General features: G+C 69.0%; 104 protein-coding genes, 1 tRNA gene and 2 pseudogenes (2 of these 107 only partly in view). 50 read left to right on the top strand and 57 right to left on the bottom strand.

The features are described from left to right. The 4 genes in view from LGN10_RS02405 to LGN10_RS02390 are tightly spaced (each overlapping or abutting the next) and all read right to left on the bottom strand, a layout consistent with a single transcriptional unit that may run on beyond the window. A protein-coding gene (locus LGN10_RS02405) for a peroxidase-related enzyme (RefSeq protein WP_226221554.1) crosses the window boundary here: on the bottom strand, positions 1-358 show its 5' portion. It extends 236 nt beyond the left edge of the window; 358 of the gene's 594 nt are visible here — the first part of the coding sequence; it begins with the start codon at positions 356-358; its stop codon lies off the left edge, out of view. Further along, positions 355-885 carry a CMD domain-containing protein gene (locus LGN10_RS02400; protein ID WP_226221552.1) on the bottom strand — a complete coding sequence of 177 codons (531 nt, stop codon included), beginning with the start codon at positions 883-885 and terminating at the stop codon, positions 355-357. The genes LGN10_RS02405 and LGN10_RS02400 overlap by 4 nt, the downstream gene beginning before the upstream one ends. Then, a complete protein-coding gene (locus LGN10_RS02395; protein WP_226221550.1) occupies positions 882-2,342 on the bottom strand; it encodes an NAD(P)-binding domain-containing protein in 1,461 nt (486 codons plus the stop codon). The genes LGN10_RS02400 and LGN10_RS02395 overlap by 4 nt, the downstream gene beginning before the upstream one ends. Continuing rightward, the gene (locus LGN10_RS02390) at positions 2,339-3,352 is read right to left on the bottom strand and encodes a LysR family transcriptional regulator (RefSeq protein ID WP_059580041.1); all 1,014 of its coding nucleotides are present in this window, start codon (positions 3,350-3,352) and stop codon (positions 2,339-2,341) included. Before LGN10_RS02390 ends, LGN10_RS02395 begins: the two co-directional genes overlap by 4 nt. Positions 3,353-3,707: 355 nt before the next feature. Between LGN10_RS02390 and LGN10_RS02385 the strand changes: the two genes are divergently transcribed. From LGN10_RS02385 to LGN10_RS02370, 4 genes are read left to right on the top strand one after another with little or no spacing between them, the layout of a single operon-like run. Further along, entirely contained in the window at positions 3,708-4,901 is a 1,194-nt protein-coding gene (locus LGN10_RS02385; protein ID WP_060315808.1) for an ABC transporter substrate-binding protein, read from the top strand. Positions 4,902-4,940: 39 nt separating this feature from the next. After that, a complete protein-coding gene (locus LGN10_RS02380; protein ID WP_226221548.1) occupies positions 4,941-6,752 on the top strand; it encodes an ABC transporter permease in 1,812 nt (603 codons plus the stop codon). 11 nt (positions 6,753-6,763) lie between these two features. Next, positions 6,764-7,621 carry an ABC transporter ATP-binding protein gene (locus tag LGN10_RS02375; protein WP_226221546.1) on the top strand — a complete coding sequence of 286 codons (858 nt, stop codon included), beginning with the start codon at positions 6,764-6,766 and terminating at the stop codon, positions 7,619-7,621. Then, positions 7,618-8,382 carry an ABC transporter ATP-binding protein gene (locus LGN10_RS02370; RefSeq protein WP_226221544.1) on the top strand — a complete coding sequence of 255 codons (765 nt, stop codon included), beginning with the start codon at positions 7,618-7,620 and terminating at the stop codon, positions 8,380-8,382. Before LGN10_RS02375 ends, LGN10_RS02370 begins: the two co-directional genes overlap by 4 nt. Before the next feature lie 6 nt (positions 8,383-8,388). Here the strand turns inward: LGN10_RS02370 and LGN10_RS33610 are convergent, their stop codons facing one another. Continuing rightward, positions 8,389-8,637, bottom strand: coding sequence for a DinB family protein (locus LGN10_RS33610; protein WP_226221542.1), 249 nt, complete (start codon positions 8,635-8,637; stop codon positions 8,389-8,391). A 48-nt stretch (positions 8,638-8,685) separates the two neighbouring features. On the opposite strand from LGN10_RS33610, the gene LGN10_RS02360 reads away from it, so the two are divergent. Continuing rightward, positions 8,686-9,135, top strand: a complete 450-nt coding sequence (locus LGN10_RS02360; RefSeq protein WP_089465394.1) for a hypothetical protein — start codon at positions 8,686-8,688, stop codon at positions 9,133-9,135. 54 nt (positions 9,136-9,189) lie between these two features. Here the strand turns inward: LGN10_RS02360 and LGN10_RS02355 are convergent, their stop codons facing one another. Beyond that, a complete protein-coding gene (locus tag LGN10_RS02355) occupies positions 9,190-10,611 on the bottom strand; it encodes a sensor histidine kinase (RefSeq protein WP_226221540.1) in 1,422 nt (473 codons plus the stop codon). Then, positions 10,598-11,263: a response regulator transcription factor gene (locus LGN10_RS02350; protein ID WP_059580058.1), complete on the bottom strand. Its 666-nt coding sequence runs from the start codon at positions 11,261-11,263 to the stop codon at positions 10,598-10,600. The genes LGN10_RS02355 and LGN10_RS02350 overlap by 14 nt, the downstream gene beginning before the upstream one ends. 237 nt (positions 11,264-11,500) lie before the next feature. Here LGN10_RS02350 and LGN10_RS02345 point away from each other — a divergent pair, with 237 nt between their 5' ends. From LGN10_RS02345 to LGN10_RS02330, 4 genes are all read left to right on the top strand, one after another. Beyond that, positions 11,501-12,526 (top strand): ABC transporter substrate-binding protein, encoded by a 1,026-nt coding sequence (locus tag LGN10_RS02345; protein ID WP_226221538.1) that lies wholly within the window; start codon positions 11,501-11,503, stop codon positions 12,524-12,526. A gap of 124 nt (positions 12,527-12,650) precedes the next feature. Continuing rightward, on the top strand, positions 12,651-13,961 hold the full coding sequence (locus tag LGN10_RS02340; protein WP_226221530.1) for an MFS transporter: 1,311 nt from the start codon (positions 12,651-12,653) through the stop codon (positions 13,959-13,961). Positions 13,962-14,059: 98 nt separating this feature from the next. Beyond that, positions 14,060-14,335: a YlcI/YnfO family protein gene (locus tag LGN10_RS02335; RefSeq protein WP_059580322.1), complete on the top strand. Its 276-nt coding sequence runs from the start codon at positions 14,060-14,062 to the stop codon at positions 14,333-14,335. Continuing rightward, entirely contained in the window at positions 14,332-14,631 is a 300-nt protein-coding gene (locus tag LGN10_RS02330; RefSeq protein ID WP_059580066.1) for a type II toxin-antitoxin system RelE/ParE family toxin, read from the top strand. Before LGN10_RS02335 ends, LGN10_RS02330 begins: the two co-directional genes overlap by 4 nt. 40 nt (positions 14,632-14,671) lie before the next feature. Here the strand turns inward: LGN10_RS02330 and LGN10_RS02325 are convergent, their stop codons facing one another. Then, positions 14,672-16,471 carry a sensor histidine kinase gene (locus LGN10_RS02325; protein WP_226221528.1) on the bottom strand — a complete coding sequence of 600 codons (1,800 nt, stop codon included), beginning with the start codon at positions 16,469-16,471 and terminating at the stop codon, positions 14,672-14,674. Next, entirely contained in the window at positions 16,468-17,115 is a 648-nt protein-coding gene (locus tag LGN10_RS02320) for a response regulator transcription factor (protein WP_059580324.1), read from the bottom strand. Before LGN10_RS02320 ends, LGN10_RS02325 begins: the two co-directional genes overlap by 4 nt. 332 nt (positions 17,116-17,447) lie before the next feature. Here LGN10_RS02320 and LGN10_RS02315 point away from each other — a divergent pair, with 332 nt between their 5' ends. After that, positions 17,448-17,900: a hypothetical protein gene (locus tag LGN10_RS02315; RefSeq protein WP_089465398.1), complete on the top strand. Its 453-nt coding sequence runs from the start codon at positions 17,448-17,450 to the stop codon at positions 17,898-17,900. A gap of 122 nt (positions 17,901-18,022) precedes the next feature. Further along, positions 18,023-20,041 (top strand): VTT domain-containing protein, encoded by a 2,019-nt coding sequence (locus LGN10_RS02310; protein ID WP_226221527.1) that lies wholly within the window; start codon positions 18,023-18,025, stop codon positions 20,039-20,041. A gap of 24 nt (positions 20,042-20,065) precedes the next feature. On the opposite strand, the gene LGN10_RS02305 is transcribed toward LGN10_RS02310, so the two are convergent. Together LGN10_RS02305 and LGN10_RS02300 are read right to left on the bottom strand one after the other, a co-directional pair. Beyond that, positions 20,066-20,395 (bottom strand): DNA-binding protein, encoded by a 330-nt coding sequence (locus tag LGN10_RS02305; RefSeq protein ID WP_006479699.1) that lies wholly within the window; start codon positions 20,393-20,395, stop codon positions 20,066-20,068. Next, complete coding sequence (locus tag LGN10_RS02300) at positions 20,392-20,724, bottom strand: type II toxin-antitoxin system RelE/ParE family toxin (RefSeq protein ID WP_226221525.1); 333 nt, start codon at positions 20,722-20,724, stop codon at positions 20,392-20,394. Before LGN10_RS02300 ends, LGN10_RS02305 begins: the two co-directional genes overlap by 4 nt. A gap of 207 nt (positions 20,725-20,931) precedes the next feature. On the opposite strand from LGN10_RS02300, the pseudogene LGN10_RS02295 reads away from it, so the two are divergent. Together LGN10_RS02295 and LGN10_RS02290 are read left to right on the top strand one after the other, a co-directional pair. Next, a pseudogene (locus LGN10_RS02295) lies at positions 20,932-21,051 on the top strand (helix-turn-helix domain-containing protein); the annotation flags it as partial. 55 nt (positions 21,052-21,106) lie between these two features. After that, positions 21,107-21,616 (top strand): GNAT family N-acetyltransferase, encoded by a 510-nt coding sequence (locus LGN10_RS02290; RefSeq protein ID WP_059580082.1) that lies wholly within the window; start codon positions 21,107-21,109, stop codon positions 21,614-21,616. 19 nt (positions 21,617-21,635) lie between these two features. Here LGN10_RS02290 and LGN10_RS02285 read toward each other — a convergent pair whose 3' ends face one another. The 3 genes from LGN10_RS02285 to LGN10_RS02280 form a co-directional block, all read right to left on the bottom strand. Beyond that, positions 21,636-22,589 (bottom strand): hypothetical protein, encoded by a 954-nt coding sequence (locus LGN10_RS02285; protein ID WP_059580086.1) that lies wholly within the window; start codon positions 22,587-22,589, stop codon positions 21,636-21,638. A 58-nt stretch (positions 22,590-22,647) separates the two neighbouring features. After that, positions 22,648-22,770 (bottom strand): hypothetical protein, encoded by a 123-nt coding sequence (locus LGN10_RS33455; protein WP_006479692.1) that lies wholly within the window; start codon positions 22,768-22,770, stop codon positions 22,648-22,650. Positions 22,771-23,112: 342 nt separating this feature from the next. Beyond that, positions 23,113-23,568 (bottom strand): Lrp/AsnC family transcriptional regulator, encoded by a 456-nt coding sequence (locus LGN10_RS02280; protein WP_059580088.1) that lies wholly within the window; start codon positions 23,566-23,568, stop codon positions 23,113-23,115. A gap of 116 nt (positions 23,569-23,684) precedes the next feature. Between LGN10_RS02280 and LGN10_RS02275 the strand changes: the two genes are divergently transcribed. Both LGN10_RS02275 and LGN10_RS02270 read left to right on the top strand, forming a co-directional pair. Next, complete coding sequence (locus LGN10_RS02275) at positions 23,685-24,230, top strand: RBBP9/YdeN family alpha/beta hydrolase (protein WP_059640318.1); 546 nt, start codon at positions 23,685-23,687, stop codon at positions 24,228-24,230. A 178-nt stretch (positions 24,231-24,408) separates the two neighbouring features. Further along, positions 24,409-25,668, top strand: coding sequence for a YbfB/YjiJ family MFS transporter (locus LGN10_RS02270; protein WP_226221523.1), 1,260 nt, complete (start codon positions 24,409-24,411; stop codon positions 25,666-25,668). An 11-nt stretch (positions 25,669-25,679) separates the two neighbouring features. Here the strand turns inward: LGN10_RS02270 and hpaC are convergent, their stop codons facing one another. Then, positions 25,680-26,225, bottom strand: a complete 546-nt coding sequence (hpaC, locus tag LGN10_RS02265) for a 4-hydroxyphenylacetate 3-monooxygenase, reductase component (RefSeq protein WP_059580098.1) — start codon at positions 26,223-26,225, stop codon at positions 25,680-25,682. A 354-nt stretch (positions 26,226-26,579) separates the two neighbouring features. Between hpaC and LGN10_RS02260 the strand changes: the two genes are divergently transcribed. Beyond that, positions 26,580-27,212, top strand: a complete 633-nt coding sequence (locus LGN10_RS02260; RefSeq protein ID WP_226221521.1) for a response regulator transcription factor — start codon at positions 26,580-26,582, stop codon at positions 27,210-27,212. A gap of 12 nt (positions 27,213-27,224) precedes the next feature. Here LGN10_RS02260 and LGN10_RS02255 read toward each other — a convergent pair whose 3' ends face one another. The 5 genes from LGN10_RS02255 to LGN10_RS02235 all read right to left on the bottom strand — a co-directional run bounded on the left by LGN10_RS02255 (position 27,225) and on the right by LGN10_RS02235 (position 31,386). Then, positions 27,225-27,968, bottom strand: a complete 744-nt coding sequence (locus LGN10_RS02255; RefSeq protein ID WP_226221519.1) for an SDR family NAD(P)-dependent oxidoreductase — start codon at positions 27,966-27,968, stop codon at positions 27,225-27,227. Between the two features lie 59 nt (positions 27,969-28,027). Further along, positions 28,028-29,152, bottom strand: a complete 1,125-nt coding sequence (locus LGN10_RS02250; protein ID WP_226221517.1) for an amidase — start codon at positions 29,150-29,152, stop codon at positions 28,028-28,030. 31 nt (positions 29,153-29,183) lie between these two features. After that, positions 29,184-29,705 (bottom strand): nuclear transport factor 2 family protein, encoded by a 522-nt coding sequence (locus LGN10_RS02245; RefSeq protein WP_226221515.1) that lies wholly within the window; start codon positions 29,703-29,705, stop codon positions 29,184-29,186. A gap of 8 nt (positions 29,706-29,713) precedes the next feature. Continuing rightward, positions 29,714-30,091, bottom strand: a complete 378-nt coding sequence (locus LGN10_RS02240; protein ID WP_060967914.1) for a hypothetical protein — start codon at positions 30,089-30,091, stop codon at positions 29,714-29,716. A gap of 101 nt (positions 30,092-30,192) precedes the next feature. Beyond that, positions 30,193-31,386, bottom strand: a complete 1,194-nt coding sequence (locus LGN10_RS02235; RefSeq protein ID WP_226221513.1) for an acyl-CoA dehydrogenase family protein — start codon at positions 31,384-31,386, stop codon at positions 30,193-30,195. Between the two features lie 153 nt (positions 31,387-31,539). On the opposite strand from LGN10_RS02235, the gene LGN10_RS02230 reads away from it, so the two are divergent. Beyond that, the gene (locus LGN10_RS02230) at positions 31,540-33,087 is read left to right on the top strand and encodes a sensor histidine kinase (protein WP_226221512.1); all 1,548 of its coding nucleotides are present in this window, start codon (positions 31,540-31,542) and stop codon (positions 33,085-33,087) included. Positions 33,088-33,137: 50 nt separating this feature from the next. Here LGN10_RS02230 and LGN10_RS02225 read toward each other — a convergent pair whose 3' ends face one another. The 3 genes from LGN10_RS02225 to LGN10_RS02215 all read right to left on the bottom strand — a co-directional run bounded on the left by LGN10_RS02225 (position 33,138) and on the right by LGN10_RS02215 (position 35,373). Next, on the bottom strand, positions 33,138-33,524 hold the full coding sequence (locus LGN10_RS02225) for a tautomerase family protein (RefSeq protein ID WP_060315739.1): 387 nt from the start codon (positions 33,522-33,524) through the stop codon (positions 33,138-33,140). 65 nt (positions 33,525-33,589) lie between these two features. Next, on the bottom strand, positions 33,590-34,093 hold the full coding sequence (locus LGN10_RS02220; RefSeq protein WP_226221511.1) for an aromatic-ring-hydroxylating dioxygenase subunit beta: 504 nt from the start codon (positions 34,091-34,093) through the stop codon (positions 33,590-33,592). Further along, a complete protein-coding gene (locus LGN10_RS02215; protein ID WP_226221510.1) occupies positions 34,090-35,373 on the bottom strand; it encodes an aromatic ring-hydroxylating oxygenase subunit alpha in 1,284 nt (427 codons plus the stop codon). The genes LGN10_RS02220 and LGN10_RS02215 overlap by 4 nt, the downstream gene beginning before the upstream one ends. Before the next feature lie 140 nt (positions 35,374-35,513). Between LGN10_RS02215 and LGN10_RS02210 the strand changes: the two genes are divergently transcribed. Continuing rightward, a complete protein-coding gene (locus LGN10_RS02210; RefSeq protein ID WP_226221509.1) occupies positions 35,514-36,431 on the top strand; it encodes a LysR family transcriptional regulator in 918 nt (305 codons plus the stop codon). 122 nt (positions 36,432-36,553) lie between these two features. Here the strand turns inward: LGN10_RS02210 and LGN10_RS02205 are convergent, their stop codons facing one another. Both LGN10_RS02205 and LGN10_RS02200 read right to left on the bottom strand, forming a co-directional pair. Continuing rightward, positions 36,554-37,534, bottom strand: a complete 981-nt coding sequence (locus LGN10_RS02205; protein WP_226221508.1) for a PDR/VanB family oxidoreductase — start codon at positions 37,532-37,534, stop codon at positions 36,554-36,556. Positions 37,535-37,748: 214 nt separating this feature from the next. After that, the gene (locus LGN10_RS02200) at positions 37,749-39,152 is read right to left on the bottom strand and encodes a spinster family MFS transporter (RefSeq protein WP_226221507.1); all 1,404 of its coding nucleotides are present in this window, start codon (positions 39,150-39,152) and stop codon (positions 37,749-37,751) included. Positions 39,153-39,562: 410 nt separating this feature from the next. Between LGN10_RS02200 and LGN10_RS02195 the strand changes: the two genes are divergently transcribed. Next, a complete protein-coding gene (locus LGN10_RS02195; RefSeq protein WP_226221506.1) occupies positions 39,563-40,681 on the top strand; it encodes a porin in 1,119 nt (372 codons plus the stop codon). Between the two features lie 44 nt (positions 40,682-40,725). Here LGN10_RS02195 and LGN10_RS02190 read toward each other — a convergent pair whose 3' ends face one another. Beyond that, positions 40,726-41,763, bottom strand: coding sequence for a LysR family transcriptional regulator (locus LGN10_RS02190; RefSeq protein WP_226221505.1), 1,038 nt, complete (start codon positions 41,761-41,763; stop codon positions 40,726-40,728). Next, positions 41,760-42,734, bottom strand: coding sequence for an AraC family transcriptional regulator (locus LGN10_RS02185; RefSeq protein ID WP_226221498.1), 975 nt, complete (start codon positions 42,732-42,734; stop codon positions 41,760-41,762). The genes LGN10_RS02190 and LGN10_RS02185 overlap by 4 nt, the downstream gene beginning before the upstream one ends. A gap of 149 nt (positions 42,735-42,883) precedes the next feature. Between LGN10_RS02185 and LGN10_RS02180 the strand changes: the two genes are divergently transcribed. Both LGN10_RS02180 and LGN10_RS02175 read left to right on the top strand, forming a co-directional pair. Continuing rightward, positions 42,884-43,990: an NAD/NADP-dependent octopine/nopaline dehydrogenase family protein gene (locus LGN10_RS02180; RefSeq protein ID WP_226221496.1), complete on the top strand. Its 1,107-nt coding sequence runs from the start codon at positions 42,884-42,886 to the stop codon at positions 43,988-43,990. After that, positions 43,987-44,997 carry a 3-hydroxybutyryl-CoA dehydrogenase gene (locus LGN10_RS02175; RefSeq protein ID WP_226221495.1) on the top strand — a complete coding sequence of 337 codons (1,011 nt, stop codon included), beginning with the start codon at positions 43,987-43,989 and terminating at the stop codon, positions 44,995-44,997. The genes LGN10_RS02180 and LGN10_RS02175 overlap by 4 nt, the downstream gene beginning before the upstream one ends. A gap of 119 nt (positions 44,998-45,116) precedes the next feature. Here LGN10_RS02175 and LGN10_RS02170 read toward each other — a convergent pair whose 3' ends face one another. The 8 genes from LGN10_RS02170 to LGN10_RS02135 all read right to left on the bottom strand — a co-directional run bounded on the left by LGN10_RS02170 (position 45,117) and on the right by LGN10_RS02135 (position 53,469). Further along, positions 45,117-46,454 (bottom strand): MFS transporter, encoded by a 1,338-nt coding sequence (locus LGN10_RS02170; protein WP_226221493.1) that lies wholly within the window; start codon positions 46,452-46,454, stop codon positions 45,117-45,119. A 169-nt stretch (positions 46,455-46,623) separates the two neighbouring features. Next, entirely contained in the window at positions 46,624-47,670 is a 1,047-nt protein-coding gene (locus tag LGN10_RS02165; protein ID WP_124863837.1) for an ABC transporter substrate-binding protein, read from the bottom strand. Continuing rightward, complete coding sequence (locus tag LGN10_RS02160; RefSeq protein ID WP_226221491.1) at positions 47,667-48,818, bottom strand: NAD(P)/FAD-dependent oxidoreductase; 1,152 nt, start codon at positions 48,816-48,818, stop codon at positions 47,667-47,669. Before LGN10_RS02160 ends, LGN10_RS02165 begins: the two co-directional genes overlap by 4 nt. Continuing rightward, on the bottom strand, positions 48,811-50,253 hold the full coding sequence (locus tag LGN10_RS02155; RefSeq protein ID WP_226221490.1) for an NAD(P)/FAD-dependent oxidoreductase: 1,443 nt from the start codon (positions 50,251-50,253) through the stop codon (positions 48,811-48,813). The genes LGN10_RS02160 and LGN10_RS02155 overlap by 8 nt, the downstream gene beginning before the upstream one ends. Next, positions 50,250-50,597, bottom strand: a complete 348-nt coding sequence (locus LGN10_RS02150; protein ID WP_059580162.1) for a (2Fe-2S)-binding protein — start codon at positions 50,595-50,597, stop codon at positions 50,250-50,252. Before LGN10_RS02150 ends, LGN10_RS02155 begins: the two co-directional genes overlap by 4 nt. Beyond that, positions 50,597-51,391 (bottom strand): ABC transporter permease, encoded by a 795-nt coding sequence (locus tag LGN10_RS02145; protein WP_059580164.1) that lies wholly within the window; start codon positions 51,389-51,391, stop codon positions 50,597-50,599. Before LGN10_RS02145 ends, LGN10_RS02150 begins: the two co-directional genes overlap by 1 nt. Further along, positions 51,388-52,386, bottom strand: coding sequence for an ABC transporter permease (locus LGN10_RS02140; protein WP_059580167.1), 999 nt, complete (start codon positions 52,384-52,386; stop codon positions 51,388-51,390). The genes LGN10_RS02145 and LGN10_RS02140 overlap by 4 nt, the downstream gene beginning before the upstream one ends. Further along, a complete protein-coding gene (locus LGN10_RS02135; RefSeq protein ID WP_226221488.1) occupies positions 52,387-53,469 on the bottom strand; it encodes an ABC transporter ATP-binding protein in 1,083 nt (360 codons plus the stop codon). It lies immediately after the preceding gene. 294 nt (positions 53,470-53,763) lie between these two features. Here LGN10_RS02135 and LGN10_RS02130 point away from each other — a divergent pair, with 294 nt between their 5' ends. From LGN10_RS02130 to LGN10_RS02115, 4 genes are all read left to right on the top strand, one after another. Beyond that, positions 53,764-54,669 (top strand): IclR family transcriptional regulator, encoded by a 906-nt coding sequence (locus tag LGN10_RS02130; RefSeq protein WP_226221486.1) that lies wholly within the window; start codon positions 53,764-53,766, stop codon positions 54,667-54,669. 227 nt (positions 54,670-54,896) lie between these two features. Then, positions 54,897-55,643, top strand: coding sequence for an SDR family oxidoreductase (locus LGN10_RS02125; protein WP_226221485.1), 747 nt, complete (start codon positions 54,897-54,899; stop codon positions 55,641-55,643). 153 nt (positions 55,644-55,796) lie between these two features. Then, positions 55,797-56,651, top strand: coding sequence for a DJ-1/PfpI family protein (locus LGN10_RS02120; protein WP_226221484.1), 855 nt, complete (start codon positions 55,797-55,799; stop codon positions 56,649-56,651). Between the two features lie 67 nt (positions 56,652-56,718). Then, positions 56,719-57,192 carry a YybH family protein gene (locus LGN10_RS02115; protein WP_226221483.1) on the top strand — a complete coding sequence of 158 codons (474 nt, stop codon included), beginning with the start codon at positions 56,719-56,721 and terminating at the stop codon, positions 57,190-57,192. Between the two features lie 104 nt (positions 57,193-57,296). Here LGN10_RS02115 and LGN10_RS02110 read toward each other — a convergent pair whose 3' ends face one another. Continuing rightward, positions 57,297-58,244: a GlxA family transcriptional regulator gene (locus LGN10_RS02110; RefSeq protein ID WP_059580180.1), complete on the bottom strand. Its 948-nt coding sequence runs from the start codon at positions 58,242-58,244 to the stop codon at positions 57,297-57,299. 376 nt (positions 58,245-58,620) lie between these two features. Between LGN10_RS02110 and LGN10_RS02105 the strand changes: the two genes are divergently transcribed. Next, entirely contained in the window at positions 58,621-59,004 is a 384-nt protein-coding gene (locus LGN10_RS02105; protein WP_059580183.1) for a hypothetical protein, read from the top strand. Between the two features lie 167 nt (positions 59,005-59,171). Here LGN10_RS02105 and LGN10_RS02100 read toward each other — a convergent pair whose 3' ends face one another. Then, positions 59,172-60,029 (bottom strand): helix-turn-helix transcriptional regulator, encoded by an 858-nt coding sequence (locus LGN10_RS02100; protein ID WP_226221482.1) that lies wholly within the window; start codon positions 60,027-60,029, stop codon positions 59,172-59,174. Positions 60,030-60,124: 95 nt separating this feature from the next. On the opposite strand from LGN10_RS02100, the gene LGN10_RS02095 reads away from it, so the two are divergent. Next, complete coding sequence (locus LGN10_RS02095; RefSeq protein ID WP_226221481.1) at positions 60,125-61,018, top strand: SDR family oxidoreductase; 894 nt, start codon at positions 60,125-60,127, stop codon at positions 61,016-61,018. Between the two features lie 80 nt (positions 61,019-61,098). Here the strand turns inward: LGN10_RS02095 and LGN10_RS02090 are convergent, their stop codons facing one another. Together LGN10_RS02090 and LGN10_RS02085 are read right to left on the bottom strand one after the other, a co-directional pair. Further along, positions 61,099-62,478, bottom strand: coding sequence for an FAD-containing oxidoreductase (locus LGN10_RS02090; RefSeq protein ID WP_226221480.1), 1,380 nt, complete (start codon positions 62,476-62,478; stop codon positions 61,099-61,101). 179 nt (positions 62,479-62,657) lie between these two features. Then, positions 62,658-63,236: a hypothetical protein gene (locus LGN10_RS02085; protein ID WP_226221479.1), complete on the bottom strand. Its 579-nt coding sequence runs from the start codon at positions 63,234-63,236 to the stop codon at positions 62,658-62,660. A 359-nt stretch (positions 63,237-63,595) separates the two neighbouring features. Here LGN10_RS02085 and LGN10_RS02080 point away from each other — a divergent pair, with 359 nt between their 5' ends. From LGN10_RS02080 to LGN10_RS02060, 5 genes are all read left to right on the top strand, one after another. Beyond that, positions 63,596-64,234 carry a LysE family translocator gene (locus LGN10_RS02080; protein WP_027805824.1) on the top strand — a complete coding sequence of 213 codons (639 nt, stop codon included), beginning with the start codon at positions 63,596-63,598 and terminating at the stop codon, positions 64,232-64,234. A gap of 290 nt (positions 64,235-64,524) precedes the next feature. Beyond that, positions 64,525-65,307 (top strand): DUF3348 domain-containing protein, encoded by a 783-nt coding sequence (locus LGN10_RS02075; protein WP_124863857.1) that lies wholly within the window; start codon positions 64,525-64,527, stop codon positions 65,305-65,307. 10 nt (positions 65,308-65,317) lie between these two features. After that, positions 65,318-68,125 carry a DUF802 domain-containing protein gene (locus tag LGN10_RS02070; protein ID WP_226221477.1) on the top strand — a complete coding sequence of 936 codons (2,808 nt, stop codon included), beginning with the start codon at positions 65,318-65,320 and terminating at the stop codon, positions 68,123-68,125. Positions 68,126-68,128: 3 nt separating this feature from the next. After that, positions 68,129-68,773 carry an OmpA family protein gene (locus tag LGN10_RS02065; protein WP_059640250.1) on the top strand — a complete coding sequence of 215 codons (645 nt, stop codon included), beginning with the start codon at positions 68,129-68,131 and terminating at the stop codon, positions 68,771-68,773. Further along, the gene (locus LGN10_RS02060) at positions 68,770-69,396 is read left to right on the top strand and encodes a DUF2894 domain-containing protein (RefSeq protein WP_226221475.1); all 627 of its coding nucleotides are present in this window, start codon (positions 68,770-68,772) and stop codon (positions 69,394-69,396) included. Before LGN10_RS02065 ends, LGN10_RS02060 begins: the two co-directional genes overlap by 4 nt. A gap of 148 nt (positions 69,397-69,544) precedes the next feature. Here the strand turns inward: LGN10_RS02060 and LGN10_RS02055 are convergent, their stop codons facing one another. The 3 genes from LGN10_RS02055 to LGN10_RS02045 form a co-directional block, all read right to left on the bottom strand. Beyond that, positions 69,545-70,195: a histone acetyltransferase gene (locus LGN10_RS02055; RefSeq protein ID WP_226221474.1), complete on the bottom strand. Its 651-nt coding sequence runs from the start codon at positions 70,193-70,195 to the stop codon at positions 69,545-69,547. Positions 70,196-70,771: 576 nt separating this feature from the next. Further along, positions 70,772-72,055 (bottom strand): isoprenylcysteine carboxylmethyltransferase family protein, encoded by a 1,284-nt coding sequence (locus LGN10_RS02050; protein WP_060315656.1) that lies wholly within the window; start codon positions 72,053-72,055, stop codon positions 70,772-70,774. A gap of 127 nt (positions 72,056-72,182) precedes the next feature. Then, positions 72,183-74,378 (bottom strand): collagen-like triple helix repeat-containing protein, encoded by a 2,196-nt coding sequence (locus LGN10_RS02045; RefSeq protein WP_226221472.1) that lies wholly within the window; start codon positions 74,376-74,378, stop codon positions 72,183-72,185. A 361-nt stretch (positions 74,379-74,739) separates the two neighbouring features. Here LGN10_RS02045 and LGN10_RS02040 point away from each other — a divergent pair, with 361 nt between their 5' ends. Further along, positions 74,740-75,138, top strand: coding sequence for a carboxymuconolactone decarboxylase family protein (locus tag LGN10_RS02040; RefSeq protein WP_059580213.1), 399 nt, complete (start codon positions 74,740-74,742; stop codon positions 75,136-75,138). A gap of 63 nt (positions 75,139-75,201) precedes the next feature. On the opposite strand, the gene LGN10_RS02035 is transcribed toward LGN10_RS02040, so the two are convergent. From LGN10_RS02035 to LGN10_RS02025, 3 genes are read right to left on the bottom strand one after another with little or no spacing between them, the layout of a single operon-like run. Next, positions 75,202-76,185 carry an alpha/beta fold hydrolase gene (locus tag LGN10_RS02035; protein ID WP_089465420.1) on the bottom strand — a complete coding sequence of 328 codons (984 nt, stop codon included), beginning with the start codon at positions 76,183-76,185 and terminating at the stop codon, positions 75,202-75,204. 7 nt (positions 76,186-76,192) lie between these two features. Further along, positions 76,193-77,794: a flavin-containing monooxygenase gene (locus LGN10_RS02030; RefSeq protein WP_226221470.1), complete on the bottom strand. Its 1,602-nt coding sequence runs from the start codon at positions 77,792-77,794 to the stop codon at positions 76,193-76,195. Further along, positions 77,791-78,693, bottom strand: a complete 903-nt coding sequence (locus tag LGN10_RS02025; RefSeq protein WP_226221468.1) for an SDR family NAD(P)-dependent oxidoreductase — start codon at positions 78,691-78,693, stop codon at positions 77,791-77,793. The genes LGN10_RS02030 and LGN10_RS02025 overlap by 4 nt, the downstream gene beginning before the upstream one ends. Before the next feature lie 103 nt (positions 78,694-78,796). Here LGN10_RS02025 and LGN10_RS02020 point away from each other — a divergent pair, with 103 nt between their 5' ends. Beyond that, a complete protein-coding gene (locus tag LGN10_RS02020; RefSeq protein WP_226221466.1) occupies positions 78,797-79,441 on the top strand; it encodes a TetR/AcrR family transcriptional regulator in 645 nt (214 codons plus the stop codon). 93 nt (positions 79,442-79,534) lie between these two features. Further along, positions 79,535-79,864, top strand: coding sequence for a type II toxin-antitoxin system Phd/YefM family antitoxin (locus LGN10_RS02015; RefSeq protein WP_226221464.1), 330 nt, complete (start codon positions 79,535-79,537; stop codon positions 79,862-79,864). 69 nt (positions 79,865-79,933) lie between these two features. Here LGN10_RS02015 and LGN10_RS02010 read toward each other — a convergent pair whose 3' ends face one another. Beyond that, complete coding sequence (locus tag LGN10_RS02010) at positions 79,934-80,875, bottom strand: LysR family transcriptional regulator (protein ID WP_226221462.1); 942 nt, start codon at positions 80,873-80,875, stop codon at positions 79,934-79,936. A 126-nt stretch (positions 80,876-81,001) separates the two neighbouring features. Between LGN10_RS02010 and LGN10_RS02005 the strand changes: the two genes are divergently transcribed. The 11 genes from LGN10_RS02005 (at position 81,002) to LGN10_RS01955 (ending at position 97,374) form a co-directional block, all read left to right on the top strand. Then, a complete protein-coding gene (locus LGN10_RS02005; RefSeq protein ID WP_060311605.1) occupies positions 81,002-81,646 on the top strand; it encodes a glutathione S-transferase family protein in 645 nt (214 codons plus the stop codon). Between the two features lie 36 nt (positions 81,647-81,682). Next, positions 81,683-83,755, top strand: coding sequence for a pyridoxamine 5'-phosphate oxidase family protein (locus tag LGN10_RS02000; protein ID WP_226221460.1), 2,073 nt, complete (start codon positions 81,683-81,685; stop codon positions 83,753-83,755). A 121-nt stretch (positions 83,756-83,876) separates the two neighbouring features. Continuing rightward, on the top strand, positions 83,877-84,080 hold the full coding sequence (locus LGN10_RS01995; protein ID WP_006486164.1) for a DUF2970 domain-containing protein: 204 nt from the start codon (positions 83,877-83,879) through the stop codon (positions 84,078-84,080). A gap of 641 nt (positions 84,081-84,721) precedes the next feature. After that, on the top strand, positions 84,722-86,953 hold the full coding sequence (locus LGN10_RS01990; RefSeq protein ID WP_226221458.1) for a TonB-dependent siderophore receptor: 2,232 nt from the start codon (positions 84,722-84,724) through the stop codon (positions 86,951-86,953). Between the two features lie 59 nt (positions 86,954-87,012). Beyond that, positions 87,013-87,636: a nicotinamide riboside transporter PnuC gene (gene pnuC / locus LGN10_RS01985; RefSeq protein WP_059644631.1), complete on the top strand. Its 624-nt coding sequence runs from the start codon at positions 87,013-87,015 to the stop codon at positions 87,634-87,636. 35 nt (positions 87,637-87,671) lie between these two features. Beyond that, positions 87,672-88,880, top strand: coding sequence for a phosphotransferase enzyme family protein (locus tag LGN10_RS01980; protein ID WP_226221456.1), 1,209 nt, complete (start codon positions 87,672-87,674; stop codon positions 88,878-88,880). A 242-nt stretch (positions 88,881-89,122) separates the two neighbouring features. Beyond that, complete coding sequence (locus LGN10_RS01975) at positions 89,123-90,433, top strand: TolC family protein (protein WP_226221454.1); 1,311 nt, start codon at positions 89,123-89,125, stop codon at positions 90,431-90,433. Positions 90,434-90,459: 26 nt separating this feature from the next. Beyond that, a complete protein-coding gene (locus LGN10_RS01970; protein WP_181035480.1) occupies positions 90,460-91,929 on the top strand; it encodes an efflux RND transporter periplasmic adaptor subunit in 1,470 nt (489 codons plus the stop codon). A 128-nt stretch (positions 91,930-92,057) separates the two neighbouring features. Beyond that, the gene (locus tag LGN10_RS01965) at positions 92,058-95,270 is read left to right on the top strand and encodes an efflux RND transporter permease subunit (protein WP_226221452.1); all 3,213 of its coding nucleotides are present in this window, start codon (positions 92,058-92,060) and stop codon (positions 95,268-95,270) included. Continuing rightward, complete coding sequence (irlR, locus tag LGN10_RS01960) at positions 95,270-95,953, top strand: heavy metal response regulator transcription factor IrlR (protein ID WP_006490455.1); 684 nt, start codon at positions 95,270-95,272, stop codon at positions 95,951-95,953. Before LGN10_RS01965 ends, irlR begins: the two co-directional genes overlap by 1 nt. Beyond that, positions 95,950-97,374 (top strand): heavy metal sensor histidine kinase, encoded by a 1,425-nt coding sequence (locus LGN10_RS01955; protein ID WP_226221450.1) that lies wholly within the window; start codon positions 95,950-95,952, stop codon positions 97,372-97,374. The genes irlR and LGN10_RS01955 overlap by 4 nt, the downstream gene beginning before the upstream one ends. A 79-nt stretch (positions 97,375-97,453) precedes the next feature. Here LGN10_RS01955 and LGN10_RS01950 read toward each other — a convergent pair whose 3' ends face one another. Then, the gene (locus tag LGN10_RS01950) at positions 97,454-97,741 is read right to left on the bottom strand and encodes a DUF4148 domain-containing protein (protein WP_060311576.1); all 288 of its coding nucleotides are present in this window, start codon (positions 97,739-97,741) and stop codon (positions 97,454-97,456) included. A 142-nt stretch (positions 97,742-97,883) separates the two neighbouring features. Between LGN10_RS01950 and LGN10_RS01945 the strand changes: the two genes are divergently transcribed. After that, positions 97,884-98,279 carry a hypothetical protein gene (locus tag LGN10_RS01945; RefSeq protein ID WP_226221448.1) on the top strand — a complete coding sequence of 132 codons (396 nt, stop codon included), beginning with the start codon at positions 97,884-97,886 and terminating at the stop codon, positions 98,277-98,279. Between the two features lie 220 nt (positions 98,280-98,499). Next, positions 98,500-99,003, top strand: coding sequence for a hypothetical protein (locus LGN10_RS01940; protein WP_089465426.1), 504 nt, complete (start codon positions 98,500-98,502; stop codon positions 99,001-99,003). Between the two features lie 22 nt (positions 99,004-99,025). Here the strand turns inward: LGN10_RS01940 and LGN10_RS01935 are convergent, their stop codons facing one another. Next, on the bottom strand, positions 99,026-99,751 hold the full coding sequence (locus LGN10_RS01935; RefSeq protein WP_226221446.1) for a ZIP family metal transporter: 726 nt from the start codon (positions 99,749-99,751) through the stop codon (positions 99,026-99,028). Between the two features lie 161 nt (positions 99,752-99,912). Next, a complete protein-coding gene (locus LGN10_RS01930) occupies positions 99,913-101,208 on the bottom strand; it encodes an O-acetylhomoserine aminocarboxypropyltransferase/cysteine synthase family protein (protein WP_059580261.1) in 1,296 nt (431 codons plus the stop codon). Between the two features lie 174 nt (positions 101,209-101,382). On the opposite strand from LGN10_RS01930, the pseudogene LGN10_RS01925 reads away from it, so the two are divergent. Next, positions 101,383-101,739: pseudogene (locus LGN10_RS01925) on the top strand (O-methyltransferase); the annotation flags it as partial. A 36-nt stretch (positions 101,740-101,775) separates the two neighbouring features. On the opposite strand, the gene LGN10_RS01920 reads toward LGN10_RS01925, so the two are convergent. The 6 genes from LGN10_RS01920 to LGN10_RS01895 all read right to left on the bottom strand — a co-directional run bounded on the left by LGN10_RS01920 (position 101,776) and on the right by LGN10_RS01895 (position 108,172). Beyond that, positions 101,776-103,080, bottom strand: a complete 1,305-nt coding sequence (locus LGN10_RS01920) for an XAC2610-related protein (RefSeq protein ID WP_226221444.1) — start codon at positions 103,078-103,080, stop codon at positions 101,776-101,778. A gap of 62 nt (positions 103,081-103,142) precedes the next feature. After that, a complete protein-coding gene (locus LGN10_RS01915) occupies positions 103,143-104,291 on the bottom strand; it encodes a DUF1176 domain-containing protein (RefSeq protein ID WP_226221442.1) in 1,149 nt (382 codons plus the stop codon). 258 nt (positions 104,292-104,549) lie between these two features. Further along, positions 104,550-105,362 carry a nucleotidyltransferase domain-containing protein gene (locus tag LGN10_RS01910; RefSeq protein WP_059580270.1) on the bottom strand — a complete coding sequence of 271 codons (813 nt, stop codon included), beginning with the start codon at positions 105,360-105,362 and terminating at the stop codon, positions 104,550-104,552. Between the two features lie 52 nt (positions 105,363-105,414). After that, complete coding sequence (locus LGN10_RS01905; protein ID WP_099317865.1) at positions 105,415-106,638, bottom strand: RtcB family protein; 1,224 nt, start codon at positions 106,636-106,638, stop codon at positions 105,415-105,417. Positions 106,639-106,700: 62 nt separating this feature from the next. Beyond that, entirely contained in the window at positions 106,701-107,840 is a 1,140-nt protein-coding gene (locus LGN10_RS01900; RefSeq protein ID WP_226221440.1) for a slipin family protein, read from the bottom strand. A gap of 259 nt (positions 107,841-108,099) precedes the next feature. Continuing rightward, positions 108,100-108,172 (bottom strand) — tRNA-Phe (locus tag LGN10_RS01895). Between the two features lie 338 nt (positions 108,173-108,510). Here LGN10_RS01895 and rtcR point away from each other — a divergent pair. Then, positions 108,511-110,127, top strand: a complete 1,617-nt coding sequence (gene rtcR / locus LGN10_RS01890) for an RNA repair transcriptional activator RtcR (protein WP_226221438.1) — start codon at positions 108,511-108,513, stop codon at positions 110,125-110,127. Between the two features lie 43 nt (positions 110,128-110,170). Here rtcR and LGN10_RS01885 read toward each other — a convergent pair whose 3' ends face one another. Both LGN10_RS01885 and LGN10_RS01880 read right to left on the bottom strand, forming a co-directional pair. After that, positions 110,171-110,923, bottom strand: a complete 753-nt coding sequence (locus tag LGN10_RS01885) for a class I SAM-dependent methyltransferase (protein ID WP_226221436.1) — start codon at positions 110,921-110,923, stop codon at positions 110,171-110,173. A 13-nt stretch (positions 110,924-110,936) separates the two neighbouring features. After that, positions 110,937-111,163, bottom strand: partial view of a LysE family translocator gene (locus LGN10_RS01880; protein ID WP_059580281.1) — the end only. 400 nt of this gene lie beyond the right edge of the window; only the last 227 of its 627 coding nucleotides appear in the window; its start codon lies beyond the right edge, outside the window — the gene reads right to left on this strand; its stop codon occupies positions 110,937-110,939.

Below are 111,163 nucleotides of genomic sequence, written 5' to 3'. Positions count from 1 at the left end.
CGTCGAACACCTGTTCGATCGCATCGGTGCGTTTCGCGAGTTGCGCGAAGCGCTGCGCATGCACCGACGCGCAATACACGCAGCCGTTCACGCGCGATACCGCCGTGCTCGCCAGTTCGCGCTCCGCGCGCGACAGCCCGCCGGGGCCGTACATGATCGCGTTGAACACGCCCGAGCGCTGCCGCAGGATGTCCGGCAGGTGGACGAGCAGCAGGTAATAGTCGGACGTCTTCGCTTGCGGGTGGCTCGCTTCGAGCACCGCGAGCTGATCGGGCGTCGCCGCATCGAGCGAGACCGTGTCGAGCCACGCGCGCCAGCCGAGCGTGTCGGAGGTGAAGCCGTGGGTCGCAGTCGTCATGCGGCCTCCTGTGCGGCGCGTGCCTGAAGCGCCCGCGCGGCCGCGGCGACGCGCAATTGATACGCGACGAACGCGACGAGCTGCGACAGCGCGACGATCGCGGGCGTCGTGAGCCCGGCCGATTTCAACGTGTCGAGATCGGATGCGCGCGCATCGACCGGCGCGTGCGTCAGGCGCTTCGCGTGCAGCAGGATCGCGCCGAGGCGGCGAGGCAGCGCGTCGAACGCGTCGGCATCTGCGTGCTCGATGTCGTCGGGCGTGCCGCCTGCGTCGAGCAGACGGGCGCGATAGATGTCGGCCAGCGCGTGCGCATTCGACTGCCGCGCGACATACCGTGCCGCATGCAGCCGCTCGATCAGCGAAAGATCGGGCAGCGCGGGATCGAACAGCGCGGCTTCGCTCAGTTGCGTATGCAACAGCACCTTGTCGCGCGCGCGGCGCAGCGCGGCGACGGCGTCGCCTGCGCGCAGGCCGGCTGCCGCGTCGATCGTGTCCGGCCCGGCGGCCGGCGTGATGGAGTCAGTCATCGTTTCGGTTTCCCTTCGTCGTCAAAGTGATCGATGGCGTCGGCGTCGCGCCATTCGTCGCCTTGCAGTTCGGCATTCGCGTACGCGACGAGCGCATCGTAGTGGCGGTCGCGATCGGCATCGAACAGCCGGCTCGCAATGCCGCGCGCGAGCCGCTGCGCGCCCGCGCTGATCGCCGGGATATCGCCGGACAGCTTGCCGTGGCTCAGGCTCGCCGCATGGTTGAAGCAATGGATGCGCGTGACGGCCGGGCACGCGCCGCGCTCGCGCTCCTGGAACGCGAACGCGGGGCCGAGATCGGGCGACTCGGCGAGCTCGTCGAGCCACAGCGCCGGCTCCGGCCGATACCGATCCTTCCAGCGCCGCACGTGCGCGCCGAACGACGCGAATTCCTCGCGCGTCGTCCAGTCCGAATGAAAGCCCGTCGCGAAGATCAGGAAGTCGACCGTGTAGCGTCCGCGCGGCGTCGTCACCTCGAGGCCGTCCGCGTGGTCGGCGAGCATTTCGATCGGGCTGCCCGCATGGAAATGCGCATGGTCGTGGCGCGATACGCGCAGCACGCTGTCGCGCGGCGGCGGCGTCTGCGACGTCAGCGCGTAGTGCATGAAACGCCACTTCGTCGCATCGTCGAGATCGGCGTAGCCGTGCACGAGGCCCGGGCTGCCGATGCCGGTCAGCTTGTTGATGCGCGGAATGTCCGCGCGACGGAAGAACAGGTCGACGCGCGCGGCGCCCGCTTCGAGCGCGGTGCCCGCGTTGTCGAACGCGGACGCGCCCGCGCCGACCACGCCGACGCGCTTGCCCGCGAGCGCGGCGAAATCGATCGGCTCGGACGAATGGGCCCAGCGCGCGCGCGGCGCGCGCCGCGCGACGGGCGGCACGTACGGGCCGCCGAGGCCGTCGCGGCCGGTCGCGAGCACGACGTGCCGCGCGAGCAGCGTGTGCGCTTCGCCGTTGCCGCGCACGTCGAGCGCGAGCAGCCCGTCGTCGCGCGGGCGCAGCGCGACGAGCGTCGTGTCGTTGCGCACCGGCAGGTCGAGCACGCGCCGATACCAGCGCAGGTAGTCCATCCATTGCGGGCGCGGAATCTTGTACAGCGCGTCCCACGCGTCGCGGCCGTATTGCGCTTCGAACCACGCGCGGAACGTCAGCGCGGGCAGGCCGAGTGCGGGGCCCGCAAGCTGCTTCGGCGAACGCAGCGTCTCCATCCGCGCGAACGTGACCCACGGGCCTTCGTAGCCGGCCGGCGCGCGGTCGATCACGCACTGGTTGTCGATGCCGAGCAGGCGCAGCTCGGCCGATGCCGCGAGCCCGGCCATGCCGCCGCCGACGATCGCGACGTCGAGCACGCGCGCGCCGTCCGCTTCGCGCGGCGGCACCCACGACGGCGCGGGCAGGTCGAGCCAGCGCAGGTCCTGCGCGAGCCGCGCCTCGAGTGCGTCGAGCGGGGGCGTCATGCGGCCTCCGGGCGCACGCGGCGGGTACGTGCCGGGCGAGGCGCGCGCGTCGCGCGGTCGGCCCGCAGCCGGTCGCCGCGCAGCAGCGCATCGTGCGCGGCGGCATCGTGAAAGGTCACGTCGTCGAGCAGCGCGCGCGTCGTGCGATGCAGCGCGTCGAGCAGTGCGTCGACGGCCGCCGTGCGCGCCTTGCCGGCCGGCGTCGCGACGCCGAACGCGAACGGGATGTCGACGTCGAGCGCGCGCGCGACGACACCGTCCACCGGCAGCGCGACGCCCGTGGCCGGATCGACGATGCCGACCCCGATGCCCGCGCGCGCGGCCATCACCGCATTCAGCGACGCGTTGGTTTCGATGAACACGTGCGCATCGACACGCGCGGCCGCGAACGCCGCGTCGATCCGCTGGCGCAGCCGGTGCCGGTTCGCGACCGTCACGATGCGGCGCCGCGCGAGGTCGCGCAGCGCGATGCGCGGTTTCGCCGCGAGCGGATCGTCGGCCGGCAGCACGGCGACGCACGGCGTTTGCGCGATCCAGTGCACGTCGAGCCCGGCATGCGCCATCGGCAGCGTGACGACGCCGACATCGGCCGTGCCGGCCAGCACCTCGTGCACGACGTGCTCGGCCGATTCGCTGCGCAACTGATAGTGCGGCGCATGCGCGTCGTCGGGCAGCGCGGCGAGCGCGGCCGGCACGAGCGTGGCCGCGAGCGACGGCGTGGCCGCGATGCGCACGGGTTCGGCCGTTTCGTCGCCGAGTGCGCGTGCGCGCGCCTCGATCGCGCGCAGGCCGACCAGCGAGCGCTCGACTTCCTCGTACAGCAGGAATGCGCGCCGCGTCGGCGTGACGCGCGGGCCGTGCCGGTCGAACAGCGCGTAGCCGAGATCGGCTTCGAGTTCCTGGATCTGCCGCGTGACGGCCGGCTGCGAGCGGCCGAGCAGCTCGCCCGCGCCGGTGACGCTGCCGGCCGACATGACTGCGGAAAAGGCTTCGAGTTGATGCAACTCCATGACGCGTTCCGATGATGCGATTTGCGCATTGTAGGAGTGCGAGCATGCACGATTCATATAATGATTTTTGCTATCGACAGCGGGAAAACTGCGAAGGGCGTGACGGCCGCGGCGGCCCATCGTGCGTGCATTCGCACCGGTGGTGCACGGTGCGCCGAACGAAACGCCAATCGAATCAACGTGATGCGATGCACGCCGGCATGTCGATCGATGCGGCGGGTATCGGCGGCCGTTCGCGCTCGTCATCGGCTTCGCGCCGCATGCGATATCGATATGCGCAAAACTTCGTTGGATCGTCCTGAACCGGATGGTTACATGCCCTCACTCTTTTCGACTGACTGAAGCTGGGGGACGCATGAAGGTTTCGGGGAACGACGCGCGCGGCGCATGGCGGCGCGTGCTGGGCACGGTGGCGGCGCTCGCCGCCGCATGGGGCTTGTCGACGGGCGGCGCGCTCGCGGCCGGCGTGTCGGGCGAGCCGGTGGTGATCGGCGTGAGCGGGCCGCTGACGGGCCAGGACGCGCAATACGGCGAGCAGTGGAAGCGCGGCTTCGATCTCGCGCTCGACGAGATCAACGGCAGCGGCGGCATTCACGGCCGGCCGCTCGCGATCGACTTCCAGGACAGCCGCAGCGACCCGCGCCAGGCGGTGGCGATCGCGCAGAAGTTCGTCGCCGATCCGCGCATCGCGATCGAGCTCGGCGATTTTTCCAGCGCGACGTCGATGGCCGCATCGCCGATCTACCAGCGCGGGCAACTGGTGCAGTTCGGCTTCACGAATTCGCATCCGGATTTCACGAAGGGCGGCGATTATCTGTGGAGCACCGCGCTGAGCCAGGCCGAGGAGCAGCCGCTACTCGCCCGCTACGCGGTGAAGGAACTCGGCTTCAAGCGGATCGCGGTGCTGTACCTGAACACCGACTGGGGCCGCACCAGCAAGGACATCTTCGCGAAGGCGGTGACGGGGCTCGGCGCGCAGGTCGTCGCGGCCGAAGGCTACCAGCCGGCGGAGAAGGATTTCCGCTCGACGCTCGTGCGGATCGGCGCATCGAAGCCCGATTCGATCGTGCTGATTTCCTACTACGCTGACGGCGCGCAGATCGTGCGCCAGGCACGCACGTCGGGCGTCGCGCTGCCGATCGCGGCGGTGGGCTCCGTGTATTCGCCGAAGTTCCTCGAACTGGGCGGCACGGCCGTCGAAGGCGTCTATACGGAATCGAACTTCTTCCCGGCCGAGCCGCGCCCCGAGGTGCAGGCGTTCGTGCAGCGCTATCGCGCGAAATTCCACGCCGATCCCGATTCGTTCGTCGCGCGGGCGTACGATGCGCTGATCCTGTCGGCGGAAGTACTGCGCCGCTACGGCACGACGCGCCAGGCCGCGCACGACGGCTTCGCGAAGATCAGCGACGTGCCGAGCGTGATCTTCGGCAAGGTGCGTTTCGATCCGCAGACGCGCCGCGTCGCGGGCGCGCGCACCGTGTACCTGGTCGTGAAGCAGGGGCAGTGGGCGCTGTGGGACGGCGCGAAGCCGCAGCTCGCGGCGCGCTGAACCCGACATGAACCGCCTGCACCTGACGGACGCATCGTGATGGCTTCCTGGCTCGACTACACGCTCAACGGCCTCATCGTCGGCAACATCTACGCGCTGCTCGCGGTCGGGCTCGCGCTGATCTTCGGCGTGTCGCACCTGATCAACTTCGCGCACGGCTCGGTGTACATGGTCGGCGCGTTCATCGGCTGGCTGTGCCTGACGCGCTTCGGGCTGCCGCTGCCGGCCGCGCTCGCGGCGGTCGTCGTCGGCTGCGGTGCGCTCGGCATCGCGATCGAGCGGATCGGGCTGCGGCCGCTGCGCCATGCCGCGCGCATCGCGCCGCTGCTCGCGACGATCGGCATCAGCTTCATCCTCGATCAGCTCGCGCAGCTCGCGTTCGGCGCGGACCCGCGCGCGGTGCCGACGCCGCTGCCCGACTGGCACCTGCGGATCGCCGGTGCGACGCTCGGCTCGCTCGACCTGCTGATCGCGGGCATCGGCATCGCGGCGGCCGCGCTGCTGTACGGCTTCCTGCGCTTCACGCGGCTCGGCTGGGCCGTGCGGGCGACCGCGCAGGATCGCGACGCGGCGTTGCAGATGGGCGTCGACGTCGATCGCGTGAACCAGACCGTATTCGCGATCGCGTGCGCACTCGGCGGCGTGAGCGGGCTGCTGGTCGGCATGTACTACAACAGCATCGATCCGGCAATGGGCTTTCAGGCGACGCTGAAGGGCGTCGTCGCGCTGCTGATCGGCGGGCTCGGCAACGTGCCCGGCGCGATCGCCGGCAGCCTGCTGCTCGGTCTCGTCGAAAGCTACGGCGTCGCGCTGTTCGGCACCAGCTACCGCGACCTGTTCGCGTTCGGGCTGCTGATCGTGTTCCTCGTGTGGCGGCCGAACGGCTTGTTCAGCGCGAACCGCGCGTTGCCGCCCGAGCCGATGACGGGCACCTTCCTCGCCGCCGCGAAAGCCGTGCGCGTGCCGCGCCCCGTACTCGTCGCGCTGATCGCGGCGGCGGCCGTGCTGCCGTGGCTCGGTGCATCGCCTTACGTGCTGCAGACGCTGACCAACGCGTGGCTGTACGGGCTGCTCGCGCTGAGCCTCACGCTCGTCGCGGGCACGGTCGGGCAGATCTCGCTTGGCCACGCCGCGCTGCTCGTGATCGGTGCGTATGCGTCGGCGCTGCTGTCGTCGGATCTCGGCTGGTCGCCGGCCGTGACGATTCCGTGCGCGGGTGTGATCACCGCCGTGCTCGGCACGCTGCTCGTCTATCCGGCGTTCCGGCTGCGTGGGCACTACATGTCGATCGCGACGCTCGGCATCGGCGAAGTGGTGAGCCTCGTGATCCTGAACTGGGATGGCCTCACGCGCGGCCCGCTCGGCATCACCGGCATCGCGCCGCTGCCGTGGGCGACGACCGCGCGCGCCGCGTACTGGTTCACGTTCGCGGTGCTCGTCGTGTTCGCGCTCGTGCAGGTGCGGCTGCTGCGCTCGCATCTGGGCCGCACGCTGCGCGCGGTGCGCGAGGACGACGTCGCCGCGCGCGCGCACGGCATCGCGCCGAACCGCTACAAGGCGATCGCGTTCGCGGTCGGCGGCGTCGCGGCGGGCGTGAGCGGCGGGATCGCCGCGCATCTGTACAGCTACATCAATCACCAGACCTTCGACTCGCAGGTGTCGATCCTCGCGCTGACGATGGTGATCCTCGGCGGGCTCGGCAACGTGCTCGGCGGTATCGTCGGCGCGATCGCGCTGATCGGGCTGCCCGAGCTGTTCCGCTGGGCGGCCGATTACCGGATGCTGATCTACGGCCTCGTGCTGCTGCTGCTCGTTCGTTTCCGGCCACAGGGCCTGCTCGGCACGGTGTGAGGAGGAATGCGATGACGACGACTCGACCCCTGCTCGACGTGCAGGGCCTGACGCGCCGCTTCGACGGCGTGACCGCGCTCGACGGCGCGAGCCTGACGCTCGCCGACGGCGAACTGCTCAGCGTGATCGGCCCGAACGGCGCGGGCAAATCGACGCTGTTCAACCTGATCGCGGGCGCCGACCGGCCCGATGCCGGCCGCGTGACGTTCGACGGCCGCGACATCACCGGCACCGCGCCCGAACGGCTCGCGGCGCTCGGCATCGCGCGCACGTTCCAGCATGGCCGCGTGTTCGGCAACCTGAGCGTGCTCGACAACGTGCTGATCGGCGCACATGCGCGGCTGCGTGCGGCGCGGCCGGGCTGGTCGGCGCTCGGCGCGGCGGCCGAAGTGCTGCGCGCGCTCGTGCGGCCCGCGTCGGTGCGGCGCGAGGAAGCCGCTTTGCGTGAAGAAGCGCGCGACATCATTGCCGGCTTCGGCGAACGGCTTACGCCGCGCATCGATCATCCGGCGCACAGCCTGTCGTACGCGAACCGACGGCGCGTGGAGATCGGTCGCGCGCTCGCGCTGCATCCGCGCTTGCTATTGCTCGACGAGCCGACGGCCGGGATGAACGAGACGGAGACGGCCGAGATGCTCCAACTGATCCAGTCGCTGAAGGTACGCGGACTGACGATCCTGCTGATCGAGCACAAGCTCGAACTCGTGATGCGCGTGTCCGACCGCGTGATGGTGCTCGACAACGGCGTGAAGATCGCCGAAGGCGCGCCGCGCGACGTGCGGCACGATCCGCGCGTGATCGAGGCCTATCTCGGTCGCCGCCAGGCGGGCGGTGCGCCGGCGGACCATACCACGCAGGCGGCCGCATGACCGTGCAATCTTCCGTGCCTGATACGACCATGACCGACGCGCTGCTGAAACTCGAACACCTCGACACGTTCTACGGGCCCGTGCAGGTGCACTTCGACGTGAACTTCGAAGTCGCCCGTGGGCAGATCGTCAGCCTGCTCGGCGGCAACGCGAGCGGCAAGTCGACGACGATGAAGCTGATTCTCGGGCTGATGCGTCCGCGCCGCGGCGTCGTGCGTTTCGACGGCGACGACGTGACCGCGCTCGCGACGCCGCAGCGCGTGCGGCGCGGGATCGCGGCCGTGCCCGAAGCGCGGCGGCTGTTCGGCGACATGAGCGTGCGCGAGAACCTGCTGATGGGCGCGTACACGCGCGGCGATCGTGCGGCGGTGGCCGACGACTATGAGCGCGTGCTGGACCTGTTTCCGCGTGTGCGAGAGCGATTGACGCAACGTGCGGGCACGTTGTCGGGCGGCGAGCAGCAGATGCTTGCGATGGCGCGCGCACTGATGGCGCGGCCGAAACTGATCTGCATGGATGAGCCGACGATGGGGCTGTCGCCGCTCTACGTCGACAAGGTGCTCGAACTGATCGACGCGATCAACAAGCAAGGGGTGACGGTGTTCATGGTCGAGCAGAACGCGAGCCTCGCGCTGGAAATCGCGCACTACGGGTACGTGCTGCAGACCGGGCGTGTGGTGCTGGAAGGGCCCGCGAAAACGCTGCTCGACGACGAGCGCGTGCGCAATGCGTATCTCGGTGGGGAGGCGGTGGCGGCGTAGGGCGTTTCATCGCCCGGCATTCGGCGGGTTCGCGTCGTCGACCTTGCCGTGCAGCCGTCGGTCGGGTGCTGTCCGATGCAAGTGAACCGCGTAGGTATCCCAAGGGAGTTCGATATCCTGTGCCGTGAGCGCGGCCGCCTGAATCATCAATCTGCCCGCTTCGCCGCGATGATAGCCGCCGTGCGTGACAACATGGGTCAGCATCTCTTCGCGCATGAGCTGCCCTGAAAAATCGTCACCGATACCGAAATTCACGGTAGATTGACGATCTCCTGATCTCGAACGACACGGGGTTGCCGCGCCATGTTGACCTATTCCATCCAGAGAGTCGGCTACGATTTCAATCAGCTCGATCAGCAGGGCGCGACCGACTACGCGTCGTTCGTTCATGCGTTCGAGGCGTTTCCTTGGGCGGCCCAGCACATCGAATGGAACGAGACGCAGGACGGCCCGCTACCGGCGCTCGTGTTGCAGCATGCCGACGATCAGCGCGAGCTGTGGGTGACGGCATTGACGGATGCGCATTCTGACGGCTTCCAGCTGAATGCGGTGTCCATGCGGATGAAGAAGGGGCTCTTCGGCATCGGCAAGGGCAAGCTGGAGCAGCACGTCGAGACGATCGACGTGAGGAAGCGCGTGGACGTCGATACGTTGTGCCGGTTGTTCTGCGACCGCCAGTATGACGAACTGGACCAACTGGTGGCGCGGCATGCGCGGCGAAACGCCGACGACGGTCGGGACAGCGACGGCTGAACGCGTGTCGCCCGGTGGCGTTCAACCGAGCGTGCCTGCGCCGGATGCCGTTGCCTAAGTGTCGCTTGCGTGCGCCGTCACCGCACGCGGAAACGTCAACACCACCGCGAACCCGCCCACCTCGGGAAATGCGAACCCCACGCGCCCGCCGTGCGCCTTCATCACTTCCTGCACGATCGCGAGCCCGAGGCCCGACCCCGTGCGCCGCTCGCTGCCGTCCGGCGCAATCCGCACGAACGGCTGCAACGCCGCGTCCCAGTGCTCGCGCGGTATCCCGCGCCCGTTGTCGGTGACGGTCAGCGTCACCGCCTGATCCGCGTTACCCATGGTCGCGACCGACACGACGATGTCGTCCGCATGGCCGTGCAGCAGCGCGTTGTGCAGCACGTTCGACAGCGCTTCCTGAAGACTGATCGCATCGCCGTCGATCCACGCATGCGGCGCGTCGCTCGCGAACGCAACGGCCACGTCGCGTTCGCCGGCGAGCGGAATCGTGCGGCCCAGCACTTCTTTCGCGAGCGCGACGAGGTCGACCGGTTGCAGCGGCACGGCCTCGGTGCGATGAATCACCATCGCATGATTGAGCAACTGCCCGGTGAGCCGGCCGACGTCCGACGAGGTCGCACGCAACGCATCGAGCCGCGCCGCGTGACGCGCGGGATCGGATTCGCCGTCGAGCAGCTCGATCTGCGCGTCGAGCCGCGCGAGCGGCGTGCGCATCTGGTGCGCGGCGTCGGCGATGAAGCGTTGCATCGCGTTGATCCGCTCGGCGAGCCGCCGCATCAACCCGTTGATCGACCCGATGATCGCGTCGATCTCGCTCGGCGTATCGACGGCCACGGGCCGCAGGTCGGCCGGGTCGCGTGCGGCGATGATCGCGCCGATCCGCGCGAGCGGGCGCAGGCCGCGCCGGATCGCGAGGCCGCTCGCACCGATCGCGAGCACGCTCATCAGCAGGATCAGCGTCCATACCTTGATGCTCATGTCGTTCGTCAGTTGCTGGCGCGCGTTGGTGGTCTGCGCAACCGTCACGAGCGCCCAGCCCGGCGTGCTTTCCTCCGGCATGTAGCGTGCGATCGTCGCGGTGCGGACCTGATGCCCCTGGTAGACGGCGTTCGCGAACGCGGGGCCCTGCTTCGCGGCGGCGAGTGTCGCGGGGCTCGCGAGATCGTGATAGCCGGCCACGACGACGCCGCGCGAATCGACCACCTTGTAGTAGACGAGGTCGTAGCGCGACAGCGTCGACAGCGCGGCGACCGGCGGATTCAGCGCGAGCACGCCGCCTTGCACGTAGAGGTTTTCCGCGACCTGGATCGACGCGCCCGCCAGCAACTGGTCGTACGCGCGTTCGGCCGCGACGCCCGCGTAGTAGCGCGCGATCGCCGCGAGCGCGAGCGCGCCGGTCGCGACGACGAGCGCGATGAACAGCAGCGTGCGCCCGAACAGCGTCCTCGGGAACCAGTCAGTGCGCGGCAATCTGATACCCCATCCCGCGTGCGGTGCGGATCTCGACCGAGCTGCCCTGCAGCTTCCTGCGCACGCGCGTCACGTATTGCTCGACCGCGTTCGCCGTGGGCTCGTTGCCGAAGCTGAACAACTGGTTCAGCAGTTCTTCCTTCGAGAAGATGCGCTGCGGACGGCTCGCGAGGATTTCGAGCAGCGCGAACTCCTGACGCGACAGCGACAGCGGCTGGCCGTCGAGTTCCGCGAGGCGGCTGCTGCGGTCGATCACGAGGCCGCCGAGCGTCAGCACGTCGTTCGCGTGGCCGCTGTTGCGGCGCAAGAGCGCCTGCACGCGCGCGTCGAGCTCGCGGTAGTCGAACGGCTTCACGAGGTAGTCGTCGGCGCCGAGGCCGAGGCCGCTCACGCGGTCGTCGATCGCCGAGCGCGCGGTGACGAGCAGCACGGGCGTCGTGCTGCCGGCCGCGCGCAGGTTGCGCAGCACCGTGAAGCCGTCCATGCCGGGCAGGTTCGCATCGAGCACGACGAGATCGAAGCGCTCGACGCGCAACAGCCCGTTCGCGGTCGAGCCGTCGGTTTCGAGATCGACGGCATGGCCGAGCCGCGTCAGGCGGCTGCGGATCGCCGCGCCGATTTCGGCATCGTCCTCCACGACGAGAATGCGCATGGTGCCGGTTGCAGGTAGGTGGATTAGGGGTTTTCCCGGGGACGGGATGTCAGCATTTTCTCAGACTCGCCCGATAACCTGTGTCGAGCCGGAAGCAGGATGCAAGGACGGCATTAATACCAGAAATATTCAAGGAGACGGCAACATGCAGCATGTCACGGGCACGACGAACGCGCGCCGCCGCGCCACGCCGGCCGGCGCGTCGCCGCTGGCCGTTCGCCGCGCGGCGGTGCGCGCATGACGACGTCGCCGCGCCGCCGCGCGTTGATCGCCGCCGGCCTCGGCGTGCTGGGCGCGCTCGGGGCCCCGGCGCTCGTGCGCGCGAAACCGCGCACGGTGCGGATCTCGAAAGGCTATGGCGTGCTGTACCTGCCGCTGCTCGTGATGGAGAAGCAGCGGCTGTTCGAGCGGCATGCGGCGCGCCACGGCGTGCGCGACTTCGCGGTCGAATGGGTGCTGCTCGACGGCGGCAATTCCGTCAACGACGCGATGATGGCCGGCACGCTCGATTTCGCGGGCGCCGGCGCGCCGGGGTTCATCGAGCTGTGGGCGCGGGCGCGCGGCATTCCGAATGTCGAGGTGATCGGCATCAGTGGGCTGTCGACCACGTCGCTGTCGCTGAACGCAAACCGGCCGGGTCTCGTGTCGCTGCGCGATTTCACGCCGTCCGACCGGATCGCGGTGCCGGGCATCCGCACGTCGCTGTCGGCGGTCGTGCTGCAGATGGTCGCGAGCCGGCAGCTCGGTCCCACGCATTTCGCGCAGCTCGATTCGATCACCGTGAACCTGCCGCATCCGCAGGCGATGCAGGCGCTGATCCGCCGCGAGAACGGCGTGACCGCGCACTTCACGTCGCCGCCGTTCTCGACGCTCGAATTGCGGCAGCCGGGCATCCATCGCGTGGTGAGCTCGGTCGACGTGCTCGGGCCGATGACGCTCGACGTCGTGTTCGCGCCGAAGCGGCTCGTCGATGCGGAGCCCGCGTTGGCCGCGGCGTTTCTCGGCGCGCTCGACGAAGCGAACCGCCTGATCGCGCAGGACCCGCGCGCGGCGGCCGCGCTCTATGCGGGGTCGTCCGGCGTCGGCGTGTCGCACGACGACGTGATGCGCATGCTGGCCGCGCCCGACACGCGCTTCTCGGTGCGGCCGAACCAGCTGATGGACTACGTCGAATTCCTGTACCTCGCCGGCACGATCAAGGCGAAGCCGCGCGCGTGGCACGAGATGTTCGCGCCGATGCTCGACGACTACCGGTCGGGTTGAGCCACGCGGGCCGCGAGCCGATTCCATTCATCGAACCACGTGGCGCCGGCGCGCTCGTTCCGTGCGGCGCCGATTCAACCCGCCGATTCAACCGATACGCAACCGATTCACGAAGGAGCCTGAAGTGAACGCTACCGACACCCTGGACCCCGCGTCCGCCGAAGAACAGCGCATCATGTCGAAGATGGCGCGGCGCCTGCTGCCCATCCTCGTCGTGATGTTCCTGATCGCGTTCATCGACCGGCAGAACGTCGGTTTCGCGAAACTGCAGATGGTGCACAGCCTCGGGATGACGGAAGCCGCGTTCGGGCTCGCGTCGTCGCTGTTCTTCATCGGCTACCTGCTGTTCGAGGTGCCGAGCACGCTCGCGCTGCATCGTTACGGCGCACGCGTGTGGCTCGCGCGGATCATGCTGACGTGGGGGCTCATCACGGTGCTGATGGGCTTCACCACGTCGATGCCCGCGTTCTGCTCGCTGCGCTTCCTGCTCGGCATCGCCGAGGCCGGCTTCTATCCGGGCGTGATCTACTACCTGACGCTGTGGTTCCCGCAGAGCTACCGCGCGAAGGTGCTCGGCATCTTCACGCTCGGCAGCGCGCTCGCGAACATGCTCGGCTCGCTGGTCGGCGGCGTGCTGCTGAGCCTGAACGGCGTGTGGGGGCTCGCGGGCTGGCAGTGGGTGTTCGTCGCGACGGGCATTCCGGCCGTGATCGTCGCGATCGTCGTGTTCCGCGTGCTGCCCGCGTCGTTCCGCGAAGCGCCGTTCCTCGACGAGCGCGAGAAGCAGATCGTCGCGGCCGCGCTGGAGCGCGAGAAGCCGGCGCAGGCCGAGCACGGGCAGCCGTGGAAGGCGCTGCTCGATCCGCGCGTGATGCTGTTCGCGGCAACCTACATGCTGATGTCGACGTCGCTGTACGGCGTCACGTACTGGCTGCCGACGCTCGTGAAATCGTTCGGCGTGTCGAGCACCACGAACGGCTTCCTGAGCATGCTGCCGTGGGCGCTCGCGGTGGTGCTGCTGGTGTGGCTGCCGGCGAAGCTGCGCCGCGCGAAGAGCATCCTGCGCACGATCGCGATCGTCGCGGCGCTCGGTGCGCTCGGCTTCCTGCTGAGCCTCGTGCTGCCGTCGACGCCGCTGCGCTTCATCGCGCTGGTGCTCGGCGGCGCGTGCATCCCGTTGCTGTATCCGTGCTTCTGGTCGATGCCGCCGCGTTACTTCACCGGCGCGCGGGCGGCCGCGAGCGTCGCGGCGATCAACTCGATCGGCAACCTCGGCGGCTTCTTCAGCCAGAACCTGATGCCGTTCGCGGGCAAGATGACGGGCACCGCGTTCGGGCCGATGATCGTGCCGATCGTGTGCCTCGCGCTGCTCGGCGTCGGCGCGCTGGTCGCTTGGACGCGCTCGGAGCGGGGGATGGTGGCGGCGCGGGCGTGAGCGTTCCGTCGACAGCTCGACTAGAACGAACGGTCGACTGTCGTCGATTCGGGCCGATGTGCTACCATGTATTACATATGTAATGCATGGAGGGTGCGATGAAAACGGCCACGATGCCCGCGCTGCGAGTCGATCCGCAGTTGCGCGAGGAAGCGGAATCAGTTCTTGCGGAAAACGAGACGCTGTCTGCGTTCATGGAGTCGGCGTTGCGTGATGGCATCGCTCGGCGACGCTTGCAGCGCGAGTTCGTCGCACGAGGTTTGGCGTCTCGCGACGAGGCGCGACGCACGGGCGAATACATCGATGCCGCCGACGTTCAGCGCGAGCTCGAGTCCATGCTGAAAGCGGCTCGTTCGAAGAAGGCGGCGGATTGAGTTACCAAGTCAGATATACGCGTGCGGCGCGCGAAGACTTGGTGCGACTGTATCGATATCTCGTCGAACGTGATGAGGAAGCGGCAGCGAGGGCGTTGGAAGCGATCGAACGAGGTGTGGCCATGTTGCGATTGTTTCCGTTTACCTGCCGCAAGCTGGATGCGAGCAATCCCTTCCTGCGTGAACTCATCGTTTCCTTCGGCACGTCGGGCTATGTGCTCCTGTTCGAGATCGAAAGTGCAGAACAAGTCACGGTCTTGGCCGTTCGGCATCAGCGCGAAGAGGACTACCACTGACCCCTCGCGGCAGCATCCCGCTACCGTTGCTTTGACCGCTCTAGCCTTTCGTCCGCAACGCGCCGGGTCCTTCATGCACAATCGCCGCATGCACGGACGCCACCGGAATATCCACCTCCACCGTCGTGCCTTCGCCGAGCGTCGTCGCGATCCGCAGCGTGCCGCCGACCAGATACGCGCGCTCGCGCAACCCCACCAGCCCGAACGAACTCGACTTGCGCGGCACCGCGGGATCGAACCCCGCGCCGTCGTCGCGTATCGTCAGCGCGATCGCTTCGCCGCCGCACACGAGCTCGACGGCCGCGTGCGTCGCGGCCGCGTGCCGCGCGACGTTCGCGAGCGCTTCCTGCGCGATGCGGAACACGGCCGTCGCATACGGCTCGTCGAGTTGCAGCTCGGGCGGCTCGACGTGCAGCGAACAGGCGATCCCGTGACGGTGCCGGAAATCCTCCACGAGCCATTGCATCGCCGCCGCGAAGCCGAGATCGTCGAGCATCAGCGGGCGCAGGTCGGACGCGATGCGGCGCGTCGCAGCCACCGCGCCGCGTGCGAGCGTATGCATCGCCGCGATCTTGCGTGCGAGCGACGCGTCGTCCTGCGGCACGCGGTCGATCAGCCATTCGAGGTCGTTCTTCAGCGCCGCGAGTGACTGCGCCAGTTCGTCGTGCAGTTCGCGCGCGATGCGGCGCTGCTCGGCTTCGCGCGCGCTGGCGCTGATCGCCGCGATCTCGCGCAGCTCCTCGCGCGATGCCTGCAGCGCCCGCTCGGCACGCACGCGCTCCTCGACTTCGCGCCGCAGGTCGCGGTTCGACGCGCTCAGTTGCGCGGTGCGCGCGGCGACGCGCTGTTCGAGCCGTTCGTTCGCGTCGTTCAACTGCGCGCTTTTCTGTGCGACGAGCAGATGCTGGTAGCGGGCGCCCGCCAGTGCGCGCACCGTCTGCGCATGCAGCCGGCCGTTTTCGAACAGCATCGCGAACAGCACGACGCCCGATGCAACGAGACCGTACGCGCGCCCCGCATAGAAACCGAGATCGAAGCGCCCGTGGTTCAGCATCGACGACAGCGCGATGTCGAACAGCCACGCGACGAGCACCGTCATCACCCACAGGTCGAGCACGGAATGGCGCCGCCGCTGCCGCCACATCAGCATCAGCGCGACCAGGTTCAACCCCCAGACGGCCGTGATCGCTTTCGTCATCGTCGCGGTCATCCGGTTGCCGCTCATGATGCGCGGCAGCAGGTCGTGGCCGGCGGTCGCGAGCAGCGTGAGCGCGACCGTCGCGCCGCCTGCGGCCGCGATGCAGAGGACGACCGGAATCGCCGCGCGACGCTGCGGGGCCGGGACCGCACGGCCGCGCGAGGTCGCGCGCAGCAGTGCGTACGCGGCGACCGACAGCGGAAAGCCACCATGCCAGAACAGGTACAGCCATGCGGTGGTCTGTTCGCCGGCGCCGAGCAGGCCGGTGGGCGCGAACAGGCCGGGGAAGGTCAGCATGTGCGTGCCGGCCATGAACGCCGTGAACAGGTAACCGCCCGCCAGCACGAGCAGCGGCTTCTCGCGCAGGATCGCGTACTGGCCGAGCAGCAGGCCGGCCGTCACCATGTCGTTGACGACGATCGCCGACTGGTACACGGGAATGAACGCCCAGCCCGGCGCGAGCGGGATCGCTGCGAACGGCGCGAGCGCGGCGAAGATCACGGCCGAGACGAGCACCGTCGCGAGCGCGAGCCGCCGCTCGCGTCGGCCAGGCGGCAGCGACGACATGAACAGGCGCGACGTATCCGGACCGTCGTCGTCCGACGGCGGCGGGGCGGGCGGGAGGGGGAAGGCGGCCGTCATGCGTCGTCGGTGCCGAGGTCGAGATCGTGGCGCACCGCGTAGCGGATCAGCGCGGCTTCGTGCGGCAGCGCCATCTTCTCGAGGATCCGCGTCTTGTACGTGCTGACCGTCTTCGCGCTCAGCGCGAGTTCGCACGCGATCTGCGTGACGGTCCGGCCCGTGACGATGCGGCGCATCACGTCGAGTTCGCGCGCGGACAGTCGCTCGTGCGGCAGGGCATGAGCCGGCGCCCGCAACGTGCGAGCGAGGCTTTCGGCCGCGGACGGGCTCACGTAGACGCCGCCCGCCGCCACCTTGCCGACGGCCTCGACGAGCTCGGCGGTCGCGCTGTCCTTCGTCAGATAGCCGATGGCGCCGGCCTTGAATGCGCGTGCCGCGTACTGCGTTTCCGCGTGCATCGTCAGCACGAGCGTGCGCAGCGACGGCGCCTGGCGCTTGACCAGCCGGATCAGCTCGATGCCGGTGGGGGCGGGCATCGACAGGTCGAGCAGCAGCACGTCGGCGGCGGCGCGCTCGGCCAGCGCGAGCGTGCCGGAGCCGTCGCTCGCCTCGCCGACGATCTCGAAACCGCCGGCCGTTTCCAGGATGTGACGCAGTCCGTCCCGCATGACTGCGTGATCGTCAGCCAGAATTACCCTGATCATCTTCCAGCGGTCCTCTTCGGGATGACGCCGCGCGCTGCTGTCGTTGCTGTCCGGGTGTTGCCGCGGCCGTTCTTCTGACCAATATATGCCCCCGAACCCGAAAACGGTACTCGTTCGCGAAATTTTCAGGATGGTGGGTCGCGAAATGCCCACCGACACGAAATAATTCACGCGGAATGGCACGGCCCCAGCCCGGGCGAATCAGGGTATTCCCGGAGGGATCGTGACGTCCGACGCGGCCCGGCGCGCCGTCGCCGCAACCGCCCCGCGAACCGTGCCGAATCGGGACTAAACTGGTGCGCGATGCCACTGCGCGAACCGGGGAGCCCGCGATGATCGACCTGGCCGATATCCTGCCGTCCGCGCTGCCCGCCGCGCTCGCCTGGGCCGAAGCCGAGGCGGCGAGCGGGCTCGCGCGGGGCGCGCCGCTGACGCCCGCGCAAGCCGACGATGCGCGCGCGGTGGGCGTCGTGCAGCCGGACCTCATTCGCGTGGTGGCGGTCGATCGCATGCCGTTTCCCGATACGCCAACGCTTGCCGAGATCGCCCGCGAGACCGGGCTGCTGTCGCCCGGGACGATCGGCCTCACGCTCGGTCATGCGGTGTACGTGCTGCGCGGGCACGACACGCGCCGCCTGCTGACCCATGAATTCCGTCACGTACATCAATACGAGGCCGCCGGCTCGATCGGCGCGTTTCTTGCGCGCTACCTGCGCGAGATCGCGACGGTCGGCTACCACGATGCGCCGCTCGAGGCCGACGCGCGGCAGCACGAGTTCGATTGAGCCGCAACCCTGCCTCCTGAACCCCGCCGGCGGCCCGAGCGTGTACATGTTGCGATGAACGTATCCAATGCCCCTGCCGGCCCGGCGTTCGCACACCGGGCCGCCCCGCTCGGGAGTGTGCGATGAGCGACACGATCCATGCGTGGATCGGCGCGATCGGCGCGCATCCGCTGCTCGTGCTGGCCATCGTATTCGTGGCCGCGTGCGCCGAGGCGATCGCGCTGATCGGCACGGTCGTGCCGGCCGGCGCCGTGATGTTCGCGGCCGGCGCGCTGATCGGCGCGGGCGCGCTCGATGCATGGGCGACGATCGGCGTCGCGGCCGTCGGCGCGGTGATCGGCGACGGGATCAGCTACGAACTCGGGCGACGTTACCGCGGGATGATCCGCAACGCATGGGTGCGCTTCGGCTACGCGAGCGCGTACGCGCGCGGCGAGGAATTCGTGTTGCGTCACGGCATGAAGAGCATCGTGCTCGCGCGCTTTCTCGCGCCGGTGCGGGCGGTGGTGCCGGTCGTCGTCGGCTGCGCGACGCTGCCGCGCCGGTCGTTCTATCCGGTCAACGTGATCTCGGCACTCGTGTGGGCGCCCGTGCACGTCGCGCCCGGCATTCTGTTCGGCGCATCGGCCGCACTGGCCGCGGCGATCAGCGTGCGGGTCGCCGCCATCCTGCTGGTCGTGGCCGCGCTGGTCGCGCTGGTATGGATCGGCGTGCGCGTCGCGCTGCGGCGCGGCTGGCCGCTGCTGCGCCGTGCGCTCGCCGACGCCGTGCACGCAGGCGCGCACCGCTGGCCGCGGGTTGGCGCGCGATTGCACGGCGCGATCGCCCGCTTGCGCGCGTTGCCGGGCGCGGTGCCCGTGCTCGCGCTGCTGTTCATCGGCTGCGTGTGGCTGTTCGCGGGAATCGTGCGGGACGTCGTCGCGAACGACCCGCTGATGCATGCGGACATCGCGCTGTACGCGTTCCTGCAGAACCTGCGCACGCCGCCCGTCGACGCCGCGATGAGCGCGCTCGCCGTGCTGCACGGGCACGACACAGGGCTGATCGTCGCGGCCGCATTTCTCGTCTGGCTGATGATCCATCGCTGCTGGCTGACGGCTGCATGGTGGCTCGCGACGGTCGGCGTCGCCGTCGTGCTCGTGCCGGTGTTCGGCGCAAGCGTGCCCGGCGCGACGCCGGCGAGCCTGCCGCCCGGCGCGCCGCACGTGCCGCTGCCCGATGCCGACGCCGCGTTCGCGATCCTCGCGAGCAGCGGCCTCGGCTGGGTGCTGACGCGCGACCGGCCCGCGCCGTGGCGCATTCCGGTCGTGACGGCGGTCGTGCTGTGGATCGTGCTCGGCGGTTTTGCGCGGCTGTACGTGGGCGATACCTGGTTGTCGGGTTTGCTGGGCGGCTGGAGCCTCGGGCTCGCGTGGTTCGCGTTGCTCGCCGGCGCCTACGCGTACTGGCGCGTGCGCGAACACGTGCAGCCGAGAGGCGCGCTCGTCGCGATGGTGGTCGTGCTCGCGACGGCCGGCGTATGGACGGTTCCCGCGCAATGGCAGATCGATCGCGCATCGCGCCCGAATGCCGGCGACGTGGTCGCGATGACGGTCGACCAGTGGCGGCGCGGCGGGTGGCAGCGCGTGCCGACGCGGCGCACCGAGATCGGCGGCGACCGCGAGGAGTATCTGCCGCTGCAATGGAGCGTGACGTCGGACACGCTCGACCGCCATCTCGCGCAGACCGGCTGGCAGCGTGCGACGCCTTGGTCGCCGGCCACCGCGCTGCGCTGGCTGTTGCCGCAGGCGCCGGCCGATGCGCTGCCGGTGCTGCCGCGCTATACGCATGGCGAAAGCACGCGGCGCGTGTTCGTCCGCGTCGATCCGGCCCACCCGGACAGCCGCTTCGTGCTGCGGCTCTGGCGTTATCCGTACGTGCTGCAGGACGCGCTCGGCATGCGCCCGCTGTGGTACGGCGCGCTGTATCGCGAGACGCTGCGCCGGCCGGCGCGGCTGATGACGTTCGTGCGCACGACGACGATCGACGATGCGGCGGCGATCGCGCAAGCTTTGGCGGTCGAGCCGACGATCGAGCATCGCCCGGCGGGGATGACGGCCGCGCCGGGCGAGATGCTGCTCGTATGGATGGTCAGGCCGTGAGCGGGCAGGCGTGACGTGCGCCCGTTACGCGTGCGACGGCTGTGCGGGAACGACGGACAGGCGCAGGCCGACGGTCTTGAGCACCGCGAGCAGGGTCTTCAGCGTCGGGTTGCCGTTCGGGGACAGCGTGCGATACAGCGATTCGCGGCTGATGCCGGCCTCGGCCGCGACCGCGCCGAGCCCGCCGTACGCTTCCGCGACCGTGCGCAGCGCGAGCAGGCCGGCCGCGCGGTTGTCGGGATCGTCGAGCGACTCCATTGCGACGCGCAGATAGGCCACCGCGAGTTCGCGGTCGGCGCCGAGCTCGGCGACTTCCGCGTCGTGGTGCGATACCGCACCTTTGAGCTTGTTCATGTTTGCCTCCGTTTCCAGTTCGACCAGTGTTCCGTCGCGCGCCTGATGTCGTCAGGTTGGCTACCCTTGTCGCCGCCGGACAACAGCGGGATCAGCGCACCGCCGTACCGGCCGAAGTACACGCGATAGCCGGCACCGACGTGGATGCGCAGTTCGATCACGCCTTCGCCGACCGGTTCGCAATCGCCGAAATTGCCGGTCTGCACGCGGCGCAGGCGTTCGCGAATCCGTGCCTGCGCAAGCTTGTCGCGCACGGCGTTCAGCCATTCGGTGAAAGGCTCGCGACCGTCGTCGCACTGATAGCGAAGCAGTTCGAACCTGAAAAGCATTGTAACTTATAAGCTACAAAAAAGGTGGCTGGAACGAGGCGGTCCGTATCGCGACGGCGCTGCGGCCGACACGCACGCGGCGTCTTCATGGCTCGAGGTTTCAGGCAGTGATGCCGGCTTCACGGACGAAGATCATTCTTTCATCCGGTTCGAGGCGTGGCGATTCGGCCGAATGGCCACGGTCGATGGTGTGATGAGGGGCGAGTCGTCGCCGAGCGGCTCGGCTTCAGCGGGCCGTCGAGTTTCTCGCAGGCGTTCAAGCGCTGGTACGGCGTGCCGCCGGGCGCGTATTGCAGCGCGGCGTTGCGCGCCGGCGAGCGTCGATGAATCGCGGTACGATCGCTGGCCTGCCTGCCGACATCACCCGCACGAGAGAACCCGCATGATCACGATCCGCCCGATGACCGACGACGATTTCGCACGCTTCTGGCCGACCTACCGCGCCATCGTCGCTGCTCAGGAAACCTACGCATTCGATCCGGAGCCGACGCCGGAAGCGGCGCGCGCACAGTGGCTCGACGCGCCGCTCTGCACGTGGATCGCCGAGGAGGACGGCGTGCTGCTCGGCTCGTACTACCTGAAGGCGAACGCGGCCGGGCCGGGCAAGCACGTGTGCAACTGCGGCTACATGGTGAGCGAGGCCGCGCGCGGACGCGGCGTCGCGCGCCTGATGTGCGAACACTCGCAGCAGGTCGCACGCGAGCGCGGTTTCCTCGCGATGCAGTTCAATTCGGTGGTCGCGACGAACGAGGTCGCGGTCGCGCTGTGGCAGAAGCTCGGGTTCGAGATCGTCGGCCGGCTGCCGCGCGCATACCGTCACGCGCGGCTCGGCTTCGTCGACTGCTTCGTGATGTTCAAATGGCTCGGCGACGCGGCGGCCGCCGAAGCCTGAGCCGGCAATCGCCGCCGCGTCAGACGGCGAACGCGCCGTCGAACACGATCCGCTCGTCGAGCGCGAGCGTGCCGCGCGCGAAGATCAGGTCGAGATGGTGGCTGCCGTTTTCGCCGCCGCCGAGCCCGAGATGCAGCCCGGGGTGGCGTTCCTCGAACCCTGCGTTGCGGCCGTACAGCCCGCGAATCCCGAGGTTCGTGCCGATGCCGAATTCCTCGATCCGCCGGTGATTCGCGTGCCGGTCGAGATAGGTCGAGAAATCGCGGCGGAAGCCTGCATCGTCGGTGTCGAAATCGACGATCGTGCTGTGCTCGACGTGCAGCGTCGCGAGCCGCTCGGCCACCTTGTACTTGATCGCGAACGGCACGGTGCCGAGAAACGTGCCGCTGAACACGACCGAGCCGTTCAGGTCGGTCACGTGCGTCGCGATCTCGCCGGGCACGACGTCGAGATTGCCCATGCCGTCCACGCTCGTCCATTTCTGGTCCGGCGCGAGCGAGCCCGTCAGCGTGTTGCCGGCTTCGTCGATGAAGCGGATCTGCGACGCGCGCGCGGCCGCCTCGATCAGCCGGCCGTTGCGTGCGGCGATGTCGTCGAGCGATTCGGCGAACGCCTCGTCGAGATGCGGGCCGTAATCCTTGAATAAAACCGATTTGCTCCAGTGCTCGACGATCGCGGGGCGGATCGCGGCGAGGAACGGCGGCCCGCTCGGAGAAGGCGTCGGCAGGCACGATGAGTCGTACAGCAGCACGAACAGGTCGGCGTCGCCGAGTGCGGCGGCGATGTCGGCGGGTGGGGTGCTTTCGAGGCAGAGGGTGGTCGCGTCAAGCGAATCGGGCAGGGCGGAAAAGGCGCGCAACGCGATGTCGCGATTGCGGGCGTCGTAGCCGACCAGCAGTTTTCCCGATTCGCCGCGTGCCAGCTTGTCGCGCAGCGCCGGGTGAAAACCGAGCGCGCGGTGCAGGTTCAGCATGCGTATCTCCGGAAGCGGCGGAAGGGCCGCGGCCCTTCCGCGAGAACGGGTGGCCCGCTCAGACCGGCCAGAGCGCGGTGCCGAACGGCACCACGGCGTCCTCGACCATCATGTCGACGGCCTCGGGGTGCGTGTCTTCCTGCATCCAGTCAAGCAATTCGATTTGCTGGGTTTCCTGCATGTCAATTCTCCTGTGGTGAACATGAGTGATTCAACATGAAAGCGCGGAAAAAACAATCCCGCTCCTCGTTCGATATTTTGTGAATGCCGGACGAGTGGCGTCGATATTAGTCGGATGAATTTACGAAAGCAATGCGTTGCAAGGTTTTTAGCGGAAGCGTGCTAAACAATGGCGTTTTCGGTTCAAATATTGGAAAAAACCGGATAAAACGACAGGCGGATCACGCATCTTTTTTTGGTGAATCGAATTCGGATCGCCGAAATGAATTCGATCATTTTTAATTTGGATTCAATTGCCGGAATTGCTGCGTTTCATGTCATTGAAGAAAGCCGCATGCGAGCGTCATCCGAGCAACGCCTTGCCGATCGCCTTCGTCGGCTCGGAGCGCAGCACCAGTGAAGTCGTGACCGCGCCGAAGCGGGCAATCGCATCGATGAGGGTTTCGAGTTGGCCCGGTGTCGGCACCAGCACCTTCAGCAGAAAGCAATCCTCGCCGGTCATGCGATGGACTTCGATCACATGCGGCATCTCGGCAAACGTGCGCAGCGCCGGCTTGATGTGCTCGTGGGTCGTTTTCAGCCGGATGATGGCCATCATGCCCAAGCCCAGTGCCGCCGGATCGATCCGTGCGCCGTAGCCGGCGATGATGCCGCGTTCTTCCAGCCGCTTCACGCGCTCCGACGTCGCGGGCTGCGACAGCCCGATACGCCTGCCCACTTCCGACAGCGGCGTCCGCGCGTTCTCCTGCAGCGCTTCGAGGATCGCAAGATCCAGGCGATCGAGTGCTTCGTCCGGCATGACGGTCCTCCAGTACCGTTGATTCATCGGCATTCTGGCTCAATAACCGATGACTTGCCATTCCATGCCGACCGGCGCACCGCCACACTGCCGGCTTTGCGTTGACGGAGGGCGTGATGGAGCAAGCGATCGTGATCGTGCCGGGTATCGGTAATTCGGGACCGGATCATTGGCAGAGCCACTGGGAGGCGGCGTTGCCCGGCGCCGCGCGCATCGCGCCGGCTTCGTGGGAGGCGCCCGACCTGGCCGACTGGACGGCGGCGCTGGACGCGGCCGTCGCGAATGCCGGGGCGCCGCCGCTCGTGGTTTGTCACTCGCTGGGTTGTCTGTTGTTCGCACATTGGCATGCCGCGTCGGCGCGCGCGGTGCGCGGCGCGTTTCTCGTGGCCGTGCCCGACCCGCAAGGGCCGCGCTTTCCGGTTGCCGCCGCCGCGTTCGCGAACCTGCCGAAGCGTTCGTTCGGGCGCGTGCCGGTGCTGGCGATCGCGAGCGCGGACGATCCTTACGATCCATCCGGGCGCGCGCTCGAATGGGCAACGGAACAGGGCGCGACGCCGCTTCTGCTCGGCGCACGCGGCCATCTGAACGCGGCGTCCGGGTTGGGCGGATGGTCGGAAGGGCGCGCCCTGCTTGCGGCGTTTGCGGCCGGACTCGGGCGGTAGTGCGGGTCAGCGCCGGCCGACCTTCGGCTTATTCCCGCCGTTGTGTCGGACAGAGGGGGGCGGGCGCCCCAGCCGTCGCGATTTTGCCGCGTGCGCGCGCCGGTTTCACGGCGGCTCCAGTATGATCGACCGATGGCGGCGGAAGCCCCGGAATCGAACAACGAAGGAGACACCCCCGATGCGTGCAGTGCCGCAACCGGAGCGTGCCGGCCGCTCGCGGCCGGACGCCGGCGCAACCGATCCCGGCCGCATGGCCGCATGGCGGCTCGCGATCGGCCTGTCGCTCGGCAGCGCGATCGCGCTTGGCCTCGCACGCTTTTCGTACGCGCTGCTGCTGCCGCCGATGAAGGCCGATCTCGGCTGGACGTTCGCGCAGGCCGGCGCGCTGAACACGGCGAACGCGGCCGGCTACCTGATCGGCGCGCTGGCATTCCCGCTGCTGTCGCGGCGCTGGCGCGCGGGCACGCTGCTCGCGGCCGGCTGCGCGTTGACCGCCGTGCTGATGGCCGCGGGCGGGCTCACGTCGGACATGCACGCGCTGCTGGCGCAGCGGCTGGCAACGGGTGTCGGCAGCGCATCGATCTTCATCAGCGGCGGCGTGCTGGCCGCGCGGCTCGCATCCGCGTCGCCGCGCGACGCGGGGCTGCTGCTCGGCCTTTATTACGGCGGCACGGGATGGGGCATCGTCGCGTCGTCTTTGCTCGTGCCGGCCACGCTCGTGCCGCGCATGCACAGCTGGCAACCCGCGTGGTTCGCGCTCGCGACGGCATGCGTGCTGTTCTCGGCGGTGGCCGTGTCGGCGGCACGCCGCATCGAGCAGGCACATGCGGCGCCGGTGAGGCAGGCCGACGCCGACGGCGCGAAACCGGCGGTGACCGCGAGCCCGGCCCGCTTCGCGCTCGCGCTGGCCGGCTACGGCCTGTTCGGCGTCGGCTATATCGGCTACATGACGTTCATCGTCGCGCTGCTGCGCGGCGCGGGGATGAGCGGCACGGTGGTCGCCGCGTTCTATGTGATGCTCGGGATCGCGACCGTCGTGTCCGCGCGGTTGTGGTCGGGGTTGCTCGACCGGATGCGCGGCGGCCAGGCGCTCGCCGTGCTCAACGCGCTGCTCGGCGTCGCGACGCTGATGCCCGCGCTGTTCGTGCATCCGGCTGCCGCGTTCGCGTCGGGCTTGCTGTTCGGCGCGACGTTCCTGTCGGCGGTCGCGTCGACGACGGCCTTCGTGCGGCACAACCTGCCGCCCGACGGCTGGGCGAAGGGCATCAGCGCGTTCACGACGGTCTTCGCATTCGGGCAGATCGCGGGGCCGGTCGCGATCGGGTGGGTGTCGGACAGCGCGGGCCTTGCGCGCGGGCTCGTGTATTCGGCGCTGACGCTGTTCGCGGGCGCCGCGCTCGCGGCCGGGCAGCGCGCGCTGTGCAGCACGTCCGCGTAGTCGCGCGAACGTCACCGCACGCACGCGGCGCGCGACACGCGATGAAATGCACGGCTGAAGTAGATGAGGCTGTCGCCGTCGTCGCGCACGCGAATCGACGTCGCCTCGATGAACATCACCGAGTGCGAGCCGACTTCCTTCATCTCGGCGATCGTGCCCTGCAGGCTCGCGAGCGCATCGCGCAGCACCGGCACGTCCTGTTCGCCGCGATCCCATACGGGCAACTGGAAGCGCTGTTCCATCGGCAGGTCGGTGAGCCCCGCGAAGTGTCGCGCGAGCAGTTCGTGCTCGGCCGGCAGCACGTTGATGCACACCTGACGGTTGCGCTCGAAGGTCGCGTGCATCGCGCTCGACCGGTTCAGGCACACGAGCAGCGTCGGCGGCGCATCGGTGACGGAACACACGGCGCTCGCGGTGATCCCGCAGCGGCCGTGCGGCCCCGCGGTGGTGATCACGTTGACGGCCGCACCGAGGTGGGCCATCGCCTGGCGGAAGGCCTTCTGCGCGTCGGTCGGCTCGACGCGCGGCGGTCGCTGGATATCGGTCGTGGAAGACATGGGCGCTCCTGATTGGACGAAAGCGGCGAACCGCGCGGCGCTGCGAGGGCAGCGCCGGATCGCCGACGATGACCCAAGCGTACGTCGCGAAAAGGCGGCCGACCATTCGCACGATTGACGATCGGGATGGCGTTCCTGCCAACGCGTCTAAAGGTTCTACCTAGACGCGCGCAGCCGCGCGCAAAAAAAGCCGCGATTGTGCGTTCGTGCGGCACGTCCAGGGGTTTGCAGCGGGTTTTCGGCTCGTTATGATGTGCCGCACACCCCCAGCGAACGACGCTTGCGCCACGCCGGCCACCGGCGTTGCGCGCCGCGCGTGCGATACCGATACCGATATTCAGCGAGACCCCCGCGATGACGTCACCCGCACCGATCGTATACATCGTCGACGACGACGGCGGCATGCGGACGTCGCTCGCGTGGCTGCTCGAATCGGTCGGCATCGCGTCCGAGGGATTCGCGAGCGCCGCCGATTTTCTCGCGCGCTTCGACGTGAACCTGCCTGCGTGCCTCGTGCTCGACGTGCGGATGCCGGAGAAAAGCGGCTTCGACGTGCAGGCCGAACTGAACGCGCGCGGCGCGACGCTGCCGGTGATCTTCGTCAGCGGGCACGGCGACATTCCGATGTCGGTGCGCGCGCTGCAGAACGGGGCGATCGATTTCGTCGAGAAGCCGTACAACTCGCAGCAGATGCTCGAGCGCGTGCAGCGTGCGTTGCGGCTCGCGCAGCAGCGGCATGCGGTGAGCCAGCGCCACCGTGAACTGCGCCAGCGGCTCGATGCGCTGACCGCGCGCGAGAAGGAAGTGCTGCGCGGCGTCGTGGACGGCAAGGGCAGCAAGCAGATCGCATCCGATCTGTCGATCAGCGTGAAGACGGTCGACGTGCATCGCGCGAGCATCAAGGAGAAGCTCGGCGCGACGTCGATCGCCGCGCTCGTGCGCGACGTGATGGTCGTGTGGGGCGACGACGGTGAGCCGTCGCGATGAGGTTCGGCGCGTTCAGCGCATGTACAGCCCGCCGTTGATGTCCCAGCATGCGCCGTTCGCGAAATGCGCGTCGCCCGACGCGAGCAATACGGCTGCATCCGCAACGAAAGCGGCCGACCCGAGCTTGCCGCCCGGCAGGCTCGCGAGCACCTGACGCAGCTTGTCGGGCGCGACGCTTTCGTACACGATCGGCAGATCGAGCGGGCCCGGCGAGATCGCGTTGACGGTCACGCCCTGCGCGGCGAGATCGCGCGCGAACACCTTGGTCAGCGTCAGCGTGCCGCCTTTCGCGGCCGCATAGTGCGCGCCCGTGGCCGAGCCGCCGTTCTGCCCGGCGAGCGACGCGATGTTGACGATGCGGCCCGCGCCGCGCCGCGCGAAATACTGGCCGAACACCTGGCAGCCGAACAGCACGCTGCGCAGGTTCACGTCGATTACCTGGTCGAACTGCTCGGCCGTGATCTCCATCGCCGGCACGACCTTCGATGCGCCCGCGTTGTTGACGAGCACGTCGATCGCGCCCCAGCGCGCGACGAGCACATCGCGCGCCGCTTCGAAATCGCGTTTCGACGTGACGTCGAGCGGCAGCGCGATCGCGCGTTCGCCGCCCGGATCGAGCTCGCGCGCATGCGCATGAACGGCATCGGCCGCGATGTCGGCCAGCGCGACGCGGTAGCCGGCCGCATGGAAGCGTTCGGCGATGACGGCGCCGAGCCCGCGCGCGGCGCCGGTGACGAGGACGACTCGGTCTGACATGGTGTGGTGTTCCGTGGTTCGTGGGCGCACGCCGGTGAAGGCGGCCCCTGCTTCGTGGTTCATGCGGCCAGCGCCGCTTCGAAGTGTGCCGCGATCGCGCAGACCCGTTCGTCCGCGCCCTTGCGCCCGACGATCTGCAAGCCGGCCTTCACCGGTGAATCGGCGAGCGGCAGCGGCAGGCTGAGCGCGGGATGGCCGCTCAGGTTGAACGGCCGGATCAGCGACGACATCGCGATCACCGATACGCCGTCGCGGGCCTGCTGCAGCGTGATCGGCAGCGCGGGCAGCGTCGGCAGCACCAGCACGTCCGCGTGTTCGAGCGCGGCATCGACCTGCGCGGCGAAGCGTGCGCGCACGGCCTCGGCTTCCTTCAATGCCGCAGGCGCGGTCGTTGCGGCCGCACGCAATCGTGCATCGAGATCGGCGCCGAGTTTGCCGGTCGCGACCAGATGGCCGAACGCGCGCGACGTTTCCGCGTTGATCACGGTGAGCCCCGCAGCGAACGCGGCCGGCATTGCATCGAGCACGACCGTGTGCGAGCGCAGGCCCGATGCGCGAACGGCCGCGTCGAGCGCGGCGGCGATCGCCGGATCGGCTTCCACGGCGAGTCGAGCGACCGTGCAGCCTTCAACGGAGGCCGTCGCCTGCGCACGATCGAAGCCCGGCGCGATCGCGGCCATCACCGCGACGAGCGTGCGGAGGTCGCGGGCGAACGGCCCGACGCAATCGAGCGTGGTTTCCGCGGGCGCGACGCCGCGCCGCGACACACGCCCGAACGTGGGCTTGAGCCCGGCCACGCCGCAGCAGGCGGCCGGCCCGCGAATCGAGCCGCCGGTATCGGTGCCGAGCGCCGCATCGACAGTGCGCAGCCCGACGAGCGACGCGGAGCCGCTCGACGAGCCGCCCGGAATGCGCGAGGCGTCCTGCGGATTGACGGGTGTGCCCGTGTAGTCGTTGATGCCGGTCATGCCGAACGCGAGCTCGTGCATGTTCGCCTTGCCGGCGATCTGCCAGCCGGCGTCGAGCAGCAGGCGGACCACGTCCGCGTGGCGTACGGCGGGCGGCGCGTCGGCGAGCGCGCGGCTCGCCGCGCGGGTCGGATGGCCAGCGACGTCGATCGTGTCCTTGATCGCGATCGTCGGGCCCGGGCCGCCGAGCGTGAAAGTGTCGATGAAGCCTGTCATGGTCGGTATCGTGCGAAAGCGGCGGGAAACATCAGGACCGTGGCGCGGCGGCGAGCGGCCACGGGCCGTCGAGCACGCGTTCGGTGCGGAAATGGCGGATCAGCCAGGCGGAGCCGCCGGCGGCCGGCGCGAAATCGACGGTCAGCCGCGCGGCGATCAGCTCGGCCGAGCCGTCCGCGTAGCGCGACGCCTGCAGCATGACCCAGCGGCCGCGTGCGCTTGCATGGCCGGCGCCGATCTCGATCGACTCCGACGTCAGGAAGTGCAGGTTCGCCGCGAAATGCGGATCGGGCGGCAGATAGCGGCCGAGCATCGCGACGATCGCGGCGGTGCCTTCGACGCGGCCGAATTTCCTTGCATACTGCAGGCCGATGCCTTCCCACACGGCGTCGGTCGTGAACAGTTCGGCCAGCGACGGGCCCGCTCCCGCATCGCCGGGTACGTCGCACAGCGCCATGTACCGCGTGATCGTCGCGCGCACCGCGCGCTTGGCGTCGAGCGCCGCGACGCGCCGCGCGAGCGCGTCGATCGCGGCGAGTGTCAGGTCGCTCATCGCGCGCCTCACGCCGCGGGCTTCGCGGCCGGCGGCACGGTCAGCGCGCGGCCGACGCGCGCCTCGATCTTGCCGTAGCGCCACAGGTTGTATTCGCCGACGGGCGTCGTGCGGTACAGGTTGCACACGGCGACCGCCGTGTCGAAATCGGCGACGTCGGCCATGATGTAGAACGTCCATGGCGCGCCGTCGGCCTGGCCGACCACGAGGCGGTCGTCATCCATCACGCCGAGCACGCGCACGCCGGGCATCGCCTCGACGGCCGCGAGCATCGCGCCGTACGCCTGCCACACTTCGCCGATCCGCTCGCGCGGCAGGTCGAAGAAATTCTGCGACACGCCGCAGCAGAACAGCACGCGCAGCGGCAGCGGATTCGAATCGGACATATCGGGTTCTCCAGAGGAATCGGTTGGATGCATGATCCGGCCGGCGAGCGCGCTCCGGATCCGGTTTCATGCGTATGCATCGCGGTTGCGGTCGATGCCGGTCACAGATAGCCGGGAAACGGCGTGACGCCGGTGAACACCGCGCCCGCGCCGTCAAAGTTGCCTTCGCCGAGAAACGCGTGCTGCGTGACGACCATCGCATCGCGCAGCAACCGCTGCAACGGATGTGTGCGATAGATCGCCGCCGTGCCGCCGAGGCGGTACGCGCGTTCGACGACACTCGCGCCTTCGCGCGCGATCTGCGTGGCCGCGAGCCGCAGCAGGCTGACCTGGTCGGGCGTCACCGGATTGCCGGCGAGGATCGATTGCCACACGGTATCGGTCGCGTCGTAGAAGAACGCGCGTGCCGAGCGCAGTTGCGCCTCGGCCTTCGCGAGCTCGATGCGGTAGTACGCGCGATCGGCGAGACGCGGCGCGCCGGTCGTCGTCTGGCGGCCGCCCGACATCCGGTTCACGACGTCGAGCGCCGCGCGCGCGAGGCCGAGGTTGACGACGGCCAGCACCTGCGCCGCATACGCGACGGTCGGGTAGCGGTACAGCGGCTCGTCGACCGTCGCCTCGCCGCCGCGCACGAAGGTCCACGCTTCGGGCACGAAGCGGTCGTTCACGCGCAGGTCGTGGCTGCCGGTGCCTTGCATGCCGACCACGCTCCAGTTCTCGACGATCTCGACGTCGGCGGCGCGGAACACGGCCGTGCGCGGCTTGTTGGGCGCCGCGTCCCGCACGCCCGGCACGGCGATGCCGACGCCGAGCCAGTCGGCGCCCTTGCAGCCGCTCGCGAATTTCCACGTGCCGTTCACGCGCCAGCCGCCCGGTGCGTCCTGCGCGGGCTGCACCGGAAACAGGCCGCCCGCGAACACCTGATCGGGGCCGCTCGCGTACAGCTCGGCCTGCGTGTCGAGCGGCAGCGCGGCGAGGTAGACGTTCGCGGAGCCGAAGCTCGCGACCCACGCGGCCGAGCCGTCGGCGGTTGCGATCCGTTCGATCATGTCGAGGAACGCGGTCGGCGCGAGCGCGTCGCCGCCGAAGCGGCGCGGCGTGCCCGCGCGATAGATGCCGGCCTGCTTGAACAGCGCGATCACGTCGCGCGGCACGTGCGACAGCCGGTCGAATTCGTCGCGGCGGGCGGCGACGGTTTCGATCACCGCGTCGAGCGGCGACAACTGCCCGGCCGCGGGACGGGCCGCGGGCGGCGAAGGCGGCGCGGATTCGATGGCGAGGGCGGCTTGCGGCATGAAAGTCTCCTGGGGATGGGGCGATGTCGGGCATTCGCACGTGCGTGTCATATGCAAACAGACCCTAGTCTAGAAACGCCGAAAACACGCAGCAATTGGTGCGTTGGGCCGCCTGACTGGTGACGCTCCGTGCCGGCCTAAAGAAATCTTCAGATGCGATCGGCGCGCGCCGGTGCTATGTTGGGCTTCCGGCCGCGCGACGCCGCGCGCCTTGCTCCGAATCCGATCATGAGTTTTCCAGACGAAGACGATTTCCACCGGCTGCTCGACGCGCTGACCACGTGCGTGCTGCTGCACGACGCGCAGACCAAGGCGATCGTGTGGGCGAATCGCGCCGCGTGCATCGCGCTCGGTTTTTCCGTCGAGGAATTGCTGCCGCTGAAGGCGCCGGACATGACGCGCCCCGAGCCGAAGTACCGGCGCGAGATCGCGGTGAGCGCGTGGGATCGCGCGCTCGTCGACGGGCCGCAGGTGTACGAGTGGTGTTATCGATCGCGTACGGGCGTCGACATGCTGTCCGAGGCCACCGCGACCTACGTGCCGCTGCGCGGGCGCGACGTCGTGATGGTGCAGTTTCGCGACATCAGCGCGGAAGAGGCGGTGCGCCAGCAATTGCGCCGCTACGAGGCGCGGCTGCGCGAGTTCATGCAGGATCTCGACGAAGGGATCGCGGTCGTGACGCCGCACGGCGGCGTGCAGTTCATCAGCGAGTCGGGCCGCCGCGTGCTCGGGCTCGCGCCCGGCGAACCGCTCGGCGAGGTGCTCGACTACTGCGCCGAAGCCGATCGCGACCGGCTCGTCGCGCAGTTGCGCGATGCACCGTCGGCGCATCCGTCCGCGCCGCAGCGCTACCGGATCGTGCGGCGCGACGGCTCGGCATGCTGGCTGCGCATCCTGTGCCGGCAGGTCGAGATCGAAGGCGATCTCGACGGGCTGCTCGTGCAGTTCCGCGACGTGAGCGACGAAGTCGCGATCGAGGACGCGCGGCGCGCCGAGGCGCGGATGCTCGAATACGCGGGCCGTTACAACGCGATGGGCGAGATGGCGACCGTGATCGCGCACGAGTTGAGCCAGCCGCTCGCGGCCGTGCGCAATTTCATCGAAGGCGCGGTGCGACGGCTGAACGGCAACGGCGCCGTCGACGATGCGATCTGGGGGCTGCGCAGCGCGGACCGGCAGGCCGAGCACGCGGCGCTGATCATCAAGAGCGTGCGCGAGTTCATCGTGAAGCGCGAGCCGGTCGTCGCGCGGGCCGACCTGCGCGACATCCTCGCGGACGTCGCGTACTTCATCGAGCTGCGCGCGAAGGAGGCCGGCGTGACGGTGACGATCGTGCAGGCCGACACACCGCTGCCGATCCGTTGCGAGCGCGTGCTGATCGGGCAGGTGATCCTGAATCTCGCGTTCAATGCGATCGAGGCATTCGCCAGTTGCGAGCGCGTGCCGCGCACGCTGACGCTCGGCACCGCGAACGTGGCCGGCCAGGCGGAGTTGCGTGCGGTCGACAATGGCCCGGGCATCGAGGCCGGCGCGCACGAGCGGCTGTTCGACGGCTTCTCGTCGTCGAAGGCCGGCGGCAACGGGATCGGGTTGTCGCTGTGCAAGAGCATCGTCGCGCGCCACGGCGGGCGGATTGCCGCGAGCGCGGCCGCGGGCGGCGGGCTCGACTGCCGCGTCACGTTGCCGCTCGCCGATGGTTGAGCGCAACCGCGGCGGCGCGTCGCGGCGGGGCGGCGGCGCACGGCGCATCGTCAGCGCCCCAGCGCCCGCGCGGTCCGGCCGCCGATGCCGAAGTCGGTGTTCGGAATGTCCTTGATGATCACGCGCGTCGCCTGCAGCGGCGCGTCGAGCACGTTCGCGCCCGCGTCGGACAGCGCGGCGATCAGCGCGCGCTTCTGCTCGTCGGTGCGGCCGGCGATCAGGATCGCGACGATCACCGGCAGCGACGGCGGCGCGCCGTCCGCGGCGCTGCGGCCGCCGAGGCCGATATGCGTCGCGGGCAGTTCGGTGAGCAGCACGCGCACCGATTCGATCGGTGCGCCGATCGCGTCGACGGTCGCATCGGTCAGTCTCGCGATCAGTTCGGCCTTGCGCGCATCGTCATGGCCGGCCGGCAGGAAAACTTCGAGTGTGGGCATGATGGCTCGGAAAGGTGAAGGTGACCGGTTCACCTTTGCGCGTGCAGCTGTGAACCGGCCACGGCTTACAGCAGGAAGCCGATCGCGCTGAGCGCTTCGGTCGAGTCGATCAGGCGCACGACCTTCTCCGCGATCCGCATCTCGCCGTCGGCATCGACGTGCAGTTTGTGCGTGACGTCGGCCGCGAACAGCGTCGCGGCACCGCGCTTGTACGCGACGACGACCTGCGCCGATTTCAGCTCGACGGTGTCGGCGCTGCCGCTCTCCAGCGTGAAGCGCGACACGGTGCGCACCGTGCGCGCCGCGTCGGCGGCCGACGCCGAGTAACCGGACACCATCCGCTGCACACGCTTCTCGCGCATGTCGTGGTCGTCGAACACGTAGTTCAGCGTCGCCGCGAAGTCGGTCGCGCCGGGATCGATCGGCACCACGTAGTGGCCGGCCGGATCCCACAGGTCGAGCCATGCGCGGTAGTCGCGACGGTCGAGCATCTCGGCTTCGCGCCACACGAATTCGACCGTGCGGGCGAAGGTCTGCTCGGAAAAGAGGGCGTTGCGGTCGTCCATCACTGTTGCTCCATCATCTTGCGCCACTGCTGGTAGGCCTCGCGCATGCCGGTTTCGTCGGTCGCGTGCGCGGTCTTTTCGCCGTTCGCGGCGGTAATTTCACGGTTCAGCCCGCGATTCACGAGGATCGGCACGTCGGGCCCCGCATGCGCGCCGCGCTGCACGCGCTCCCACGCTTCCGCGTCGTCGGGGCTGCCGAAGCCGAACGGGCCCTGGAAATGCTCGTGAATGCGAAGCCGCTCGCGATTCGCTTCGTCGGGGCCGCCGTCCATCGCGAGCGCGACGTGGCGGATCTCGGTTTCGTTCGCGGAGATCGGCCGCAGCACGCGGAAGAACGCCATCGACAGCGCGAGGTTCGGGAACAGGTTCAGGTTGAAGCCGACGCCCATCAGCGAGCGCACGATGCGGCGCACTTCGTCCGGCGCGTGGCGCTCGGCGAGCTTCGCCGCGAGCGGCGCGAAGCGTTCGGGCAGCGGGGCGCCGTCGTCCGCGTCGAGATCGATCAGCTCGGGCATCAGCACCGCGAGGCTGTGGCCGTTGCCGAGCGCGCGGCAGAACGCGTCCTCGCTCGTCATGAAGCGCGTGATCGCGGCGGCCGTTTCGTCGTCGATCGACTTCATCCACGACTTGTGCACGACCGGGAAGTGGTAGAGGTCGGTGGTGTTCTCGAGCTGGATCTTCCAGTTGCCCTTGAACCTGAACTTGTGCTCGCCGTTCGCCTTGATCGGGTAGCCGGCGCCCTGTTTCATGAACAGGTCGATCCACGGCTTCGCGCCGCCGAGGAAATCTTCGAGCGGCTCGATCGCGTCGTTGAAGCTCGCGAAGATCAACCCCTGGTACACGCCGACGCGCAGCTTCACGAGCGGCAGGTCGCCCTTGTCGCACACGCCTTCGTAGCCGTCGCCGTACGGCAGCGCGCGCAGCGTGCCGTCGAGCGCGTACGACCAGCTGCGATACGGGCACGTGAAGCCCTTCGCGTTGCCCTTGTGCGCTTCGCACACGGTCGCGCCGCGATGGCGGCAGCGGTTCTGCAGCACGTTGACCTCGCCCGTCCTGTCGCGCACGACGATCACCGGCTGGCGGCCGATCGTCGTCGTGATGAAGTCGCCCGGGTTCGGCAGTTCGCTTTCGTGCGCGACCCAGATCCAGGTGCGGTAGAAGATCCGGTCGAGCTCGGCTTCGAACAGCGCGGGGTCGTGGTACATCGCGGGCGCGATGCGGTCGGGCTGCGCGAGACCGTGCAACGCACGGGTGTCGATCGTCTGGTAGGCAATGTCGCTCATCGTCGTCGTGGGGAAAGAGTCGCGGAAATCGGGCCGCGCCGGGCGCAGCGTCCGGAGATCAGTCTCGTCTTCTGCTACATATCGGTCAAATTGATCTAAAATCGATGATCAAATAAATGCGGCAAATGATGGAGGTCACGATGACATCGGTCGATCATCTCGATCTGAACCTGTTGCGCGTATTCCAGGCGATCGTCGAGGAACGCAGCCTGACGAAGGCCGGCGAGCGGCTTGCGCTGTCGCAGCCGGCCGTCAGCTATTCGCTCGGCCGGCTGCGCACGCTGTTCGACGATCCGCTGTTCGTGCGCACGCGCGCCGGCATGCAGCCGACGCCGGTCGCGCTGGAACTCGCCGGCATCGTCGGCAAGGCGCTCGACATGGTGCGCGTCGCGCTGCGCTACGCGGAGCGCTTCGATCCGGCCACCAGCACGCGCACGTTCCGGCTGTCGCTGTCGGATGCGGGCGAGATGGCGTACCTGCCGGCGATCTGCCGGGCGCTGCGCGAGCGCGCGCCGCGCGTGACGCTCAGCGTGCAGCCGCTGCCGGTGGAGGAGATCGAGGAAGCGCTGCGCGCGAGCCGGCTCGACTTCGCGATCGGCAACCTGCCGGAGTTGATGCCGCGCACGCGCCACCAGGTGCTGTTCGAGGAAACCTACGTGTGCATGACGGGCCGGCGGCGCGGCTTGCCGGCCGGCGCCGCGCTGAGTCTCGAGCAGTTCGTGCGCGCCGCGCACGTGAACGTGAAATCGGTCGAGCACAGCCACCACGCGCTCGACGATGCGTTGCGCGCGCAAGGCGTGGGCCGCAACATCGCGCTCGAGGTACCGCACTTCGTCGCGCTGCCGAGCGTGCTGTCGGTCACCGATCTGTACGCGACGCTGCCGAAGCGGCTCGCGCGGATCCTGAGCCGCGACAACGCATTCCGCCTGTACGACCTGCCGGTCACGCTGCCGCCCGCGCCGGTGACGATGCACTGGCACGAGCATTTCCACGAGGACGAGGGCAACGCATGGATGCGCGCGCTGCTCGCGGAGATCGTCGAGCGTTTCGACGAATGACGATCAGGGCGGTGCGAGATGGGCGGCGGCCGCGTGTCGCCGGCGCCGGCCTGTCCCGACCTGCAGCGCATCGGTGCGTCAGCCGATCGGCAGATCGCGATGCGCCAGCGCGCCCCCGCGCATCAGAGATCGAGCACGAGCACGGGCGAGCGCGCACGCGACACGCAGCAGCAGATCACCGTGTTGCTCGCGCGCTCGGCCTTGCTCAGGCAGTGATCGCGATGATCGGGTTCGCCGTCGAGCACCGGCACCATGCAGGTGCCGCACACGCCTTCGCCGCATGAGGTATCGACCTCGATGCCGATCTTCGCGAGTGCGTCGACGATCGACGTATCGGGTGCGACGCGCAGCGATTTGCCGCTGCGTTGCAGGCGCACTTCGAAGCCCTTCGCCGCGGCGTCATCCGCGGCGGTGACGGCCGCCGACGGTTCCGCCGCGAAGCGTTCGAGATGAATCGCGTCTTCCGGAACGCGCGTGGCCGCGGCGGCGACGACCGCATCCATGAACGGCCCGGGCCCGCACGTATAGACATGCGCGCTCGAGTCGATCGACTCCATGCAGCGGCCGAGTTCGGCCGCGAGCGTATCGGGCTCGACGCCGTAGTGGAACGTCACGTGCGATGCGAACGGCTCGGCCGACAATTCGTCGACGAAGGCCGCGTGGTCGCGGCTGCGCGCGAAGTAATGCAACCGGTAGCGTGCGCCGCGCCGGTTCAGCGCATACGCCATCGACAGCAGCGGCGTGATGCCGATGCCGGCTGCGACCAGCACGTGCTCATTCGCGGCATCGGTCAAGCGAAACAGGTTGCGCGGCGCGCCGATCGACAACTCGGCGCCGACGCTTACGTCGTCGTGCAGCGAGCGCGAGCCGCCGCGCGAGTGCGTTTCCTTCTTCACCGCGAACAGGTAGCTGCGGCGCTCGTCGGGGTTGCCGCACAGCGAGTATTGCCGCGTGATGCCGGACGGCGCGGTGACGTCGATATGGGCGCCGGGTTCGTACGCGTCGAACGGCTGGCCGTCGACGCGCGAGATCCGGAAACAGCGGATGTCCTGCGCCGCGTCGATCAGCGCGTCGATCCGGACCTGGTGGCGGTTCGCTTGCATGGGAAATTCCGTGGGGTAGAGAAAAGCGGCGCGGCCGAGCCCGCGCCGGCATGCAATCGAGAATAGGGATGGGCCTCGCATAAATCAAATCGATTAAAAATCGATGTTGGAATAAGCGGGATGGATGATGGTGGGCGTGCCGATTGTCGCCGGTCGGCGTGGCGGCGCTCGCGCGGCCGGTACACCGACCGCGCGATCGGTGAACCGCGCGGCTTCAGCGAGCGGCGATGGCGTTGCCGCCGTCGACGGCCGCGTCAGCCGAAGCCGATGCCGCTGCATGACCGCGTTCGCGTTCGAGGCTGCGGCGATAGCGGCGGCACCCTGCGGCGAGCAGCAGCGCGGCCAGCGTGGCCGCCGCGACGTTGACGATCGCCATCGAATGGCCGACCGCGGCCGGCGCGCCGAACACGCGATCGGTGAATAGCGCGACGACGGTCGTGCCGATCCCGAGCGCGATCAGGTTCGACACGAGCAGGAACAGCGCGGAGATCTGCGCGCGCATCTGGTTCGGCGCGAGCGTCTGCATCGCGGCGGTCGACGTCGGCATCGGGAACGATGCGAAGAACATCGCGACGACCAGCATCGCGAGCGACGCGGGCAGGCTGTCGAGCTGCGTGAACAGCGTCGCGGGAATCACCATGCACGCGGCGCCGATCGCGCCGGCACGCATCGGCGCATCGCTTCGGCCGCGCCGCAGCAGCCAGTCGTTGAGCCAGCCGCCGCAGAACACGCCGGCCGTGTTCGCGGCCAGCAGCACGATGCCGAGCGTGTAGCCGGCTTCGACGGCCGTCATCCCGAAGTGGCGGATATAGAACGCGGGCGTCCAGCTCAGCAGGCAGTACAGCGTCATCGCATAGAACGAGAAGCCGAGGTAGTGGCACGCGAAGGTCGCGCGATGCGCGCCGACGAAGCGCAGCGAATCGCGCATCGACACGCGCCGCACGGCGCCCGAGCGATCCTGCGCGAGCCCCTTGCGCTGCGGATCGCGCACGGTCGCGGCGAACAGCAGCGCAACGAGGATCCCCGGCAGCCCGACGATCAGGAACGTGACCTGCCAGGCATGCACCTGCCCGACGATCGGCAGCGTGAACGCGCTCGCATGCTTGAGCAGCGCGATCACGTAGCCGCCGATCAGGAACGCGATGCCGCCGCCGATGAACGAGCCGAGCGAATACACGGCGATCGCGCGGCCGAGCTTCTCCTTCGGGAAGTAGTCGGCGAGCATCGAATACGCGCCGGGCGACAGCGCGGCCTCGCCGACACCGACGCCCATCCGCGCGACGAACATCTGCACGAAATGCTGGCTGAGCCCGCATGCGGCGGTCGCGACGCTCCACAGCGCGATGCCGAGCGAGATGATGCGCGGGCGCGCATAGCGGTCGGCGAGATACGCGACCGGCAGCCCCATCACCGCATAGAACAGCGAAAACGCGAAGCCGTTGAGCAGGCTGAACTGCGTATCGGACAAATGCAGGTCGCGCTTGATCGGTTCGATCATCAGCACGAGGACCTGGCGGTCGACGAATGAAAAGATGTACGCGAGCATGCAGATGACGACGACATACCATTCGTACGTATAGCGCTTGCCGTCGGCAGCGCGGGCCGTGGATGCGGACATGCGGGTTCTCCAGGAGCGGGCGGTGGAAACGCGCGGCATCGGCCTCGCGGGCCGGGCGCCGTCGCGGCGCGAACGCGTGCGGGTGACACGATCGGTGACGCAGCGTAGTCGGCCAAATTCGGCCGCCATAGCCGGAGTGACAGCCGCGCCACACGGACATTTACCGACGCGGATAAAGAAAACACCGAGGCCTTGCGCGCGAGCCGCCCCGCAGCGTACGTGCGACGGGGCGCGCGCGCATCATGCGGCGCGTCTATAAGCGTTATAGAGCGCATTGCGTCGACGTCCGAAATTGTCGTTCCTAGACTCGGCCGGGTTTTGATCGGCGGCGTTCGCGTCTCAAGGCGAACGCGCTTCACACCGAGCGGCGCGATGCCGACAGGCGCCGCAACTTCTACGGGACGACGCAGATGAACCAACCGAACGGGCGGGCCGACCGGCTTGCCGTACTGCTTGCCGCGCTGCTCGCGTGCATGACGCTGCCGGCCGCCGCGCAATCGAGCATGACGCTCTACGGCCGCATCGACACCGCGATCGAATACGTGAACGCCGGGCCGAACCACGTGACACGCATGGGCAGCGGCAACCTGTGGGCGTCGCAGTGGGGGCTGAAAGGTGTCGAGGATCTCGGCGGCGGCTACGCGACGATCTTCAAGCTCGAGAACGGCTTCAATGCGGCGAGCGGCGCGTTGTCGAACAGCAGCGCGCTGTTCGGCCGCGAAGCGTGGGTCGGCATCACGGGGCCGTTCGGCGGCGTGCAGTTCGGCGAGCTCTACACGATCCTGCATACGACGCTCGTCACGTACAGCCTGCCCGGCCTCGGCGCGGGGCTCGCCTGGGGCAACGCGACCAACAACTTCGTCGGGCCCGCGTTCCTGCGCGTGCGCAACTCGATGCGCTACACGTCGCCGCGCTACGCTGGCTTCATGCTGCGCGCGATGGCCGCGCGCGGCGCCAATGGCGCGGCCGGCCAGCCGGCGACGCTCGGTGATACGTACGGCGCGGGCATCAACTACGTGCGCGGCGGGCTGTCGGTCGACGTCGACTACATGCAGCAGAAGTTCAGCCCGGTAGCCACATCGACGCTCGGCAACACGAGCCCGGCCGCGAACGGCAACTACACGCTCGGCGCGATTTCGTACGACTTCAAGGTCGTGAAGGTGGCCGCGCTGTACATGCGCCATCGCGGCGGCCCCGATGTGGCGACCGCGGTCGACAGCCAGAGCGCGTATCCGCACAGCGACATCATGGAGCTCAGCGCGACGGTGCCGATCGGGCGCGCGTCGCTGCTGCTGAGCGTCGGCCATTACCGGAAGGTCGCCGACAGCGACGGCAACGCCGATTCGTACGGCATCCGCTTCGACTATCCGCTGTCGAAGCGCACGGTGCTGTACACGGGCGCCGCGATGGTGCGCAACGGCGCGCGTGCGCGCTTCGTCGTCAACGGCGCGGCGGGCGGCGGCGTCGCGGTCGCGAAGCCTGGCGCGACCGCGAGCGCGCTCGTCGCGGGCATCCTCACGTCGTTCTGAGCGTTTTGGCGGACCCGCGCCCTGGTGCGGGCCCGCTCGCGCCGCTACGCGCAGGCGGGCGGCTGCGGCGCGAGCCATGTGTCGAACGGCGCCTGCTCGCCGATATTGAACAGTTCGAGCAGCAGCGCGCGCAGCCAGCGATGGCCGGGGTCCGCGTCGAAGCGGCGATGCCAGTACGCGTTGACGGCCCACTCGCCGGCGCCGGCGACTTCGTACAGCACGCACGGCTGGCGCGCCGCGAACGTGATCGCGATCGTCTCCGGCAGGATCAGCGCATAGTCGCCGCCTTGCAGTAATGCCGGCACCACCATGAAATCGGGCAGCGCCGCGCGCACGCGCGGCATCAGTTCGTGCCGTTCGAGCAATTGCATCGATTGTGGATGCGACGTGATCGCGACGAAGCGCAGCGCGTCGGGCGCCGCGCCGTCGAGCACGAAATCGTCGGGCAGGCCGACGCGCCGGGCGGTGCGGCGCGGCATCAGCAGCACGCAGCGCTCGTGCAGCAGCGCGGTGCGCTGGAAATGGCTCGACGCATCGGCGAAATGCCCGAGCGCGAAGTCGATTCGCCCCGATTCGAGCGCGACGTTGAGCTGGCATTCGTCGACGTGCAGCGTCTCGATCACGGCGCCCGGCGCGCGCCGGTCGAACGCGGCGAGCAGCGTCGGCAGGAACGCGCTCGCCGCGAAATCGCTCATATGCAGGCGGAACACGCGCTGCGTGCTGTCGGGCGCGAAGCGCGAGCCTTCGTCGAGCACGCCCTGCAGGATCGCGAGCGCCTTGTCGACCGAGATCGCGAGCCGTTGCGCGCGCGGGGTCGGCTCGACGCCGGTGCCGGTGCGCACGAACAGCGCGTCGCGGAACATCAGCCGCAGCTTGCCGAGCGCGTGGCTGACGGACGGCTGCGTGACGCCGAGCCGCAGCGCCGCGCGGCCGACGTTCTGCTCTTCATACACCGCGCGAAACGTCTTCAACAAGTTGAGATCGAGATCCTGCACGCGCAGGCCGTCGGGCGAGTCGCCGTCGTGCGGCGCGGCTTCGGGGCGGGCGGGGGCCGTCGCGCGGCCGGGAGTGGAGAGCGTCAACGTGTCTGCCTCGCGGTGACGGAAGGCGCGTGGCCGTAACGCCGCGCATATGCCTTCGCGAAATGGCCGAAGCCATGGATGCCGTGCGCGATCAGCACGTCGGTCACGCTGCGCGCGTCGCCGCGTTGCAGCGCCGCGTGCACGGCGGCGAGCCGGCGCTCGCGCACGTACGCGGCCGGCGTGGTGTGCAGGAACGCGCGGAACGCATGCTGCAGCGTGCGCGGCGCGACGCCCGCGACGGCCGCCAGCACGGCGAGCGCGAGCGGTTCGCCGAGGTGCGCATCGACGTGAGCGCACGCGCGCCGCACGTGCGCGGGCAGCGGTGGCGTGCCGCGCAGCAGCGCGTCGCTGTACGCGTGCGGCAGGTGCGTGAGCAGCAGCGACATCAGCCACGCGGTGAGGTCCGCGCCGACCACCGGCGACGCCGTGCCGATGCGCGGCTGCGCGCCGAGCCGGCACAGGTATTCGAAGGTCGACAGCACGAGCGCGGCGCCCGCGCCCGCGCCGCTCGTCGCGAGGTCGAATTGCAGCGGCCGCGTGAGCGGCGCGCGCAGCATGTCCTGCAGCTTGCGTTCGAGCGCGCCGCGTTCGAGCCGCAGCACGAGATTGCGGCAATCGCGGCTCGTGCGCAGGCGGCTCGCGAGCGCGGGCGACGACACGGTCAGCGCGCCGGGGCCGGCGCGCGCGACGACGCTGCCGGCCTGCAGTTCGCACGCGCCCGCGAGCGTCAGCCGGAACAGGAAGTGATCGGCGTCGTCGCCGAAATCGATGCGCGTTTCACGACCGTAGCAGAGTTCGAGCAGCGCGCCGTGATGCAGCGGCACCTCGTACAGCTCCGCATGAAACGGATCGCGGCCGGACGCGGCCATCCGATGCGGCCCGAGACGATGCGCGACCGCGCGTTCGACTTCGTCGGGCGCCTGCAGCGTGCCGAGCCGGTTCGGCGCATGACGGGAAAGGGCGATGTCCATTCCTAGACCTCGAAGCGGAGGCGGGCGTGCAGCGTCGTGCACGGCGCCGCGATTGCGTTGCGCGAACGGGCGCGTCGTTGCGCGTTTTGAAGCGACGCGGCGCAGGCGGCCGCGTAGTCTCGGACAGACTCGATCACCGGGAGAAAACGATGAAGGTATGTGTTCTGGGCGGCGGCCACGGCTGCCATGCGGCGGCCATCGACCTGCTCGAAAAAGGCCACGACGTGACGTGGTGGCGGCGCGACCGCGCGCCGCATGCGCGGCTGCGCGAGCTCGGCGTGCTGAACGTCACCGACTATCGCGGCAAGCGCACGGTGCCGCTCGGCGACGCGCCCGGCGCGATTCGCCTGACCGACGATCTCGCCGCCGCGCTGAGCGGCGCGCGGCTCGTCGTGGTGCCGCTGCCGGCCACGTCGCACGACGCGCTCGCCGCGCAGGTCGCGCCGCTGCTGGAGGACGGCCAGGTCGTGTTTCTGCCGCCCGGCACGTTCGGCAGCGCCGTGTTCGCTCGCGCGGCGGCCGACGCCGGCAATCGTGCGCGCGTCGCGTTCGCCGAAACGGGCACGCTGCCGTACCTCGTGCGCAAGCATGGCGACAACGACGTCGTGATCAGCGCGTACGCGACGCGCCTGCCGACCGGCGTGTGGCCGGCGAACGCGGCCGGCTGGGCGTTCGACGTGCTGCGTGCGGGCTATCCGTCGGTCGAGGCGGTCGAGGATGCGTTGTCCGGCGCGCTGATGAACGCGGGCCCGGTGATCCATCCGCCGCTGATCCTGATGAACGCCGGGCCGCTCGAACACTTCGACGCGTGGGACATCCACAACGAAGGCACGCAGCCGTCGATCCGCCGCGTGACGAACGCGCTCGACGCCGAACGTATCGCGGTGCGCGAAGCGCTCGGCTACCGCGCGCCGCATTTTCCGCTCGCCGATCACTATGCGACCGACGGCGACGAGTGGATGTACGGGCGTGGCGCGCACGGCAAGCTGACCGATAGCGGCGACTGGCGCGAGAAGATCGATCTGCGCACGCATCGCTACATGCTCGAGGACACCCGGCTCGGGCTGTCGTTCATCGTGTCGTGCGGGCGTTGGGCCGGCGTGCCGACGCCCGTCGCGCAGGGGCTGCTGGGCATCGCGAGCGCGGTGGCGGTGCGCGACCTGTACGCGGAAGGCCGCACGCTGGAACGGCTCGGGCTCGCGGCGCTGTCACGCGACGCGCTGCGCGTGCTGCTCGGCGCGGGGTACACGGCATGAAGGCGGCCGCGGAAGTGACGCGCATCCACGTGCTCGGCGCGGGGCGCATGGGGCAGGGCATCGCGCTCGTGTTCGCGTTCGCGGGCCTCGACGTGACGCTGATCGACTTCAAGCCGCGCGATGCGGCCGGCCGTCGCGCATTCGACGATCGCACGCGCGACGAGATCGCCCGGCCGCTGCATGCGCAGGTCGCGCTGGGCCGCATCGATGCCGCACAGGCGGATGCCGTCGTCGCGCGCATCGCGATCGTCGCGCGGGACGGCGCGGCCGACGCGGTGCGCGATGCCGATATCGTGTTCGAAGCGCTGCCCGAAGTGCTCGATGCCAAGGCGGACGCGCTGCGCTGGCTCGGCGAACACGTCGATGCGCACGCAACGATCGCGTCCACCACGTCGACGTTCGTCGTCACCGAATTGCAGCGCTACGTCGCGCACCCGGCGCGGATGCTGAACGCACACTGGCTCAATCCCGCGCTGCTGATGCCGCTCGTCGAGGTCAGCCGCAGCGATGTAACGGATCGGTCCGTCGTCGACGCGCTCGCGGCGCTGCTCGAACGCGTGGGCAAGAAGCCGGTGATCTGCGGGCCGGCGCCCGGCTATATCGTGCCGCGCATCCAGGCGCTCGCGATGAACGAGGCCGCACGGATGGTCGAGGAAGGCGTCGCAAGCGCGGAGGATATCGACACGGCCATCCGCACCGGCTTCGGCCCGCGCTTCGCGGTGCTCGGGCTGCTCGAATTCATCGACTGGGGCGGTTGCGACATCCTGTATTACGCGTCGACGTACCTGGCCGGCGAGATCGGGCCGCGCTTCGCGCCGGCCGCGAGCGTCGTGCGCAACATGGAAGCCGGCCGCGACGGCGTGCGCACGGGCGCCGGCTTCCACGACTACGCGAACGTGGATGTGCCCGCGTACATGCGCCGGCGGCTCGGCGAATTCGCGCGGCTGCTCGACCATCTTGGGCTCGCGCCGACGTTCGACAGCGCGCGGCGCGGCCGGGACGCGTAGCCTCGACGTTGCGGCTGCGTGCGCTTGCGGCGCCGCGCCAGCGCGCACGTGGCGCCGTGAACCGGTGCGCCAATCGTTTACCGGCAACGCGGGTGCGGCGGCCGGCGCTGGCCGCGCGCTCATGCCGCGTCGCCGCGCGGGCCGGCCGCCGGTACGGCACGCGTCTCGCGCATCACGCACAGCGTCGCGACGGTCACGAGGCCGAGCGCGACGAGGAACAGCGATACGGGCCACGACGCGTGATAGCGCGCGAGCAGCGCGGTCGCGATCAGCGGCGACATGCCGCCCGCGAAGATCGACGCGACTTCGTGGCCGAGCGCGACGCCCGAGTAACGCACTTCGGTGCTGAACAGCTCGCCGACGAGCGCCGGCAGCGTGCCGATCATCGCACCGTGGCTCACCGCCGTGCCGACCGTCAGCGCGAGCCACACGAGCGGCGTCACGCGCGTATCGAGCAGCCAGAAGAACGGAAACGCGCACGCGATCAGGCTCAGCGCGCCGATCAGGTACACGGGCTTGCGGCCGATCCGGTCGGACAGGCGACCCCACGCGAGCATTGCGCCCATCTCGACGATCATCGCGATCATCACGCCGGTCAGCATCGTGCCGTTCGGAATCCCGACGTACTTGCCGTAGACGAGCGAGAACGCGAGGAAGATGTACGCACCGCCGTTCTCGGCCACGCGCAGCCCCATCGCGAGCAGGATTTCCTTCGGATGGCGGCGGATGCACTCGACGATCGGCAAGTGCGTGCGCGCACCGCGCTTGCCGGCCTGCTCGAAGTCGCGGCTTTCCGGCAGATGGCGGCGGATATAGATGCCGATCGCGAAGATCGCGATGCTCGCGAGGAACGGCAGCCGCCAGCCCCACGTGCGGAACATGTCGTCCGGCAGCGCCTGCGCGGCGAGAAACGCGGCCGACGACAGCACGAAGCCGCCGCCCACGCCGAGCTGGCTCCACGCCGCGTAATAGCCGCGCTGCTCGGGCGGCGCGTTCTCGCTGATCATCAGCACGCCGCCGCCCCATTCGCCGCCGGACGCGATGCCCTGCAGCAGCCGCAGCACGACGAGCGCGGCCGGCGCCCACAGCCCAACCTGCGCGTAGGTCGGCAGCAGGCCGATCGCGAAGGTCGATGCGCCCATGATCAGCAGCGTCCACACGAGCGACGCCTTGCGTCCGTAGCGATCGCCGACGTGGCCGAACACGATTCCGCCGAGCGGCCGCGCGACGAAACCGAGCGCGAATGCCGCGAACGCGGCGAGGCTGCCGGCCAGTGGCGATGCGCCGGGCGGAAAGAACACGTGGCCGAACACGAGGGCCGCGGCCGTGCCGTAGACGAAAAAGTCATACCATTCCATCGCGTTGCCGGCGACGGAGGCGATGACGATCCGGCGTAGTTGCCGGTCAGCGAGCGGCCGGGCGGCGCTCGGGGATTGCACGGTGTCGGTCGGGTACATGGCGGACTCTGAAGGGGAGGCGGGCGCGTGCCGTCTTTTGCAGCACTGCGGGCTAGTGTTGTCGGCCCCGCCGGCCCCGGTCAAATCCGCAGAAAAAGGGGAGTGTCATCACTCCGGTTGATGATGGTCGCCGCGCGCGTTGCTGCGTGCCACGCGCGCGGCGGGGCCCTCACCGCTCGATCTGCCGATTCCACCGCGTATCCCACTGCGCACGGCGTGCGTTGATCGCGGTCCAGTCGACCACCGTCACCTTGCGCACCAGATCGTCGACGTTGCCGAGGCTTTGCTGCATCGTGGCAGGCATCTTCGCGAGACGGTTGGTCGGAATCTGCTTGCCGGCCTCGGCCGCCTTCGTCTGCGCGGGCGCGGACAGCAAAAACTGCGCGAGCTTCTGCGCGAGTTGCGGATCGGGATTGTTCGCGACCACGCACAGGTCGACGAGCAACAGCACCGGGCCTTCCTTCGGATTTGCATACGCAACGGGGATGCCCTTGTCCTGCAGGTCGCCGACGCCGGTCGGCGTCAGCGGGAACAGGCCGGCTTCGCCCGTCTGCACCATCTCCGAGATCTTCGCCGAGTTCGGGATGTATTCGACGACGTTCGGCCCGACCGTGCTCGCCCACTTGCTGAAGCCCGGCTCGACGTTCTGTTCGTTGCCGCCGAGCAGCCGGTTGATCGCGAGGAAGCCGTGCAGCCCGAACGTACTGCTCGACGCCGACTGGAACACGACCTTGCCCTTGTATTTCGGATCGGCGAAATCCATCCACGACGTCGGCGGCGCCCAGCCTTTCTCGGTGAACAGCTTCTTGTTGTACGCGATGCCGGTCATCCCGAGCTGCACGCCCGCGCCGACGTCGTCCTTCATCCGCGCGAACGGGTACAACTCCTTCAATACCGGCGAATCGTCGAGTTTCTGGCATACGCCGAGGCTCACCGCGCGCGCCATCACACCGTCGTCGAGGAACGCGACGTGGATCTGCGGCTTGTTGCGGTTCGCGAGCAGCTTCGCGAGCACGTCCGACGACGTGCCGGGCACGATCACCACCTTCACGTTGTTGGCCTTCTCGAAGTCGGGCAGCACCTGGCTCGTATAGGCCTTTTCCATCGGCCCGCCGTTCATGCCGACGTAGATCGTCTTCGTTTGCGCGCACGCGGGCGCGCCGGCGCCTGCGATACAAAGGGCGGCGGCCGCCGCGATCGTGCCGAGCAGTTTCATTTTTGGATCTCCTCTTGACGGAAAGGGGCGGTCGGCGCGGCTTGCGGGAAGAAGCGGCCGATCGAGAATGCATCGAGTGGCGTGACGGTTTCGCCGGTCGTGACGAGATCGGCGAGCACCTCGCCGACACCCGGCGCGAGCAGGAAGCCGCCGCCTGAAAAGCCGAATGCATGCAGCAGGCGCGGCGTCGTGCGGCTCGCGCCGATGATCGGGTTGTGGTCGGGCGTGCAGCCTTCGACGCCGCTCCACGTGCGGATCAGCAGCGCGTCGCGCAGCGCGGGCAGCAGCGCGCACGCGTCGCGCATCACCGCGCGCGTCGTATCGACCGACGGCTGGCCGAATTCGCCGTCGCCGCGGCCGCGGCCGCCGCCGATCACGCAGTTGCCGCGCGCGACCTGGCGCGCGTACACGCCGCCGCCGTACACGCCGAGGTTGTGCGCGATGAACGGCGGCAGCGGTTCGGTCACCCACATGTTCGGGTAGATCGGCTCCATCGGCACGGCTTCGCCGAAGCGCTCGGCGATCGTGTTCGCCCATGCGCCGGCCGAATTGATCAGCCATGTCGCCGTGTGCGCGCGGCCGCCGGCCTGCACGTGAAAGCGCGTGCCGTCGTGGTGAACCTCGTCGACCGGGGTGTGCTCGAACACGTCCGCGCCCGCCGCGCGAGCCGCGCGCGCGAACGCGGGCGACACGAGGCGCGGGTTCGCATGGCCGTCGCTCTCGCACAGCGAGCCGCCGAGCGCCGCGCGGCCGAGCCACGGGTAGCGGCGGCGGAACGCGTCGCCGCGCATCACCTGCAGCGGCAAGCCGTGTTCGCCGGCGAGCGCGGCGTACGCGTCGAGCGCGTCGAGATCGGCGTCGCTGCGCGCAAGCCGCAAGTGGCCGGACACGACGAATTCGCCGTCGATGCCGATCAGTTCGGGCAGGCGATCCCAGATACGCCGCGCGCGCAGCGCGAGCGGCAATTGCTCGGCCGGGCGGCCCTGGCAGCGCACGCCACCGTAGTTCACGCCGCTCGCCTGCGCACCGCAGTCGCGCCGCTCGAACAGCCCGACGCGCAAGCCGCGTCGCGTGAGCGCGAGTGCGGCCGACGCGCCGACGAGGCCGCCGCCGACGATCGCGACGTCGTAATGTCGACGCTCACTCATCGCGCGCCTCGTCGGGAATCGCCGCGACGTCGTCGCCCGCGAGCGCGGCCGAGATCGGGAACGGCTTCACCGGCGGTTGCGCACGCAACCGGCCGACGTCGGCGAGCGGAAGGCCGGTTTCGGCGGCCAGCACGAGCGCGGCCGCGTCGCCGCACATGCGGCCCTGGCAGCGGCCCATGCCGACGCGCGTCAGCGCTTTCAGCCGGTTCATTTCGGTCGCTGCGCCCGCGCGAATGCAGCGGCGCAGCGTGCCCGCGTCGACTTCCTCGCAGCGGCACACGATCGTGTCGTCGGGACAGCGCGCGGCTTGGTCGGCCGGCGGCGCGAATGCCGCTTCGAGGCCCACGCGGAACGAGCCGATCCGTGCGAGCGTGCGGTCGAGCGCCGCCGTGTCGGGTTTGCCGGACGGCGAGCGAGATGCGATGCCGGCATCGTCGAGCAACGCGAGCGCCGCACGTCGGCCCGACGCTTCGGCCGCGTCGGCGCCCGCGATGCCCGCGCCGTCGCCGGCGACGTAGATACCGCGCACCGACGTGCGCCCGGCCGCGTCGCGCTCCGGCAGCCATGCGCGATTGAGCGGGTCGAAGCCGAACCGGCAGCCGGCCAGATCGGCGAGCTGCGTTTCGGAACGCAGGCCGAAGCCGAGGCCGAGCGCATCGCAGTCGAGCACGCGCGGCGACGCGGTGCGCTCGTCGTCGCCGGCGGCGCGCCATGCGAGCCCCGTCACATGTCGGGCGCCGAGCACGCGCTCGAACGTGACGCCCGTTTCGATCGTGACGCCGTGCGCGCGCAGCCAGCCGATGGTGTAGAGCCCCTTCGCGAAGATCGACGGCATGCGCAGCAGCGCGGGCGCGGCGGCGGCCTGGCGGCGCAGCGGGCTCGTATCGAGCACGGCCGCGACCTGCGCGCCGGCCTTCGCGTACTGGTAAGCGACGAGGTATAGCAGCGGCCCCGTGCCCGCGAAGACGATGCGCCGGCCGATCGCGCAGCCCTGCGCCTTCAGCGCGACCTGTGCGCCGCCGAGCGTATAGACGCCCGCGAGCGTCCAGCCCGGCACGGGCAGCACGCGGTCGGTGGCGCCGCTCGCGACGATCAGGTGCGTGTACGGCACCGTCACTTCACGGCCGTCCTGCAGCGTGTCGACGCGGCCCGCGCCGCATGACCACGCCAGCGTGTTCGGCCGGTAGTCGACGTGCGGCAGCAGCGCGGCCATCGTCCGGTGCAGCGCGTCGGCCTTCGCGGCCTCGAAGCCGTACAGCGTGCGCTTGTCGCGCGCGAACGCGGCGCCGGCCGGCGGTTGACGATAAATCTGTCCGCCCCAGCGCGCGTTCTCGTCGATCACGACCGGCCGCAGTCCCGCGTCGACCAGTGCCTCGGCCGCGCGCACGCCGGCCGGCCCCGCGCCGACGATCACCGGCTGCAGCGCGGCGTTCATGCTGCGTCTCCGGCTGCGATCGGCCGGGCGATCGTGAGAATCCGCATGCCTTCGACGATCGGCGTCGAGCATGCGCGCACGCGTGCGCCGGCTTCGGTGCGCACCCAGCAGTCCTGGCACGCGCCGATCAGGCAGAAGCCCGCGCGCGGCTGCCCGCTGAATTCGCTGATGCGCACGCGACGCTGCGCGACCAGAATCGCGGTGAGCACGGTGTCGCCGGCGAGCGCCTGCGCAGGACGGCCGTCGAGCGTGAACGCGACGGACGCGCGCTCGCGTTCGGCGACGCGCACGAACTGCGCGCCGTCGTCCGCGATGTCGTTGGTACGGGAAACGGGAGTCGTCATCAATGTTGGCCGATCAGGATGCGGTTCAGGCCGTACACGCGATCGAGCAGTAGCATCGCGCCGGCGGTGATGAAGATGACGAGCGCCGACACCGACGCCATCATCGGGTCGATCGATTCGGTCGCGTACATGTACATGCGCACGGGCAGCGTGACCGTCTGCGGCGACGTGACGAAGATCGACATCGTCAGCTCGTCGAAGCTGTTGATGAACGCGAGCAGCCAGCCGCCCGTGATGCCGGGCACGATCATCGGCAGCGTGATGCGGCGGAAGGTCGTCCACGGGTCCGCGCCGAGCGAGCATGCGGCCTGCTCGATGCTGCGGTCGAGGCCCGCGACGGACGCGAGCACGAGCCGCATCACGAACGGCGTGATGACGATCATGTGCGCGAGCACGAGCCATGCGAACGAACCGGTCGCGCCGATCAGCGCGAAAAAGCGCAGCAGCGCGATGCCGAGCACGAGGCCGGGAATCACGAGCGGCGACAGCAGCAGCCCGTTCAGGAACGCGCGGCCCGGAAACGTCGCGCGGCCGATCGCGAGGCCGGCCGGCAACGCGATCGCGAGCGACAGCGTCGCCGACGCGAACGCGAGCTTCACGCTGTTGAGGAACGCGGTGACGAAGTCGGGATAGTCGAGGATCGCGCGGAACCAGCGCAGCGACACGCCGCGGGTCGGCAGCGTCAGCGTTTCGTCGGGCGTGAACGCGACGAGCACGACGATCACGAGCGGCGCGAGCACGAACAGGATCACGAGCGTGTGGAACGCCAGCGCAAAGGGGCCGTTCTTTCTCATCGGGAGGCGCCTCCGAGGCTGCGCGCGTAGCGGCGTTCGAGCACGCGGTAGTAGGTGAGCATCACGACGAGGTTCGCCGCGAGCAGCAGCACCGCGATCGTCGCGCCGAGCGGCCAGTTCAGCGAGCCGAGGAATTCGTCGTAGACGGCCGTGGCCGCGACCTTCAGGCGGCGCCCGCCGAGCAGGCCCGGAATCGCGAACGCGCTCGCCGACAGCCCGAACACCATCAGGCTGCCCGACAGCACGCCGGGCATCAGTTGCGGCACGACGATGCGGCGCAGCGTCGTGAACGGCGACGCGCCGAGCGACAGCGCGGCGTGCTCGGTCTGCGGATCGAGCCGCTGCAGCGCGGTCCACACCGGGATCACCATGAACGGCAGCATCACGTGCACCAGCGCGATCACGATCGCGAAGGTCGTGTATTCGAGCTTGTACGGCCCGAGGCCGACGAGCGCGAGCGCCTGGTTCACGAGCCCGCTCGTGTTCAGCAGCATGCTCCAGCCGAACGCGCGCACGACCACCGACACGAGCAGCGGCGCGAGGATCGCGAGCAGGAACAGCGAGCGCCACGGGTCGCGCATTTTCGACAGCACGTACGCTTCGGGCGTGCCGATCGCGACGCAGATCGCGGTGGTCAGCGCGGCAATCCCGAACGTGCGCGCGAAGATCGTGTGGAAGTACGACGAGCCGAGCACTTCCGCGTAGTTGCCGAACTGGAACGCGGCGATCGGGCCGGTGGCCGGGTCGAAGCGGTAGAACGTCAGCACGAACGTCATCGCGAGCGGCACGAGCACGAGCGCGGCGAACAGCGCGAATGCAGGTGCGCACATCAGCCACAGCGGCGCATGCGCGCGCCAGCGCGCGCGCGGTGCGCCGCCGCCGACGGCACGGGGCGTCACCGCGTCCGCCGCGGCCGTGGCGGCCACGGTCGCGCCCGATTGCGCGAGCCCGGCCGGTGCGCCTTCGGTCGAGAGCGGGCGGGAAGGCTGTCGCATTCAGGCCTCCCGGCGCATCACGCGCACCGCGTCGCTGTGCCAGTCGATGCCGACCGGCGCGCCTTCCGCGAGCGGCTCCGCGCCTTCGTTCTGGCAGCACACGAGCACCTCGCCGAGCGCGCTGTCGACGCGGTACAGCCACTGGCTGCCGAGGAAGAAGCGGCTCGTGACGGTCGCCGCGAAGCGGCCGGCCTCGGGCGCGCACAGCCGCAGCTTTTCGGGGCGGATGCAGACCGATACCGCGTCGCCCACGCGCACGTCGCGCTCGCGCGGGGGCAGATGCGCGGTGCGGCCCGTTTCGGCGAGATCGTGCCCGAGGTCGATGCGGATCGCGTCGCCGTCGTGCGCGACGACCGTGCCGGGCAGCAGGTTCGCCTTGCCGATGAATTGCGACACGAAATGATTTTCGGGGCGCTCGTATGCGCGATACGGCGTATCGGTCTGCGTGATGCGGCCGGCTTCCATCACGACCACGCGGTCGCTGATCGACAGCGCTTCCGACTGATCGTGCGTGACCATGATCGTCGTCGTGCCGATCTTGCGCTGGATCGCGCGCAGCTCGAACTGCATGTCCTCGCGCAGCTTCGCGTCGAGATTCGACATCGGTTCGTCGAGCAGCAGCACGGGCGGCTCGATCACGACCGCGCGCGCGATCGCCACGCGCTGCCGCTGGCCGCCGGACAATTCGCGCGGAAAGCGGTGCGCGAGCGCGTCGAGCCGCACGAGCGCCAGTGCCGCGCGAATGCGCTCCGCGCGCTCGGCCTTGTCGACGCCGCGCATGTCGAGGCCGAAGCCGACGTTCTCCGCGACGCTCATGTGCGGAAACAGCGCATAGCTCTGGAACACGATGCCGAGCCCGCGGCGGTTCGGCTTCAGGTGCGTGATGTCCTGCCCGTCGAGCGCGATGCGGCCGCGCGTGACGTCGACGAAGCCGGCGATCATCTGCAGCGTGGTGGTCTTGCCGCAGCCGGACGGCCCGAGCAGCGACACGAATTCGCCTTGCTCGACCGACAGGTTGACGTCCGCGACGGCGGTGAGCTCGCCGAAGGTTTTCGTCAGATCCGTAAGCGTGAGAAACGACATGGAGAGCTCCGGGTTCGCACACCGCATGGCCGGTGCGCCGATGACGCGGACTCTAGCCAGCCATATTTCGGCGCGTCAATTTCGAATTCTGCTGAACGGGATGAATTTCGGAAAAATTCCATTGACCGGAACGAATCGGAAAATCGCCTGCGAATCGTTCCGTTGGATGACGGGCGGCCGATCCGTGAAATGCCCGCGTCAATCCCGTGCACACCCGGATGCCCGCGGATTTTCGGCCGGACGACAATGGCGGCTACCGTATTCCATTCACTGAAATAGTCGAGGAGAGCCGACATGCAGGAACCTCGTTCGCGCGGAACGTCGCCGTCCGCCCGCGCGCCGCGCCCGGACGAGCACGCCGCCGATGCGGCAGATCCCGTCGATTCAGCCGGTGCGCCCGGCACCGGCATGCTGCAGCGTGCGTTCGCGATCCTGCGCGCGCTGGCCGGCATGCAGCAGGACGGCGTGCGCGTCACGCATCTGGCGAAGGCCGTCGGCCTGACGCAGGGCACCGCGCACCGCATCCTGCAATCGTTGATCGCCGAAGGGATGGTCGAACAGGACGAGCAGTCGAAGCTGTACCGGCTGAGCGTCGACTTTTTCGCGCTCGCCGCGCAGGCCGGCAACCCGAGCAGCATGCGCACGCTGTGTCGTCCCGCGCTGCTGCGGCTGTGCGCGAGCCTCGGCGAAACCATCTTCCTGCTGGTGAAGAGCGGCTTCGACGCCGTGTGTCTCGACCTGTGCGAAGGGCCGTTTCCGATCCGCTCGTTTACCGGCGATATCGGCGGGCGCATCGCGCTCGGCATCGGGCAGGGCAGCCTTGCGATCCTCGCGTTCCTGCCCGAAGCCGAGCGCGAGGAGGTGATCCGCTTCAACGTGCCGCGCATCCGCGGCTACGGCGTGCTCGACGAGGTGTATCTGCGCACCGAGATCGAACGCGTGCGGCAACTCGGCTACGCGGGTCGCAACAGCGGCGTGCTCGACGGAATGGCTGGCGTCGCGGTGCCGATCCTCGATCGCACCGGTTATCCGGTGGGTGCGCTGAGCGTCGGCACGCTCGCGTCGCGGCTCGGCGACGACCGGATGCCGATGGTCGTCGAACTGCTGCGACGCCAGGCCGACGCGATCGGCCCGCGCACCAATCCGTTCGACGCCGCGTTGCGGCGGCCGATGCACGGGCTGTCGGGGAAAACCGTCTAGCCGCGTCGCGCGTGGCCGTTTCATCGGCTTGCTCGGCCCAAGCGCCATGCCGTTCGCCGGGGCGGATCGAACGCCTCGAATGACGTTTTTCGAGGGTTATACGACCTTTGAGCCATCCGCGTCACGTTCCATACTGCACGTGAACGATCAAGCAGGAACCCGCACGCAAGCGCCATCGCGTGTCGCGTAGCCGGCCTGGTCAATCACGACACGAAAAGGAACGGAAGATGCGACTCAAAAATAAATCGGCGTTGATCACGGGCGGCACCAGCGGCATCGGTCTGGCCACCGCGAAGCTGTTCATGGCGGAAGGTGCGCGCGTCGCGGTGACGGGGCGCGACGAGGCCGCATTCGAGCGCGTGAAGGCGGAACTCGGCGAGCATGCGCTCGTGCTCAAGGGCGACGTCAGGTCGCTGGACGACATGCGCGCGATTGCCGCCGCGGCCGACGAGACGTTCGGCGGCCTCGATGTCGTGTTCGCCAACGCGGGCTGGGCGTTCCCGTCCGCCGTGAACGACATCGACGACACGCTCTACAACGACATCATGGACGTCAACGTCAAGGGTGTGGTGTTCACGCTTCAAGCAGCGCTGCCGTACCTGCGCGAAGGTTCGTCGGTGATCCTCAATACCTCGTTCGTCGATCAGACCGGCAAGCACGGCATCTCGTTGACCGCGGCGGCAAAAGCCGCCGTGCGTTCGCTGGCCCGCAGCTGGTCGTACGAATTTCTCGACCGGAAAATCCGTTTCAACGCGATCGCACCCGGCCCGATCGATACGCCGCTGCTCTCGAGGTGGGGCAAGCCCGACGAATGGGTGCGCGAGCGCAAGGCCGAATTCGCGCACGCGATTCCGGTGGGCCGCATGGGCAAGGCCGACGACATCGCGTACGCGGCGCTCTATCTCGCCAGCGACGAATCCTCGTACGTCGTCGGTACCGAGCTGGTCGTCGATGGCGGTGCGTCGCAGCTTTAAGCCCGCGCTTCGCGCTCGCCGGGCCCGGCATGTCACCCCGGCTCATCCTCATCCCGATTTCACGTCCGCCGCGCCGTTCGCCGCGGCGGTTCTTCGATCCGGCCCGGCGCGGTTGCGCGCGCTCATGGGCCGAAGTTGCAAGGAGCAATCATCTTGACCGACAGTAGCGACAACCATGCGTCCGCCGGGCCGCTCACGCGGGCAGGCCGTTCGCGCCGCGATGTCCTGAAGTTCGGCAGTGCGGCCACCCTCGGCGCCGTGCTGGGCGGCGGCGCGTTGCTCGGGCACGCCACGCCGGCGCCGGCGCCTGCGGGCAGCACGGGGCTGCTCGCGCCGAACGAGCCGCTCGAGATCCTGATCGTCAATTACGACGGCGGCACGCTGCTCGACTTCGCGGGCCCCAGCGAGGTCTTCCACCGCTTGCCGAATACGAACGTGCGCTATGCGAGCCTCGACGGCGGCAGCGTGACGCTCGAATTCGGCGTCGTGTACGGCAAGACCGAACGGCTGGCCGATATCGACCGGACCGACGTGATCCTCGTGCCCGGCGGGTCGAATTTGTCGGTGCCGATGCGGCCGGCGTATCAGGCGCAGATCCGCCGTCTGGCGGAGAGCGCCAAACACGTGACGTCGGTATGCAACGGCTCGCTCGTGCTCGCCGCGACGGGTGTGCTCGAGGGCAAGCGCAGCGCCTGCCATTGGGCGTTCGTCAACAAGCTGGCCGAATATGGTGCGATTCCCGTTCCCGATCGCTTCGTCGAAGACGACAACGGCCGCTTCATGAGCGGCGGCGGCGTGACGGCGGGCATCGACTTCGCGCTGCGCGTGGCGGCGAAGCTGCGCGGCCAGCAGGCCGCCGAATACACGCAGCTCGTGATCGAATACGATCCCGATCCGCCGTTCCACGCCGGTCATCCGAGAGAGGCGCGGCCCGAACTCGTCGCGATGGTCGACAAGAAGCTGCCCGGTGCATCAAAGGGGCTCGCACGCATTCCCGGCGTGCGCTGAAACGCTTGCCGGCACCGCGACCAGCGTTGCCGCCTCTTCAATTCAAACCCGATTCGGAAATCATTCGATGCGACGGATTCATCTTTGTACTGCTGCGCTTGCGGCGTGCGTGTCCTTTTTTGCGTTCGCGGCGCCGGCTGTCGCCGCTGGTGCGCAACGCCTGCCCGAAGCGGCCATCAAGGCCGAAAACGCGCGATGGGCGGACGCCTTTGCGCGAGGGGATTACGACGCGATCGGCCGCCTCTATACCGACGACGGCGCGCTCTTGCCGCCGGGCGGCGACAAGGTCACGGGGCGCCGTGCGATCACCGAGTACTTCACCAACGGGTATGCCGGATCGAAGCCCGGCACCGTGTCGTTCGACAACTACGAGTTCTACGGTAACGACCACGCCGTGACGGAGGTATCGGATGTGGAGGTTCGCAATCACGACGGAGTGCTGAAGGTCCGCGCGAAGCAGACGCTCGTGTTCCTGAAGCAGGGCGGCACGTGGAAGCTGCATCGCGACATGTGGAACGCTTACCCGCCGGTCAAGGATTGACGACGACTATCGACGTCCGGCGAAATGGCGCGTTGGGCACCCACGCGCCAATCACCCATTGGCGAGACGTCGACCCGGCCGCGCGCTGACCGGCAGGCGGCCGATCAGCGCGCGGCGTTCGACCTGCTCTCGCGTCGAACCGCTTGCGGCGGGTGCCCGAGCAGCTTGATGAAGGCACGGCGCATCCGTTCCGGATCGGTGAATCCCACCGCCAGCGCGATCTGTTCGATCGGTTCGCTGCCGCTCTGCAGGCGTAGCCTTGCCGCTTCTACTCGTAGACGCTCGACCGCCCTCGCGGGCGTTTCCCCGGTTTCCCGGCGAAAGGCGCGCCCGAACTGTCGCACGCTCAAGCTCGCCGCATCGGCGAGCCGTTCGACCGGCAACGCTTCGGCCAGATGTTCGCGAGCGAAATTCAGTGCGATACGGATGCGATCCGATTCCGGCTCCATCTGCGACATCGCGGAGAATTGCGACTGCCCGCCGGGCCGCCGATACGGAACGACGAGAAGCCGCGAGACCTCGCGCGCGATCTCCGCGCTCATGTCCCGTTCGATCATGCCGAGCGCGAGGTCGATGCCGGACGCGATGCCCGCCGACGTCCAGACGCGGCCGTCGACGACATAGATGCTGTCGCCGTCGACCCGTGTGCGAGGAAAGCGCGACTGCAATTGCGCGGCGTATCGCCAGTGCGTCGCCGCTCTCAATCCGTCCAGCGAACCGGTTTCCGCAAGCAGGAATGCGCCGGTACACACGCTTGCCACTCGCGACGCCCTGGTGGCCAGCTTGCTGGCCGCGACGATATTCTCCGACGTTTGCATCGGCGCGATATCGCCGCCGACGAACACGACGGTGTCGAACGCGCGCCGTCCGATCGGCTTCGTGTCGATCGAAAGGCCGGTATTGCCGGGAATCGGGCCGCCGAATGGCGAGATGACGTGAAGATCGTATGGCGTGCGGCCGGCGGCCGTGGCCACCTGATTGAAGGCCGATAGCGGCCCGCCAAGATCGAGCGCGTCGTAGCCGCGGCAGACGAAGAATCCAATTCGATGCATGACGAGGCAATGAGTCGGTAACGCCGGAATGGCGAATTTTACGGGGGAACCCTCGAATCATGTCATTTGGCTTGAAACGAGGGAAAAGCGTCCTTTACGTCTTCATCGATCGACTGTATGGGTTTGCGCCGCGCGGATGCGATGCCGACAGAAAGCAACGAACAGCGACGATAGGTGAATGCCGGTTGATCTCGCGCAGCGGGCGTCCCGATCCGGGAAAAAGCGCCGGTATTGCAGCGCAGCGAAAGACGGCGACGCCCGCCCGGTCGAGCCTCCGTCACGAACCGAAACCGCCGCCGCGGCCATCATGCGGATGCCGATGGTTGACCGCCGGCGGTCATGCTAGGATTTCCGTCAAACAACTCCGGAGACTGCGATGCCGTTCATCTGCGAAAACGTCGAATGTCGTGCCGTGCTGGCTCGCGGGCAGGTCAGGCACCATCAGGAGGGCGCGGGCTGGTGCTTCTACTGCCCCGACTGCAACACCCGAAACGAGTTGATGAATATCGGCACGGCCAGCGGTCCTGTCGAACTGGTTCAGCCGGAACGGGCGAGCCCGCCGCACAAGGTCGTCGCGACGGCACGGCCGCTGGACGACGGCCGCTACGCGGCGCAGTTGAGCGTTCAGCGAGCGCTCGCCGTGAAGGGCACGTACGCGGCCGAAGAGCACTGGGACGAGCTCGGCGTATTCGGCGACGCGCAGGAAGCCGTCGCGCATGCGAAGTCATTCGCCACGGACCTGCTGCAGCGCGCCGCGTAATCGGCATTTTTCCGTGAATGAACAAGAGGCGTCGCGCGTTCGTGCGCGACGCCTCTTTGCATTTTCCGCCTGCGTTTTTCAATCGCGGATATCGAACGCGAAGGACTGCTGCGCGATCCGTCGAACCATGCCGTCCCGAACCAGGCTCGCGAGAAGGCCATGCGTGGTCACGCAGCCGGCGCCTGTGCCGCGCGGGCCCGTTCGCGGGCCGCGACGAGTTCCCGGATCCGCTCGCGGTCGGCCGGCGTCACCGGCGTGAAGGTCACGAGGCTCAGGTCCGGACTGCCGGTGACCGAGAACGCCGAATAGTCGAGCGCGATCCGGCCGACTTCCGGATGGCGGATCTCCTTCGTGCCTTCGTCGTGCGTTCGGATATCGTGGTCGCGCCACATCGCGTCGAATTCGGCGCTGGTCGCGCGCATCTCGTCGACGAACGCCTGCACGGCCCGCGTCGCGCCGCTGCGCGCGACGTCCGCACGAAACGCGCCGACCGCGAACCGCGCGACGCGCTCCCAGTTCGGCTGCGCATCGCGCACGCGCGCATCGACGAAGATCAGCCGCAGGATGTTGCGCGCGGCGGGCGGCAGCGTCGCATAGTCGGTCAGCGTCGCGGCCGCCGCGTCGTTCCATGCGACGACGTCCCACGTCGCGGTGCGGATGATCGCGGGGCTCGCGTCGAGCGAATCGAGCACGCGTTGCAGCCGCGGCGTCACGCTGGCCGGCGCGTGATAACGCACCTCGGGCGGATGGCCGACGCCGAGCAGGAACAGATGTTCGCGTTCGGCGTCGTTGAGCATCAGCGCGCGGGCGAGCCGGTCGAGCACGTCGGCCGACGGCGCGCCGCCGCGCCCCTGTTCGAGCCACGTGTACCACGCGGCGCTCACGTGCGCGCGCTGCGCGACTTCCTCGCGCCGCAGGCCCGGCGTGCGGCGGCGCGTGGCCGGCAGCCCGAGCGCGGCCGGGTCGAGTTTCTCGCGGCGGTCCCGCAGGTACGCGCCGAGCAGGTTGTCGGGGGCGTCAGCCATATCCTGTTAGTTCGTTTACCGGTAAACCGTCACGGCTTCACCGCGAGCGGCGGTCGGCAGATAGTAAGCCTCCATTTCATCCGGAGGTGCTGAACATGCGTGTCTTTGTTACGGGAGCGTCGGGATTCGTCGGCTCGGCCGTCGTCGCCGAACTCTTGGCCGCCGGGCACTCGGTGCTCGGGCTCGCGCGGTCGGATGCAGCGGCGGCATCGGTTGCCGCGGCCGGCGCCGACGTCCATCGCGGGTCGCTCGAGGATCTCGAGAGCCTGACGCGCGGCGCCGACGCCGCCGACGCGGTGATCCACACGGGATTCAATCACGACTTCTCGCGCTTCGCGCAGAACTGCGAACTCGACCGCCGCGCGATCGAGACGATCGGCGCGGCGCTCGCCGGCTCGGCGCGGCCGCTGATCGTCACGTCGGGCCTCGCGCTCGTCGCGCCCGGCCGCGCGGCGACGGAGGACGATTCGCATGTGCCGGTGTCGGCGAATTATCCGCGTGCGTCCGAAGCGAGCGCGGTCGCGCTCGAAGCGCGCGGCGTGCATGCGTCGGTTGTCCGCCTGCCGCCGTCCGTGCACGGCGACGGCGATCACGCGTTCGTGCCGCGCCTGATTGCGTTCGCGCGGGAGAAAGGGGTGGCGGCGTACATCGGCGACGGCGCGAACCGCTGGCCGGCCGTGCACCGGCTCGACGCGGCGCGCGTGTACCGGCTCGCGATCGAGCGCGGCGCGGCCGGCGCGCGCTATCACGCGGTCGACGACATGGGCGTGCCGTTTCGCGAAATCGCGGAGGTGATCGGCCGCCGGCTGAACGTGCCGGTCGTCGCGAAGTCGGCGGAGGAAGCCGGCGAACACTTCGGCTGGTTCGCGATGTTCGCGGGGATGGATGCGCCCGCAACGAGCGAGCGCACGCGGGCGTCGCTCGGTTGGGCGCCGACGCAGCCGGGGCTGCTGGCCGACATCGACCGGCCGGCGTATTTCGAAAGCTGACGAGCGACGGGCGCCGCGCATCGTGCGCGGCTCGGGCCGTGACGAACACGCATACGTCGCGGCCACCCGCCTGCCGTGCGTCATTCGACCGGATGCAGATCCTGCAGCAGCGTCGGCACCAGCTCCGATACGGTCGGGTGGATATGCATCGCGCGGCTGATCGTCGTGTACGGCGCGCCGGCGGTCATCACGTCGAGCATCCCGTGCACGACTTCGTCGCCGGTCACGCCGAGGATCGACGCGCCGAGGATCGCGTGGCTATCCGCGTCGACGATCACCTTCATGAAGCCCTGGCTTTCGCCTTTCTCGACCGCCCGGCCGACGCGCGTCATCGGGCGCGTGCCGACCAGCAGCCGGCGGCCCGTCTGCTTCGCTTCCGCGAGCGTCATGCCGACGCGGCCGAGCGGCGGATCGATGTACATCGCGTAGGCCATGATGCGGTCGGACACCTTGCGCGGATCGTCGTCGAGCAGGTTGGCCGCGACGATCTCGTAGTCGTTGTACGCGGTGTGCGTGAACGCGCCGCGCCCGTTGCAGTCGCCGAGCGCCCAGATGCCGGGCACGTTGGTGCGCAACTGATCGTCGACGGTGATGTAGCCGCGCGCGTCGGTGACGACGCCCGCGCGGTCGAGCCCGAGATCGTCGGTGTTCGGCACGCGCCCGACCGCCAGCAGCAGGTGCGAGCCCGCCACCTCGCGGCCGCCGCCCGCGCAGTCGAGGCCGACCACGATGCCGTCGCCGTCGCGGCGCGCGCTCAGGCAATTCGCGTCGAGCTGCACGTCGATCCCTTCTTTTTCGAGGATCTCGCGCACGGCCTGCGATACGTCTTCGTCCTCGCGGCGGATCAGGCGCGGGCCTTTCTCGACGATCGTGACCTTCGAGCCGAAGCGGCGGTACATCTGGCCGAATTCGAGCCCGACGTAGCTGCCGCCGACGATCACGAGATGGTCGGGCAGGAAGTCGACGTCCATCATCGTCGAGTTGGTCAGGTACGGCACCGAGTCGAGGCCCGGCATCGCGGGCACCTGCGCGCGTCCGCCGACGTTGATGAAAATGCGTTCGGCTTCGAGCACGTCATCGCCCACGCGCACCGCGTTCGCGCGTTCGAAGCGGGCCTGACCCTGAAAGACGGTCGTGTTGTCGAGGCCGCGCACCCATTGCTCGACGCCGTGGTTCGAGCGGCCCGAGATCTGGTCCTTGCGCGCCTTCACGGCTTTCATGTCGACGGTGACGGGGCCGCCAATCGACACGCCGTATTCGCTGGCGCGTCGGGCGAGCTGCGCGGCGTATGCGCTCGCGATCAGCGTCTTGGTGGGGATGCAGCCGGTATTTACGCAGGTGCCGCCGAAGCGGCCGCGCTCGACGATCGCGACTTTCATGCCGGCGCCTGCGAGCCGCGCGGCGAGCGGCGGCCCGGCCTGGCCGGTGCCGATGACGATCGCATCGAAGTGTTGCGTCATGACGTCCTCCTGGGCGGGGACAACGGGGAAAGGGGCAGGCGCAAGCCGCATGCCGTGCCGGCGGTCGCGCGGGCGACGAGCGCCTATGGTAGACCTGTTGGCCCGGTGTCGCGAGCGTCGGGCGGGCGACGCGCCGTATTGAAAAACGGCGCCGCCGCGGGTGGCGCGGCGTGCGGCGTCTAATCCTTGCGCTGCCAGTGCCCGAACGACACCGGCCGGTGCGCGTCGGCGCGCGTGACGGTGACGTGGTCGGGCTGGTCGTCGAGCGGAAACGATTCGGTGACGATCCGGTTCGAAAACAGCCAGCCGTGCGTGCGCGGGTCGTAGCGGAACGTGATGTAGTCGGTCCAGTGCTGCCCGCACGCGACGGCGTTCTGCACCGTGAAATAGCGGCCCTTCACCGACAAGCCGTTGCCGGCCGCATCGTCGGGATCGAACGGGTCGCACTGGCCGCCTTCGTTCGCGCGCAGCACGACCTGGTCGTTGCGGGCGGCGAGCCGGTACGTGTGATCGGCCTGTTCCTCGTAGATCAGCAGCGGGCGCGGCGACGGCTGCTCGCGCGTGTCCACTGCGCGATGCACGACGACGAGAAAGCTGCGCCGCCCGTTGTCGAGATCGGGGCCGGCCTGCGCGGTCAGCGGCTGGTAGCCGGGCGGCAGTTGCGCGGCGATCGATTTCGGCAGGGTGTCGGCGCGGGCGTTGAGCGAGAGGGCGGCGAACAGCGGGAGCAACAGGGCGGAAAGGCGAAGGGCGCGCATGACGGGCGGTCCGGTCGAAAGGAGGAAAGGGAGATGAGTCGCGCGGCGCGTGACAGATCACGTCCGGACAACTCGCCGCCCGGCGCCGGATTTCCGCGCTCGTCGCTCGGGAAGGCGAGGCTGACGGTCGGGCTCGCGATGGACTCGCGAAGGATCGGATCGGCGACGGCGGCATCGTCGGGATAGCGGGCGGCGCGGATCTCGATCATGGGGCGGCGCGGGATCACGGGAAAGAGGGCCAGCATAGCAGCGCACAGCCGCTTTCGGCCATCCGCGAAGCGTGCCAGAATCGAGCGCTCGACCGTCGGAAACGACACGCAGGCGCCGGCGCAGCGGCGTCGCTGACCAAGGAGACTTCGATGACCGCATCGGCTGCCGTACTCGCCATCCTGGCTGCGCTGTTTCTCGGCGCGATGATCCCGGGCCCGAGCTTCGTGCTGGTTGCCCGCAATTCGATCGGGCTGTCGCGCCGCGACGGGCTCGCCACCGCACTCGGCATGGGCATCGGCGGCATCGTGTTCGGCGGCGTCGCGCTGGCCGGGCTCTACACGCTGCTGCAGGCCGTCGAATGGCTGTACGTGGGCCTCAAGGTCGCGGGCGGCGTGTACCTGATCTACATGGCGTCGAAGATCTGGCGCGGCGCCGACCGGCCGATCGCGATGGACGATCCGCAGGCGATGGCCGGCGGCAGCGCGCGCAAGTCGTTCTGGACCGGCCTCACGACCCAGCTCAGCAACCCGAAGACGGCGATCTGGTACGGCAGCATCTTCGCGGCGCTGCTTCCGCAGCATCCGCCGCTGTGGTGCTATCTCGTGCTGCCGCCGCTCGTGTTCGCGGTCGAATTCGGCTGGTACACGCTCGTCGCGCTGTGTTTCTCGACGCGCCGGCCGCGCGAGCTCTACCTGCGCGCGAAGAAGTGGGTCGACCGCATCGCGGCCGGCGCGATCACGCTGCTCGGGCTGCGGCTGATCCTGAATGCGCCGAAAGCGGGGATCTGAGCGCTTTCATTCCCGGACCGTATCGGCGCGCGCGGCGGCGGCCATGCACGTCGCCGTACCGGCGCGAACCGGCGAGTCGGCCGGTTCGCAAACGTATGACTTCCTCGTGGCGCGGCCGCTCGCCGGCTGCCGCCGATCCTGCTTCCCCACCCGGCACCGCCGCCCGCCCAGCCTTGCGCGACGGGCGTTCGCATGGGTTGACCGGCGCGTCGAACGGCGCCGCTTCCCCGATTCTGGCGGTCGACTGCCCGACGACGTGTAAACTGCTGCCTTTTTTGACGGTTTGCAGCATGGTGCAAGCATCTCCGCGCCCGGCGTTGAGCGGTCCGACGCTCGTCCGGCTGCTCGCGCGCCTGGCCGATGCCGACGTCGCGGAATCCCGGCAGACGCTGTCCGACCGGCTGAGCCAGTGGCTCGGCTGGACCGACGCGATCACGCTGTCGTCCGCGCTGAATGCGAGCCCGCCGGGCGTCGCGGCCGGCGTGCGCGGCTACGACGCGGAGCGCGATTGCGCGCGCGTGCGCCACGATCTCGCGCAGGCGATCACGGCCGCCAGCCGGCCGCGGGCGCGGCGCCGGCCGGGCGATCCGCCGCCGCCGGCCGCCGACACGGCCGATTTCGCGGATTTTCGTCAACGTTATCTGACCCTGCAGCAGGACATGGAAACGGCGATCGGCCAGTTGCGCGGCCGCCTGCGCGTCGCGCTCGCCGCACGCTCGTCCGGGATGGCGCGGCTCGCGACGCTCGACACGATCATGGAGCGCGTGCTCGGCGCGCGCGAGCGCAGCCTGTTGTCGGCCGTGCCCGCGCTGCTCGGCACGCGCTTCGCGCGGCTGCGTGAAGCGGAGCGGCAAGCGCTGGCTGACGCCGAATCCGCGGCCGCACTCGACGCCGCCGCCCCATCGGCGCCGGCCGATGAAGGCCCGGTGGCCGATACCCCGACCGTCGCGGCGATCGTGCCCGGCGCATGGCTCGATACGTTTCGCGACGAGATGCAAAGCATCCTGCTTGCCGAACTCGAAGTCCGGTTTCAAACGGTAGACGGGCTGCTCGCGGCCCTTCGCACCTGCTAATCAACACGCTATGTCCAGAATTCGCCTTGATCTCGTTGTCTTCGTCGCCGGTCTGCTCGCAGTGGGCTGGATCGGTGCCGGCTATGTCGCATCGAACCCGCTGGCGGCGGCCGTCACGCTGCTGATTGGCGCGTGCTACGTCGCCGGCGCATGGGAGCTGCTGCGCTACCGGCAGGCGACCGCCACGCTGTCGCGCGCGGTCGCCGGCCTGACCGAGCCGCCCGCGAAGCTCGACACGTGGCTCGACATGCTGCATCCGGGCCTGCGCGGCGCGGTGCGCGCCCGCGTCGAAGGCGCGCGCGTCGCGCTGCCGGGCCCGGCGCTCGCGCCTTACCTCGTCGGCCTGCTGGTGCTGCTCGGCATGCTCGGCACGCTGCTCGGGATGGTCGCCACGCTGAAGGGCACGGGCGCCGCGCTCGAGAGCGCGACCGATCTCGACGCGATCCGCGCGTCGCTGATCGCGCCGGTGAAAGGGCTCGGGTTCGCGTTCGGCACGTCGATCGCCGGCGTCGCGACGTCCGCGATGCTCGGGCTGCTGTCCGCGCTCGTGCGCCGCGAACGGATCGATGCGGCCCAGCAGCTCGACGCGAAGATCGCGACGACGCTGCGCGTGCATTCGTCCGCGCACCAGCGCGACGAATCGTTCCGGCTGCTGCAGCGCCAGGCCGACGTGATGCCGGCCCTGGTCGACCGGTTGCAGACGATGATGACGACGCTCGAAGCGCGCAGCGTGGCGTTGCACGATCGTCAGCTCGAAAGCCAGCAGGCGTTTTTCGACCGGACCGAGCGGGCGTACGCGGGCCTGGCGTCGAACGTCGGCGACGCGCTGAAGGAAAGCGCCGCCGAAAGCGCGCGCGTGGCCGGCGCCGCGTTGCAGCCGGTCGTCGCCGCGACGATGACGGGGCTCGCGCAGGAGATGGCCGCGCTGCGCGACACCGTGACGGGCGCGGTGCAGCGTCAGCTCGACGGGCTGACGGACGGCTTCGAGAAGACCACCGGCAACGTGACGGCTGTGTGGAACCGCGCGATCGACGAACAACGTCAGGCCGGCAACGCCGTCGCGCAGCAGTTGCAGACGACGCTCGGCCAGTTCACCGACACGTTCGCGCAGCGTTCGTCGGATTTGCTCGACGGCGTCGCGACGCGCCTCGAATCGACCGAAGGCCGCCTGTCGGACGCCTGGCGCGATGCGCTGGCGCGCCAGGAGCAGGTCGGCGAGACGCTGGCCGGCCAGCATGCGCGTGCGCTCGGCGAAGCGGCCGCGACGTTCGAACGCCATTCGGCCGCGACGCTCGCCGCGATGCGCGAGTCGCACGCGGGTTTGCAGACGCAACTGGCCGCACGCGATGAAGAACGTCTCGCCGCGTGGAACGATTCGCTGGCGGCGATGGCCGCGAAGCTCGGCGACGAATGGCAGCGTGCGGGCGCGCATAGTGCCGGTCGTCAACAGGAAATCTGCGATGCACTCGCTCAGACGACGCGTGATCTGGCCGCACAGGCGTCGACGTTCGAACAACGCTCGAACGATCTGCTGTCGACGATCCGCGAGTCGCACACGGGCTTGCAATCGCAACTGGCGGCGCGTGACGAAGAGCGCCTCGCTGCGTGGAACGATTCGCTGACCGCAATGGCAGCGAAGCTGGGCGAAGAGTGGCAGCGTGCTGGCGTGCACAGCGCCGGCCGTCAGCAGGAAATCTGCGATGCACTCGCTCAGACGACGCGCGACCTGGCCGCACAGGCATCGACGTTCGAACAACGCTCGAACGATCTGCTGTCGACAATCCGCGAATCGCACACCGGCCTGCAATCGCAACTGGCGGCGCGTGACGAAGAGCGCCTCGCTGCGTGGAACGATTCCCTGACCGCAATGGCCGCGAAGCTGGGCGAAGAGTGGCAGCGTGCTGGCGTGCACAGCGCCGGCCGTCAGCAGGAAATCTGCGACGCGCTTGCACAAACGACGCGCGACCTGGCCGCACAGGCGTCGACGTTCGAGCAACGCTCGAACGATCTGCTGACGACAATCCGCGAATCGCACACCGGCCTGCAGTCGCAACTGGCAGCACGCGACGAAGAACGTCTCGCTGCATGGAACGATTCGCTCGCCGCGATGACGGCCGCGCTGCGCGACGAATGGGCGCAGACGAGCGCGCAGGCCGCGGCGCGCCAGCAGGACATCTGCGACACGCTCACCCGCACCGCGAACGACATCACCGCGCAGGCGCAGGTTCACGCGAGCGACACGATCAACGAAATCGCACGTCTCGTGCAGGCCGCGTCGGAGGCGCCGAAGGCCGCGGCCGACGTCGTCGCCGAGTTGCGCCAGCGCCTGTCCGACAGCATGGTGCGCGACACCGCGACGCTCGAGGAACGCAGCCGCCTGCTCGCGACGCTGGAGACGCTGCTCGGCGCGGTCAACCATGCATCGACCGAACAGCGTGCCGCGATCGACGCGCTCGTCAGCACGTCGGCCGATCTGCTCGATCGCGTCGGTGCGCGCTTCAACGACACCGTCGATGCCGAAACGCGCAAGCTCGATTCGGTGGCCGCGCAGGTCACGGCCGGCGCTGTCGAGGTGGCGAGCCTCGGCGACGCGTTCGGGATGGCCGTGCAGGTGTTCGGCGAATCGAACGACAAGCTGCTCGCGCATCTGCAGCGCATCGAGGCCGCGCTCGAGAAATCGCTCGCGCGCAGCGACGAACAGCTCGAGTACTACGTCGCGCAGGCGCGCGAGGTGATCGACCTGAGCGTGATGTCGCAAAAGCAGATCGTCGAAGACCTGCAGCAGCTCGCCGGCCGGCGGGCGCCCGTCGGAGCGTAACGCATGCACGACGAAATCGACGGCGGCGCGCAATCGGCGCCGGTATGGCCCGCGTTCGCCGACTTGATGTCGGTGCTGCTCGGCGCGTTCGTGCTGATCCTCGTCGGCGTGATCGGCATGCAGCTCCAGCTCACGTCGAAGCTCGAGGAAGCGGTGCGCGCGCGCCAGCTCGAGGCGCGGCAGCGCAAGTCGCTCGAACAGGCGCTCGCCGGGCCGCTCGCGGCCGGCCGCGTGACGCTCGTGAACGGGCGCATCGGCATCAGCGGCAACGTGCTGTTCGCGCTGAATTCCGACCAGTTGCAGCCCGCTGGCCGCGACTTGCTGAAGACGCTCGCCAGCCCGCTGGCCACGTACCTGAAGACGCGCGACGAGATCCTGATGGTCAGCGGCTTCGCGGACGACCAGCAGGTGCACGCCGGCAACCGCCTGTTCGCGGACAACTGGGAACTGTCGGCCAAGCGCGCGTTGACGGTCACGCGCGCGCTGATCGATGCCGGCGTGCCGGCCTCGTCGGTGTTCGCGGCCGCGTTCGGCTCCGAACAGCCGGTCAGCTCGAATGCGGACGATGAAGGCCGCGCGAAGAACCGCCGCGTGGAGATCGCGCCGGTGCCGCGCAAGTCGGCGTCGAACGGAGGAAAGGCCAAGTGACGGGCGACGCGACGCGGGTGCGTGCGACGCTCGATGCGTGGCGCGAGCAGGGCGCCGACCGGCTCGATCCCGTGCGCTTTCATCGGATCGATGCGCTCGAACGGCGCGCCGCCGTGCTCGACGGCGCCGCGCGCGCGTTGCTCGACGCGCGGCTGGCGGCGCTGGTCGAAGGGTTCGCGGAGACCGTCGCGCGTGCGCGCGAAGCCGAAGCGACGCGCATGACGGCGGAAACTTCGCCGGGTGCGCCCGCGCGCGGCGCGCTTGCCGCGCTCGTCGAAGGGCTCGCGCGCGATGCTCGGGCCGACCGGCGCGGGCTCGATCCCGAACTGGTCGACTACTTCCGCGCGACGTGGTCGAAAGTCCGCACGGAGCAGCAGTATCGACAGTCGCTCGACCAGGTGCCGCGCAACGCGGGGCCGCTCAACTCGAACAGCCTGGTGCACCGCTCGCTCGCGACGATGCGCGAACTGTCGCCGGACTATCTGCAGCAGTTCCTGTCGTACGTCGATGCGCTCGCATGGCTCGAGGATCTCGCCGGCGGCGGCGCGCAGCCCGAGAAGGAAGCGCCGCGCGCGAAGGCCGCCAAACCGGCGAAGAAGTCGACGCGCGCCAAGGCGCGATAACGCCACGTCACGCCGCGCCGCGCGCGGTCCGCGTGCGGATCGCCTACCGGTTCGGCGTTGGGGCGTCGATCGCCGCGCGTAGCGCGTGCAATGCTTCGACCCGTGCCGATATCGCGCGTGCGTTCGACGTCGGTGCGGGGATCGAGGGTCATCGAAGGGCGTTTCGATTGGCGGGTTGAGCCCGCGCGTCGCGCGGATCCGACGGATTATCGCATCGGCGTTCGGGCCATGTATCGCTCATCCCGGCCGCCTGCGCGAACGTGTCGAGCGCCCAGCCTTTCCCGAGCAACAGCCGCCGCGTGTGCAGCGCGCCGTGCACGTCGTCGGCAACGGTCTCGCCGAGATAGCGCAACGCGCGGCCTTCGACATCGACGAAACCATGCCGGTAGTCCTGCGCGAGCGCCGTCCACAGCCGCGCGGCGCCGACCGACTGGCGCGCGCCGCTGATCAGGCACAGGCCCGCGTCGAGCCCCCAGCGGTACAGCGTCGTCGCGAGGCCCTGGCGTTGCGCCGAGCCGCGCAGCCGTGTGTGCGGCGCGCGCAGGTAGCGGTCGGCGCGGCGCGGGATTTCGGGAAGCCGGTTGAACACCGTATAGCCGGCGAGCTGCCGGGCCGACGGATCCTCGACGTACAGGAAGTATTCGCCGTCGGCTTCGCGATGGCGCACGATCAGGCCCGAGCGGCCGAGCGCGACGCCCGGCAGCCCGTGCAGGCGATGCCCCGGCTGGTGGAGACGTTCATAAAGGGTGTCGAGTTCGTCGTCGATGTCGTGCTGGGAATGCTGTACGTCGATACGCATGGCAAAAGGCGCCCGTCCCGGGCGCATCGAGAAAGAAGTTCATGGCAACGGGGAAACGGAAATGAAAGCGGCCCCCGGGCTCGGCGAAGCGAGCCGGGGCCGCGAATCAGCTGGGGATGTGCTGGAAACCGGCGGCGATCGCGGCGAGGCCCGCGATGCAGAGTGCGAACAGGATCAGGACTTTGTGGATCACGCCTCTTTCCTCATGAACGCGCGGCGCCGAACGGGCGGCATCGCGGAGACGGTGAGCGGCGGGCACGGCCCGCGCGGCCGCCGCGCGGGGCGACGGTCGGGTGTCCGGCGACGGATCGTACGCGGACGGCCAGCACCATACGCGACGCGTCGGGAGCGGGCAATCGGACGGGTGGAGAAAAGCGACGAAAAGCGGAGAATTGCCGTGTTTCGCGACAATTGGCCGCATGGGGCGCGTTCAGACGTGCGGAGATCCACGCGCAAGCGCATCGTCGAGCGCTGGACGGCGCATGTGGAAAGTGTCGCGGCCTGTGCGACGCCCGCGCCCGCTTGGCATCCGCGCGAGCAACCGGAGCGGCATGAACTGCCGCCCCGGCCGCGCCGTCACACCGCCTGCCGCCCGCCAAACGCGTGCCTGACCCGCGCGAACAAGCCGTGTTGCGCGATCCATTCGGCATACGCGCGATAGTCGGGATCGCGCATCAGGTGGCGCTCTTCCGTTTTCGCGCGCGTGTAGTAGATCAGGTTGACGGCGACGAGCCCGGCGCAGTGCATGAGCCCGATCTGCCAGCCGAGCGGCTCGACGAACGGCACCGACACCATCCAGTACGACAGGTTCTTCGTGATGTACGCGGGATGCTTCGTGAAGCGATACGGGCCCGACGTGATGATCCCGCGGTTGGTGAGGTTCGAGAACCGCAGTCCGAACGAGATCGTGCACAGCGCGTAGGTCAGCAGCAGCAGGATGATCACCGTGCCCCAGATCACGCGCAGCGTCGGCGCCGACAGCAGCCAGTTGTCCCAGAACATCGAGCCTTCGTAGCGGATGTAGTTGTTCGAGATCAGCGACCAGAACGGCTGATAGCAGATCAGCGCGGCGACCCAGCCGAGCGTCGTCGGCTCGACGGTGCGCACGTGGCTGTCGAGGATGCGGAACGTGCACAGGTAGCCGACGGTGCCGAACATCAGGTCCATCGTGAACGACAGGTCGTACATGAACACGAAGGTCGCGATCGTCATCGGCGCATGCATCGCGTTCGCGAGCGACGCGCTCAGGTGATCGGCGTCCTTCGACAGGTAGACGGTCATCAGCGGCAGGAAAAACGCCTTCACGCCCCAGCCGGCCAGCATCTCGCGCACCGGCTTCCAGCTCGCGGGCCGCTCGCGGCGAAACAGGAAGCGGCCCCACAGCAGGTACGCGTCGTCGGTCTCGCGCTGGTGGCGGTCCATCCACGCGAAGTAGAACGGCGCGGCGACGATCACGTACGGCGCGAGTGAGCGCAGCAGCGACCAGAACGGCAGGTAGAACGCGCCGTGGTATTCGGGCAGCAGCCAGTAGAGGAGGCCGATGCCCGCGTAGATCGACGTCAGCGCGCCGAGCCGCGTCGCGACGCGCGCGACGCTCAGCGGCCGGACGGCCTGCCGTGACAGCCCCGCGCTCGGACGCAGGTAGACGCGCGAGATGAAGAGTTCGTGCAGCGCGATCGTGCCGATGATCGCGAGGCTGGCGACGACCGCGCGTGTCGCCGCGTCGAGGGCAGGGTGGTCGCGCGTGATCCACAGCGCGAAGAGCCCGGCCGCGATGCCGAGCAGGCCGGCGCGGAACGGCGTGGCGGAACGGGGTGGGCGGTCCGGAGCGGCGACGATGCCGTCGAGCGTCGAGTTCATGATCGGATCCTCGTAGGGATGAGGGCCGGCGCCCCCGCTTGGCGGGTGACGCCGGCCGTCGGCCGGGCTGTTTATGGATGCGCGCCCGGCCATTGGCCTGTCGTTCTGATACGTGATGCGTCGAGGCTTACTTCTTGGTGCCGGCGCCGAGCAGGCCGCCGAGCAGGTTGGTGACCGGCGACAGCAGGTTGCCGGTGCCGCTGGCGGCGCCGCCGCTCGTGCTGCCGGTCAGGCCGGTCACCACGGAGCCGCTGCCGCCCGGCGTCGTCACGGTGCCCGTCGCGCCGCCGGGGCTGACCGTGCCGACGGCGCCGGCCGAGCCGGCCGGCGTGCCCAGCGCACCCGTGAGCGTGCCGACCGGGCCGCTCGTCAGCACCCCGCCGAGCGTGCCGGACAGGTTGCCGCCCGGCGTCGTGACGGTGCCGGTGAGGCTCGCGCCGAGCGGCGTCAGCGAGTTGACGAGGTTGGTGACCGGCGCGAGCAGGCCGCCGAGACCCGCGCCGCTCGTGCCACTCGTCCCGCTGGTGCCGCTGGTGCCGCCGGTGCCGCTCGAGCCGATGCTGCCGAGCGCACCCGTCACCGTGCCGAGCAGGCCGGTGATCGGAGCGAGCGGGCCGCCGCTCGTACCGCTCGTGCCGCCCGAGCCGCTCGAACTGCTGCCGCCGCCGAGTGCGCCCGTCAGCGAACCGAGCACGCCCGTGATCGGGGCGAGCGGATTGCTGCCGCTGCTGGAACTGCCGCTGGACAGCAGGCCGCCGGCCGACGCCACCGTGTTACCGAGCTGGGCCACGGTGTTCCCGGCGCTCGTGCCGACCGGGTTGCCGGTTGCGCCGCCGACCTGCGAACCGGCCAGGCCGAGGCCGCTGCCGAGCGTGTTCAGCAGGCCGCTGAGCGGGGCGCCGAGCAACGTGGCGTTGCCGAGCGTTTGCGTGACGCCCGGCGTCGTGACGCCGCCGGTCAGCGTGTTCGTGATCGGGTTGATCACGCTGCCGAGTTGCGTCTCGATTTGCTGCACCGGCGCGCTGTTCAGCGCCGTGTTCAGCGCCGATGCGGTCGAGTTGACCGCGGTGCCGACCGTGTTGACGAGACTGCCGACCAGGGTCGTCGCCGGCGCGAGCGGCGACAGCGGACCGGTGCCGAGGCTCGTCACGGCATTGCCGAGGCTGTTGACCGCACCGCCGGCGCCGGTCAGCAGGCCGGTGGTCGACGTGATCGTCGGGCCGAGCGGGTTCGGCGACACGCCGATCGAGCCCAGGCCGGCTGCGACGCCGTTGCCGAGCGATTGCACGCCGTTGCCGAGGCTGCTGACCGCATTGCCGACGCTGGTGGCCGTCGTCGGGTTCGTGCCGGGGATCTGCACGCCGCCGATCTGGGTGCCGCCGTTCACGACCGTCGTGCCGAGCGCCGTCACGAGGTTGCCGGATTTCTGGAGGACGTTGCCGAGCGGGGTGACGCTGATGCCGGAGGTGCCGGAAGTACCCGAGGTGCCGGAAGTGCCCGACGTGCCGGAAGTGCCCGACGTGCCGGAAGTGCCCGAGGTGCCGGAAGTACCCGAGGTGCCGGAAGTACCCGAAGTGCCGGAAGTACCCGACGTGCCCGAAGTGCCCGAAGTGCCCGAAGTGCCCGAAGTGCCGGAAGTACCCGAAGTGCCGGAAGTACCCGACGTGCCCGAAGTGCCCGAAGTGCCCGAAGTGCCCGAAGTGCCCGAAGTGCCGGAAGTGCCGGAAGTGCCGGAAGTGCCGGAAGTGCCGGAAGTGCCGGAAGTGCCGGAAGTGCCGGAAGTGCCGGAAGTACCCGAAGTGCCGGAAGTACCCGACGTGCCGGAAGTGCCCGACGTGCCGGAAGTGCCCGACGTGCCGGAAGTGCCCGACGTGCCCGACGTGCCCGAAGTGCCGGAAGTGCCCGACGTGCCGGAAGTGCCCGACGTGCCGGAAGTACCCGAAGTACCCGAAGTACCCGAAGTACCCGAAGTACCCGAAGTACCCGAAGTACCCGAAGTACCCGAAGTACCCGAAGTACCCGAAGTACCCGAAGTACCCGAAGTACCCGAAGTACCCGAAGTGCCCGAAGTACCCGAAGTGCCGGAAGTACCCGAAGTACCCGAAGTACCCGAAGTACCCGAAGTACCCGAACTCCCGCCGCCCGATGTCCCCGACGAGCCGCCGCCCGACGTACCCGAAGTCCCCGAACTGCCGCTCGTCCCGGACGTGCTCGGCTTGATCGTCGGCGGGGTCGTCGGTCCGTCGACCGAACCGCAGCCGTACAGCGCGAGCAGCGACGAGACGGCCATCGTTACCGTCGTCTTCTTGAAGAGAGTGTGCATGTTGGCCTCGACGTTGGAAGTGTGTCCCAGGCCTTCACTGCAAATTCCGCGCCATGACAGGTTTCGCGAAACGGTGTCGCGATTTATTGCGGAAACCGCGAATATCGACGCGATTTAAACGGAGGAATGGCGGTTTCGCGCGACAGGCACGTGTGGTGCGCGCACGCCGCGGCTGCGATGTTCCCGTCAGGCGCCGTAACGCGCGCCCGGATGTTACGTAGCGTTCGGCCGCCCGTTACGCGACCGTCCGCGAACCGAGCGCCGCATCTTTGACGAAACGCGCGCCTCGCCCGAACATGGCTCGACATCTTCCGGCCGCCGGCGATGCCGAAGCGGTCCCGACTCCAACCAGGACATCGACATGAGCGAACAGGACAGGGAATACGGCAAGGCGCGGCGGATCGACGTGATGGGCGAGGCGTTCGTCGAGCGCGCGATGCGCGACCTCGACGGATTTTCGCGCCCGTTGCAGGACTGGCTGAACGAGCATGCGTGGGGCAGCACGTGGCAGCGCGGCGGGATCGACCTGAAGACGCGCAGCCTGTGCACGTGCGCGATGCTGGCGGCGCTCGGCCGCGGCACGGAGCTGAAGGGCCATGTTCGCGGCGCGCTTAACAACGGCGCGAGCCTCGTCGAGATCCGCGAGGTATTGCTGCACAGCGCGTTGTACGCAGGGGCGCCTGCCGCGGTCGAGGCGTTTCGCAACGCGCGCGAGGTGATCGCCGATCTCGGGCTGTCGATACCCGACGACGGAGCCTGAACCCGATGCGGCGCCGGCTGCCCGGCACGGCATCGGAATCCGGCCCTGCGTCGCCGCCGCGGCCTACGCGATGCGCACCGGCTGCGCGGCGACGTCGACCGGCGCGGCGGCGACTTCGAGCAACCAGTCGGCCGTCGCTTCGGGAAGCGTGACCGGCAGCATGTGCCCGCCTTCGACGACCTTCAGCCGCACGCGCGCCGATTTCTGCGCCAGCGCGTCGCCGTGCGCGCGCCAGTTCAGGATCGGATCGGCACGGCCGTACAGCACGTCGACCGGCAGCGCGAGTTCCGGATAGCGGCGCTCCATCGCGGGCAGATCGACGGGCGCCGACAGCAGGTCCGTCGCCGTCGCGTAGAACACGTGCGGGCGCATCCCGAGCAGGCCGCCGCCCTTGACCGGGAAGTCGCGCGGCACGTCCTCCGGCGCGAACACCTGGCGTACGGCCTTGCGCCCGGTCAGGATCGTCAGCGGAATCGCGAAGGTCCACGACACGAAACGGCGCACGAGCGGCGACGGCAGCATCAGCGGCTTGAACGGCGCGGGCGGTTCGGTCTGCTCGTGCGACAGCGGCGCGATCAGCGCGAGCCGGCTCACGCGGTCCGCATGGTTGAGGCCGACCGCGAGCGCGATCGCGCCGCCGAGCGAGTGGCCGACCAGCACCGGCTTGTCGAGTTTCAGCGCGTCGATGAACGCGGCGACCGTGCGGGCCTGCGCGAACACGTTCGCCTGCGAGGCCGCGCCGCGCAGCGAGCGGCCGGCGCCGGGCCGGTCGATCAGGATCACGCGATGCTGCTGCGCGAGCCGCGCGAGCGGCAGGTACGCGAAATTGCGCCATTGCCCCGCGAGCCCGTGGACGAACACGATCGGCGGGCCGTTGCCGTATTCGACGTAGTGGATGCGGTCGCCGTCGATGTCGACGAAGCGGCCTTCAGGCGGAAACGCGCGCGTCACGCGACGGGCCACGTAAGCGGAAAACAGCGCGAGCGCGGCGAGCGCCGCGACGACGCCGAGCAGGACGTTCTGGATCAGATGGAGCGTAGGGGTCATGTCGGCCTCAGCGGGTTTCGAGTGCGGGTTCGGCAGCCGGCGCGGTGGCGGCCGGGCCGGTTGTGGCGCGGCGTTCGAAATGCATCGCGGAATCGGCGAGCGCGCTGAATTTCAGCGACGCGAGATCGAGCACGTAGTTCTGGTGGAACTTCCACGGCTTGCGGCGCCCCTGCTTCGGCAGGATGCCGGCCGCGCGCTGGATGTAGCCGGAGCTCAGGTTGACCGCCGGCACGTCGCCGAGGTCGCCCGCGCCGAGCCGCGGCACGCACGTGTCGTACCCGTTCGCGCGCATGTGGTTGAGCAGCCGGCACACGTAGCGCGCGATCAGCTCGGCCTTCAGCGTCCACGACGCATTCGTGTAGCCGAACGACGACGCGAGGTTCGGCACGTCGCTGTACATCATGCCCTTGTACGACACCGTCTCCGGCAAATCGACCACGCGGCCGTCGACCGTCACGCGCGCGCCGCCGAGCATCTTCACCTTCAGCCCGGTCGCGGTGACGATCACGTCCGCGTCGAGCTGCTGGCCGCTCTTCAGCCGGAGGCCGGTCGGCGTGAAGCGCTCGATCTCGTCGGTGACGATCGACGCGCGGCCCGCGCGGATCGCCTTGAACAGGTCGCCGTTCGGCACGAGGCACACGCGCTGGTCCCACGGCATGTAGCGCGGCGTCAGGTGCTTCGCGACGTCGAAGTCGGGGCCGAGCTGCTTGCGGGCCGCGCGGATGATGAACTTCTTCGTCTGCTCGGGCTTGCGGCGCGACACGTTGTACAGGTACATCGTCAGCAGTACGTTCTTCACGCGCACCAGCCGGTGCGCGAGCCGCGACGGCAGCACGCGGCGCAGCGCGTTCGCGATCCGGTCGCGCGCGGGCAGCGACACGATGTAGGTCGGCGAGCGCTGCAGCATCGTCACGTGCCGGGCGTCGGCCGCCATCGACGGCACGAGCGTGACGGCCGTCGCGCCGCTGCCGATCACGACCACGCGCCGGTTCGCGTACGACAGATCCTTCGGCCAGTGCTGCGGATGCACCAGCTTGCCCTCGAACGTGTCCATGCCGGCCCAGTCGGGCAGATAGCCTGCGTCGTAGTCGTAGTAGCCGCTGCACATGAACAGGAAGCGGCAGGTGTAGACGAGCGTGTCGGTCGCGCCGTTTTGCGTGCGCTCGATGCGTACCGTCCAGCGCGCGCGGCTCGAATCCCAGTCGGCCGCGACGACCTTCCTGCCGTAGCGGATCGTCTTGTCGATGCCGTAGGTGCGCGCGGTGTCGCGGATATAGTCGAGGATCGTCTGGCCGTCGGAGATCGCCTTGTCGCTGTGCCACGGGCGGAAGCTGTAGCCGAGCGTGAACATGTCGGAATCCGAACGAACGCCCGGATAGCGGAACAGGTCCCAGGTGCCGCCGATCGCGTCGCGCGCCTCGACGATCGCCACGCTCGCATGCGGGCAGCGCTGCTTCAGGTGATACGCGGCACCGATGCCGGACAGGCCTGCGCCGACGATCAGCACGTCGAGGTCGCGCTGTTCGCGATCGTCATGGTTATCGCCACTGTCTTGGCGGGCGTCGGGGGCGGGCGGCGCGTCGCGCCGGTCGGTCGTCGTCGAGGTCATGCGCGGTCCTGGGTCGGCGTGGTCGGGCGCGCGGCGGGTGCGTGCGCGCGTGCGAGGTTGCGGGTGCGGGCGCGGCGCACGTGGCGCAGCATCAGCCACTGGTAGCCGGCGCCGAGCACGCGCGCGATCCGGTCGAGCCGGCGCGCGTCGGCGCCGACGAGCACGCGGCGCGCATTGCGCTCGACGCCCGCGAGGATTTGCCGCGCGGCCTCGTCGGCCGTCGTCGCGTTGATCAGGCGGTTGGCCTGGCGGCGATGGGTCGCTTCGTCCTGGCCCGTCAGCGCGTGGATGCTGGTGTCGACGCGGCCCGCGTCGACGATGCGCGTCGCGACGCCGCCCGGATGCACGCAGGTCGCGCTCACAGGCGCGCCGTCGAGTTCGAGTTCCATTCGCAGCGCCTCGGTGAAGCCGCGCACCGCGAACTTGGTCGCGTTGTATGCGCTTTGCGTGGGCATCGCGACGAGCCCGAACAGGCTCGACGTGTTGACGACATGGCCGTCGCCCGACGCGCGCAGATGCGGCAGGAACGCCTGCGTGCCGTGCACGACGCCCCAGAGGTTGATGCCGACGATCCATTCGAGATCGGCGAGACGCGCGGTTTCGGCGCTGGCGGCCAGCGACACGCCCGCGTTGTTGAAGATCAGATTGACCTTGCCGTGCTCGGCGCGCACGAAATCGGCCCACGCGAACATCGCGTCGCGGTCGGCGACGTCGAGCCGCCGCGTGCTCACGCGCACGCCGTGCTGCGCGCAAGCGGCCGCGGTGCCGGCGAGGCCGGCTTCGCTGACGTCGGCGAGCGCGACCTCGCAGCCGCGCCGCGCGAGTTCGACCGCGAGGCTGCGGCCCATGCCCGAACCGGCGCCGGTGATCGCGGCGACCTTGCCGGAAAATCCCTTCATCCGTCGTTCCTCCCGTTCCGCTTGCGCTGTACCGGCGGCGCATCTATTGTGGTGTTGTTCGTCACCACTTTAGTTTTCGGGTGTCCTGATGTCAAATAGCGGAATGGAGAAAGCACTCGAAACGGAAAAAAGGGGCCGGTCGTATGGCGGCGTGGCGCCCGAGGTGCGGGCCGCCGAGCGGCGCGACGCGTTGATCCGCGCGGCGACGCGCGTGTTCGGCACGGTGGGTTTTCGCAAGGCGACCGTGCGGTCGATCTGCCAGGAAGCGAAGCTGAACGACCGCTATTTCTATGCGGCGTTCGACAGCACCGAGGACCTGTTGCGCTGCACCTACCTGCACCACGCGCAGCAGTTGCATGACGCGGTTGCTCAGGCGGTCGCCGCGCGCGGCGGTGAACTGCGCGAGCGTGTCGACGCGGGGCTCGCCGCGTTTTTCGCGTTCCTGCGTGATCCGTGCGCGGCGCGCGTGCTGCTGCTGGAGGTGATGGGCGTGAGCGCCGATACCGACATGACGTACCAGCGCATGCTGATCGACTTCGGCAAGCTGATCATGGCGATCGGCGCGTCGCGCGAGGCCGTCACGCCCGCCGAGCGAACCGAGCAGCGGCTGATCGGTCTCGCGCTGGTGGGCGCGATGACGAACGTCGGCGCGGCGTGGCTGCTGACCGGCTATCGCGATCCGGAAGCGCAGATGATCGCGAGTTGCAGGAAGGTGTTGCTGGGGACGTTGAGGGAAGCGGACGGGTAAGGGCGTCGGGAACGGTCGGTTGCCCTCGTCTCGCGCAGGACCGAATCCAGACTATAGTCGGTCTCATCCGGTGCCCGGCAAAGGACGCGTTCCATGAAATTGTCGACTCGAGTCAAGCCGATCAGTTATCTCAAGCGCCATGCGGCCGAGATCGTCAAGGACATCTCGGAGCGCCGCGAGCCGATGCTCATCACCCGGAACGGTGAGGCGAAGCTCGTCGTCATGGACGTCAAGTCGTACGAGGAGCATGAAGAGACGCTCGCGTTGCTGAAGTTGCTTGCGCTCGGCAATCGCGAGATCGAGCAGGGCCACTTTCGTCCCGTCGAGGAGGAGACGCGATCGCATCGATTCGTGCCTTTCCGGCTCAGGGCAGGATTCCCGACGAAGTCGTGCATATCGTGTGCGATACGCGCAGGGATCTGAAGTCGTTGCTCATGAGACGGCTCATGCAGGCGTATCGAGCGCCGCTCTCCGCATGTATTCGTTTTTTCGCTACTTCGACCGTGAGCGCCTTGTCGTAGGCGCGGCCGGCGTTTCCCCCAGCCTCGCCTTCATCGCCTCGATGAACGCCCGCACCTTCGGCGACGGCAGCCGCGTCGACGGAAACACCGCATGAATCCCGGCCGGCGCCGTGCGCCAGCCCGGCAGCAGCCGCACGAGCCGGCCGGCCGCGACGTCGTCCGCGGTCGAGAAATCCGTCAGCAGCCCGAAGCCGCCGCCCGCGAGCACGATCGCGCGGCACGCGGTCGCGGTATTCGACACGACCGGCGCGACGCAGCGCACCGACGCGCGGCCGCCTCGCACGTGATCGAGTTCGAGCGTATGCGGGCGCGGCAGCGACGACAACATCACGAACGGCAGCGCGGCGAGCGCATCCGGATCGCGCGGCAGCCCGTGCCGTGCGACGAACGCCGGGCTCGCGACCAGCCATTTCTCGTACGTGCCGAGCTGCACCGCGCGATAGTTCGAATCGGCGAGGCGGCCGATGCGGATCGCGACGTCGAGGTTGTCCGCGACGAGATCGACGACGCGGTCGTTCGCGACGAGTTCGACCGCGAGCGCCGGATGCCGGTCGCGCAGCGCGACCACGGCCGGCGCGACGACCAGCGCGCCGTAGTCGATCGGCACGCTCACGCGCAGCGTGCCGCGCAGCGGCCCGGCGTCGGACGACACCGCGTCGAGCGCGGCTTCGGTGGCGCGCACGATGTCGCGACACGCGTCGTAGAACACGCGTCCGGCGTCGGTCACGCTCAGCCGCCGCGTCGTGCGCACCAGCAGATTCGCGCCGACCTCGGATTCGAGGCGCTGCATGTGCGTGCTGACGACCGTCTTCGCCAGGCCGAGCCGCTCGGCCGCGGCCGTCAGCGAGCCGGCCTCCACCACCGCGACGAAGATCGCCAGCCGGTTCAGGTTCACGTCGCGCAGATCGGCCATCGTCGATTGTCCTATGCAAGCGGATAATGTTTCCGCGATTATCCGTCTTCTGGCGACGAACGGCGAGCGTTACGCTGGGGCCGTTCGTCGCCGATTCCCGGCGACGCGAGATTCCGGAGTGTTTCCATGTCTGCCGCCAGCAAGCCTGCCTCGCCGATCCGCGTTTATTCGTTCCTGTTGTCCGGGCACGCGCACCGTGTCCGGTTGTTCCTGTCGCTGCTCGGGTTGCCGTCGAAGACCATCGACGTCGATCTCGCGGCCGGCGCGCAACGCGAACCGGCGTTTCTCGCGTTGAATCCGCTCGGGCAGGTGCCGGTGATCGACGATGGCGGCACCGTGATCGCCGATTCGAACGCGATTCTCGTGTATCTCGCGAAGCGCTACGGCGACGCACACTGGCTGCCGGACGACCCGGCGGGCGCGGCCGTCGTGCAGCGCTGGCTGTCGTACGCGGCCGGCCCGATCGCGTCGGGCCCCGCGGCCGCGCGGCTCGTGACCGTGTTCGGCGCGCAACTCGACGCGGAAGCGGCCAAGCGTACGGCCGCGAAGGTGCTCGACGTGATCGATCGCGAGCTGGCCGGCAAGCCGTTCGCGGCCGGCGCGCAGCCGACGATCGCGGACGTCGCCGCGTACACGTACATCGCGCACGCACCGGAAGGCGGCGTGTCGCTCGAACCGTATCCGCACGTGCGCGCGTGGCTGGCGCGTATCGAGGCGCTGCCGGGTTTCGTCGCGATGCCGACGACGCGCGCGGGCCTGCTCGCCGCGTAACGCGTGCCGCCAACGCATCTGTCCACGGAGAACGAGATGAACGCGCCGACCGCCGTCGTACCGGGGTGGGAACTCGATACCGCGCCGTTTCACGCGGGCGAGCTTGCCGTGCAGCAGCGCGCAGGCGTGGCGGACGCGGCGGGCGCGGCCGGCCGGCACGGGATCCGGCGCTTCATGCCGGACCAGCACCGGACGTTCTTCGCGCAACTGCCGTTCTTCGTACTCGGCGGCGTCGATGCGCACGGCCAGCCGTGGGCGACGCTCCGCGCCGGTGCGCCGGGTTTCGTCACGTCGCCGGACCCGCGCACGCTGCGCATCGCGGCGCCCGCGCTGCCGGGCGATCCGCTCGCCGGCGCATGGCACGCGGGCGCGCCGCTCGGCGGGCTCGGCATCGAATTCGATACGCGGCGCCGCAATCGCGTGAACGGCGTCGTGCGCGCGGCCGACGGCGATGCGCTGACGATCGCGGTCGAGCAGAGCTTCGGCAACTGCGCGAAATACATCCAGGGCCGCAAGCCGACGTTCGTCGCGCGGGAGGTCGGGGCCGCCGTCGCGCCCGACGTGTCGGATGCGCTGAGCGACGCGGATCGCGCGCTGCTCGCGCAGGCCGACACGTTCTTCGTCGCGAGCGCGAACACGTCGGCGCAGGCCGGTGCGGCGCGCGGCGCGGACGTGTCGCATCGCGGCGGGATGCCGGGCTTCGTGCGCGTCGACGATGCGCGCACGCTGGCGACGCCGGATTTCAGCGGCAATCGGTTCTTCAATACGCTCGGCAACCTGCGGCACGATCCGCGCGCGGGGCTGCTGTTCATCGATTTCGAAAGCGGCGATTTGCTGTATGTCGCCGCGCACGCGGAGATCGTGTGGGACGGGCCGGTCGTCGCGTCGTTCGACGGCGCGCAGCGCGTCGTGCGGTTTCATGTGCGGGAAGTGCGGCGCATGCGGGCGGTGCTGCCGTTCCGGTGGTCGGCGGTCGAGCGTGCGCCGCAGTTCGCGGCGATGGCGGCGATGGCGGCCGCGTCGAGTCCGGCGGCGGCGACGGCCGGGCCGGTGCCGTCCGCGGCCGCGCCGGTAAAGGCGCCCGCATGGCGGCCGCTGCGGATCGCGAAAATCGTCGACGAAGCGCGCGCGATCCGGTCGTTCCATTTCGAACCGGCGGATGGCGGCGCATTGCCTGCGTACGAAGCCGGGCAGCACCTGACGCTGCGCATCGCGCTGCCGGGCAGCGATGCACCGACGATCCGCAGCTACACGCTGTCCGACGCACCGGGCGGCGCGCATTACCGGATCACCGTGAAGCGGGAAGGACGCGTATCGGCGTGGCTGCACGACCACGCGCAGGCCGGCATGACGCTCGATGCGCAGATGCCGCGCGGCCGCTTCACGTTCGATCTCGCGAGCCCGCGGCCGGCCGTGCTCGTGTCGGCCGGTATCGGCATCACGCCGATGGTCGCGATGCTGCGCCGCGCACTGGCCGACGATACGCCGTCGCGCCGAATCGTGTTCGTGCACGGCGCGCGCGAAGCGGCCGACCGGCCGTTCGCCGCCGAACTGGCGCGCATCGCGGCCGCCGATGCACGCATGTCGCTTCACTGGTTCGACAGTCATCCTGACGAGCGCTCGGCCGCGCGGGCCGGCCGGATCGACGTCGCGCAACTGAAGCGGCTCCTTTCGTTCGACGATTACGATTTCTACCTGTGCGGGCCGGCGGCGTTCATGCGCGACCTGTACGACGGGCTGCGCGCGCTGAACGTGCCGGACGAGCGCATCCGCTTCGAGGCATTCGGGCCGTCGAGCGTCTCGCGCAGTGCGACCCGCGCGGCTGCCACGCCCGCGGCGGCAGGCGTGCCGGTCGTATTTCGGCGCACGGGGCGCGAGGCCGCGTGGACGCCCGCCGACGGCACGCTGCTCGAATTCGCGGAAGGGCAGCGCGTGAGCGTGCCGTCCGAATGCCGCTCCGGTTCGTGCGGCACGTGCGCGACACGCGTGCTGTCCGGCGCGGTCGACTACGAGCGAGCGCCCGATGCGGCGATCGAACCCGGCTGCGCGCTGCCGTGCATCGCGCGGCCCGCGCAAGGGGCCAAGGAGCCGCTCGTGCTCGACTGCTGACGCGTGTGCGACATGCCGCCGCAGACCGCCTGCTGCGCGAAAAGCGCGCGCAACTGCTTCTTTTTTCGGATGCCGTCCGGATCGACGATAGCGTCAACCGATTCGATGAAAGGAGCTCATCATGAAACTGCTCGGCATGGTCCGCCTGGTCCTGTGGAGTTTCTTCGGCGTGCGCAACAGCAAGGCGCACGCGACCGATCTCGCGAACGCCAACTTCACGCTGTTGCCGTTCGTCGCGATTTTGCTTGCGCTGCTGGTTGGCGCGGTGATTTACGGCGTCGTGCATCTGGTCGTCGATCCGACCGTGACGATGCAGGGCTTTTGAGCGAACAGCCGGCGAACCGGTAGCGGGCCGCTTTCTCCGCTCCGGTTTCAGGCCGCTCGACCGGCGCATACGGCGCCGGCGCCGGAGGCCGGCACGCGCGACGCGCATCGCCATCGCATCGCCATCGCATTGCCGCCGTTGTCGCGCTGCCCGAGCCGCTCGTTCCCGTTCCCGCCTTTCCTGTCTCCCGTTTCCCGTTTCCCGTTTCCCGTTTCCCGTTCCGCCCGGTTCCGCGGCCCTTCGCCCCGCCCGGGGTAAAATGCGCGCCACGCCGCGATGTCGCGCGAGCCGGGCACGCCGCCGTTCCGTTGAACGGCTGGCGCCAGTGTCCGCCGCCCGCACCGGGGCGTTCGAAGCGTCCCCCGCATGACGACCGCGCGATGCAGCCGGCCTTCCGACCCGCTCTCGACGAACCTGTCGGCCGCTGCGTCGGTTCCCGGCGCGTCATCCGAATCCGATGTCCCATCCTGCGTGTTTCCGATCGGTCGGCCCGCTCGCGGGCTGCATCGTCCGGTTCGTCTGATGAATATCGTATCGACGCACGCGTCCGGAGACGGGCGCGGCGGCGTTCGCGGGCGCACGATTTGCAGCTTCGTAACGGTTTTCGACAGGGTCGAGTGGCGAGTTTTCCATCCAGAACAATGACGGTGAATAGAACAACAGCGGCACGCGCACGGCGGCGGCGCGCGACGGTCGGGCTCGGCGTCGGGCTCGGTGTCACGCTTTTCGCGGCGCAGGCCGCCGCGGCTCCGGGCGACACGCCCGCATCGGGCGCGGACGCGGCCGGCAGCGCGACGCTGCCCGCGATCATGGTGAGCGGCGAGCGCGGCCACCCGCTGCGGGCGCGCGAAGCATCGGTCGCGGGGCTCGACGACGCGCCGCTGCGCGACACGCCCGCGTCGGTGAACGTCATCACGCGCGCGCTGATCGACGATCAGCAGGCGAAGCGGCTGAGCGACGTCTTGCGCAACGATGCGTCGGTCGTCAACGACTATGCGCCGGTCGGCTATTTCGAAGGCTTCGCGATCCGCGGTTTTCCGGTCGATCTCGCGAGCGCGATCCGGATCGACGGGCTGACGGTGTCCGGCGAGCAGAACGTGCCGCTCGAGAACAAGGAGCGCGTCGAGATCCTGAAAGGGCTCGCGGGCATCGATAGCGGCATCGTTGCGCCGGGCGGCGTGATCAACTTCGTGACGAAGCGCTCCGCGAACGTCGCGAGCGTGACGGGTGGCGTCGACAGCCGCGGCTCGACGTCGGCGTCCGTCGATCTCGGCCGCCGCTTCGGACCGGGCAATCAATTCGGGTTCCGGATCAATGCGGCGAAGGAGAACATGCACTCCTATATCGACGGCACGAACGGGCGGCGCACGTTCGGGTCGATCGCCGCCGACTGGGACATCAGCCCGCGCGCGAGCCTGCAGCTCAACGCCGAATTCCAGCAGTGGATCCAGCGTTCCGCGCCCGGCTACCAGTTGCTCGGCGGCACCGTCGTGCCGTCGGTCAAGACGACGTCGAAAGCGCTCGGCACGCAGCCGTGGGCGAAACCGGTGACGACCGACGCGCTGAACCTGAACGCGCGTTTCGACTATCGGTTCAACGACGACTGGAAGGCGTACATCGCCGCCGGCCGCAGCCGCACGATGATCGACGACAACAGCGCGTTCGCGTACGGCTGTTCGTATGCGGCAAGCTGCGCGGCCGGTGCGACGTCGCCGTTCTTCTTCGGCGCGAACGGCGACTACGACGTGTACGACTTCCGCAGCCCCGGCGAATACCGGCGCAACGACGATTTGCGCGCGGTCACGACGGGCAAGTTCGCGACGGGGCCGCTGCGGCACGAGTTGACGCTCGGCGTGAGCGTGCAGCGCCGCGTCGTGAGCATGGCGGACGCCGTGTACGACTACGTGGGCAGCGAGAATATCTACGGGCCGGACCTGACGTTCCCGCCGTCGCCGAATTCGCCCGGGCCGTCGTATCCACGCCTCGATGCGTGGCAGTACGGCGTGTTCGGGCTCGACCGCATCAGCCTCGGCGAACACTGGCAGGTGCTCGCGGGCGGCAAGGAAGTGCTGCTGCGCCAGCGTAGCTGGAGCAGTCTCGACGGCGAGACGACGCACACCGACCGCTCGGTGTTCCTGCCGCAGGTCGCGCTCGTCTACAAACCGGTGAACGTGCTGTCGCTGTATGCGTCGTACAGCAAGGCGCTGTCGCTCGGCGACCAGGCGCCCGTGCGCGCGACCAACGCGTACGCGTTCCTGCCGCCCGTCGAATCGCACCAGATCGAAGTCGGCGCGAAATACGACTGGCTCGACCGGCTGAGCCTCACGGCGGCCGTGTTCTCGATCAGCAAGCCGTTCCAGTTCGCCGATCCCGACGCGTCGGGCACGTCGTACACGTTCGTGCAGCGCGGTACGCAGCGGCACCAGGGGATCGAACTCGGCGCGGCCGGGCGCGTGACCGAACGATTGGGGCTGACGGCCAGCGTCGCGGCGATTCGCGCCCGCGCATACGATTCGGGGTCGCCGGCCTACGAAGGGCACCAGATCATCAACGTGCCCGCGCTGCGCGCGTCGCTGTATGCGGACTACGCGGTGCCGGGCGTCGCGGGCCTGAACGTGCTCGGCGGCGTCGAGTACAGCGCGGCGCGCAACGCGAACGAAGAGGGTACCGCGCGCGTGCCGTCGTGGTTCGTGTTCAATCTCGGCGCGCGTTATACGACGAAGATCGGCGGCCATCGCACGGTGTTGCGCGTGTCGGTGGACAATCTGTTCAACAAGTTCTACTGGCGCGACGCAGGCGAGCAGCAGGGCGATGCGTACCTGTTCCCGGGTGCGCCGCGCACCGCGCGCGTGTCGTTGACCTATGATTTCTGATCGGCCGGAAACGGGCGCATGACGCGCGGCCCCGGCAGCCCACCAGGAGAGCACGGACGATGTCCCCACTCGAAATCGCCGGCGTGATCGTCAGCGCGCTCGCGATCTGGCTGACCGCGAAGCGGCGCATGCTGTGCTGGCCGGTCGGCCTTGCGTCGGTCGCGCTGTACGGCTGGATCTTCTTCGACGCGAAACTGTACTCGGACATGCTGCTGCAGGGCGCGTTCGCGGTGCTGCAGGTGTACGGCTGGCAGCGCTGGCTCGCGCAGCGGGCGAGCGAGGCCGACGGCGGTGCCGACGGCAAGGCGGCGCCTGCCGGCGATGTCGCGCCAGTCACCGGCGTGCGCCCGATGCAAATGCTGCCCGACCTGGTCGCGGCCGTCGTCGGCAGCGCGCTGCTCGGCGGGATGATGGCGCGCTGGACCGATGCGGCGCTGCCGTTCGTCGACGCGTCGCTGACCGCGTTCAGCCTCGTCGCGCAATACTGGACGGCGCGGCGCTACATCGCGTCGTGGGGGCTGTGGATCGTCGTGAACGTCGTGTACGTCGGGATGTTCGTGTTCAAGGAGCTGTATCTGACGGCCGGGCTCTATGCGCTGTTCATCGGGCTGGCCGTGGTCGGCTGGCGCGACTGGAGCCGCACGGCCGCGACGCTGCGCGCGAGCGCGAGCCCGGCCGGCTGATTCGCAGCCGATTCAACCACGGAGCTACGTCGTTCATGTCATTTCCCCTCGAACCGGATGCGCCGGCATCGCGTGACGCCGCGCAGGCGCGCGAGGTCGCGCCGCCGCAGTTCGGCGTCGACGGCGAACAGGCCGAACGCGACTGGCCGCTGATGACGCACGACGAAGTCGCGGCCGTGCTCGCGCGGATCGATGGCGCCGGCGCGCCCGCGCGCCTCACGTGGCACAGCCCGCGGCCGTTCTCGGCGGCCGTGCTGGTGCGCACGACCGACGAGCGCGCGCTGTTCGTCAAGCGTCATCATGCGAGCCTGCGCGACGTCGCGGGGCTCGAGGAAGAGCATCGCTTCATCGCGCATCTGCGCGCACACGGCGTGCCGGTGGCGGACGTGCTCGCCGGTCGCGACGGCGCAACCGCGTTCGCATCCGGCGACTGGACGTATGAAGTGCACGTGGTCGCGCCGGGTGTCGACGCGTATCGCGGCGTGATGTCGTGGAAGCCGTTCACGCATCCTTCGCATGCGTATGCGGCCGGCCGCGCGCTCGCCGAGCTGCATCGCGCGTCGGCCGGCTACGATGCGCCGGCGCGGCCGGTTCGCCCGCTGCTGTCGAGTTTTCGCGTGTTGTCATCGAGCGATCTTGTCGGTGCGCTCGAACGCTGGGTCACGGCGCAACCGTTGCTCGTCAGGGCGCTCGGCGCACGCGACTGGCGTGGCGACGTGGCCGACGCGATCGGCCCGTATCACGCGCGCCTCGTGCCGCTGCTGCCTGCGTTGCCGCCGCTGTGGACGCATGGCGACTGGCATGCGTCGAACCTGCTGTGGACCGACGCCGGGCCCGGCGCGCAGGTGCGGACCGTGCTCGACTTCGGCTTGTCGGATCGTACTTGCGCCGTGATGGACCTCGCGCTCGCGATCGAGCGCAACACGGTCGACTGGATGGCGCCGGCCGATGCACGGCGCATCGAATACGAGCAGATCGACGCATTGCTCGACGGCTACGAATCGCTCGAACCGCTGAGCGACGACGCATATGCGGCGCTGGTCGCGCTGCTGCCGATCGTACATACGGAGTTCGCGCTGTCGGAAGTCGCGTATTTCGGTTGTATCGTCAACGCGCCCGGTATCGTCGACGTGGCGTACGACGGTTATCTGATCGGGCACGCGAGGTGGTTCGGCGAACGCGACGGGCGGCAGTTGCTGGACTGGCTCGTGCAGCGGCGGCGGGGAAAGCAGCACGTCACCTGATTCGCGCGCGGGGCGTATGGCCCGCGCGTGTCGCATTTCCGAACGTCTGCATTCTTTCGTGCGGCCATCGTGCCGCGCGCTCACCGAATCTTCCTGATCGTCGAGAGGGGACGCCGTCCCCGCAGGGCACCGTACGTCTGCGTACGGTTGCGCCCAACATGACGGAAATATCATCTTCGCCTCATGTTCGCACTGCGGCCGGTCCGTAGCATCGGTCGCAAACCGTTACCGCAGAACCGAACATGTTCAAGCTCACCCTCGCCGTGGCCGCCGTCTTCGCGATGGCCGCGACGGCTCATGCGCAGCCATCGCTGTCGCCTGGGCCGGCCACGGCTCCGGCTGCTGCCGCCCCGATCGGCGCGCCGCCATCCGGCGCACGTCCTGCGTCGTCATTGACGCTTGCCGACGCGCTCGCCGTCGCCGCCCGCAACAACCCGGCGCTGCGCGGCGCGCGCGCGGATGTCGATGCATCGGCCGGCGCACTGATGCAGGCCGGCGCGCGGCCCAACCCCGAAGTGTCGTTCCTGCAGGAAGGTTTCAGCCGAGCGGAACGCACGTCGACCGCGCTGATCAACCAGACGATCGAACTCGGCGGCAAGCGTCGCGCGCGGCTCGACGTCGCGTCGTACGGCAGCGAATCGGCCAGCGCGTCGCTCGACGAGCAGGGCGCGGCTGTGCGCGCCGACGTGATCGCAGCCTTCTACGGGCTGCTCGCCGCGCAGCGTCAGCTTCAGGTGACCGAGGAATCGGCCGCGATCGCCGCGCGCTCCGCGGATCTGGCGGCCCGTCGCGCGCAGGCCGGCAAGGTGTCGCCGGTCGAGGCGACCAAGGCCCGGGTGGCGGCGGCCGGCGTGCAGATCGAAGTCGTGACCGTGCGCGGCCGTGTCGACGTTGCGCGCGAGAAGCTGAACGCGGTGATGGGCGAAGCGCGCAACGCCCCGCTTGCGGTGCTCGGCGACCTCGAAGCCGTACCGTCGGTCGAGCCGCTGTCCGCGCTGACCGCGCGGCTCGACGATGCACCGCTCGCGCGAATCGCGCGTGCCGAAATGCTGCGCTCGAACGCGGCCGTGTCGCTCGAACGCGCACGGCGCATTCCGGACGTGACGGTCAGCGCCGGCGTGAAGCGCGTGACCACCGGCGGTGTGCCGGACAACCAGGCGGTGGTCGGCGTGTCGATCCCGATTCCGCTGTTCAACACGAACCAGGGCGCGCTGCTCGAGGCGATGCACAAGGCCACGCGCGCGAACGCCGATCTCGACCGCGAACGCACACGTCTGCGGCTCGAACTGACGCAGGCATACGCGAATTTCGAGGCCGCCGATCAGGAAGCGCAGCGGTTGAAGTCCGACATCCTGCCAGCCGCGCGCGTCGCGCTCGACGCGATGTCGCGCGGCTACGAACTCGGCAAGTTCAGCTTCCTCGACGTGCTCGACGCGCAGCGCACGCTGTTCCAGGGGCAGTCGCAATACGTCCGTGCGCTCGCCGACGCGCATACGGCCCGTGCCGATATCGGCCGGCTCGTCGGCACGCCGCTCGCGGTCCGCGCGCAATGAGCGCCCCTCTTGACTGAAGGATCATCATGTCACGCAGCAGAATCTTCATCATTGCGGCAGCCGTGCTCGGCGGCGCAGGAATCGTGATCGGCGCGCTCGCCGTCGCGCGGGGCGGGAGCGGCGCATCGGCGCCGACGGCCGCCGAATCCGCCCAGGCGGCCGACGGCGCCGGCGCGCACGGCGGTGTCGTGCTCAAGCGCGGCAAGCTGTCCGTCGAGATCGTGATGACGGAAAAGCCCGGCGATGCGCGGCTCGTCGTCTATCCGTTCGTCGACGGCAAGCCCGCGACCCACGGCGTGACCGTGTCCGGCACGCTGGTGCGGTACGACCGCACGCACGAGCCGCTGCGGTTCGACGCGGCCGGCCAGAAGTTCGTGTCCGCGCAGTCGATCGCGAAGCCGCACGTATTCGATGCGACGATCGACGTGAAGGCCGGCAACGACGCCGCATCGTTCCCGTTCGCGCGCGCCGACGGCGCGGTCGTGCTGACCGACGCGCAACTGGCGACGTCGAAGATCGCGCTCGCGAAGGCCGGCCCCGCGCAGATCGCGACGCCGTTCCAGTTGCCGGGCGAGATCAAGTTCAACGAGGATCGCACCGCGCACGTGGTGCCGCGCGTGGCCGGCATCGTCGAACAGGTATCGGTGTCGCTCGGGCAGAACGTCGCGAAGGGGCAGGTGCTTGCCGTGATCGCGAGCACCGATCTGGCGGACCGCCGCAGCGAACTGCTGACGGCCGAGCGCCGGTTATCGGGTGCGCGCGCAACCTACGAGCGTGAACGCACGCTGTGGCAGGAGCGCATCTCGGCCGAACAGGATTATCAGCAGGCGCAGGTGCAGTTGCGCGAGGCCGAGATCGCCGTGCAGAACGCGCGACAGAAGCTCGCCGCGCTGAACGCGCCGGCGGGCGCGGGCGCGCTGAACCGGTATGAACTGCGTGCGCCGTTCGCCGGCACGATCGTCGAGAAGCATGCGACGCCCGGCGAGGCGATCGCCGCCGATGCGAGCATGTTCGTGATCTCCGACCTGTCGACCGTGTGGGCCGAGATGGCCGTGCCGGCGCAGCGGCTGAACGACGTGCGCGTGGGCCGCGATGCGACCGTCAGCGCGACCGCGTTCGAATCGCGTTCGAGCGGCCCGATCGCGTATGTGGGTGCGCTGCTCGGCGAGCAGACGCGCACCGCGCCGGCGCGCGTCGTGCTGCCGAACCCCGACGGCGTGTGGCGCCCGGGGATGTTCGTGAACGTGTCGGTCGACGCGGGCCGCCAGGGCGTGCCGCTCGCGGTCGCGAGCGACGCGCTGCAGGACGTCGACGGCGCGCCGTCGGTGTTCGTGCGTTCGCCGAAGGGTTTCGTCGCACAGGCCGTCGAAACGGGGCGGCGCGACGAACGCGCGACCGAAGTGCTGAAGGGGCTCGAGCCGGGCCAGGAATACGCGGCGACGAACAGCTTCGTGTTGAAGGCCGAACTCGGCAAGGGGAGCGCGGAACATGAATGAGCAGCAATACGCGTGCGCCGTGGCGCGACTGGCGGCCCGATATGCGGCGCGCTTTCCGATCCGCCGCCTGACCGGCCGCGCAGCGCGTCCGGCGCGTGCGACCGTACCCCGTTTCAAGGAATCCCGACATGTTTGAGCGCCTGATCCGCTTTGCGATCGCGCACCGCTGGCTCGTGATGCTGGCGATCGCGGCCGTGGCCGCGCTGGGCGTGTTCAGCTACCAGCGGCTGCCGATCGACGCGGTGCCCGACATCACGAACGTGCAGGTGCAGATCAACACGTCCGCGCCCGGCTACTCGCCGCTCGAGGCCGAGCAGCGCATCACCTATCCGGTCGAGACCGCGATGGCCGGGCTGCCCGGGCTCGAACAGACGCGTTCGATCTCGCGCTACGGGCTGTCGCAGGTCACCGTGATCTTCAAGGACGGCACCGAAATCTACTTCGCGCGGCAGCTCGTCAACGAGCGCATCCAGGAAGCGAAGGACAAGCTGCCGGCCGGCGTCGCGCCCGCGATGGGCCCGACGTCGACGGGCCTCGGCGAGATCTACCTGTGGACCGTCGAAGCCGACGCCAACGCGCGCAAGCCCGACGGCACGCGCTACACGGCGGCCGACCTGCGCGAGCTGCAGGACTGGGTCGTGCGGCCGCAACTGCGCAACGTGCGCGGCGTGACCGAGGTCAACTCGATCGGCGGCTACGTGAAGGAGTATCGCGTCGCGCCGAATCCAGCGAAGCTGATGTCGTACGGGCTGACGCTCGCCGACGTCGTGCGGGCGCTCGAGCGCAACAACGACAACGTCGGCGCCGGCTACATCGAAAAGCGCGGCGAGCAGTATCTCGTGCGCGTGCCGGGCCAGGCGCGCACCGTCGACGACATCGCGAACATCGTGCTGACCAACGTCGGCGGCGTGCCGGTGCGGATGAAGGACGTCGGCGTCGTCGACGTCGGCCGCGAACTGCGCACGGGCGCCGCGACGTCGAACGGCGAGGAAGTCGTGCTCGGCACGGTGTTCATGTTGATGGGCGAGAACAGCCGGACGGTGTCGAAGGCCGTCGCCGCGAAGATGGAGGACGTGAACCGCACGCTGCCGGCCGGCGTGAAGGCGATTCCGGTGTACGACCGCACGGTGCTCGTCGAGAAGGCCGTCGCGACCGTGAAGAAGAACCTGCTCGAGGGCGCGGTGCTCGTGATCGCCGTGCTGTTCCTGTTCCTCGGCAACATCCGCGCGGCGCTGATCACCGCGCTCGTGATTCCGCTGTCGATGCTGATGACCTTCACGGGGATGGTCAACGCGAAGGTGAGCGCGAACCTGATGAGCCTCGGCGCGCTCGACTTCGGGATCATCGTCGACGGCGCGGTGGTGATCGTCGAGAACTGCGTGCGGCGGCTCGCGCATGCGCAGGCGGCGGCCAGGCGGCCGCTCACGCGCGACGAGCGTTTCGCCGAAGTGTTCGGCGCATCGCAGGAGGCGCGCCGCGCGCTGATCTTCGGGCAACTGATCATCATGGTCGTGTACCTGCCGATCTTTGCGCTGACCGGCGTCGAGGGCAAGATGTTCCACCCGATGGCGATCACGGTCGTGATGGCGCTCGCTGCCGCGATGGTGCTCACCGTCACGTTCATTCCGGCGGCCGTCGCGCTATTCATCGGCGAGCGGGTCGAGGAGAAGGAGAACCGGCTGATGCGCTGGGCGCGGCGTGCGTACGAACCGGTGCTCGCCGGTTTCATGACGCGCCCGGCACGCGTGATGATCGGGGCGGGCGCGATCGTGCTCGCCACACTCGGACTCGCCACGCGGCTCGGCAGCGAGTTCATCCCGAGCCTGAACGAAGGCGACCTGGCCGTTGCCGCATTGCGAATTCCCGGCACGAGCCTGTCGCAGTCGGTCGAGATGCAGAAGTCGATCGAGAAGACGCTGAAGGCGCGCTTCCCCGAGATCGAGCGCGTGTTCGCGCGCACCGGCACGGCCGAGATCGCGGCCGACCCGATGCCGCCGAACCTGTCGGACGGCTACATCATGCTGAAGCCGGCCGACACGTGGCCCGATCCGAAGAAGCCGCGCGAGCGGCTCGTGAGCGAGATCGAGGAAGCGCTCGCCGAGCTGCCGGGTAACGCCTACGAGTTCTCGCAGCCGATCCAGCTGCGCTTCAACGAACTGATCTCGGGCGTGCGCAGCGACGTCGCCGTGAAGATCTTCGGCGACGACATGGCCGTGCTGAACCAGACCGGCGAACTGATCGCGGCCGCGTTGCAGAAGGTGCCGGGTGCATCGGAGGTGAAGGTCGAGCAGACCACGGGCCTGCCGGTGCTGACCGTCAACCTCGACCGCGACAAGCTCGCGCGCTACGGCGTGAGCGTCGCCGACCTGCAGGATTCGGTGGCCGCGGCCGTCGGCGGGCAGAAGGCCGGTACGCTGTTCCAGGGCGATCGCCGCTTCGACATCGTCGTGCGGTTGCCCGACGAGCTGCGCACCGACATCGAGGCGATCAAGCGGCTGCCGATCGCGCTGCCCGCGCCGACGGCCGGCGCCAGCGCACCGCTCGCGGCGGCGCCGTACGTGCCGCTCGCGGAGCTCGCGACGATCGACGTGGCGCCCGGCCCGAACCAGATCAGCCGCGAGGACGGCAAGCGGCGGGTGGTCGTCAGCGCGAACGTGCGCGGGCGCGACGTCGGCTCGTTCGTCGCCGATGCGCGCGAGCAGTTGCAGCAGGACGTGCGCGTGCCGGCCGGCTACTGGGTGTCGTGGGGCGGGCAGTTCGAGCAGTTGCAAAGCGCGAGCGAGCGCCTGAAGCTCGTCGTGCCGCTCGCGCTGTTCATGGTGTTCGTGCTGCTGTTCGTGATGTTCAACAACGTGAAGGACGGCTTGCTCGTATTCACCGGCATTCCGTTCGCGCTGAGCGGCGGCGTCGTGTCGCTGTGGCTGCGCGGGATTCCGCTGTCGATCACGGCGGCGGTCGGCTTCATCGCGTTGTCCGGCGTGGCCGTGCTCAACGGTCTCGTGATGATCTCGTTCATCCGCAACCTGCGCGACGAAGGGGTGCCGCTCGACGCCGCGGTGCGCGACGGCGCGCTCACGCGGCTGCGGCCCGTGCTGATGACCGCGCTGGTCGCGTCGCTCGGCTTCCTGCCGATGGCGTTCGCGACCGGCACCGGCGCCGAGGTGCAGCGCCCGCTCGCGACGGTCGTGATCGGCGGTATCCTGTCGTCCACCGCGCTGACGCTGCTGGTGCTGCCGGTGCTGTACCGTGTCAGCCACGCGGTGTCGTGGCGCGCGGCGTTGCGCGGCGGGTTCGGCGCGGGCATGATGCGCCGGCTGCGTTTCTTCAAGGGTAATGCGTGATGCGAATTCTGATTGTCGAGGATGAACCGAAGACGGGCGCGTATCTGCGCAAGGGGTTGACCGAGGCCGGCTACGTCGTCGACTGGGTCGAGGACGGCATCACGGGCCAGCATCAGGCCGAAACGGAGGAGTACGACCTGCTCGTGCTCGACGTGATGCTGCCCGGGCAGGACGGCTGGACATTGCTGCAGAACCTGCGGCGCAGCAAGTCGACGCCCGTGCTGTTCCTCACCGCGCGCGACGACGTCGGCGATCGCGTGAAGGGGCTCGAGCTCGGCGCGGACGACTATCTCGCGAAGCCGTTCGACTTCGTCGAGCTGACCGCGCGCATCAAGTCGATCCTGCGGCGCGGCCAGCCGCGCGATTCGAACACGCTGCGCGTGGCCGATCTCGAACTCGACCTGACGCGCCGCAAGGCCACGCGGCAGGGCGACACGATCCTGCTGACCGCAAAGGAGTTCGCGCTGCTGTGGCTGCTGATGCGCCGCGAAGGCGAGATCCTGCCGCGCGCGACGATCGCGTCGCAGGTGTGGGACATGAACTTCAACAGCGACACGAACGTCGTCGATTCGGCGATCCGCCGGCTGCGCTCGAAGATCGACGACGCGTACGAACCGAAGCTGATCCACACGGTGCGCGGGATGGGCTACGTGCTCGAAGCGCGCGGCGGCGCGGCCGCATGATCGCGCGCCTGCTGCCGCGGACGCTGCGCGGCCGGCTGACCGCGCTGATCATCCTGTCGACGTCGGTCATCCTCGCGTCGAGCGGCGTCGCACTGTACGAAGCGCTGAGCAACCGCGTCGAAACGACGGCAGCCGAGCAGATGGCCGGCATTTCGGCCGCATTGGGGGCGCACCTGGCCGAGGCGCGCACGACGGCCGACGTCGCGCGCGACACCGACATCTGGATCGACCAGTTGCACGGTCACCCGAACATGGACCTCGCGATCTTCGATGCCGGCGGCGCGCGCGTCGTCGGCACGCCCGGCTTTCGCCCGTACGCGCCGCTGCTGTCGATGAACACCGGGCGCGTGCCGGTCGGCGTCGCGCCGCCGGGCGCACGGCACCAGTACCTGCTGACGGCCGTCCCGCTCGCCGGCGCGGGTGCGCCCGTGGTGCGCGTCGCCGTGCAGTACGATCGCAGCGCCGACGTGCTGCTGTTGCGCACGCATGCTTATACGATCGTCGTGATCGAGGTGTTCGGCGTGGTGCTCGCGGCCGCGATCGCGTACGGCATCGCGGCGCTCGGGCTGAGCCCGCTGCGGCGGTTCGCGGCGCGTGCCGAGCAAATGTCGACGAGCCGGCTCGCGCATCCGCTGCCGGAACTCGATACGTCGGGCGAGCTGAAGGAGCTCGAACATGCGTTCAACGGGATGCTCGAACGGCTGAACGAATCGTTCACGCGGCTGAGCCAGTTCTCGTCGAATCTCGCGCACGACATGCGCACGCCGCTCACGAACCTGCAGGCGGCCGCGCAGGTCGTGCTGTCGCAACCGCGCGGCGCGGACGAATACCGGAGCGTGATCGAGTCGAGCATCGACGAATACCAGCGATTGTCGCGGATGATCGAGGACATGCTGTTTCTCGCGCGTTCGGAACAGGCCGGCACGTCGATCAGTGTGCGGCGGCTGAATGCGGCGGAGGAGGCGGAGCGGGTGGCCGGATACTACGAGCCGCTGGCGGAAGATGAAGGCGTGACCGTGAAGGTCGACGGCCACGCGTGGGTCGATGCGGATCTGACGCTGTACCAGCGTGCGTTGAGCAATCTGCTGTCGAATGCGCTGACGTACGCGCCGCGCGGCAGCGTCGTGACGATCGATTGCGTCGAGCAGGGCCGCGCGACGACGATCGCCGTGTCGGATACGGGGCCCGGCATCGCCGCGGAGCATGTCGGGCGGATTTTCGAGCGCTTCTATCGCGTCGATCCGTCGCGGCACAATTCGGCGTCGGGCACGGGGCTGGGCCTCGCGATCGTCCGGTCGATCATGGACAACCACGGCGGCGAATGCGGCGTCGACAGCGAGCCGGGCCGCCGCACGACCTTCTGGCTGCGCTTTCCGCGAAGGCCGGCCGAACCGGAACGGCCGGCCGCCACTCGCACCTGACGGCGCGGGCGGCCACGCCCGCGCGTTCGCGGTGAGGCTGCCGCGCGCTGCGTGCTGCCGGCGCCCGTGCGGCCGCGCATCATTGCTTCGCGGCCAGGCTGTCGTGGTTGTCGGTCTGCGGCTTCTTCTCGCCGCCATGCACCGAGATCTCGTGAAGCTCCTTGTTCCGCGCGATGAGTTCGCCGGTCGGCGGGTACTGCGTCTTGCTGATCGGCACGATGCCGTCGTGCTGCGCCTGCTTCAGCTCGTTGACCACTTGCGTGCGTGACTTGCCCTGCGTTTGCGTCTGGGCGAATGCGGCCTGCGTGGCCATGCCGAGCGACAGCGTGGCGACGACGAACCATGCTGCGAGGTTTGCGCTTTTCATTGAATGCTCTCCTTGATCAGGGCCGCCGGGGTGGCGAACCATGGACCCAGTATGCGAAAGCAGCCATGCGTGATCGTGATCGCGAGATGAAAAATGCGTCAGATTGCGGGGCGCGAGCGGGCCCCGTGTGGACACACGCGACATGACGCAACCGTCATGTTCGCGTCATGGGTGCGATGAGCGAGAAGCGGAACATGAAGTCTGCCGTTGGCCGAGCGTGCCGGCGGCGTGCATGCCGGTCGCGATAGCGGCATCGATCGCGGGCGGCGCCGTTCAGCCCTTCATTCCGGACCGAAAATTGCATCATCCCGTCATTCGCCTCGCCTTGACCGCAGCCTTGATCGTCCCGTTGTTCGCGGGCTGTGCGCCGACACGTTCCGACACTGCGACCACTGCCGCCGCAGTCGGCCGCAAACCCGTGCCGTCCGGCCTGATGCCCGGCGAGCAGGTCGACTATGCCGGGCATCGCTGCGGCAATCCGAACCTGTATGTGAAAACGCATCCGTGCGTGTACCCGCAGCGCAATTCGGTGCGGTGAGTGTCGGACACGCGTAAAAAAACGGCCCGGCACTCGACGAGCCCGGGCCTAATGCGTGATCGTGCCGTGCGGCCGCGACCCGCTGCGTGGGTGGGAACGGGCTGGCCCGTGACGCGTTCGATGGTAGCGACGCGGCGCATCGCGAACCTGATCGCAACATGACATTTTTGTCAGCCGGCGCTGTGCCGGCCACCGCACTCCATACGAAGAGGAGCATACGATGCGTACTATCGCAAAAGGGATCGTGCTGGCGGCGTGTCTGATGTCGACGGCGGCAATGGCCGCAGGCTGGCCGGAACGTGCGCTGTCGCACGCATCGGCGCACGACGTTGGCAGTCGCGTGAACGAGCGGATGCGCTGCGAGTTGGCCGCCGTGCCGGCTGGCGCGTGGACCGCGACATTCGCGCGCGGGCAATGCGAAGTCGCCAGCGGCCGGCTGACGTTCGTGCCGGCCGATGCCGGCGACGCGCCGACCGTCACGGAGAAACGGATCGTGCTCGGCGACGTCCGTAGCGCGTCGCATCAGTCGCGCAAGCTCAAGGAACAGCTGCAACTGACGACGCGCGACGAAGTGATCGCGCTGAACGTGCTGACCGACGACGGCAGCCGCAAGTCGCGCGAACATGCGATCGACCTGTGGACCGCGCTGCGCAACGAGGGCGTCACGCCGGTCAACGGCACACGTATCGTCGATACCTATCCGACCGGCGCGACGACGTGGTAACCGTCGCGCCATCGCACGCGGCTTACCCGGCCTTCACCGATCCTTCGATCAGGAAGAACACGATGAACCCGATGAAGAACGAAGCCGTCGCGAACGGCGTTTCGGGCACCTCGTGCGCTTCGACCAGCAGTTCTTCGGTGACGAGGTACAGCAGCGCGACGGTACCCAGCCCCAGAAGGGCAGCATAGATATTCGCGGGCAGTCCGGCGAACGCCGCATTGCCGGCAACGGCCGCGACGCTCAGCAGCGCCGCGAGCACGACCGGTACGACGATCGACAGCATGCGGCCGATGCCGGCCGCGGCCAAGGCCGCGCTGACCGACAGCGCGAGGAACAGCACCTCGAGCGTCAGCGCGACGGTCAGGATGATCCCGCTTTCGTCGCTCGCGGAAAACGCGATGCCGAGCACGAGGCCGTCGACGACGAGGTCGATCGAGGTGACGATGATCAGGCTCGCCGGCAAGCGCGCTTCCTCGAAACGTGTCTCGATCGCGCCCGACAGCGCGCGGATCGCGAGCATCAGCGCGATGCCGAGCACGAAACCGACGACGACCGGAAACAGCGCATGCGCGCGGTCCTGCGGCAGCAGTTCGAGCGCGGCGGCCGCGAACACGATGCCGCCGGTGAAATGCTGAATCGAGCTCGACGTTTTCGGGCCGGGAGCGCGCCACGCGGCCGCGAGGGCGCCGAAACAGGCCGCCAGCACGGGCGGTAACGTGAGCAGCGCAAGCTTCGCGGTCGGTGTCATGGGGCCTCTTGGCGGTTGGCGTGTCGCAGCGCAGGGGGCGTTGCACGATCGTACGCGCCGGGCGTCGCCCCGGCATCAACCGGGGATTGAACACCTTGAAGCCGCTCCAGGGTCAAGCGGTTCGATGCGGGCGAACCGGCAAGCCGGCGCGCCCGTTTCGCTCAAAGCTGCGCGAGCGCCTGGTCGAGATCGGCGAGCAGGTCGTCGATATGCTCGATGCCGATCGACAGCCGCACCGTTTCCTCCTTCACGCCGGCCTTCGCGAGTTCGGCCGGCGACAACTGACGGTGCGTCGTCGATGCCGGATGCGTCGCGAGCGACTTCGTGTCGCCGATGTTGACGAGCCGCGTGAACAGCTTCAGCGCATCCTGGAACTTCGCGCCGCCGTCGCGGCCGCCCTTCACGCCGAACGTCAGGATGCCCGGCGCACGGCCCGACAGGTAGCGGGCGACGAGCGGATGGTCGGGGTGATCGGGCAGGCCCGCATAATTCACCCATTCGACGTGTTCGTGGCGCGCGAGATGCTGCGCGACCTTCAGCGCGTTGTCGCTGATGCGCTCGACCCGCAGCGCGAGCGTCTCGATTCCCTGCAGGATCTGGAACGCATTGAATGGCGAGATCGCCGCGCCCATGTTGCGCAGCGGCACCACGCGGGCGCGGCCGATATACGCGGCCGGCCCGAACGCTTCGGTATAGACGACGCCGTGATAGCTGACGTCCGGCTCGTTGAGCCGCTTGAAGCGGTCCGCGTGCTCGGCCCACGGGAACTTGCCCGAATCGACGATCGCGCCGCCGAGGCTCGTGCCGTGCCCGCCGAGATACTTCGTCAGCGAATGCACGACGATGTCCGCGCCGTGCTCGAACGGGCGCAGCAGGTACGGCGACGGCACCGTGTTGTCGACGATCAGCGGGATGCCGCGGCGATGCGCGACCTCGGCGAGCGCGGCGATGTCGGTGACGTTGCCGAGCGGGTTGCCGACCGATTCCGCGAAGATCGCCTTCGTGCGCGCGTCGATCAGCGGCTCGAACGACGCGGGGTCGCGTGGGTCGGCGAAGCGCGTGGTGATTCCGTATTGCGGCAGCGTGTGCGCGAACAGGTTGTAGGTGCCGCCGTACAGCGAACTCGCGGACACGATGTTGTCGCCCGCTTCGGCGATCGTCTGGATCGCGTACGTGACGGCGGATTGCCCCGACGCGAGCGCGAGCGCGCCGATACCGCCCTCGAGCGCGGCGATCCGCTGCTCGAGCACGTCCGTCGTCGGGTTCATGATCCGCGTGTAGATGTTGCCCTGGACCTTCAGGTCGAACAGGTCCGCGCCGTGCTGCGTGTCGTCGAATGCGTACGCAACGGTCTGGTAGATCGGGACGGCGACCGCGCGCGTGGTCGGGTCGGGACGATAACCGCCGTGTACTGCGATGGTTTCGAGGCGCCAGTTCGATACGGCCTGATCGGTCATGGGTGCTCCTTCTGTTGTTGTGATGGTCGAGCGATTATAGGAGCACGTGCGCGGCAACCCTTAGAACGAATGGTTTGTTGCTTATGGCGGGGCGGTGCATAAAATGCCTTCTTCCGCGCACAAGGGATACGTGATGAATCAGGACCATTGGAACCGGGTGGATCGCGAATGCGGGGGGGCGCGGAAGTCGTGTCGGTGGGGGTCGGCAGTGCGAAGGACAGCCTCTCGCGGCTCGTCGACGCGGGTGAAGCGCCATTCGATTTCATCTTCATCGATGCCGACAAGGACAACAACCCGGTTTATCTCGACGCGGCGCTGAAGCTGTCGCGGCCCGGCACGGTGATCGTCGTCGACAACGTCGTGCGCGGCGGGCGCGTGGCCGATCCGGACAATCGCGAGCCGGACGTGGTTGGGGTGCGCGACGGGTTCGCGCGTCTCGCGGCCGAGCCTAACCTCACGACCACGGCCGTGCAGACGGTCGGACAGAAGGGTTGGGACGGATTCTCGATTTCGATCGTCGGCGCCGCGTGACATGACGCCGGTACGCCCGTGCGGGCGTACCGCATGCTACCTCTCGTCGGGATTCGAGTCGCTGCACTGGTCGGGATCGTCGCGCAACAGAATGCGGCGGATGCGGCCGTTGTCGTAGAACGGCACGTCCGGGCAGAACTTCATGCCGGCGCGCGTTGACGTGCGTTTCCAAGCGACCTTTTCGGTACGCACGAGCGTCGGGGCGCTGCCCGCCGCGCCCGGTTTCCAGATGTCGATATACACGCGCGACATCTGCGGCGAATCGCCCACCTCGCAATCCTTCGGGGCACCGAGCGTCGAGCGCAGTCCGGCATCGGTCTGCTCGATGCGTTGCGGAAACTCGATGTAACCGTCGCCGTAGCCGGGTACGACGTAGCAATAGCGACGCGTATTCCCGTCGAGCACGGGCAGCAAGTAGCTGCTCGCCGAGTCGACCTCCTTCACGTCGTTGCCCTGCCAGCGGTACGTCGTCACGCCGTGCTCGCAGCAGCTCGCGCGCCAGTTCGTCCATATGATCCGGTGCACCGGATCGAAATCCGGCGACGTGATGTCTTGCAGTCCCTGCGGCGCATCGACGAAGCGCCGCGTCTTCGGGTTGAAGATCCACGTCTGGTACGGAATGTTCGGGCTCGCCCCCATCCCTTGCGCAAGCATCAGGTCGGGCCAGCCGTCGAAGTTCACGTCGGCGAATTCGGGCGTGGGCAGGCCGCAGGTGCCTTGCGAATCTGTCTGCAGTGTCTGCACGAGGCGGCCGCGGTCGTACAGGCGAATCGCGAAGACGTGCGGCGGGTCGTTGCACGAACTGCTGTCGTCCGGCAGCTTGTCGGCGACGAGGCGGATCTCGTAAGGGAACGGCCTGCCGTCCTGTTTCGGTGCGAGCGAGACGGGCAGCGTGCGCTTGCCGTCCGGCGATGCCCACGTGCCGGTCACGGCGTTGTCGAGGGATGCCGCGCGCCACGTACCCGTTACGCGATCGGCGTTGGCTTTCGCGCCGCTGTCGCGTTCCGAAAGCGTGACACCGTGCGCGTCGAGCGTTCCCTTCAACGCGAGCCGATAGCGTTTGTCGGACGTGCAGGGCGCGTAGCAGTACGAGCCCGATACCGTGTCGGCCACGCGCGACAGCGAGACTTCGACATGCCGGTTGCCGATCGTGCCGGTCCAGTTACGCGACCAGAACGGGATTTCGACTGAATCGCCGGTGCTTGCTGCGTTTGCTGGCGAGAAGGCGAACGCGGTGACTGCGGTGACGGTGACCAGCGCGAACGCACGCGCGCCACGCCAGCCGCGCGTGCGCCGCGTCGCGGTCGGGTTGCGCGACGCGTCGATGAACGGGAGATACATGGTACGGCCCCTCGGTTTGTTATCGGTTATGTCTGCCGGCGTGTTTCGGTGCGATGCGTGCGTCAGCGGTTTCCTGCCGCATCGGCCCGGCGATACAGGCGCGGCCACTGGTCCCGGAATAGGCCGTTGCACGTGCTGTGCGTCGCGAGGCCGTCGAGTACGAAGCGCCGACCGTCGAAAACCCACGACGCGGTCGAGCCGCAATCGCCCGCGCTGCGCAGCCGGACCGTGCTCGACAGCGTCGCGCTCGCGGGATCGTAGCCGGCGTCGGTTAGTTCGTTCGCGAACGACGCAGCATCGAGGCCAGCGCTCGCGTTCTCGCCGAAGTTCATCGCGGCCGGCGTGTAGGGTGCGGTGCGTCGCACGCGATACCACAGGTCGGTGTGGTTATACAGGCTACTTGTCTGGCACGGAATCGCGACGAGCGCCTCGTCGGACGAAATCGCGACGGCTCTCGACGCCTTCCTGCGATCGCTCGCCGACATTTCGTCTTCGACATCGGCCGCGCATTGCTTCACGTCGGCGCCGAATTTCGCGAGTACCGCGTCGACCAGCGGCCGCTGTTCGGCGGCCGACAGATTCGACACGGGCGGCGGGGCGGGCGTGACAGCGGGCGGCAACGCGGGCGCGGCCGGTACCGACGACGCAGGCTTGAGGCCCGGGCGCAGCAACGCCGTGACCGTGCCGACGCGGCCCTGCGTGTCGTCGATCAGCAGCAGCGCGGCATTCAGTCCCGACAACGGCGTGCGAGCGGCGGGCGCCGATGCCGGATCGCCGAAGCTCAGCAGTTGCGCATTGCGCGCCGCGGCGAGCCACGCAGCCACCGTTGCCGGATCGTTGGTCCGGATTCGGAACGGGTGCGCCTGGTCGTCGGCTTTGTCGCCGAACGCATGCCATTGCGCCGGCATCGCATCGAACGGCCGGCCATCGACGCGTGCGGTGCGCAAGTCGACCGGCGCCGATGCGTAGAGATCGAGCGACGGCTGCGCGTCCGGGCCGGCATCGCGCGTCACGCGCAGGATCAGGCCGGTGCGTGCATCGTCGATATCGTCGGCATGGCTTTCCGCGATACAGCGATTGCCGTTGTCGCAGACGACCGACCAGCTCTTGAATTCGCGCTCGACCGGTGGCCGCGCGAGCGGGCGAGCCTGGGCAACGATCGGGGAAACGGCGAGGAGGGCGGCGATGGCGAGCGAAAGGCGGTGCGACATGACGGTTCGTATCGACTGTGGATGGGCGCGCGGAAGACGTCGGGCTGCAAGCATATCGTCAGCAGGCGGGCAGGTCGAAGGCTGCGGCGCATGCGGGCGGCGCGCGTCACCGAACGGCATCGAGTATACCGCCGCAATGCGTTGCGATCGTGAAGACGACGCGTAGTGTGCGGGCACGACCGTTGCTCGCGTGCATGGGCCGGGCAGGTGCGGATGCAAATACGGCGCGATGCCCGCAGGCGTCGCGCCGTTCGCCTTTCATCGATCATCGACCACGTCGCGCAGGAACGCGTCGAGCATCGCCACGTCGCCCCACGGTCGCTTGTATTCGCGATCGTGTTCGGCATCGGCGAGCATCGTCTCGACGAGCGCGTGGATGGCCGGCCGGCGCGGCCCGTATTCGCTTTCGTTCGCGCTCATCTTCAGCGCGAGCAACGCGTCGAGTTCCGCGCGCACCGCCGGCTCGTGCACCGTGCCGTCGACGAGATCCACGAAGCGCATCGGCGGCATCCCGAGCCCGGAGTCGATCCAGCGTACCGCGAGCAGCGGCCGCAGCACGTACAGGTACTTCTTGTAACGCACCGTGTCGCCTTGCAGGTAGCCGCGAAAGTTCTTCTTGGCCATCGCGAGGTAGTGATGACGCCCGCGCACCGGCGAGAAGAACGCTGACGCCAGCGACCTGAGCCGCGGCGCCCAGCGCGCGTCTTCGCGATACACGACGGGCGAGTCGAGCCATTCGAGCAGCGTCGGGTTCGAGCGGCGCAGCAGTTGGAGCGCCTTGCGCAGTTCCCAACCGCTGACGTCGAGTTCGTCGTCGAGTGGCCGCTCGATCACGTCGCGCTGCGGTTCGACGCTCAGGTACCAGTCGCGCCGGTGTGCATACACGAAGCGCACGTCGTAGTCGCTGTCCGGCGATGCGAAGCCCCAGCCGCGGCTGCCCGATTCGCATGCGAACAGCACGGTCACGTCGTGGCGGCGCTCGACTTCCGCGAGTTCTGCCATCACGCGCGCCCGCACGGCCGGATCGACCGGGTGCGCGCTGCGCACGGGCGTCAATTGTTCCGTTTTCATTGTTGTTTCCCTTTTGTTGCGCGCGGCCGCCGGCCATTGGCCGCGCACCGCGCTATCCTTTCACGCACACCACCTGGCGCAGTGTATGCACGACTTCGACGAGGCTGCGCTGGGCCGCCATCACCGCGTCGATGTCCTTGTACGCCATCGGAATTTCATCGACGACGCCCGCGTCCTTCCGGCATTCGACGCCCTGCGTCGCCTTCGCCTGATCGTCGGCCGTGAAGCGGCGCTTCGCTTCGGTGCGGCTCATCGTCCGGCCCGCGCCGTGGCTGCACGAGCAGAAGCTTTCCGGATTGCCGAGCCCGCGCACGATGAAGCTCTTCGCGCCCATCGACCCCGGAATGATCCCGAGCTGCCCCTTCTGCGCGGACACCGCGCCCTTGCGCGTGACGAGCACCTCTTCGCCGAAGTGGCGTTCGCGCTGCACGTAGTTGTGGTGGCAGTTCACCGCGTGCTCGTCGACCGAAAACGGCTTCGCGATCACGCCGCGCGCCGCGCCGATCACCGCGTCCATCATCGCCTGCCGGTTGCGCCGCGCGTAGTCCTGCGCCCAGCCGACCGCCTCGACGTAATCGTCGAAGTGCCGGCTGCCCTCGGTGAAATACGCGAGATTGCGGTCCGGCAGGTTCGCGATGTGCTGCCGCATGTCGGCCTGCGCGAGTTCGATGAACAGGCTGCCGATCGCATTGCCGACGCCGCGCGAGCCGCTGTGCAGCATGAACCACACGCGGTCCGCTTCGTCGATGCACACTTCGATGAAGTGGTTGCCGGTGCCGAGCGTGCCGAGATGCGCGTAGTGGTTCGTCTTTTCCAGCTTCGGATACTTGTCGACGATCCGCTGGAAGCCCGGTTGCAGCGACTTCCATGCTTCGGTCACGGTGGCCGGCGCCCGATCACCCCATGCGCCCGGATCGCGGCGGCCCGGTGCGCGGCCGTGCGGCACCGCGCGTTCGATCGCGCCGCGCAGCCCACCAAGCGAATCCGGCAGGTCGGACGCCGTCAGCGTCGTGCGCGCGGCCATCATCCCGCAGCCGATGTCGACGCCGACCGCGGCCGGGATGATCGCGCCCTTCGTCGGAATCACGCTGCCGATCGTCGAGCCCTTGCCGAGGTGCACGTCCGGCATCACCGCGACGTGGCCGAAGATGAACGGCATCTGTGCCGTGTTGCGCAGTTGCGCGCGCGCTTCCTCCTCGACGGCGACGCCTTGCGTCCACATCTTCACCGGCTTGCCGTTCGCCAGTTCCATTACCTGATAATCCATGTCTGTCATTTGCTTCACCTGATTCATTTCGGGATCCGGCGCGAGTCACCTGCATCGCGCCGGATCCCGCATTACGTGCCCTTGATGCTGACGAGTCCGTTCAGCACCTGATCGAGGCCGCCGAACACCGAGATGCGGTCGATGCGTTCCGCGACGCGCTCGAGCGTTTCCAGCTCCTTGAGCCGCAGCGCGGTCGGGTTTTCTTCCATCACCTTCGCGGTGTTCAGCAGCGAACGCGTGGCCGCCGTTTCCTCGCGGCGGCGAATCACGTTCGCCTGCGCGGACTTCTCGGCCTCGACCACCTGCGCGAGGATCGTCTTCATGTCGCCCGGCAGCACGATATCCTTCACGCCGACGCTGCGCACGTCCAGGCCCGAACCGTCGAGACGGGCGCGTACTTGCGCGATCACGACGTCGTCGAGCGACTGCTTGTCCTCCAGCAGCTCGTCGAGCGAGCGCGTGCCGACCGCCGAGCGCAGCGCGAACTGCAACTCGCGATATAGGTGTTCGACCGGCTTCTGCAACTGGCCGAACGCATGCAGCACGTCCGCATAGCGCCACGTCGCCGACAGGTTCAGCCGCAGCGCGACCTTGTCGCGCGTGAGGATTTCCTGCCCGCCGACTTCGATCGCCTGCACGCGCAGGTCGACCAGCTCGACCGCGACGTCGCGGTTGAAGCGCCAGAACGCCGACGTGCCCGCGTCCAGCAACCGCTCGATCTTGCCGTCGATCTTCAGTACACCGACGTGGTACGCCGGCACCTGCGCCAGCAGCACGCCCGTCAGGCCGGCCACGCCGCGCGCGCGCAGCGACGGTTGCGCGATGCGCTTCACGAGCGCGTCGGGCAGCATGCTGTGCCGCGCGAGATCGACACGTTCCAGCCGATGCGCGGTCAGGCCGCGCCAGTACAGCCGGCGCGTGCCCGGCGCGAGGATCTCGACGAGCACGTCGTCTTCGTAGCGCAGGCCTGCTTCATCGTCGGCGAGATCCATCGCGACGAAATACTGCGCGAGCACGTCCTGTGCGTCGTGACGCAGATAGTCGGCCAACGCTTCGTCGGCGAGCGGCGCGTCTAGGCGCGCGGTCTGCACCGACAAACGCTTGAACGGATCGAAGGCCTTGAACACGCCCGGTTCCAGCACCTTCGCGAAATCGCCCTCATTCATCAGCAGCGCGCGCTCGTTCTTTTTCACTACATGTCGCATCCACATATTCTTGTCCTTTTCTTCAATGGCCGCCGGGTGACGCGCATCGTGCGGATCGCGGTGCGACGCAATCGGGCGGGCGGCGCGCTGGCCTGCGTCGAAGCACAGGGCGACGCGTGTGGCATTGCGTCGTCGTGCGCCTTCGTGCGCTGGCCGTGCGGCCGCCCGGCCGATCGCGCGGAACCGCAACCGGTCCGACGCGCGGCGGGCCTTGCGGCCCGCACCGGCGGGTACTGCTTTTCATACGAGACCGTCCTTGCGGACAGCGTTCGAGCGGGATTCGAACCCGCCACCGGCCGGCTTTCGCCGGCTGCTCCACCTGGCTGAGCTTCCGAACAATGGGCGCTCCGGGATTCGAACCCGGACGAAGCGTCCTGACGCGCGCCCGTTTGCCTTCGTCTGTCCATGGCGGCATGCGCTGCCGCGACGAACGAGGTTCGGCGGCGGCGCACCAGCAGGGCTTGTTGAACCTTGGCTCGTGGGCCAGCGGGACATCCGGCGTTCTTTATTTAGCGAGGAGCGTGCCAGCGGGCGTGCCGGGGCTTTGGGGATTTCTCAAGCGATTGAAAATAAAGGGAATTTATCTATTGTGCGTGGCTGGGGATCGACGTCGTGCCCAAAGGGTCATCACGATAATCCGATATAATCGGATCGCCTCTTATCCTGTGAGATAAATATGCGAAAGACTGTCGCCATCGGGTTTCTCGGCACGGTGCTCGACCAGGGTGGCCGCGCGCCGCGCCGTTACCGCAAATGGCGGCCGACGATTTCGTTGTGCGAGCAGCCGGAGTTGCCGATCGATCGGTTGGAACTGCTGCATTCGCCGGACTACACGCGTCTCGCCAACCAGGTGCGGGACGATCTCGCGCGCGTGTCGCCGCACACCGACGTGCGGCTCACGTCGGTCACGATCCGCGATCCGTGGGATTTCGAGGAGGTCTACGCGACGCTGCACGACTACGCACGCGCATATCCGTTCGACCTCGAACACGAGGATTACCTGATCCACATCACGACCGGTACGCACGTCGCGCAGATCTGCTGGTTCCTGCTGGCGGAAGCGCGCTACCTGCCCGCGCGCCTCGTGCAGACGGGGCCGCCGCAGCGGACCGACGAAGGGCCGAGCGGGCCGGGCACGATCTCCGTGATCGATCTCGACCTGTCCCGCTACAACCGGATCGCGCAGCGCTTCACGCGCGAGCGCGACGAAACGGTGTCGTTCCTGAAGGCCGGCATCGCGACGCGCAACGCGCGCTTCAATGCGCTGATCGAGCAACTCGAGCGCGTGGCCGTGCGTTCGCGCGCGCCGATGCTGCTGGTCGGGCCCACGGGGGCCGGCAAGTCGTTTCTCGCGAAGCGCGTGTACGAGCTGAAGCGCGGCCGGCATCGGCTCGCGGGGCCGTTCATCGAGATCAACTGCGCGACGCTGCGCGGCGACGCGGCGATGTCGACGCTGTTCGGTCACGTGAAGGGCGCGTTCACCGGCGCGCAGTCGGCGCGGGCGGGGCTGCTGCGCGCCGCGGACGGCGGCCTGCTGTTTCTCGACGAGATCGGCGAACTCGGGCTCGACGAGCAGGCGATGCTGCTGAAGGCGATCGAGGAGAAGCGCTTCCTGCCGGTGGGCGCGGACGTCGAGGCGACCAGCGATTTCGAGCTGATCGCGGGCACCCATCGCGACCTGCGGCAGATGGTGGCGGCCGGGACGTTCCGCGAGGATCTCTATGCACGGATCAACCTGTGGACCTACGAACTGCCGGGGCTCGCGGAGCGCCGCGAGGACATCGAGCCGAACCTCGAATTCGAGCTCGACCGTTTCGGCCGCGAGCAGGGCGAGCAGGTGCAGTTCAACGTGGAGGCGAAGCGGCGCTATCTCGCGTTCGCGACATCGCCGCGAGCGGCGTGGGCCGGCAATTTCCGCGAATTGTCGGCCTCGGTCACGCGGATGGCGACGCTGGCCGATGCCGGGCGGATTACCGAGGCGCTTGCCGAGCAGGAAGTCGAACGGCTGACGCGCACGTGGTCGTCGCCGGGCGGCGCGGGGGCGGCCGATGCATGCGTCGATGCGGTGTTCGGTGCGCGTGCGGCGGAACTCGACCTGTTCGACCGGGCGCAGCTCGAACGCGTGCTCGACGTGTGCCGGACGTCGGCGAGCCTGTCGGAAGCCGGGCGCACGCTGTTCGCGGTGTCGCGCCAGAGCAAGAAGCAGCCGAACGATGCCGACCGGCTGCGCAAGTATCTCGCGCGGTTCGGGCTCGATTGGGACGGTGTGCGGCGTGCGCTCGAGCGCGCGTGATGACGCGTGGCGAACGAGGCGCATGATGTCTGCGCCGCGCCCGTTACGCGCGGCAGATCGCGATGATTTCCGCGCTGGTCGCTGCGTCGAACGGTGCGTGGTCCCAGTCGCCGCACCAGTCGGCCGACGCGAAACCGGCCGCCGTCACGCGCCGTTGCAAGTCGGGATGCGCGATGAAACGCAGCCGGCTCGTATTCGTCAGCACCGTGTCGTCGCGGCGGAAGCGGTAGTGCGTGTCGAACGTCACGATCGCGTCGTCGATCGCACGCACCGCGTGATGGAGATCGACGATGCCGAATGCGTGCGATTCGACGCTGCGTGCCGACTGCGCGGGCGTCCATGCTCGCCACGGTTCGGTGCGCGGGTTGCGGGTCTCAAACAGGAAGCGGCCGCCGTCGGCGAGCACGCGTCGCACGCCGCGCAGCGTCGCATCGATGTCGTCGTCGGTCAGCAGGCACTGAAACGCGTGCCCGGTCATCACGACCGCATCGAATCGCGCACCGGGCGGCAGGCCGTCGAGCGCGCACGCGAACCAGCGGACGGCGCCGGCGCCCGGCTGGCGTCGCGCGTAATCGATCATCGCCGGCGCGGGATCGATCGCGACGACGTCATGCCCGGCCGATGCGAGCCGTCGCGCGAACGTGCCGGTGCCGCAGCCGAGATCGAGAATGCGTTGCCGCGCTGCGCCGATTGCCGCGGCATAGAACGCGAAGTCCCGATCGCCCGCGTTGAACAGGTCGTACACCGCGACGAGGCGCGGGTCGGTGTAGAGCAGATCCGCGTCGGCGCGCGTCATGCGGTCGCGCCCATCAGCGCTGCTGCACGGCCACGCGCAGCCCGAGCGCGATGAAGATCGAGCCGATGATCCTGCCCTGCCAGCGCGTGAGCCACGTGAGCCGCTTCACGATGCGGCCGAGCGGGCGGATCGAGCACGCGATCAGCGTCGTGTAGAGCGAACTGAGCACGACGAAGATCAGCCCGAGCACCGCGAACTGCACGAACGTCGAGCCGCGCTCCGGATGCACGAATTGCGGCA

Origin of the sequence: Burkholderia sp. AU32262 (genome assembly GCF_020419985.1) — a bacterium.
In the GTDB taxonomy this organism is placed as follows: domain Bacteria; phylum Pseudomonadota; class Gammaproteobacteria; order Burkholderiales; family Burkholderiaceae; genus Burkholderia; species Burkholderia semiarida.
This window is presented reverse-complemented; position numbering and strand designations above follow the sequence as displayed.

Excerpts from the sequence above, each read along its gene's own strand:
- LGN10_RS02010 (WP_226221462.1), bottom strand. The coding sequence starts at position 80,875 with ATGGCCGATCTGCGCGACGTGAACCTGAACCGGCTGGCGATCTTCGTC.
- LGN10_RS02395 (WP_226221550.1), bottom strand. The coding sequence starts at position 2,342 with ATGACGCCCCCGCTCGACGCACTCGAGGCGCGGCTCGCGCAGGACCTG.
- LGN10_RS02280 (WP_059580088.1), bottom strand. The coding sequence starts at position 23,568 with ATGCCGGACGAAGCACTCGATCGCCTGGATCTTGCGATCCTCGAAGCG.
- LGN10_RS02360 (WP_089465394.1), top strand. The coding sequence starts at position 8,686 with ATGTTGACCTATTCCATCCAGAGAGTCGGCTACGATTTCAATCAGCTC.
- LGN10_RS02310 (WP_226221527.1), top strand. The coding sequence starts at position 18,023 with ATGAGCGACACGATCCATGCGTGGATCGGCGCGATCGGCGCGCATCCG.
- LGN10_RS02050 (WP_060315656.1), bottom strand. The coding sequence starts at position 72,055 with ATGAACTCGACGCTCGACGGCATCGTCGCCGCTCCGGACCGCCCACCC.
- LGN10_RS02400 (WP_226221552.1), bottom strand. The coding sequence starts at position 885 with ATGACTGACTCCATCACGCCGGCCGCCGGGCCGGACACGATCGACGCG.
- LGN10_RS02175 (WP_226221495.1), top strand. The coding sequence starts at position 43,987 with ATGAAGGCGGCCGCGGAAGTGACGCGCATCCACGTGCTCGGCGCGGGG.
- LGN10_RS01905 (WP_099317865.1), bottom strand. The coding sequence starts at position 106,638 with ATGACAGACATGGATTATCAGGTAATGGAACTGGCGAACGGCAAGCCG.
- LGN10_RS02090 (WP_226221480.1), bottom strand. The coding sequence starts at position 62,478 with ATGACGCAACACTTCGATGCGATCGTCATCGGCACCGGCCAGGCCGGG.
- LGN10_RS01935 (WP_226221446.1), bottom strand. The coding sequence starts at position 99,751 with ATGACACCGACCGCGAAGCTTGCGCTGCTCACGTTACCGCCCGTGCTG.
- LGN10_RS01945 (WP_226221448.1), top strand. The coding sequence starts at position 97,884 with ATGACGCAACCGTCATGTTCGCGTCATGGGTGCGATGAGCGAGAAGCG.
- LGN10_RS01930 (WP_059580261.1), bottom strand. The coding sequence starts at position 101,208 with ATGACCGATCAGGCCGTATCGAACTGGCGCCTCGAAACCATCGCAGTA.
- LGN10_RS02240 (WP_060967914.1), bottom strand. The coding sequence starts at position 30,091 with ATGTCCGATTCGAATCCGCTGCCGCTGCGCGTGCTGTTCTGCTGCGGC.
- LGN10_RS02150 (WP_059580162.1), bottom strand. The coding sequence starts at position 50,597 with ATGACGACTCCCGTTTCCCGTACCAACGACATCGCGGACGACGGCGCG.
- LGN10_RS02200 (WP_226221507.1), bottom strand. The coding sequence starts at position 39,152 with ATGTCCGCATCCACGGCCCGCGCTGCCGACGGCAAGCGCTATACGTAC.
- LGN10_RS02375 (WP_226221546.1), top strand. The coding sequence starts at position 6,764 with ATGACGACGACTCGACCCCTGCTCGACGTGCAGGGCCTGACGCGCCGC.
- LGN10_RS02100 (WP_226221482.1), bottom strand. The coding sequence starts at position 60,029 with ATGGCTGACGCCCCCGACAACCTGCTCGGCGCGTACCTGCGGGACCGC.
- LGN10_RS02035 (WP_089465420.1), bottom strand. The coding sequence starts at position 76,185 with ATGACCCCTACGCTCCATCTGATCCAGAACGTCCTGCTCGGCGTCGTC.
- LGN10_RS02085 (WP_226221479.1), bottom strand. The coding sequence starts at position 63,236 with ATGCGCGCCCTTCGCCTTTCCGCCCTGTTGCTCCCGCTGTTCGCCGCC.
- LGN10_RS01940 (WP_089465426.1), top strand. The coding sequence starts at position 98,500 with ATGCGTACTATCGCAAAAGGGATCGTGCTGGCGGCGTGTCTGATGTCG.
- LGN10_RS02235 (WP_226221513.1), bottom strand. The coding sequence starts at position 31,386 with ATGCCGCAAGCCGCCCTCGCCATCGAATCCGCGCCGCCTTCGCCGCCC.
- LGN10_RS02015 (WP_226221464.1), top strand. The coding sequence starts at position 79,535 with ATGAAATTGTCGACTCGAGTCAAGCCGATCAGTTATCTCAAGCGCCAT.
- irlR (WP_006490455.1), top strand. The coding sequence starts at position 95,270 with ATGCGAATTCTGATTGTCGAGGATGAACCGAAGACGGGCGCGTATCTG.
- LGN10_RS02380 (WP_226221548.1), top strand. The coding sequence starts at position 4,941 with ATGGCTTCCTGGCTCGACTACACGCTCAACGGCCTCATCGTCGGCAAC.
- LGN10_RS02300 (WP_226221525.1), bottom strand. The coding sequence starts at position 20,724 with ATGCTTTTCAGGTTCGAACTGCTTCGCTATCAGTGCGACGACGGTCGC.
- LGN10_RS01965 (WP_226221452.1), top strand. The coding sequence starts at position 92,058 with ATGTTTGAGCGCCTGATCCGCTTTGCGATCGCGCACCGCTGGCTCGTG.
- LGN10_RS02290 (WP_059580082.1), top strand. The coding sequence starts at position 21,107 with ATGATCACGATCCGCCCGATGACCGACGACGATTTCGCACGCTTCTGG.
- LGN10_RS01975 (WP_226221454.1), top strand. The coding sequence starts at position 89,123 with ATGTTCAAGCTCACCCTCGCCGTGGCCGCCGTCTTCGCGATGGCCGCG.
- LGN10_RS01900 (WP_226221440.1), bottom strand. The coding sequence starts at position 107,840 with ATGTGGATGCGACATGTAGTGAAAAAGAACGAGCGCGCGCTGCTGATG.
- LGN10_RS02170 (WP_226221493.1), bottom strand. The coding sequence starts at position 46,454 with ATGTACCCGACCGACACCGTGCAATCCCCGAGCGCCGCCCGGCCGCTC.
- LGN10_RS02315 (WP_089465398.1), top strand. The coding sequence starts at position 17,448 with ATGATCGACCTGGCCGATATCCTGCCGTCCGCGCTGCCCGCCGCGCTC.
- LGN10_RS01970 (WP_181035480.1), top strand. The coding sequence starts at position 90,460 with ATGTCACGCAGCAGAATCTTCATCATTGCGGCAGCCGTGCTCGGCGGC.
- LGN10_RS02370 (WP_226221544.1), top strand. The coding sequence starts at position 7,618 with ATGACCGTGCAATCTTCCGTGCCTGATACGACCATGACCGACGCGCTG.
- LGN10_RS02180 (WP_226221496.1), top strand. The coding sequence starts at position 42,884 with ATGAAGGTATGTGTTCTGGGCGGCGGCCACGGCTGCCATGCGGCGGCC.
- LGN10_RS01915 (WP_226221442.1), bottom strand. The coding sequence starts at position 104,291 with ATGTCGCACCGCCTTTCGCTCGCCATCGCCGCCCTCCTCGCCGTTTCC.
- rtcR (WP_226221438.1), top strand. The coding sequence starts at position 108,511 with ATGCGAAAGACTGTCGCCATCGGGTTTCTCGGCACGGTGCTCGACCAG.
- LGN10_RS02140 (WP_059580167.1), bottom strand. The coding sequence starts at position 52,386 with ATGCGACAGCCTTCCCGCCCGCTCTCGACCGAAGGCGCACCGGCCGGG.
- LGN10_RS02230 (WP_226221512.1), top strand. The coding sequence starts at position 31,540 with ATGCGATCGGCGCGCGCCGGTGCTATGTTGGGCTTCCGGCCGCGCGAC.
- LGN10_RS02185 (WP_226221498.1), bottom strand. The coding sequence starts at position 42,734 with ATGGACATCGCCCTTTCCCGTCATGCGCCGAACCGGCTCGGCACGCTG.
- LGN10_RS02320 (WP_059580324.1), bottom strand. The coding sequence starts at position 17,115 with ATGATCAGGGTAATTCTGGCTGACGATCACGCAGTCATGCGGGACGGA.
- LGN10_RS01920 (WP_226221444.1), bottom strand. The coding sequence starts at position 103,080 with ATGTATCTCCCGTTCATCGACGCGTCGCGCAACCCGACCGCGACGCGG.
- LGN10_RS02105 (WP_059580183.1), top strand. The coding sequence starts at position 58,621 with ATGCCGTTCATCTGCGAAAACGTCGAATGTCGTGCCGTGCTGGCTCGC.
- LGN10_RS02215 (WP_226221510.1), bottom strand. The coding sequence starts at position 35,373 with ATGAGCGACATTGCCTACCAGACGATCGACACCCGTGCGTTGCACGGT.
- LGN10_RS02245 (WP_226221515.1), bottom strand. The coding sequence starts at position 29,705 with ATGAGCGACCTGACACTCGCCGCGATCGACGCGCTCGCGCGGCGCGTC.
- LGN10_RS01990 (WP_226221458.1), top strand. The coding sequence starts at position 84,722 with ATGACGGTGAATAGAACAACAGCGGCACGCGCACGGCGGCGGCGCGCG.
- LGN10_RS33455 (WP_006479692.1), bottom strand. The coding sequence starts at position 22,770 with ATGCAGGAAACCCAGCAAATCGAATTGCTTGACTGGATGCAGGAAGAC.
- LGN10_RS02325 (WP_226221528.1), bottom strand. The coding sequence starts at position 16,471 with ATGACGGCCGCCTTCCCCCTCCCGCCCGCCCCGCCGCCGTCGGACGAC.
- LGN10_RS02045 (WP_226221472.1), bottom strand. The coding sequence starts at position 74,378 with ATGCACACTCTCTTCAAGAAGACGACGGTAACGATGGCCGTCTCGTCG.
- LGN10_RS02070 (WP_226221477.1), top strand. The coding sequence starts at position 65,318 with ATGTCCAGAATTCGCCTTGATCTCGTTGTCTTCGTCGCCGGTCTGCTC.
- LGN10_RS02000 (WP_226221460.1), top strand. The coding sequence starts at position 81,683 with ATGAACGCGCCGACCGCCGTCGTACCGGGGTGGGAACTCGATACCGCG.
- LGN10_RS01950 (WP_060311576.1), bottom strand. The coding sequence starts at position 97,741 with ATGAAAAGCGCAAACCTCGCAGCATGGTTCGTCGTCGCCACGCTGTCG.
- LGN10_RS02125 (WP_226221485.1), top strand. The coding sequence starts at position 54,897 with ATGCGACTCAAAAATAAATCGGCGTTGATCACGGGCGGCACCAGCGGC.
- LGN10_RS02065 (WP_059640250.1), top strand. The coding sequence starts at position 68,129 with ATGCACGACGAAATCGACGGCGGCGCGCAATCGGCGCCGGTATGGCCC.
- LGN10_RS01885 (WP_226221436.1), bottom strand. The coding sequence starts at position 110,923 with ATGACGCGCGCCGACGCGGATCTGCTCTACACCGACCCGCGCCTCGTC.
- LGN10_RS02005 (WP_060311605.1), top strand. The coding sequence starts at position 81,002 with ATGTCTGCCGCCAGCAAGCCTGCCTCGCCGATCCGCGTTTATTCGTTC.
- LGN10_RS02025 (WP_226221468.1), bottom strand. The coding sequence starts at position 78,693 with ATGAAGGGATTTTCCGGCAAGGTCGCCGCGATCACCGGCGCCGGTTCG.
- LGN10_RS02020 (WP_226221466.1), top strand. The coding sequence starts at position 78,797 with ATGGAGAAAGCACTCGAAACGGAAAAAAGGGGCCGGTCGTATGGCGGC.
- LGN10_RS02145 (WP_059580164.1), bottom strand. The coding sequence starts at position 51,391 with ATGAGAAAGAACGGCCCCTTTGCGCTGGCGTTCCACACGCTCGTGATC.
- LGN10_RS02160 (WP_226221491.1), bottom strand. The coding sequence starts at position 48,818 with ATGAGTGAGCGTCGACATTACGACGTCGCGATCGTCGGCGGCGGCCTC.
- LGN10_RS01910 (WP_059580270.1), bottom strand. The coding sequence starts at position 105,362 with ATGAAAACGGAACAATTGACGCCCGTGCGCAGCGCGCACCCGGTCGAT.
- LGN10_RS02285 (WP_059580086.1), bottom strand. The coding sequence starts at position 22,589 with ATGCTGAACCTGCACCGCGCGCTCGGTTTTCACCCGGCGCTGCGCGAC.
- LGN10_RS02055 (WP_226221474.1), bottom strand. The coding sequence starts at position 70,195 with ATGCGTATCGACGTACAGCATTCCCAGCACGACATCGACGACGAACTC.
- LGN10_RS02390 (WP_059580041.1), bottom strand. The coding sequence starts at position 3,352 with ATGGAGTTGCATCAACTCGAAGCCTTTTCCGCAGTCATGTCGGCCGGC.
- pnuC (WP_059644631.1), top strand. The coding sequence starts at position 87,013 with ATGTCCCCACTCGAAATCGCCGGCGTGATCGTCAGCGCGCTCGCGATC.
- LGN10_RS02260 (WP_226221521.1), top strand. The coding sequence starts at position 26,580 with ATGACGTCACCCGCACCGATCGTATACATCGTCGACGACGACGGCGGC.
- LGN10_RS02030 (WP_226221470.1), bottom strand. The coding sequence starts at position 77,794 with ATGACCTCGACGACGACCGACCGGCGCGACGCGCCGCCCGCCCCCGAC.
- LGN10_RS01995 (WP_006486164.1), top strand. The coding sequence starts at position 83,877 with ATGAAACTGCTCGGCATGGTCCGCCTGGTCCTGTGGAGTTTCTTCGGC.
- LGN10_RS02210 (WP_226221509.1), top strand. The coding sequence starts at position 35,514 with ATGACATCGGTCGATCATCTCGATCTGAACCTGTTGCGCGTATTCCAG.
- LGN10_RS02130 (WP_226221486.1), top strand. The coding sequence starts at position 53,764 with ATGCAGGAACCTCGTTCGCGCGGAACGTCGCCGTCCGCCCGCGCGCCG.
- LGN10_RS02350 (WP_059580058.1), bottom strand. The coding sequence starts at position 11,263 with ATGCGCATTCTCGTCGTGGAGGACGATGCCGAAATCGGCGCGGCGATC.
- LGN10_RS02270 (WP_226221523.1), top strand. The coding sequence starts at position 24,409 with ATGCGTGCAGTGCCGCAACCGGAGCGTGCCGGCCGCTCGCGGCCGGAC.
- LGN10_RS02345 (WP_226221538.1), top strand. The coding sequence starts at position 11,501 with ATGACGACGTCGCCGCGCCGCCGCGCGTTGATCGCCGCCGGCCTCGGC.
- LGN10_RS02275 (WP_059640318.1), top strand. The coding sequence starts at position 23,685 with ATGGAGCAAGCGATCGTGATCGTGCCGGGTATCGGTAATTCGGGACCG.
- LGN10_RS02075 (WP_124863857.1), top strand. The coding sequence starts at position 64,525 with ATGGTGCAAGCATCTCCGCGCCCGGCGTTGAGCGGTCCGACGCTCGTC.
- LGN10_RS02095 (WP_226221481.1), top strand. The coding sequence starts at position 60,125 with ATGCGTGTCTTTGTTACGGGAGCGTCGGGATTCGTCGGCTCGGCCGTC.
- LGN10_RS02110 (WP_059580180.1), bottom strand. The coding sequence starts at position 58,244 with ATGCATCGAATTGGATTCTTCGTCTGCCGCGGCTACGACGCGCTCGAT.
- LGN10_RS02165 (WP_124863837.1), bottom strand. The coding sequence starts at position 47,670 with ATGAAACTGCTCGGCACGATCGCGGCGGCCGCCGCCCTTTGTATCGCA.
- LGN10_RS02335 (WP_059580322.1), top strand. The coding sequence starts at position 14,060 with ATGAAAACGGCCACGATGCCCGCGCTGCGAGTCGATCCGCAGTTGCGC.
- LGN10_RS02115 (WP_226221483.1), top strand. The coding sequence starts at position 56,719 with ATGCGACGGATTCATCTTTGTACTGCTGCGCTTGCGGCGTGCGTGTCC.
- hpaC (WP_059580098.1), bottom strand. The coding sequence starts at position 26,225 with ATGTCTTCCACGACCGATATCCAGCGACCGCCGCGCGTCGAGCCGACC.
- LGN10_RS02155 (WP_226221490.1), bottom strand. The coding sequence starts at position 50,253 with ATGAACGCCGCGCTGCAGCCGGTGATCGTCGGCGCGGGGCCGGCCGGC.
- LGN10_RS01980 (WP_226221456.1), top strand. The coding sequence starts at position 87,672 with ATGTCATTTCCCCTCGAACCGGATGCGCCGGCATCGCGTGACGCCGCG.
- LGN10_RS02040 (WP_059580213.1), top strand. The coding sequence starts at position 74,740 with ATGAGCGAACAGGACAGGGAATACGGCAAGGCGCGGCGGATCGACGTG.
- LGN10_RS02135 (WP_226221488.1), bottom strand. The coding sequence starts at position 53,469 with ATGTCGTTTCTCACGCTTACGGATCTGACGAAAACCTTCGGCGAGCTC.
- LGN10_RS02205 (WP_226221508.1), bottom strand. The coding sequence starts at position 37,534 with ATGCAAGCGAACCGCCACCAGGTCCGGATCGACGCGCTGATCGACGCG.
- LGN10_RS02250 (WP_226221517.1), bottom strand. The coding sequence starts at position 29,152 with ATGACAGGCTTCATCGACACTTTCACGCTCGGCGGCCCGGGCCCGACG.
- LGN10_RS02225 (WP_060315739.1), bottom strand. The coding sequence starts at position 33,524 with ATGCCCACACTCGAAGTTTTCCTGCCGGCCGGCCATGACGATGCGCGC.
- LGN10_RS01955 (WP_226221450.1), top strand. The coding sequence starts at position 95,950 with ATGATCGCGCGCCTGCTGCCGCGGACGCTGCGCGGCCGGCTGACCGCG.
- LGN10_RS02385 (WP_060315808.1), top strand. The coding sequence starts at position 3,708 with ATGAAGGTTTCGGGGAACGACGCGCGCGGCGCATGGCGGCGCGTGCTG.
- LGN10_RS02255 (WP_226221519.1), bottom strand. The coding sequence starts at position 27,968 with ATGTCAGACCGAGTCGTCCTCGTCACCGGCGCCGCGCGCGGGCTCGGC.
- LGN10_RS02195 (WP_226221506.1), top strand. The coding sequence starts at position 39,563 with ATGAACCAACCGAACGGGCGGGCCGACCGGCTTGCCGTACTGCTTGCC.
- LGN10_RS02305 (WP_006479699.1), bottom strand. The coding sequence starts at position 20,395 with ATGAACAAGCTCAAAGGTGCGGTATCGCACCACGACGCGGAAGTCGCC.
- LGN10_RS02080 (WP_027805824.1), top strand. The coding sequence starts at position 63,596 with ATGACCGCATCGGCTGCCGTACTCGCCATCCTGGCTGCGCTGTTTCTC.